At 40.7% G+C, this 115,343-nt stretch carries 94 protein-coding genes, 29 tRNA genes, 11 pseudogenes and 1 riboswitch (1 of these 135 running past the window's edge); of the genes and pseudogenes, 50 read left to right on the top strand and 84 right to left on the bottom strand.

Annotation, left to right across the window (positions count from 1 at the left end; all coding sequences use genetic code 11):
* Positions 1–72 precede the first annotated feature (72 nt).
* The gene (locus ACX27_RS16225; RefSeq protein ID WP_062298376.1) at positions 73–927 is read right to left on the bottom strand and encodes a hypothetical protein; all 855 of its coding nucleotides are present in this window, start codon (positions 925–927) and stop codon (positions 73–75) included.
* Between the two features lie 700 nt (positions 928–1,627).
* Here ACX27_RS16225 and ACX27_RS33925 point away from each other — a divergent pair.
* Positions 1,628–3,892, top strand: coding sequence for a caspase, EACC1-associated type (locus ACX27_RS33925; RefSeq protein WP_235526234.1), 2,265 nt, complete (start codon positions 1,628–1,630; stop codon positions 3,890–3,892).
* A 21-nt stretch (positions 3,893–3,913) separates the two neighbouring features.
* On the opposite strand, the gene ACX27_RS16215 is transcribed toward ACX27_RS33925, so the two are convergent.
* Positions 3,914–4,411 carry a hypothetical protein gene (locus tag ACX27_RS16215; RefSeq protein ID WP_062294352.1) on the bottom strand — a complete coding sequence of 166 codons (498 nt, stop codon included), beginning with the start codon at positions 4,409–4,411 and terminating at the stop codon, positions 3,914–3,916.
* A gap of 420 nt (positions 4,412–4,831) precedes the next feature.
* Here ACX27_RS16215 and ACX27_RS16210 point away from each other — a divergent pair, with 420 nt between their 5' ends.
* Entirely contained in the window at positions 4,832–6,088 is a 1,257-nt protein-coding gene (locus ACX27_RS16210; protein ID WP_062294349.1) for a glycoside hydrolase family 10-like protein, read from the top strand.
* A 44-nt stretch (positions 6,089–6,132) separates the two neighbouring features.
* Here the strand turns inward: ACX27_RS16210 and ACX27_RS16205 are convergent, their stop codons facing one another.
* Positions 6,133–6,642: a GNAT family N-acetyltransferase gene (locus ACX27_RS16205; protein ID WP_062294348.1), complete on the bottom strand. Its 510-nt coding sequence runs from the start codon at positions 6,640–6,642 to the stop codon at positions 6,133–6,135.
* Positions 6,643–6,917: 275 nt separating this feature from the next.
* Between ACX27_RS16205 and ACX27_RS16200 the strand changes: the two genes are divergently transcribed.
* From ACX27_RS16200 to ACX27_RS16190, 3 genes are all read left to right on the top strand, one after another.
* Positions 6,918–7,889, top strand: coding sequence for an Npun_F2552 family protein (locus tag ACX27_RS16200; protein ID WP_062294347.1), 972 nt, complete (start codon positions 6,918–6,920; stop codon positions 7,887–7,889).
* Between the two features lie 863 nt (positions 7,890–8,752).
* Positions 8,753–8,944 (top strand): TLTLP motif-containing protein, encoded by a 192-nt coding sequence (locus tag ACX27_RS16195; RefSeq protein ID WP_062294345.1) that lies wholly within the window; start codon positions 8,753–8,755, stop codon positions 8,942–8,944.
* 368 nt (positions 8,945–9,312) lie between these two features.
* Positions 9,313–9,675, top strand: coding sequence for a KGG domain-containing protein (locus tag ACX27_RS16190; protein ID WP_062294343.1), 363 nt, complete (start codon positions 9,313–9,315; stop codon positions 9,673–9,675).
* A gap of 132 nt (positions 9,676–9,807) precedes the next feature.
* Here the strand turns inward: ACX27_RS16190 and ACX27_RS30965 are convergent, their stop codons facing one another.
* The 5 genes from ACX27_RS30965 to ACX27_RS16175 form a co-directional block, all read right to left on the bottom strand.
* Positions 9,808–10,101 carry a hypothetical protein gene (locus ACX27_RS30965; protein WP_083468756.1) on the bottom strand — a complete coding sequence of 98 codons (294 nt, stop codon included), beginning with the start codon at positions 10,099–10,101 and terminating at the stop codon, positions 9,808–9,810.
* Between the two features lie 302 nt (positions 10,102–10,403).
* Positions 10,404–10,655 (bottom strand): hypothetical protein, encoded by a 252-nt coding sequence (locus ACX27_RS16185; RefSeq protein WP_062294341.1) that lies wholly within the window; start codon positions 10,653–10,655, stop codon positions 10,404–10,406.
* 439 nt (positions 10,656–11,094) lie between these two features.
* Positions 11,095–11,256: a hypothetical protein gene (locus ACX27_RS33920; RefSeq protein WP_235526233.1), complete on the bottom strand. Its 162-nt coding sequence runs from the start codon at positions 11,254–11,256 to the stop codon at positions 11,095–11,097.
* Between the two features lie 9 nt (positions 11,257–11,265).
* Positions 11,266–11,595, bottom strand: coding sequence for a hypothetical protein (locus ACX27_RS16180; protein ID WP_235526232.1), 330 nt, complete (start codon positions 11,593–11,595; stop codon positions 11,266–11,268).
* A gap of 117 nt (positions 11,596–11,712) precedes the next feature.
* A complete protein-coding gene (locus ACX27_RS16175; protein ID WP_062294339.1) occupies positions 11,713–12,468 on the bottom strand; it encodes an intradiol ring-cleavage dioxygenase in 756 nt (251 codons plus the stop codon).
* Positions 12,469–13,100: 632 nt separating this feature from the next.
* Here ACX27_RS16175 and ACX27_RS16170 point away from each other — a divergent pair.
* Both ACX27_RS16170 and ACX27_RS16165 read left to right on the top strand, forming a co-directional pair.
* Entirely contained in the window at positions 13,101–13,784 is a 684-nt protein-coding gene (locus tag ACX27_RS16170) for a response regulator transcription factor (RefSeq protein WP_062294337.1), read from the top strand.
* Positions 13,781–15,241, top strand: coding sequence for an ATP-binding protein (locus tag ACX27_RS16165; protein WP_062294335.1), 1,461 nt, complete (start codon positions 13,781–13,783; stop codon positions 15,239–15,241). Before ACX27_RS16170 ends, ACX27_RS16165 begins: the two co-directional genes overlap by 4 nt.
* Before the next feature lie 156 nt (positions 15,242–15,397).
* Here ACX27_RS16165 and ACX27_RS16160 read toward each other — a convergent pair.
* A pseudogene (locus tag ACX27_RS16160) lies at positions 15,398–15,617 on the bottom strand (hypothetical protein).
* Positions 15,618–15,844: 227 nt separating this feature from the next.
* Between ACX27_RS16160 and ACX27_RS16155 the strand changes: the two are divergent.
* Entirely contained in the window at positions 15,845–16,153 is a 309-nt protein-coding gene (locus ACX27_RS16155; protein ID WP_062294333.1) for a hypothetical protein, read from the top strand.
* A gap of 130 nt (positions 16,154–16,283) precedes the next feature.
* Here ACX27_RS16155 and ACX27_RS32455 read toward each other — a convergent pair whose 3' ends face one another.
* The 5 genes and pseudogenes from ACX27_RS32455 to ACX27_RS16135 all read right to left on the bottom strand — a co-directional run bounded on the left by ACX27_RS32455 (position 16,284) and on the right by ACX27_RS16135 (position 19,992).
* Positions 16,284–16,529 carry a hypothetical protein gene (locus ACX27_RS32455; protein ID WP_158507391.1) on the bottom strand — a complete coding sequence of 82 codons (246 nt, stop codon included), beginning with the start codon at positions 16,527–16,529 and terminating at the stop codon, positions 16,284–16,286.
* A gap of 269 nt (positions 16,530–16,798) precedes the next feature.
* Positions 16,799–17,272 (bottom strand): hemerythrin domain-containing protein, encoded by a 474-nt coding sequence (locus ACX27_RS16150; RefSeq protein WP_062294331.1) that lies wholly within the window; start codon positions 17,270–17,272, stop codon positions 16,799–16,801.
* A 275-nt stretch (positions 17,273–17,547) separates the two neighbouring features.
* Positions 17,548–17,898 (bottom strand): DUF1257 domain-containing protein, encoded by a 351-nt coding sequence (locus ACX27_RS16145; RefSeq protein ID WP_015113818.1) that lies wholly within the window; start codon positions 17,896–17,898, stop codon positions 17,548–17,550.
* Positions 17,899–18,036: 138 nt separating this feature from the next.
* Positions 18,037–19,552, bottom strand: a pseudogene (gene ycf46 / locus ACX27_RS16140) (stress-responsive protein Ycf46).
* Positions 19,553–19,638: 86 nt separating this feature from the next.
* Positions 19,639–19,992 carry a slr0373 family blue light stress response protein gene (locus ACX27_RS16135; RefSeq protein ID WP_062294330.1) on the bottom strand — a complete coding sequence of 118 codons (354 nt, stop codon included), beginning with the start codon at positions 19,990–19,992 and terminating at the stop codon, positions 19,639–19,641.
* Between the two features lie 250 nt (positions 19,993–20,242).
* On the opposite strand from ACX27_RS16135, the gene ACX27_RS16130 reads away from it, so the two are divergent.
* On the top strand, positions 20,243–20,776 hold the full coding sequence (locus tag ACX27_RS16130; protein ID WP_062294328.1) for a hypothetical protein: 534 nt from the start codon (positions 20,243–20,245) through the stop codon (positions 20,774–20,776).
* Between the two features lie 148 nt (positions 20,777–20,924).
* Entirely contained in the window at positions 20,925–22,079 is a 1,155-nt protein-coding gene (locus tag ACX27_RS16125; RefSeq protein ID WP_062294327.1) for an NAD-dependent epimerase/dehydratase family protein, read from the top strand.
* A 135-nt stretch (positions 22,080–22,214) separates the two neighbouring features.
* Here the strand turns inward: ACX27_RS16125 and ACX27_RS16120 are convergent.
* Positions 22,215–22,840, bottom strand: a pseudogene (locus tag ACX27_RS16120) (Uma2 family endonuclease).
* A 159-nt stretch (positions 22,841–22,999) separates the two neighbouring features.
* Here ACX27_RS16120 and ACX27_RS16115 point away from each other — a divergent pair.
* The 3 genes and pseudogenes from ACX27_RS16115 to ACX27_RS16105 all read left to right on the top strand — a co-directional run bounded on the left by ACX27_RS16115 (position 23,000) and on the right by ACX27_RS16105 (position 27,340).
* On the top strand, positions 23,000–23,230 hold the full coding sequence (locus ACX27_RS16115) for an AbrB/MazE/SpoVT family DNA-binding domain-containing protein (protein ID WP_062294325.1): 231 nt from the start codon (positions 23,000–23,002) through the stop codon (positions 23,228–23,230).
* A 158-nt stretch (positions 23,231–23,388) separates the two neighbouring features.
* On the top strand, positions 23,389–24,525 hold the full coding sequence (locus tag ACX27_RS16110; protein ID WP_062294323.1) for a glycosyltransferase family 4 protein: 1,137 nt from the start codon (positions 23,389–23,391) through the stop codon (positions 24,523–24,525).
* 207 nt (positions 24,526–24,732) lie between these two features.
* Positions 24,733–27,340: pseudogene (locus ACX27_RS16105) on the top strand (GAF domain-containing protein).
* Positions 27,341–27,466: 126 nt separating this feature from the next.
* Here ACX27_RS16105 and ACX27_RS16100 read toward each other — a convergent pair.
* The gene (locus ACX27_RS16100; protein WP_083468755.1) at positions 27,467–27,742 is read right to left on the bottom strand and encodes a DUF7219 family protein; all 276 of its coding nucleotides are present in this window, start codon (positions 27,740–27,742) and stop codon (positions 27,467–27,469) included.
* 927 nt (positions 27,743–28,669) lie between these two features.
* Here ACX27_RS16100 and purC point away from each other — a divergent pair.
* From purC to ACX27_RS16065, 7 genes are all read left to right on the top strand, one after another.
* On the top strand, positions 28,670–29,407 hold the full coding sequence (gene purC, locus ACX27_RS16095) for a phosphoribosylaminoimidazolesuccinocarboxamide synthase (protein WP_062294319.1): 738 nt from the start codon (positions 28,670–28,672) through the stop codon (positions 29,405–29,407).
* A gap of 109 nt (positions 29,408–29,516) precedes the next feature.
* Positions 29,517–31,931: a BamA/TamA family outer membrane protein gene (locus ACX27_RS16090; RefSeq protein WP_062294318.1), complete on the top strand. Its 2,415-nt coding sequence runs from the start codon at positions 29,517–29,519 to the stop codon at positions 31,929–31,931.
* Positions 31,932–32,070: 139 nt separating this feature from the next.
* Positions 32,071–32,940 (top strand): UDP-3-O-acyl-N-acetylglucosamine deacetylase, encoded by an 870-nt coding sequence (gene lpxC / locus ACX27_RS16085; protein ID WP_062294316.1) that lies wholly within the window; start codon positions 32,071–32,073, stop codon positions 32,938–32,940.
* 57 nt (positions 32,941–32,997) lie between these two features.
* A complete protein-coding gene (gene fabZ, locus ACX27_RS16080) occupies positions 32,998–33,522 on the top strand; it encodes a 3-hydroxyacyl-ACP dehydratase FabZ (protein WP_062294314.1) in 525 nt (174 codons plus the stop codon).
* A 291-nt stretch (positions 33,523–33,813) separates the two neighbouring features.
* Positions 33,814–34,632 carry an acyl-ACP--UDP-N-acetylglucosamine O-acyltransferase gene (gene lpxA / locus ACX27_RS16075; RefSeq protein WP_062294312.1) on the top strand — a complete coding sequence of 273 codons (819 nt, stop codon included), beginning with the start codon at positions 33,814–33,816 and terminating at the stop codon, positions 34,630–34,632.
* A 185-nt stretch (positions 34,633–34,817) separates the two neighbouring features.
* Positions 34,818–35,981 (top strand): lipid-A-disaccharide synthase, encoded by a 1,164-nt coding sequence (gene lpxB, locus ACX27_RS16070; RefSeq protein ID WP_062294311.1) that lies wholly within the window; start codon positions 34,818–34,820, stop codon positions 35,979–35,981.
* 195 nt (positions 35,982–36,176) lie between these two features.
* Positions 36,177–37,424 (top strand): DNA cytosine methyltransferase, encoded by a 1,248-nt coding sequence (locus ACX27_RS16065; protein ID WP_062294309.1) that lies wholly within the window; start codon positions 36,177–36,179, stop codon positions 37,422–37,424.
* A 40-nt stretch (positions 37,425–37,464) separates the two neighbouring features.
* Here the strand turns inward: ACX27_RS16065 and ACX27_RS16060 are convergent, their stop codons facing one another.
* Complete coding sequence (locus ACX27_RS16060) at positions 37,465–38,625, bottom strand: hypothetical protein (RefSeq protein ID WP_062294307.1); 1,161 nt, start codon at positions 38,623–38,625, stop codon at positions 37,465–37,467.
* A 643-nt stretch (positions 38,626–39,268) separates the two neighbouring features.
* Between ACX27_RS16060 and ACX27_RS16055 the strand changes: the two genes are divergently transcribed.
* The gene (locus tag ACX27_RS16055) at positions 39,269–40,291 is read left to right on the top strand and encodes a tetratricopeptide repeat protein (RefSeq protein WP_062294305.1); all 1,023 of its coding nucleotides are present in this window, start codon (positions 39,269–39,271) and stop codon (positions 40,289–40,291) included.
* Positions 40,292–40,305: 14 nt separating this feature from the next.
* Here ACX27_RS16055 and ACX27_RS16050 read toward each other — a convergent pair.
* The 29 genes from ACX27_RS16050 to ACX27_RS15920 all read right to left on the bottom strand — a co-directional run bounded on the left by ACX27_RS16050 (position 40,306) and on the right by ACX27_RS15920 (position 43,842).
* Positions 40,306–40,377 (bottom strand) — tRNA-Lys (locus ACX27_RS16050).
* A 194-nt stretch (positions 40,378–40,571) separates the two neighbouring features.
* A tRNA-Ser gene (locus tag ACX27_RS16045) sits at positions 40,572–40,654 on the bottom strand.
* A gap of 7 nt (positions 40,655–40,661) precedes the next feature.
* Positions 40,662–40,735 (bottom strand) — tRNA-His (locus tag ACX27_RS16040).
* 6 nt (positions 40,736–40,741) lie between these two features.
* A tRNA-Ala gene (locus ACX27_RS16035) sits at positions 40,742–40,815 on the bottom strand.
* Between the two features lie 75 nt (positions 40,816–40,890).
* Positions 40,891–40,964 (bottom strand) — tRNA-Arg (locus tag ACX27_RS16030).
* A 6-nt stretch (positions 40,965–40,970) separates the two neighbouring features.
* Positions 40,971–41,045: transfer RNA gene (locus tag ACX27_RS16025), tRNA-Val, on the bottom strand.
* Positions 41,046–41,130: 85 nt separating this feature from the next.
* Positions 41,131–41,201, bottom strand: a tRNA-Gly gene (locus ACX27_RS16020).
* 12 nt (positions 41,202–41,213) lie between these two features.
* Positions 41,214–41,286 (bottom strand) — tRNA-Thr (locus ACX27_RS16015).
* Positions 41,287–41,484: 198 nt separating this feature from the next.
* A tRNA-Met gene (locus tag ACX27_RS16010) sits at positions 41,485–41,560 on the bottom strand.
* Between the two features lie 10 nt (positions 41,561–41,570).
* Positions 41,571–41,644, bottom strand: a tRNA-Leu gene (locus ACX27_RS16005).
* Positions 41,645–41,656: 12 nt separating this feature from the next.
* Positions 41,657–41,760: transfer RNA gene (locus ACX27_RS32130), tRNA-Leu, on the bottom strand.
* A gap of 4 nt (positions 41,761–41,764) precedes the next feature.
* A tRNA-Leu gene (locus ACX27_RS16000) sits at positions 41,765–41,838 on the bottom strand.
* Between the two features lie 3 nt (positions 41,839–41,841).
* Positions 41,842–41,915: transfer RNA gene (locus ACX27_RS15995), tRNA-Pro, on the bottom strand.
* Between the two features lies 1 nt (position 41,916).
* Positions 41,917–41,995 (bottom strand) — tRNA-Leu (locus ACX27_RS15990).
* A gap of 6 nt (positions 41,996–42,001) precedes the next feature.
* Positions 42,002–42,078: transfer RNA gene (locus ACX27_RS15985), tRNA-Leu, on the bottom strand.
* Positions 42,079–42,089: 11 nt separating this feature from the next.
* Positions 42,090–42,163, bottom strand: a tRNA-Gln gene (locus ACX27_RS15980).
* A gap of 5 nt (positions 42,164–42,168) precedes the next feature.
* Positions 42,169–42,244: transfer RNA gene (locus tag ACX27_RS15975), tRNA-Gln, on the bottom strand.
* Positions 42,245–42,249: 5 nt separating this feature from the next.
* A tRNA-Asn gene (locus ACX27_RS15970) sits at positions 42,250–42,325 on the bottom strand.
* 6 nt (positions 42,326–42,331) lie between these two features.
* A tRNA-Phe gene (locus ACX27_RS15965) sits at positions 42,332–42,405 on the bottom strand.
* Between the two features lie 82 nt (positions 42,406–42,487).
* Positions 42,488–42,562 (bottom strand) — tRNA-Arg (locus ACX27_RS15960).
* A gap of 190 nt (positions 42,563–42,752) precedes the next feature.
* Positions 42,753–42,842, bottom strand: a tRNA-Ser gene (locus ACX27_RS15955).
* Between the two features lie 4 nt (positions 42,843–42,846).
* Positions 42,847–42,929 (bottom strand) — tRNA-Tyr (locus ACX27_RS15950).
* A 4-nt stretch (positions 42,930–42,933) separates the two neighbouring features.
* Positions 42,934–43,004 (bottom strand) — tRNA-Glu (locus tag ACX27_RS15945).
* A 76-nt stretch (positions 43,005–43,080) separates the two neighbouring features.
* Positions 43,081–43,152: transfer RNA gene (locus ACX27_RS15940), tRNA-Trp, on the bottom strand.
* A 2-nt stretch (positions 43,153–43,154) separates the two neighbouring features.
* Positions 43,155–43,229: transfer RNA gene (locus tag ACX27_RS15935), tRNA-Ile, on the bottom strand.
* A gap of 9 nt (positions 43,230–43,238) precedes the next feature.
* Positions 43,239–43,311 (bottom strand) — tRNA-Cys (locus ACX27_RS15930).
* 3 nt (positions 43,312–43,314) lie between these two features.
* A tRNA-Glu gene (locus ACX27_RS32125) sits at positions 43,315–43,391 on the bottom strand.
* Between the two features lie 3 nt (positions 43,392–43,394).
* Positions 43,395–43,468 (bottom strand) — tRNA-Asp (locus tag ACX27_RS15925).
* Between the two features lie 179 nt (positions 43,469–43,647).
* Positions 43,648–43,842 (bottom strand): hypothetical protein, encoded by a 195-nt coding sequence (locus ACX27_RS15920; RefSeq protein WP_062294303.1) that lies wholly within the window; start codon positions 43,840–43,842, stop codon positions 43,648–43,650.
* Between the two features lie 199 nt (positions 43,843–44,041).
* Here ACX27_RS15920 and ACX27_RS15915 point away from each other — a divergent pair, with 199 nt between their 5' ends.
* Positions 44,042–44,884 carry a polysaccharide deacetylase family protein gene (locus tag ACX27_RS15915; protein WP_062294301.1) on the top strand — a complete coding sequence of 281 codons (843 nt, stop codon included), beginning with the start codon at positions 44,042–44,044 and terminating at the stop codon, positions 44,882–44,884.
* A gap of 45 nt (positions 44,885–44,929) precedes the next feature.
* Here the strand turns inward: ACX27_RS15915 and ACX27_RS15910 are convergent, their stop codons facing one another.
* The 3 genes from ACX27_RS15910 to ACX27_RS15900 form a co-directional block, all read right to left on the bottom strand.
* Positions 44,930–45,319: an alr0857 family protein gene (locus tag ACX27_RS15910; protein ID WP_062294299.1), complete on the bottom strand. Its 390-nt coding sequence runs from the start codon at positions 45,317–45,319 to the stop codon at positions 44,930–44,932.
* Between the two features lie 16 nt (positions 45,320–45,335).
* A complete protein-coding gene (locus tag ACX27_RS15905; protein ID WP_062294297.1) occupies positions 45,336–45,854 on the bottom strand; it encodes an HNH endonuclease in 519 nt (172 codons plus the stop codon).
* Positions 45,855–45,935: 81 nt separating this feature from the next.
* Complete coding sequence (locus ACX27_RS15900) at positions 45,936–46,184, bottom strand: hypothetical protein (protein WP_062294295.1); 249 nt, start codon at positions 46,182–46,184, stop codon at positions 45,936–45,938.
* A 71-nt stretch (positions 46,185–46,255) separates the two neighbouring features.
* On the opposite strand from ACX27_RS15900, the gene ACX27_RS15895 reads away from it, so the two are divergent.
* From ACX27_RS15895 to ACX27_RS15885, 3 genes are all read left to right on the top strand, one after another.
* Positions 46,256–46,591 carry a ribbon-helix-helix domain-containing protein gene (locus ACX27_RS15895; protein WP_015113795.1) on the top strand — a complete coding sequence of 112 codons (336 nt, stop codon included), beginning with the start codon at positions 46,256–46,258 and terminating at the stop codon, positions 46,589–46,591.
* Between the two features lie 765 nt (positions 46,592–47,356).
* The gene (locus ACX27_RS15890; RefSeq protein ID WP_062294293.1) at positions 47,357–49,381 is read left to right on the top strand and encodes a GAF domain-containing sensor histidine kinase; all 2,025 of its coding nucleotides are present in this window, start codon (positions 47,357–47,359) and stop codon (positions 49,379–49,381) included.
* A gap of 9 nt (positions 49,382–49,390) precedes the next feature.
* Positions 49,391–49,978: an SRPBCC family protein gene (locus ACX27_RS15885; RefSeq protein WP_062294291.1), complete on the top strand. Its 588-nt coding sequence runs from the start codon at positions 49,391–49,393 to the stop codon at positions 49,976–49,978.
* Positions 49,979–50,059: 81 nt separating this feature from the next.
* On the opposite strand, the gene ACX27_RS15880 is transcribed toward ACX27_RS15885, so the two are convergent.
* Positions 50,060–50,132: transfer RNA gene (locus ACX27_RS15880), tRNA-Glu, on the bottom strand.
* Positions 50,133–50,480: 348 nt separating this feature from the next.
* Between ACX27_RS15880 and ACX27_RS15870 the strand changes: the two genes are divergently transcribed.
* Positions 50,481–52,403: a cation:proton antiporter gene (locus ACX27_RS15870; RefSeq protein ID WP_062294286.1), complete on the top strand. Its 1,923-nt coding sequence runs from the start codon at positions 50,481–50,483 to the stop codon at positions 52,401–52,403.
* Here ACX27_RS15870 and ACX27_RS15865 read toward each other — a convergent pair.
* Positions 52,370–53,005: a cytochrome b N-terminal domain-containing protein gene (locus ACX27_RS15865; protein WP_062294284.1), complete on the bottom strand. Its 636-nt coding sequence runs from the start codon at positions 53,003–53,005 to the stop codon at positions 52,370–52,372. The two genes, ACX27_RS15870 and ACX27_RS15865, sit on opposite strands and share 34 nt — an antisense overlap.
* A 98-nt stretch (positions 53,006–53,103) precedes the next feature.
* A complete protein-coding gene (locus tag ACX27_RS15860) occupies positions 53,104–53,799 on the bottom strand; it encodes an esterase/lipase family protein (protein WP_062294282.1) in 696 nt (231 codons plus the stop codon).
* Positions 53,800–54,346: 547 nt separating this feature from the next.
* Here ACX27_RS15860 and ACX27_RS15855 point away from each other — a divergent pair.
* On the top strand, positions 54,347–55,783 hold the full coding sequence (locus tag ACX27_RS15855) for a hypothetical protein (RefSeq protein ID WP_062294280.1): 1,437 nt from the start codon (positions 54,347–54,349) through the stop codon (positions 55,781–55,783).
* A gap of 141 nt (positions 55,784–55,924) precedes the next feature.
* Here ACX27_RS15855 and ACX27_RS15850 read toward each other — a convergent pair whose 3' ends face one another.
* Positions 55,925–56,569 (bottom strand): Uma2 family endonuclease, encoded by a 645-nt coding sequence (locus ACX27_RS15850; protein ID WP_062294278.1) that lies wholly within the window; start codon positions 56,567–56,569, stop codon positions 55,925–55,927.
* Between the two features lie 357 nt (positions 56,570–56,926).
* On the opposite strand from ACX27_RS15850, the gene ACX27_RS15845 reads away from it, so the two are divergent.
* Positions 56,927–57,370 carry a DUF29 domain-containing protein gene (locus ACX27_RS15845; protein ID WP_062294276.1) on the top strand — a complete coding sequence of 148 codons (444 nt, stop codon included), beginning with the start codon at positions 56,927–56,929 and terminating at the stop codon, positions 57,368–57,370.
* 112 nt (positions 57,371–57,482) lie between these two features.
* Here ACX27_RS15845 and ACX27_RS15840 read toward each other — a convergent pair whose 3' ends face one another.
* The 7 genes and pseudogenes from ACX27_RS15840 to ACX27_RS15810 form a co-directional block, all read right to left on the bottom strand.
* Positions 57,483–58,211 (bottom strand): hypothetical protein, encoded by a 729-nt coding sequence (locus tag ACX27_RS15840; protein ID WP_062294275.1) that lies wholly within the window; start codon positions 58,209–58,211, stop codon positions 57,483–57,485.
* A 7-nt stretch (positions 58,212–58,218) separates the two neighbouring features.
* Positions 58,219–58,842 carry a hypothetical protein gene (locus tag ACX27_RS15835; protein WP_062294273.1) on the bottom strand — a complete coding sequence of 208 codons (624 nt, stop codon included), beginning with the start codon at positions 58,840–58,842 and terminating at the stop codon, positions 58,219–58,221.
* Between the two features lie 163 nt (positions 58,843–59,005).
* Entirely contained in the window at positions 59,006–60,796 is a 1,791-nt protein-coding gene (gene typA / locus ACX27_RS15830; RefSeq protein ID WP_062294271.1) for a translational GTPase TypA, read from the bottom strand.
* A 325-nt stretch (positions 60,797–61,121) separates the two neighbouring features.
* Positions 61,122–61,607, bottom strand: coding sequence for a hypothetical protein (locus ACX27_RS15825; RefSeq protein WP_062294269.1), 486 nt, complete (start codon positions 61,605–61,607; stop codon positions 61,122–61,124).
* Between the two features lie 51 nt (positions 61,608–61,658).
* Positions 61,659–62,229, bottom strand: a pseudogene (locus tag ACX27_RS15820) (Uma2 family endonuclease).
* A gap of 34 nt (positions 62,230–62,263) precedes the next feature.
* Positions 62,264–62,839 (bottom strand): Uma2 family endonuclease, encoded by a 576-nt coding sequence (locus tag ACX27_RS15815; protein WP_062294267.1) that lies wholly within the window; start codon positions 62,837–62,839, stop codon positions 62,264–62,266.
* A gap of 193 nt (positions 62,840–63,032) precedes the next feature.
* Positions 63,033–64,049, bottom strand: a complete 1,017-nt coding sequence (locus ACX27_RS15810; RefSeq protein WP_062294265.1) for a ribose-phosphate pyrophosphokinase — start codon at positions 64,047–64,049, stop codon at positions 63,033–63,035.
* Positions 64,050–64,901: 852 nt separating this feature from the next.
* Between ACX27_RS15810 and ACX27_RS15800 the strand changes: the two genes are divergently transcribed.
* The 7 genes and pseudogenes from ACX27_RS15800 to ACX27_RS15775 all read left to right on the top strand — a co-directional run bounded on the left by ACX27_RS15800 (position 64,902) and on the right by ACX27_RS15775 (position 70,251).
* Positions 64,902–66,590 carry a serine/threonine-protein kinase gene (locus ACX27_RS15800; protein ID WP_062294262.1) on the top strand — a complete coding sequence of 563 codons (1,689 nt, stop codon included), beginning with the start codon at positions 64,902–64,904 and terminating at the stop codon, positions 66,588–66,590.
* A 204-nt stretch (positions 66,591–66,794) separates the two neighbouring features.
* Entirely contained in the window at positions 66,795–67,472 is a 678-nt protein-coding gene (bioD, locus tag ACX27_RS15795) for a dethiobiotin synthase (RefSeq protein WP_062294260.1), read from the top strand.
* Between the two features lie 61 nt (positions 67,473–67,533).
* Positions 67,534–68,751 carry a M20 family metallopeptidase gene (locus tag ACX27_RS15790; protein ID WP_062294257.1) on the top strand — a complete coding sequence of 406 codons (1,218 nt, stop codon included), beginning with the start codon at positions 67,534–67,536 and terminating at the stop codon, positions 68,749–68,751.
* A gap of 205 nt (positions 68,752–68,956) precedes the next feature.
* Positions 68,957–69,262 (top strand): hypothetical protein, encoded by a 306-nt coding sequence (locus tag ACX27_RS15785; RefSeq protein WP_062294254.1) that lies wholly within the window; start codon positions 68,957–68,959, stop codon positions 69,260–69,262.
* Between the two features lie 73 nt (positions 69,263–69,335).
* Complete coding sequence (locus ACX27_RS15780; RefSeq protein ID WP_062294251.1) at positions 69,336–69,587, top strand: hypothetical protein; 252 nt, start codon at positions 69,336–69,338, stop codon at positions 69,585–69,587.
* Positions 69,502–69,681: pseudogene (locus ACX27_RS35765) on the top strand (pentapeptide repeat-containing protein); the annotation flags it as partial. The gene ACX27_RS15780 and the pseudogene ACX27_RS35765, both read left to right, overlap by 86 nt.
* Before the next feature lie 45 nt (positions 69,682–69,726).
* A complete protein-coding gene (locus ACX27_RS15775) occupies positions 69,727–70,251 on the top strand; it encodes a pentapeptide repeat-containing protein (RefSeq protein ID WP_062294249.1) in 525 nt (174 codons plus the stop codon).
* Between the two features lie 5 nt (positions 70,252–70,256).
* Here the strand turns inward: ACX27_RS15775 and ACX27_RS15770 are convergent, their stop codons facing one another.
* Complete coding sequence (locus tag ACX27_RS15770) at positions 70,257–71,438, bottom strand: patatin-like phospholipase family protein (protein WP_062294247.1); 1,182 nt, start codon at positions 71,436–71,438, stop codon at positions 70,257–70,259.
* Between the two features lie 204 nt (positions 71,439–71,642).
* Here ACX27_RS15770 and ACX27_RS15765 point away from each other — a divergent pair, with 204 nt between their 5' ends.
* On the top strand, positions 71,643–72,185 hold the full coding sequence (locus ACX27_RS15765) for a sugar O-acetyltransferase (protein ID WP_062294244.1): 543 nt from the start codon (positions 71,643–71,645) through the stop codon (positions 72,183–72,185).
* Between the two features lie 19 nt (positions 72,186–72,204).
* Here ACX27_RS15765 and ACX27_RS15760 read toward each other — a convergent pair whose 3' ends face one another.
* The 3 genes from ACX27_RS15760 to ACX27_RS33915 form a co-directional block, all read right to left on the bottom strand.
* On the bottom strand, positions 72,205–72,585 hold the full coding sequence (locus ACX27_RS15760; protein ID WP_062294242.1) for a calcium-binding protein: 381 nt from the start codon (positions 72,583–72,585) through the stop codon (positions 72,205–72,207).
* 202 nt (positions 72,586–72,787) lie between these two features.
* Positions 72,788–74,104 carry a flavin monoamine oxidase family protein gene (locus ACX27_RS15755; RefSeq protein WP_235526231.1) on the bottom strand — a complete coding sequence of 439 codons (1,317 nt, stop codon included), beginning with the start codon at positions 74,102–74,104 and terminating at the stop codon, positions 72,788–72,790.
* Positions 74,064–74,402 (bottom strand): NAD(P)-binding protein, encoded by a 339-nt coding sequence (locus ACX27_RS33915; RefSeq protein WP_235526230.1) that lies wholly within the window; start codon positions 74,400–74,402, stop codon positions 74,064–74,066. Before ACX27_RS33915 ends, ACX27_RS15755 begins: the two co-directional genes overlap by 41 nt.
* A 237-nt stretch (positions 74,403–74,639) precedes the next feature.
* Between ACX27_RS33915 and rbsK the strand changes: the two genes are divergently transcribed.
* Positions 74,640–75,587, top strand: coding sequence for a ribokinase (gene rbsK, locus ACX27_RS15750; protein WP_062294240.1), 948 nt, complete (start codon positions 74,640–74,642; stop codon positions 75,585–75,587).
* On the opposite strand, the gene ACX27_RS15745 is transcribed toward rbsK, so the two are convergent.
* On the bottom strand, positions 75,588–76,019 hold the full coding sequence (locus tag ACX27_RS15745; protein ID WP_062294239.1) for a nucleoside deaminase: 432 nt from the start codon (positions 76,017–76,019) through the stop codon (positions 75,588–75,590). It lies immediately after the preceding gene.
* A 17-nt stretch (positions 76,020–76,036) separates the two neighbouring features.
* Here ACX27_RS15745 and ACX27_RS15740 point away from each other — a divergent pair, with 17 nt between their 5' ends.
* Together ACX27_RS15740 and ACX27_RS15735 are read left to right on the top strand one after the other, a co-directional pair.
* The gene (locus ACX27_RS15740; protein ID WP_062294238.1) at positions 76,037–76,960 is read left to right on the top strand and encodes a nucleoside hydrolase; all 924 of its coding nucleotides are present in this window, start codon (positions 76,037–76,039) and stop codon (positions 76,958–76,960) included.
* Positions 76,961–77,134: 174 nt separating this feature from the next.
* Positions 77,135–78,440, top strand: a pseudogene (locus tag ACX27_RS15735) (glutamate-5-semialdehyde dehydrogenase).
* A gap of 203 nt (positions 78,441–78,643) precedes the next feature.
* Here the strand turns inward: ACX27_RS15735 and ACX27_RS15730 are convergent.
* Positions 78,644–80,398: an ATP-binding protein gene (locus ACX27_RS15730; protein WP_062294237.1), complete on the bottom strand. Its 1,755-nt coding sequence runs from the start codon at positions 80,396–80,398 to the stop codon at positions 78,644–78,646.
* A gap of 145 nt (positions 80,399–80,543) precedes the next feature.
* Positions 80,544–80,780: a hypothetical protein gene (locus ACX27_RS15725; RefSeq protein WP_015113554.1), complete on the bottom strand. Its 237-nt coding sequence runs from the start codon at positions 80,778–80,780 to the stop codon at positions 80,544–80,546.
* A gap of 570 nt (positions 80,781–81,350) precedes the next feature.
* On the opposite strand from ACX27_RS15725, the gene lepA reads away from it, so the two are divergent.
* The 3 genes from lepA (at position 81,351) to ACX27_RS15710 (ending at position 85,987) form a co-directional block, all read left to right on the top strand.
* The gene (gene lepA / locus ACX27_RS15720) at positions 81,351–83,162 is read left to right on the top strand and encodes a translation elongation factor 4 (protein WP_062294236.1); all 1,812 of its coding nucleotides are present in this window, start codon (positions 81,351–81,353) and stop codon (positions 83,160–83,162) included.
* A 436-nt stretch (positions 83,163–83,598) separates the two neighbouring features.
* The gene (locus ACX27_RS15715) at positions 83,599–84,786 is read left to right on the top strand and encodes a glycosyltransferase family 4 protein (protein WP_062294234.1); all 1,188 of its coding nucleotides are present in this window, start codon (positions 83,599–83,601) and stop codon (positions 84,784–84,786) included.
* A 163-nt stretch (positions 84,787–84,949) separates the two neighbouring features.
* Positions 84,950–85,987, top strand: coding sequence for a cyanophycinase (locus ACX27_RS15710; RefSeq protein ID WP_062294232.1), 1,038 nt, complete (start codon positions 84,950–84,952; stop codon positions 85,985–85,987).
* A 148-nt stretch (positions 85,988–86,135) separates the two neighbouring features.
* Here ACX27_RS15710 and ilvB read toward each other — a convergent pair whose 3' ends face one another.
* The 3 genes from ilvB to ACX27_RS15695 all read right to left on the bottom strand — a co-directional run bounded on the left by ilvB (position 86,136) and on the right by ACX27_RS15695 (position 90,238).
* A complete protein-coding gene (gene ilvB, locus ACX27_RS15705) occupies positions 86,136–88,031 on the bottom strand; it encodes a biosynthetic-type acetolactate synthase large subunit (RefSeq protein WP_062294230.1) in 1,896 nt (631 codons plus the stop codon).
* 218 nt (positions 88,032–88,249) lie between these two features.
* Positions 88,250–89,512 (bottom strand): MFS transporter, encoded by a 1,263-nt coding sequence (locus ACX27_RS15700; protein WP_062294227.1) that lies wholly within the window; start codon positions 89,510–89,512, stop codon positions 88,250–88,252.
* A 183-nt stretch (positions 89,513–89,695) separates the two neighbouring features.
* The gene (locus ACX27_RS15695; RefSeq protein WP_062294225.1) at positions 89,696–90,238 is read right to left on the bottom strand and encodes a hypothetical protein; all 543 of its coding nucleotides are present in this window, start codon (positions 90,236–90,238) and stop codon (positions 89,696–89,698) included.
* 338 nt (positions 90,239–90,576) lie between these two features.
* On the opposite strand from ACX27_RS15695, the gene ACX27_RS15690 reads away from it, so the two are divergent.
* On the top strand, positions 90,577–91,686 hold the full coding sequence (locus tag ACX27_RS15690) for a ferrochelatase (protein WP_062294223.1): 1,110 nt from the start codon (positions 90,577–90,579) through the stop codon (positions 91,684–91,686).
* Positions 91,687–91,928: 242 nt separating this feature from the next.
* Here the strand turns inward: ACX27_RS15690 and ACX27_RS15685 are convergent, their stop codons facing one another.
* On the bottom strand, positions 91,929–92,189 hold the full coding sequence (locus ACX27_RS15685; RefSeq protein WP_062294221.1) for a hypothetical protein: 261 nt from the start codon (positions 92,187–92,189) through the stop codon (positions 91,929–91,931).
* A gap of 151 nt (positions 92,190–92,340) precedes the next feature.
* Here ACX27_RS15685 and ACX27_RS15680 point away from each other — a divergent pair, with 151 nt between their 5' ends.
* Positions 92,341–92,697: a Rieske (2Fe-2S) protein gene (locus ACX27_RS15680; protein ID WP_062294219.1), complete on the top strand. Its 357-nt coding sequence runs from the start codon at positions 92,341–92,343 to the stop codon at positions 92,695–92,697.
* Positions 92,698–93,075: 378 nt separating this feature from the next.
* Entirely contained in the window at positions 93,076–93,627 is a 552-nt protein-coding gene (locus ACX27_RS15675) for a hypothetical protein (protein WP_235526229.1), read from the top strand.
* Between the two features lie 4 nt (positions 93,628–93,631).
* On the opposite strand, the gene ACX27_RS32885 is transcribed toward ACX27_RS15675, so the two are convergent.
* From ACX27_RS32885 to pbpC, 4 genes and pseudogenes are all read right to left on the bottom strand, one after another.
* Entirely contained in the window at positions 93,632–93,787 is a 156-nt protein-coding gene (locus ACX27_RS32885; RefSeq protein ID WP_200929810.1) for a hypothetical protein, read from the bottom strand.
* 209 nt (positions 93,788–93,996) lie between these two features.
* Positions 93,997–95,259 (bottom strand): sensor histidine kinase, encoded by a 1,263-nt coding sequence (locus ACX27_RS15670; RefSeq protein WP_062294214.1) that lies wholly within the window; start codon positions 95,257–95,259, stop codon positions 93,997–93,999.
* A 9-nt stretch (positions 95,260–95,268) separates the two neighbouring features.
* Positions 95,269–97,155, bottom strand: a complete 1,887-nt coding sequence (locus ACX27_RS15665; RefSeq protein WP_083468753.1) for an ATP-binding protein — start codon at positions 97,153–97,155, stop codon at positions 95,269–95,271.
* A gap of 197 nt (positions 97,156–97,352) precedes the next feature.
* Positions 97,353–99,628 (bottom strand): annotated as a pseudogene (gene pbpC / locus ACX27_RS15660) (penicillin-binding protein 1C).
* Between the two features lie 237 nt (positions 99,629–99,865).
* On the opposite strand from pbpC, the pseudogene ACX27_RS15655 reads away from it, so the two are divergent.
* Positions 99,866–105,602, top strand: a pseudogene (locus tag ACX27_RS15655) (alpha-2-macroglobulin family protein).
* A 77-nt stretch (positions 105,603–105,679) separates the two neighbouring features.
* On the opposite strand, the gene ACX27_RS15650 reads toward ACX27_RS15655, so the two are convergent.
* The 5 genes from ACX27_RS15650 to ACX27_RS15630 all read right to left on the bottom strand — a co-directional run bounded on the left by ACX27_RS15650 (position 105,680) and on the right by ACX27_RS15630 (position 109,108).
* The gene (locus ACX27_RS15650; RefSeq protein ID WP_062294212.1) at positions 105,680–106,348 is read right to left on the bottom strand and encodes a Uma2 family endonuclease; all 669 of its coding nucleotides are present in this window, start codon (positions 106,346–106,348) and stop codon (positions 105,680–105,682) included.
* 71 nt (positions 106,349–106,419) lie between these two features.
* Positions 106,420–107,256, bottom strand: coding sequence for an energy-coupling factor ABC transporter ATP-binding protein (locus tag ACX27_RS15645; RefSeq protein ID WP_062294209.1), 837 nt, complete (start codon positions 107,254–107,256; stop codon positions 106,420–106,422).
* The gene (gene cbiQ / locus ACX27_RS15640) at positions 107,231–108,043 is read right to left on the bottom strand and encodes a cobalt ECF transporter T component CbiQ (RefSeq protein WP_062298371.1); all 813 of its coding nucleotides are present in this window, start codon (positions 108,041–108,043) and stop codon (positions 107,231–107,233) included. Before cbiQ ends, ACX27_RS15645 begins: the two co-directional genes overlap by 26 nt.
* Positions 108,040–108,342, bottom strand: coding sequence for an energy-coupling factor ABC transporter substrate-binding protein (locus ACX27_RS15635; protein WP_062294207.1), 303 nt, complete (start codon positions 108,340–108,342; stop codon positions 108,040–108,042). The genes cbiQ and ACX27_RS15635 overlap by 4 nt, the downstream gene beginning before the upstream one ends.
* Positions 108,329–109,108 (bottom strand): energy-coupling factor ABC transporter permease, encoded by a 780-nt coding sequence (locus tag ACX27_RS15630; RefSeq protein ID WP_062294205.1) that lies wholly within the window; start codon positions 109,106–109,108, stop codon positions 108,329–108,331. Before ACX27_RS15630 ends, ACX27_RS15635 begins: the two co-directional genes overlap by 14 nt.
* 26 nt (positions 109,109–109,134) lie before the next feature.
* Positions 109,135–109,275, bottom strand: a riboswitch (cobalamin riboswitch).
* 88 nt (positions 109,276–109,363) lie between these two features.
* On the opposite strand from ACX27_RS15630, the gene ACX27_RS15625 reads away from it, so the two are divergent.
* Entirely contained in the window at positions 109,364–109,954 is a 591-nt protein-coding gene (locus ACX27_RS15625) for a thermonuclease family protein (RefSeq protein ID WP_062294203.1), read from the top strand.
* Positions 109,955–110,051: 97 nt separating this feature from the next.
* Here ACX27_RS15625 and ACX27_RS15620 read toward each other — a convergent pair whose 3' ends face one another.
* Positions 110,052–110,606, bottom strand: a complete 555-nt coding sequence (locus ACX27_RS15620; protein WP_083468752.1) for a methylmalonic aciduria and homocystinuria type D protein — start codon at positions 110,604–110,606, stop codon at positions 110,052–110,054.
* 592 nt (positions 110,607–111,198) lie between these two features.
* Between ACX27_RS15620 and ACX27_RS15615 the strand changes: the two genes are divergently transcribed.
* Positions 111,199–111,795 (top strand): hypothetical protein, encoded by a 597-nt coding sequence (locus ACX27_RS15615; protein ID WP_062294199.1) that lies wholly within the window; start codon positions 111,199–111,201, stop codon positions 111,793–111,795.
* A gap of 122 nt (positions 111,796–111,917) precedes the next feature.
* Here ACX27_RS15615 and ACX27_RS15610 read toward each other — a convergent pair whose 3' ends face one another.
* Positions 111,918–112,172, bottom strand: coding sequence for a DUF6464 family protein (locus ACX27_RS15610; protein ID WP_062294197.1), 255 nt, complete (start codon positions 112,170–112,172; stop codon positions 111,918–111,920).
* 277 nt (positions 112,173–112,449) lie between these two features.
* Between ACX27_RS15610 and ACX27_RS15605 the strand changes: the two genes are divergently transcribed.
* Complete coding sequence (locus ACX27_RS15605; RefSeq protein WP_062298369.1) at positions 112,450–112,818, top strand: Crp/Fnr family transcriptional regulator; 369 nt, start codon at positions 112,450–112,452, stop codon at positions 112,816–112,818.
* A 117-nt stretch (positions 112,819–112,935) separates the two neighbouring features.
* Here ACX27_RS15605 and ACX27_RS15600 read toward each other — a convergent pair.
* A pseudogene (locus ACX27_RS15600) lies at positions 112,936–113,764 on the bottom strand (ABC transporter permease).
* 265 nt (positions 113,765–114,029) lie between these two features.
* Between ACX27_RS15600 and ACX27_RS15595 the strand changes: the two are divergent.
* A pseudogene (locus ACX27_RS15595) lies at positions 114,030–114,568 on the top strand (DUF3172 domain-containing protein).
* 113 nt (positions 114,569–114,681) lie between these two features.
* On the opposite strand, the gene ACX27_RS15590 reads toward ACX27_RS15595, so the two are convergent.
* Positions 114,682–115,343 carry the 3' portion of an AMIN domain-containing protein gene (locus ACX27_RS15590; protein ID WP_062294195.1) on the bottom strand. 181 nt of this gene lie beyond the right edge of the window, so the window shows 662 of its 843 coding nt (coding positions 182–843); the start codon falls outside the window, past its right edge — the gene reads right to left on this strand; the stop codon is at positions 114,682–114,684.

The raw sequence follows: 115,343 nt of genomic DNA, 5'->3' as shown, positions 1-115,343 counted from the left end.
AAGAAAACAAATTATCCAATTTTCGAGAGAAGGTATTTTTTTCCCCCTGCACCCTGCCTACACAGTCCAGGACTATTGACTATTAGCCAAAAGTTGATTCCAAGCTGTAATTACTTGCTGTAAATCTTGAGGCAAGTTGCTTTGAGAAATATCGTTATACTGCACAGTACCCTGTCTGCTGGTAAGAGTGTAGGTAATAAAATCGGCTGCACCCCTGGGCGCGGGATAACTGCGGTTGTCAAATTCCTTGCGGGTACGTTTGAGTAAATTTTGAAATTGTCGCAGTTGTCGGCGCGAAGTTTGTTTGACGCTGCGTTCAGAATCATTCGCATCACCAATACGCACCCGAATCAAGCGACCATCATTGAGTAATACTGTTTGGTAGGTTCTCCCAGCAAAACCACCACTAGAAATTTGGCGGAAGACTACACCTTGATCTAAAGGTGGAGGTAATTCATTGGCGGGAATGGGAATTGATTTGGCTGTGTTAGTTTGGTTCTCCCCTGAAGCTAAACGCAAAGAACGCCCATTATTATTAGTGTGATAAGTCCATTTCTGCTCACCATTTGATACCACAACCAACCAACCAGGAACTAATGCTTGAGTGCAGAATTCATTCGGTTGTGGTAAATCCAAACAACCATTACGCCAAGTCTTACGACTATAGTTAATAACTTGCAGTTCTCTAGTAGATATACCATTTCTACTCACTACATCTTTAAACACTGCGTTAGTCACTAAAGTAGGTAAGCCATTAGATTGATTTTTATTTGCGTAAACTTCATTTGTAGTTGTTGCCGAAAAACTAGCTGGATTCGCTGTGGCACTTTTAATCAGCGTTAGCCCACTCCCAACAGACAAAATACTAGTCAAAACTAAGGCTGTCAAAATTCTCGCTTGATTGGCAATATGTTGATTTTTTCGCATATTTTCCCTAAATAAAATGCCTTTTTTGTGAATATTTAAAGCATTAAAAACCAATATTTTAGTAATTAATGACAATAAAATACTCAGTTCCAAATTATATAAATTTGGAATTGTTAAAAAGCTTGTCATCAAAAGCAGACATAAGCAGAGACGCAGGTATAGTGATACTTTGTTCCTTAATCTTTACTCAAATTTCACAAAATCAGAAACACTTCGATTACTTATGTCAATTAAGGCGTTACTGATTAGCAGGATGTTTTTTTGTTTCACGAAAAAAACGCAAAAAAAACTTTACTGTGCTGAAATAGCAAGATTTTATACGTAACCTAAGATTATTGGTATTTGACTGAAATCTAGTATAGAGAAGCCTAAAACGTATTTTTTAATCTCAGTATTTTTGGAAAATTAATAAAATTTTCTTTTTTTAACGTTTATATCGGTCAATATAAACATTTATTACGGAATCCTTTGATACCAATTTTTAGTAAGTAATATTGTCGTTTTACCCCCCGTTATCCAAGGGTAATTACTTAGATTAACCTGACATAGAAGCATCTAATTTTATTATTTTATGGGAGATAAATATCAATAGCTATTCAAGCTAATTCAGAACTTGTAACAGACAAAGAAAATGACTGCGGACAACAATTGAGTAAGCATTTTCATTCTTCTTGCTAACACTCGTCATAGTGGCATTAATATGGCAAAAATAGGATTACTAATCGGTGTTGATGAATACGAACCTGGATTAAATCCTCTTCCAGCAGCAGGGAAAGATATTGAAGCATTACGTCGAGTTTTACAAGATCCTGAGATGGGAGATTTTCAAGAGCTAAAAAGCTTAAAAAATCCTGATCCTCAGATAATGCAATATGAAATTGAAGCACTTTTCTCAGAGCGAACAAAAGAAGATTTAATCCTTTTGTATTTTTCCGGTCATGGTATTAAAGATGATGCGGGTAACTTATATTTTGCAACCCGCGCAACCAAGAAAAACTCAAAAGGAGAATTAGTTAGGTCTACAGCAGTTCCAGCTCATTTTATCCATGAAGTCATGAAACGCAGTCGTGCCAAACGTCAGGTAATTATCTTAGATTGCTGTTTTAGTGGAGCATTCGACCCAATTTTATATGCAAAGAATGATAATTCTATTGATTTACAAGGACAACTAGGTTCAGAAGGGCGTGTGGTTCTTGCATCTTCTAGTTCTACTGAATATTCTTTTGAACAAGAAGGGTCAGAACTATCTGTTTATACTCGTTATTTAATAGAAGGTATCGAAACAGGAGCTGGGGATCTAAATAGAGATGGACAAATATCAATCTTAGAACTCCATGAATATGCTAGTTGTAAGATACAAGAATTCTTACCGAATCTCAACCCTAAAATTATTGTTATGCGAGATAAGGGTTTTGAAATTATTTTAGCAAAAGCCAAATGTCATCCTCCCCATGTTTTGGAAACAACTCATAGTAAAATTAAAATTGGAGAGATTAAATTAGAATATTCTAGTAAAATTAATAATGATAGGTACTATAATCCTATTCCCAGTCTATTACAGCCGTTTGAGTCATTTATTAGTAGGTTAATTACTAAATTAGATGAATTTTCGGAGAGACTTTTATCTAAGTACAAAGAAGAAACCCCTGTAATTCAAAATTTTATTCTAGAAATTATCAGATTAACTTCTGATGCCGACCTAGTGTTTGTCATGAGTCGTGCTAACCATCAAAATGTTTGGGATATTAAAGCCCAAAGCAATTTTAGTGAAGTTATTGATGATGATGATTATGCTGAGATTATTAAAAATAAAATTCTGGCTAATCTTCCTATCAACTCTATATTTACTCCAGACCATCAGGGAATTTATAGAATCCATTATGATGAACAAGCATCAGTATCTAAAGCCTTTATATTGATACCTTTAGATACATTAGATAATGAATTTATTTTAATCTGTGGTTTACTGCGAGATTCTTACTTACTCAGTGATGCTTACTGTACGATTATCTCTAGTTTCTATTTATCTAGTCAGAAATTCTATCTCCAATCCGCCAGAGTAGAAGCGTCAATTCTGGATAACTTAAAAAAAGTATATGGTTTTGTCCCAATTTCTTTTTATGAGAAAAGATTTAGTCTTTTCTGTGAGCGTCTTGCTAAAATTATTATCTATTTTGAGCCAATTTTTGATTTAGATACATTTTCAATTAGTGGCTGGGAAGCTTTAGCTCGTGACCCAGATAGTTTAACTGCGCCTGTAGATTTATTCTATGCTGCTGAGTTATGGGGACGTAAATTTACTATAGAGTTAGATAAATTTCTCCTCAATTTAGCGGCTGATAGTTACAGAAAAGCATTGATAAAAGCAAAACAAAATCGAGCCTATGAAATACTTCCTTTATCTGTGAATGTATATCCAGAATCTTTGATGCGAACGGCTTATTTTGACGCTGTGCGTGAAATTGTTAAAGAAGGAAAAAGCAATCAAATTCCAGCGAGAAAACTAATTTTGGAAATTTCCGAAAAAGCTGATTTACCTATGTATCAGGATGGAGTCAAACTGCTATCGCCATTAGATACATTTAAATTGAGATTATCTAAATATGTCCAAGAGTTAAAAATTAAATTTGGAATTGATGATTTTGGTGTAGGTTATGCTTCAGTTTCTCGATTAGCTGGACTGAACCCGCCTTATGTCAAAATTGATCGAGAAATTCTGCATCGTGAACCAGTGAATGTAATTATCAATTTTGTCCAACAAATAGTTTCATCCACAAATCCGCTAAATCCAGCCAGTATCATTGTTGAGGGATTAGATAAAACTTCACCAGTAAAATTATGTCAATTGAGAAAGTTAGATATTAGCTATGTACAAGGTCATTTAATTGGCAAAGCAGAACCGGGAATTTATCGTTTATCTCAAGAAAAAAGTGAGTTTTTGCGAGAACAAATTTTTGCGGAATAACTCATGTAATACTCAACTTTGTTACGCCCGTAGAACTTGATTTTCAACTGATTCAGGGTTATTAACATCAAACCTAATAGTAGTAGCCGCCCAGTTTTTTAAATCTGGTGCTAACCAAACTAGCTGACTGAGAACTTCATCATTAACCCACAGTACTACGGGGAAATGCAGATTTTTGCGAAACTCATCGCGCATGAGATTAGTGCTAATTAGCAGTTGTGGAATGGCTACGACTGATTCTAAACCATGCACGATCAAAGCTTGAGGATGAGAAAGACCAATATTATTAGTAATTGTCGTATAAAGTGTTTCATCTGTAGGTGACAAGATGAGTTCTTGGATGGCTACCGATGACAATTCTTTTAAAAATTTCAATATCTGCTGTCGTTTAGAGATAGAGTCACAACAAACGAGGATCAAAGAAAATTCTCCAGCAGCAACCTTAATCGCCCTTGCTAACCTCTCTGCGGCGGCTGCATTATTTTCTAAGCTTTCTGGTGAATTACTAGTAGTATTCATTACATACACTGCACTTGATATTCAAAATAGCTAGTTTTTATAGTAATTTTACTTAATCTAAGGTTGTTTATATTACAATTTTTAGGTTGAAAGTAGGCGGATATTTTTGCTGATAATAAATAGCATAATCCTAAAAGTCCAAGATTAGGGAAAAAAATTAAGATTTGTATACAGATGATAGATGTGGTTTTATGTAACTATAGTTACAATGTCATGAAAGCGAGACAGAACTAATATTGTGTTTGGTGAAAGACTTATTATTAAATGGGGCAATGGAGACAGGGAAGATAGAGAAACTTACCTTGTTTCCTCTTCCCATACACATTAAGTATTTTGTACTTTGCTTTAGCAGGTGAGCAAGCAACTTCTATTGAGGTATACCAGTCAATTGTCCATGTTTTCTGTTGTTTGTAACCAAGTATGAAAAGATTTCTCAAGCGGTGTGTTGAGGTAGTTGTTTGGAATTGGGGTCAAAGTCGCAAACAGGCTTTCTTTGGCGTTATGGTTGTTCTCAGTACGATCGCTACATTCCTACTTTCGTTTCCCATTGCGGCGCAGAATTTGCCAGCAACTTCAGAATTAAGGGGAGTATGGTTAACTAATATTGATAGTAATGTGTTGTTTGAACGCAATCGTCTGAACAATGCTTTGCAAAGGCTGGATGAATTAAACTTTAATACTGTTTATCCGGCGGTGTGGAATTGGGGGTATACATTATATCCCAGCAAAGTAGCCGCTAAAGTTATTGGGCGATCGCTTGATCCCACCCCAGGATTGCAAGGCCGCGATATGCTCAAAGAAATTGTTGATACAGGACATAAACAAGGGTTGACGGTGATTCCTTGGTTTGAATTTGGTTTTATGGCTCCTGCTGATTCTTTATTAGCCAAAAACCGTCCCCAGTGGCTGACAAATCGCAGCAACGGTACAAAAATTGTCAAAGAAGGTATACACGATAGAGTTTGGCTAAATCCCTTCCACCCCGATGTTCAGAAATTTATTCAAGATTTAATCGTAGAAATTGTTCGCAACTATGACATTGATGGGATTCAATTTGATGACCATTTTGGCTTGCCTTCGGAGTTAGGCTACGATGCTTATACAGTTGCACTTTATAAAAAAGAACATGGTGGCAAAGCACCCTCGAAAAATTCCAAAGATCCAGAATGGGTGCGTTGGCGAGCAAATAAAATCACCGACTTTATGAAGCGGGTATTTACAGCGATTAAAACCACGAAAAAGAATTGTTTAGTGTCTGTTGCACCTAATCCTCAACGTTTTTCTTACGAATATTTTTTAGCCGACTGGCAAAAATGGGAACGTTTGGGATTGGTGGAAGAATTGGTTTTGCAGATATATCGAGATGACTTGAATGTATTTATCAAAGAATTAGAGTATCCAGAAGTGAAAGCCGCACGCAGTCATATTCCTGTAAGTATAGGAATTATAACTGGATTAAAGAACAAAAACATACCCATTACCCAAATTCAAACTCAGGTACAGAAAGTGCGCGATCGCAACTTTGCTGGTGTCTCCTTCTTTTTCTATGAAACTTTGTGGAACTTAAGCAAAGAATCAGCCGCAGTGCGTCAAGCCGGCTTACAAAAAATGTTCCCCACACCCGCAAATTATCCAAATTTATTGGCAGGTTGGAATAAGGCTGTCAAAGGTCAATAATCATTATTTTCACACCCTTACACCCTTAATCATAAGCCTTGATATTAAACTTCAGCAAAAGTAGCTGGATAAACAACCTTTCCCGTATACTTTTGCTGATAGTTTTGTAGTGGTTTCACCATAAAAACATCATCTGGTACGGGAAAAGGAGACTCGATTTGATAAATAACAGAAGGCTGAAAACCAAAGCGATTATAGAAGTGGGGATGACCTAATACAATTACTAAAACTTCTCCTCTGTCATTGACAATTTTTAATCCTGCTTCTACTAAGGCGCTGCCAATACCTTGTCTTTGAAACTGGGGATGAACTGCCAAAGGTGCTAAACCAATTACCTGGAGTTTTTCTGTATTTACTAGGTCAATATAGCTAAATAAAATATGACCAACTATGACATTATCTATCTCAGCGACTAATGAAAGTTCGGGAATATAGTGGTCTGAAAGACGAATTTTATCTATTAGGTTAGCCTCATTGTCTTGTCCAAAGGCTAATCTATTTACATCAGCTATTGCTGGGTAGTCTAAAACAGTTTCATAGCGAATGTTGAGCATTGTAAAACCAATTTACAAAAATTGGGTGATGAGGAAGCTAGATTATTTTAATCACAATTTTTACACATCTTAATCACCTTTCAAGGGTCTGACAGGTGTAGTATTTTTACATTCTGCCCCACAAGAATTGATTTGGGGTGTCACTTGCTTCCACATTTTCATCATATTGGGAGCGATAAATACTGATTTTAAGCTTCCCGCGGAGAAAATTTAATATCATGTAATGTGTTATTCAAGATTCATACCTATTCCATCCTTAACGCAATTATTTACCTATGCAGACATACAAACCATCGGTTAGCTTAATCAGGGCTACATCTTACGAAAGCGGGGCTTTACGGGAATCGTTAACCACTTTGCTAAAACCCCAGGGAGGAATCACAGCTTTTGTCAAACCAGGACAAAAGGTATTACTCAAACCGAATCTTCTCACAGGCGCACGCCCGACGAAAGAATGTACTACTCGCCCAGAACTGGTTTACGAAGTTGCCAAAATGGTTATCGAAGCTGGCGGTAAACCCTTTTTGGGGGATAGTCCCGCTTTTGGGAGTGCTAAAGGAGTCGCCATTGCCAATGGTTATCAATCTTTTATCCAAGAACTCAATCTTCCCATCGTTGAATTTCATGGTCAGCGTTACCAGACAGTCAGCGAAAATTTCAACCACCTGCTACTGTGTAAAGAGGCGATGGAAGCGGATGTCATTATTAATTTGCCCAAAGTTAAATCACACATGCAATTAACTTTAACCTTGGGTGTGAAAAATTTATTTGGTTGCGTTCCCGGTAAAATGAAAGCTTGGTGGCACATGGAAGCCGGGAAAGATGCTAACCGTTTTGGAGAAATGTTAGTAGAAACGGCTAAAGCAATTAAACCCGATTTAACTATTTTAGACGGCATTATTGGTCATGAAGGTAATGGCCCTAGTGGTGGGGAATCTCGGAATTTAGGAATTTTAGCCGCCGCATCCGATGTGTTTGCTTTAGATAGGGCTATGGTAGAAATTCTCAATGTTTCACCCCAGCAAGTTCCGACTGTTGTTGCTTCCCAAAGGTTAGGGGTTTGTCCCGAACTAGATAAAATTGAATTTCCGCTGTTACATCCTGATGTATTACAAATCTCTGATTGGCGCTTACCTGATAAGTTAATGCCAATTGATTTTGCTATGCCCCGTGTGATCAAATCTACCTTTAAACATCTTTACATTCGGTTTATCCAAGAACCGATGAATACATATAGCAGAGGTTAGTTTAAATAAGCAATTTTAGAGAATAAGTAACTGCAAAGTCAGCTACAGCAACCACTAAGCTCAAAGATTAAGCTTTAATTACCCTCCGATTGCTTAACCAGACAACCGCCATTATCTATTGGCGGTTTTTTATGTCAGCAATTTGTCAGCAAAATTTAATTATTTGTTAATCAAGAGATCCCCGACTTCTGCCAGAAGTCAGGGATCTAAAACTTTATTCTCAAGGTATTTTTACTCTACCTATGTATAGATTGACAAACCCAAAGTAATGTTACATAACACTAGTATAGTGAATTAACAAGTCGGTTTTTCGTGCGATCGCTGAATTTACTCTTGCTAAATAAGTGAATCTATCTATGCTGATTGGGAGCGTTTTTTATCTAGTTATTTACTAATGATGCAGTTGCTTGTGACGCTGGGTTTGATAATAAAAAGTATCAAAATATTCAGTGAGATTTCGGTAGACATTACTAATGAGTAAAATCATCTAAACCTGTGAAACCAGCTTATCTAGAGTATTTTCAGATGTTATAATCTCAACAATTGTTTTAAGATAATTTATCAATTTATATCGGTACAAAATAAAAAATGTATTTTTTGATGCAATTTATTAACCTTTACTTAACCAAAAGTTGGCAAATTTTTGCAAGGAATCGTAACATATTAGTCACTTAGATAATTCCGAAATGTTTTTCTGTAACTTTGTATCAATCTTGTCGGAGATAAAATTATTGTTATGACACCAGCCAAACTGGTTGACTTTTTTGACTGCTACACAGTAGTCAGTAAAAAATCGTTAAAATGGCATCAAGACTCTCTTTGAGAGAAAAATTATTCAGTGAGTTGAAGAATTTCAAATTTGTATGGATTCAAATAGTCAGTCTGCAAACACTACCGATACATATTCCCATCGTTTGGCAGACTTTGTGGGAACCGCGATCGCACTGTTAACCTTAACCCTACCTCTATTTGTCATCGCCCATTATTCCTCTAATGATGTAGCCCCAAATAATCAACAATCCCTGACATATCAACTACACAAACGCTCAGAATAGTTTCTCTATCTAGCTTTGAGAACTCAATTGTGTAGTAATCTGCCATAAAATTCAGAAAAAGCGTCGCTAGTTTTTCTAGTGGCGCTTTTTCTAGTCACAACTGACGGATGAATACGAAAAATAAAGAGTTTGGGAAAATATTTAAGTATTCAAAACCTCTACACCCAGTCTTAATACTGTGTCTCCGCGAAAATGGATCAAGTCGTGCTGAGGTTATATATCGGAAGTTGGGGTTTAGTCTGGCATGATTCTCTCCTACGGCCAATGAAAGCTGCTTTTTAGATAGCTAAATTGAGAACGTGAATCAGCTAAAAGTTTTTACGGACTGTAAAAGTCAAAAACTATAGTTCATGACCAGGAGCAATATTATGTCAGATACCAGTAAACGTGGCTTTGCTTCTATGGATGAAGATAAGCAACGCGAAATCGCCAGCAAGGGTGGACACGCTGCTCATGAAAAAGGTACCGCTCACGAATTTACTTCTGAAGAAGCGCGTGAAGCTGGACGTAAAGGAGGCGAAACCGTCAGTAAAGATAGAGAACACATGGCCGAAATTGGTCGTGAAGGTGGAAAACAGTCTCACGGTGGCGGTCGCAAAAAACAAAAAGATAACGCTGACGATATTGAAGATTCCGACGATACTGAATCAAAAGGCACTCAAGGCGGGAGTAGAGAGCAGCACGCTGAAGCTGGTCGCCAAAGTCACAAGAACACCAATAAGGATAAATAATCGGAATTGATGTCTGTTGACATGGGTCTAGGGATCAGGACTAACTCACAAAGCTTGTCTGTTAGGACTGGGTGAAGGGGTATAAAGGTTTTGAATGCTTGTACCCTTATCCCCCTTCACTCTTTGAAAATTTTATTGATAAACATAAGTCAGGTAATAAGAAATACTAAAAGCAAATATTACTAAGATCACAGGAATTAAATGGTTGAACTCTAACTTACGTTTCTTGAATATTTGCCAACAAGATATAGGAATTACCAAAGGCCAAAATATAGTTGTAATTAAAGATACAAGCAAAGACAAAAATTTCTCTTCTGGAGAAGATGCTGGATGACGTAGAGAGAATCTCAGCCAGTTGCCGAAAAAATAGCAGGTCATCAAAAGATAAGTAATGAATAACGTTACAGTTACTGGCATTTGATTCATAATTCATTCCTGACTTCCGCTATGCAAGTTTTTGTTAATGAATTATTAGTTTTGCAGATTCTATGATCATATTTTGTAGCGGGGAGAAAATAGATAAAACAGTAATTACACTTAATGCGAAAAAATTTGAGGAAGTAGGTTGTTACAAATAAAGCTAACTAGTTAAGGCTGTCATTTAACAAACACATTTTTCTTATTTGGCTAAAAACCTTGCTATATAAGGCTCATAAAATGTGTTTGTGAGCAGATACAAGGTGAGGCTGAATTTAAGGGTGTAGTAAAAAGACGCGCAAAATATCGCGTTAACTTAGTGCATCTTTAACGCCTATCCACCCAGTGATTTTTTTGTATGTACTGACGTAACTTGTAACAGGAAGATTTTCTGTCCGTTCAGGGTTACTAGGTATTTCTTCTCTGATAACTTCTTCTAACACACTAGGACGCTGACAACTTAATACAGGCATATCTTGCCAACAGTGGCGACAAAACCAGGTGATTTCCGAACCACGCACATGTTGTAAAAGTACTTCCGAACAGCAAGGACAGTAATTCATATTTTTCTACAACTAATTGATATAAAGGGTTTTAAAATGAAGACAGTCACTTGCTTTAACTTTTGTCATTCAAATAACTGTCTACATCTACGAGGATAGTTATGAAATATAAGAATGTTGTGAGGAAAATAATATTAATCAATTATTCGTAATATTTATACAACCTAGTTTCAGTAATAACCTCAGTTTTTTATGAATAAAGTTTACAATTCTTAGATACAGTGATCTGTTCGGATTTTTGAAATCATCTGTAAGCAAAGCCGCCCAACAAACTGCTCACCGCAACGCACTGACTCGACTTGAGACGACTGGCGTAGTAGCAAGTAGGAAAGAGGTTTTTTGCGTAAGTCCTATTTTTCTTAAAAAAACGGCGATAGAATCTGTTCTATTGTTGAAGAACAAACTCTATCGCTGTATGGTTGCAATTAATTTTCTAGCTCTATCTTCTTGCATCAGAACGATTTTCTTCAGGAGGATTAGCAGGAACACCCAAAGCATCTTTTAATTTTTGTTCACTGACACCTAACTTCTGGGCGGCGGCGGCAAAGTCGGGGCGGGGCGGACGCTGACCTTGAGCGGGAGGATTAGCAGGAACACCCAAAGCCTTCTTTTAATTTTTGTTCGCTGACACCCAACTTCTGAGCGGCGGCGGCAAAATCGGGGCGGGTGGGCGTTGACCTTGGCCTTGCCCAGGAGGATTAGCTGGAACGCCTAAAGCCTCTTTTAATTTTTGTTCACTCACACCCAGCTTCTGGGCAGCGGCGGCAAAGTCAGGGCGGGGTGGGCGATGTCCTTCTGGTGGTTGGTCGGAAGGTTGTGAAGAAGCTTGAGCAATTTTATACGCTGGATTAGCTGCATTTACTTGATTTAAGGAAAATACACTGAATGTACCAGCGAGAATTGAAATTGTAGCTACGACTGCTGCTTGGTTGAGTTTCATAATTAGCCTCTAGAAAGTTAAGTTGTTGATGTTTTTTATTTAACCGAGTAAAAATTACAGTTCGCCCTGATTGTGGATTACATTTTTGTAATTTTCGTGTATGGTCTTTTGCTGAAATTACGCCATTTGCAGTCCAACATCAAAGCAGGCGGTGTAACCTTGTCCACTGGTTTTCAGCTTGAGTAGCATTTGTTCGCCACCATCTTGAAAAATTCCGTCATCAGCGTTCTTGATGATGCGCTGTCCTTTGCTGGCGTAAGGTGCTTGGGTGTAAATGCGATCGCTCATCGCATCATCAAAATATAATTGCGATGTAAACTCATATTTCTCTTGTGTACGCACCTTCAAGTGGATATGCACAGTTCTACCTTCATACCAACCAGGGTAAATAGTTGTGAACTGGACATTCCCTCGCGCGTCGGTGACTTGATAACCGCGCAAGAACTTTTTGCCCACAGTATTAAAACTTTGGTCTGCCACGTCAGAATAAACACCCAACGCATCACAGTGCCAAATATCGACCATTGCACCTGCAAGGGGCGTGCAGCCAGTACTTCCAACCAGAGAAATGTGCAGCGTTAATTGCAGAGGTACACCTTCTTTGATTGCACCATCGGTAGGATCAATGCGAATATCAGAGCGATTGAGTTTCTCATCCACAAAATACGGCCCTTCTGTTTGCTGTGGACTGAGAACACAACTAGGTGATGTTGCAGACGTGACTGTAGATGATACGGGAACAACTGCACTGATTTGTTCTTGTGTAGAAACAGACTTTCTTGGTATACATCCCACAACAAATATTGCAGTTCCGGCTGCTCTAAATAAAGCAAGTGCCTCTCTGCGATTTAATAGACGATTTTTGTTATTCATAAACAATTTATTGGCGCACATCGGCGGTTAAATATTCCAAAACTTACGCAAAAGTATGAAAAAACGTAGACGCGCAAGCGGCTTCCCGCAAGGAAGGACACGAAGTTAGGGGTTTGAGAGAGTGATTGTTTATCCCTCTGCACCCTGCTCTCTATCCACGTAATCTCAATTTTTGGTTGTTATTTTTACTATTTAAGTTTTGTTCAGAATTTGGGTTTTGAAGATTACGTCGAGGGAAACTATTTTTCGCTTGTTGAAGAATCTGACGACGTTTAATTTGTGTTTTTTTTATTCGTTCTTGGCTGTTCTATAATATCTGCATCACGACGAATATGAGCCTCAGCATTTGCCTAATTAGTTCCCACAAAACCCAATTTTACAATCATCAAAGGAATTACTACTATGGCTAATACTCTACGAATATTCATTAAAACTGACCTCAAAAATTGCTGTAACTGATATTTATAATTAAGTCACCTCAAAATGACAGAAAGATTATTTTCTTCATTACATTTTTGTAATTTGCGAAATTCTGAAGATTTGCAACAAGAGCAGTATAAATTACAGATTTGTAATTCTAATAACAAGAGGACAAATCTATAATGAAATCATCCTTGAATTAGAGAAGACTTGTGAACGTTCTGTTTGTCGAAGATGAAGCAAAAATTGCGAACTTCGTCCGGGCTGGACTGAAGGAGCAAGGATTTGTCGTAGACTATTGCGACAACGGTGATGAAGGATATCTGCGAGCAATTGATAATGAATACGATGCCATTATTCTTGACATTATGGTGCCAGGAAAAGATGGACTGTCGATTCTTAAACAACTGCGGCGAGAAGGACGGAATGCTCCGGTAATTTTGTTAACAGCGCGTAATGAATTAGACGATCGCCTGGCAGGATTAAACTTGGGAGCCGATGATTACATTGCTAAACCTTTTTTTGTGGAAGAATTAGCGGCGCGGATTCATGCAGTGGTGCGACGGAGTGGAGGCGATCGCCAAAATTTACTCACGGTTGGCTCAATCAAACTTGATCGCATCACGCGAGAAGTCACTTGCAATCAACGCGCCATCGAACTTACTAGCCGCGAGTTTAATCTGCTGGAATATCTGATGCGCTCTCCTGGACGAGTTTTTACCCGTACCCAAATCTTAGAACATATTTGGGGTTACGATTTTAACCCTAATACCAATGTTGTGGATGTGTGTATTCAGCGCATTCGCAAAAAAATTGAACCGATTGATGAAACAAATTGGATTGAAAGTATTCGCGGCGTTGGCTATCGGTTTCGCAAACCAGAGAATCCATCGTGAAACATCTGCGATCGTTTCGACTCCGAATTGCACTGTTATCTGCGGCTTTAGCTGGCACTACTTTAGTAGGTTTTGGTGCAATATCCTGGTTTCAGATTTACAATGCCAAAATCAGCCGCTTAGATTCAGAACTATTAAATCAGTTACTCCGCGCCAATCGTCCCCCAGAACTAGGAAAAGAACCTCCCCGTCCAGAATTTTTACCTGCTGGCTTGGGTACAAATACCAAGATGCCCTTCGCTTTACTGGTGCTGAATGCTGAGGGTAAAACAGTCTACGAATTTAACTCTTTATCTGCGGATACTGAGGTGAAAAATCTACTGGTGAAGCGTTTAGAGTTAGCACCTGCACCGCCAGATATTCCCCGACAAAGAAGACCTGTAATTTTTGGTACAAATCAGCCAGGACAACCACCACCGCGCCCAACTCCACCACAATTTTTTACGGAACACACCGCAAAAGAAACTTGGCGGATTGGTGCGCTGAAATTTCCGAATTCTCAGGTGGCGGTTGCTGTCAGCTTACAACCTGTGAATCAAGAAATGGCGAGTATCCGCTATATTTTCTTGGTGTTAATTCCGGGCGCTTTATTGCTAGTTGCGGCTGGGGCTTGGTTTGTTTCTGGTGGGGCGTTGCGTCCGATTCACGAGTTAACGGACGTAATTCAACGGGTAACAGTGCAAGGCTTAGATCAGCGTATTCCCACTGAGACAACAGATTTAGAATTTGTGGAACTCATTCAGGTGTTTAACCAAATGTTAGAACGTCTGGAACGCAGTTTTACCCAAGCTTCCCGCTTTAGTGCAGATGCAGCCCATGAACTGAAAACCCCATTAACTATTTTGCAAGGTGAATTAGAGCGATCGCTCCAACAAGTTGAGCCAGGAAGTGATGTACAGCAACGTTTAAGCAATTTGTTGGATGAAGTGCATCGCTTAAGTACAATTATGCGAAAACTCTTGCTGCTGTCTTTGGCAGATGCAGGCAAAATGGGCTTGTATCTGGTGGATGTCAATATGTCTGAGTTGTTATGGGAGATGATTGAAGATGTAGAATTGCTGGCTCCTCAATTGAATTTGCAAACAGATATTCCTGATAATTTGCGGGTAAAAGGCGATCGCGATTTACTTATGCAAGTTCTACAAAATCTGCTTAGTAACGCAATTAAATATAATTTTGCTGATGGCTGGATTAAGATTCACGCACATCAAACCCAAAAAACTCTCAAAATCACAGTTACCAATTCATCAAAAGATATTTTACCCAGCGATCGCGATCGGTTGTTTGAACGCTTTTATCGTGGTGATCCAGCCCGCACCCGGAAAGTAGAAGGTATTGGACTAGGACTCAGCCTCGCCCGTGAAATTGTCCGAGCGCACCGTGGTGAACTAGCCCTAGATTCTGTAACTTCTGGTCAAACAGGGTTTACTCTCACTTTACCAAGTGCATCATCTTGAATAGGACTCACGCAGAGAATGAAGAATGATTTCACAGAAATCATCTGATGTTGATACTCAGCACTTTGCTATAAAGAAAACGTTCTACCTCGGAAGTATTTATTAGCTTGATAAAATCAGCGACCAACTAAACCAAATAATTACAAATTAACCGTCTTAAACCTTGGATGTGGGTTTTAAAAATAGCCATGCTACAAAAAAATGTCGCTGCTGTGAATAGTTGCGTTAAATCCAAAGCAGACAGATAACCATCTGCAAAAGAAGCGATACTGCGATCGGTAATGCCAAAGACCCAAGAAGAGAGTCCAAATAGCCAAATCCCATTCTTGAGATTGCCTACGAACTCTTTAGAGTCGGATGTTTTTTGGTCTTTCATGTCTTCTACTCCGATGGTGGAAAATCCAGTATCTGCCAATGAGAACGTTTTGATTTTTGACACTGATTTATAACTATATTAATAAATATTTCTCAGTCTTGACTAAACTGCCAAAAGACACATCTAGTAAATTAATCATCAAACTTTGATAGTTATACCTCTGGGAGAATACCTAACTAGGACGAAATTAAGTCACAATAGCAGTAGGCAATCATAGAGGTGCTGCTATGGATCGTCTAATTCAAATTCTTCGGAATGTCTTTATTCGCCTTGAAGGTTATTTTTCCGTATTTTTCAAGGCTATTTTCGGGTTTTTCGGGAGTATTTTTGGCTTTTTTGGGAAAGTTTTCGGATTTAATAGCTCTGGCTATTATTTGGAATCTGATGCGGCTCAAACTATCAAGCGAGTTTCAGAAGAACCAGCAAAAACAGAACAGAAAACCACCTCGGAAACTCCTTCATTTAGCCGCCGTCGTTCTCAGAAAAAAGTAGAGGACTATTACCTCAAGATGGCGCGTGATGTTGGCAAGAAGTAAAAATTAACTTCCAATATCCGTTTTGTCGCTCTGTTTCAATCATTGTCAGGTGGGAAATGTCTACAACATAACAGTCGGGTTTCAACAGACTGTTGACTATCACTTTGACTATTTTCGTCCTTTAAACCCTCTACAACAGGAAATTATTAGTTTGCTTGGTCTTCCACCTGATATTTCGAGCCATCTTGTGGATAACATATTCTTGCACCAAGCGACTGAAGTCACGGCTACACAGACAAAACCCGCCTGCGCGGGTTCTAAATCCTTGATTTTGCATCAGTCCGCGTAGGTGGAACCTCCGCAACGCGTTGGCTCGATTAGAGGCGACTGTCGTCGGCTTTGCTGACTTGTAGACGCGCTCTGCGAGAAGCCGCACAGAGTAGCATCTGGCGTGCGAATTCCATTTGTTCGGGCTAGAACACCGATTCATTAATAAACCACAAGACTAATAAATTCTGTTTTTAGGTCTTTTACAACCAAATATTCTTGAACCGAACTTCGCTTTATCCCTGTGGGGTAGTTCTAAATTTTTTCAAAAAAAGATTGATGAGTTCCCAAACAAAATAAAATAAAAACCCGACACAAAACTTTGTGTCGGGTTTTTAGTTACATTGACTAGCGCACATAACACCTTATTATTGGGCTTTACTGCGCCATCGCTTCTTTCACATCCGCTTCTAATTTCACTTTAGCTTCTTGAAATTCTTTCCCTAATTCAATTAATTCCTCTTCACTGATACACCCACGTACAGCCTCAAAAATTTCACTTTCTTCTTCTTCTACATGATGCTGCACTGCTTCTTTTAAATCACTCAATTTGGATTTAAACTCAGCGTTGCCTGGTTGTAGTGCTTTAATTTCTTCTAGAAGAATCTCAGCTTCTTCGTGTTCTTCTTCAGCTTCTTCTATATATTGTGCAGTTTCCTCATACTCGCGTAATGCTGGATAGAAAACTAATTCTTCAGTTCTAGCGTGTAAATTTAATGCTAGATAAATCTGAGCAAATATTTCGTGGAGCTTGTTTTTATTAGCTTTTTCTGCTTCTGTAAACAGTTTTTCAACTTGACGATGTTCTGCTTCAATTAATGAGAGAATATCTTTTGCTTTAGTTTTAGCCATGCTGTGTCACCTTGTCAATATTGTTGATTGAAACACGCGCAGAAAATGAGTTAATTCCTCATAGAAATACTGTTTTAATTGTTGCTAATTAACACTAGTGAAACCTCTTTCTTGAGGTGTAAAGGTATTTAGTTGGATGATTTATTCTGTATGAAATTATCACCCATAAAAAGACGGCGTGAGTTGATTCTCAGCCCCATAATAAGCAAAAAAGAGCGGGCTAACCGCTATATTGTGGTTAACCCGTGCAGCTTTGGGAACGCGCAGAGAAATTACTATTGCAATACCAACTTAACGTTAGCGTTTTGCAGACCGCGCTGTTTTACTTCAGCCAAAGTCTTGTTGACTGCATATTTTTGATTAATAGAGTTGATTAACTCGGTTTGGTTGTGCTTTTTAGCAACGCCCCACAGGTCAGCGATGAGGTCGAAGGAACCATCGCTATTGCGAGACCAGCCGAGATCATATTCGCCTTCCAAAACAGCAACGATGTCGGAACGTACACGCTGACCGTTATAACCGCGTACATCTGCTTCTGTCTTTACGGTAATACCCAAGTCGCGTAAAGAAGCTTTGAGGATTTCTGCATCGGTGATTTTGGTGCGAAGAGTGCTAAAGTGAGACATTTGGGTTTCCTCCAATGAGAAGATTGAGAAAAGAACAACGGTTTATCATCGGCAAGCCGCACTGAACAAGACGCGGCTTTTTCTCTTAACTGCTAGTTTGTTCAACTAGCCTTTCCCCTGGGTTAGCAGGGAAAGCTTTTAGAACTCCATTCGCTGATATTCAGCAACGGAGGATGCGGCTGGTCTTGCTCGCTGTCTAGCCCAGTCTCTAAGGGCTGTTACCTGTTCTTGCATCGTGCGAGACAGTGGCAAGGTTGCTTTCAGTGCCGCAATAATATCTAGTTGGGTGAACTCACGGTCTTGGGCAAAGGCTTCATACATTGCCGCAATAATCGCTTGTTCAATTTCTGCCCCAGAAAAGCCATCCGACATCTTGGCTAGTTGCTCTAAATCAAAGCGGGAGATGTCTTCACGACGGCGCTTGCTTAGGTGAATATTGAAGATATCACGCCGTTCTTCTGGTGTAGGCAGATCCACAAAGAAAATTTCATCAAATCGACCTTTCCTCAAGAATTCCCCAGGTAAGCGTTCAACTCGGTTGGCTGTAGCCATGACAAACACTGGAGATTTTTTCTCTTGCATCCATGTGAGGAAAGACCCAAATATCCTGCTTGATGTGCCGCCGTCGGAGTCACCAGAACCAGCACTACCAGCAAAGGATTTATCTAACTCGTCAATAAACAGAATCGCTGGAGAGATTGATTCTGCTGTTTTGAGGGCGTTACGCAGATTTGCCTCACTTCGTCCCACCATTGAGCCGTCGTATACGCGCCCCATATCCAAGCGCAACAACGGTAAACCCCAAAGTCGGGATGTTGTTTTGGCTATCAATGACTTACCACAACCAGGTACTCCTAAAATTAGCATCCCTTTGGGTTGGGGTAAACCATACTCTCTTGCTCTTTCGGTAAAAGCATTAGAGCGTTGCTTCAGCCATTTCTTTAATTCTTCTAAGCCACCTACAGCATCAATGGTTTCATCTTCTTCGATATATTCTAAGATGCCATTGCGGCGGATCAGTTGCTTTTTCTCTGATAAAACTATATCAACTTCTTCTTCTGTCAGCCGTCCGGTGGTGACTTGGGCTTTGCGATACACTTTCTCAGATTCATCTTTGGTTAAACCTAAAGCTGCTCTGAGTAGTTTTTCGCGTGCTTCTGTTGTCAACCGTCGCCCACGATAGTGATCTAAATGGGAAGTTAAAACTTTATTCAACTCCGCCATATCTGGAAGTTGGAAGTCTAATACTACTACTTCCTTTTCCAATTCTATGGGGACTTGGTGCATCGGCGACATTAAAATAATATTTTTTTTGTTGCCCTTTAAAACTAGCGATCGCATCTCGCAACGATCTTGTTGTCGCAGGTGCATCAATAAATGGGTGTAAATCTTTAAGAATAAATATACCAGGCTCTTTTTGCCGAATTATCCAATCAATTGCCGCCTCTGGGGAAACTGTGTTGTGTTGGCTTCCATTCCGGGGTTGACCGTATTCCACGATGCCATGAGTTACTGTCCATACATAAACTCGGCGTTGGGGTTTTAACACTTGAGCGATTGTGGAAATTGATTGCTCTGCTCGCTCTTCCTCGGAGGTCACAAGGTAGATTAGAGGGTATTGAGCTTGAATTAAGATGTTGAGCTCTTCTTTCATACAATCGACCTACTTGAGACCTAATACTGTAAAGAACAGACTTGTAACAATTACTGAATTATGAATCACTTATTCATAATTCTTATCTAGCAAGGGACTAACTCCTCTTCACTCTTGGGATGGGTTGGCACTTCTTCAATTTCATCAATGGAAATAGTCTCTTGACCAATCAATCCAGGCTGATGACCTAAAGCAACTAATTCCCCATCACGTAACGCAAGTGAACTTTCGCAAGTCGGACAGGAATAAACTCTGTGAGTTCTCCCATAAGCAGAAGCTTCTATTTCTTCTACTAATTCTGGATTCGCCAAGTAAAAGTAGAGGGCGCGTTCGGCAAGCTCTGACATTGGCTCAGAATCAATTGCTGAACGGATCTTCAACCTTTTGTGCAGTTCTGGCGATATATAAAAAGTAACCTTTTGCTTAGTTTGCGTTTGCATATAACTCTTTGGCGGTCTTACCCGGGTATGTATATCACGTTATCGGCTCTTTGATTGCTTGTCAAGCTGGTAAAACGTTTTGACGGCAATTTTGTTACATTTATTTACACTATTTTGTGACTATTAAAGTAGGCTAAGTTATATTTAAAACAAAGAAAAAATTAGCTTAAATAGCAGTTAAATATTAGATAAAAGCTGGAATAAACTCGATAAAAATAAAGGTTTACAGTAATTGTATAAACTCATTATTATGTTTATTTTTTCAGTAAAAACTAGTAGTAAATGGAAAAGTATTTATACAAAACATCAAAAAGTGGCGAGTGCGATCGCTTTATCGTTTTTGTTATCAGGATGCAGCCAACCTTTTAGGGTTTCTGACACTCAATGGCAGACTTATAAAAATTCCCGTTATGGCTTTGAATTTCCCTATCCCAGCAATTGGACTGTGTTATCAACTCCCGATAACGATGATGGTGTTGTTTTAGTTTCACCACGCAGTCAAAATGTGGAAATTAGAGGCTGGGCTAGCAATCTTTCACCAGATCCCAAAAATGCCATCCAGTCTAACTTTCAGACTACACAAGGAGTATCTGGGGTTTTATTAGTAGAAGTTGGTCAGCAAGAAGGTTCGATGAAATTGACCTTAACTCAAGGTAAAGTTACCTATTACTGGCGGGGAAAAAGCCCCAGCCAAGAGTTTTCCAACTATTACCCCTTGTTTTATTACATAGCCCAGCAATATCAGGTAAAGAGTGCTGAGTTGAAAGTGCTGAGTGCTGAGTGAAATGAAGTATGAAATCCTAAAAGGTTGTGCCTTTTGACAGATGACCAATGACTAATGACAAATGAGTAATGACAATCACTACTTTTGATGGTTGATGGGGTACAGAAACCTGATAGATTTAGCTATCAGCGAGTAAAAACTGGTGAAAATGAAAGTCCTGGTTATTGGTGGCGATGGGTATTGCGGTTGGGCAACCGCACTTTACCTCTCCAATCGAGGTTACGAAGTTGGAATTTTAGATAGTTTGGTGCGTCGGCACTGGGATAACGAACTTGGTATCGCAACTCTAACGCCGATCGCACCGATTCAGCAACGTATCCAGCGCTGGCAAGATTTGACCGGCAAATCTATCGACCTATTCGTAGGCGATATTACTAATTACGAATTTCTGCAAAAAACTTTACATCAATTTGAACCAAATGCGATCGTGCATTTTGGCGAACAGCGTTCCGCGCCATTCTCCATGATTGACCGCGAACATGCAGTTCTCACCCAAGTCAATAACGTAGTTGGCACACTCAACTTGCTGTATGCCATGCGCGAAGACTTCCCCGACTGCCACTTAGTCAAGTTGGGAACAATGGGTGAATATGGTACACCCAACATCGATATTGAAGAAGGGTATATCACCATTGAACACAATGGGCGCAAGGATACCTTACCTTATCCCAAGCAACCTGGCTCAATGTACCACTTAAGTAAAGTGCATGATAGCCACAATATCCACTTTGCTTGTCGGATTTGGGGATTGCGTGCAACAGACTTAAATCAAGGCGTTGTGTATGGAGTCTTAACCGAAGAAACGGGAATGGACGAACTGTTGATTAATCGCCTAGATTACGATGGTGTATTTGGGACAGCGTTGAACCGCTTTTGTATTCAAGCTGCCATTGGTCATCCTTTAACGGTATATGGTAAAGGTGGACAAACTCGCGGATTCTTAGATATTCGTGATACAGTCCGCTGTATGGAATTAGCGATCGCTAATCCTGCTGAACCTGGAGAATTCCGCGTCTTCAACCAATTTACCGAACTATTTAGTGTGGGTGACTTGGCGTTGATGGTGAAAAAAGCAGGTAACGCTTTGGGATTAAATGTTGACATCAACAACATAGATAACCCCAGAGTTGAAAAAGAAGAACATTACTTCAACGCCAAAAATACCAAACTGCTTGACCTCGGCTTACAACCTCACTACCTCTCAGACTCGTTACTTGATTCGCTGTTAAATTTTGCAGTTAAGTATCAGCAACGAGTTGATAAAAAACAAATTTTGCCGAAAGTTTCTTGGCATAGAAATTAGGTCAAAACTGTATGAGGTTGGTGACGGAATCTTATCTCAATTAAATCTCTCCCTGGCCTCAAACTGGTCGTCATATACTAGCGCAGTATGGCGACCAGACAGTTGTAGTTTATTAAGCCTATCGTCCAGAAATGCTTAAAAATTAATACGACGATAGATTTCAGTTAGGGGAATTTCTACATTTAAACTGTAGAGAAAGATAGTCTGTTCAACGTGGGAGTAAACTTGCCATTGCCAGCGATCGCTACTTTGATGCTCAAGGTTGTGATAGTGTTCAATGCAGGGTTCAGTTTGACTCACCAGCAGATATTCACGAAAGCTGGACAGAGAGCGATATTTGCGGAACTTTTCACCGCGATCGTAAGCCTCAGTAGAGGGCGATAAAACTTTGACAATCAGTAAAGGATTGAGAATTTCATCATTGCGATTTTCATTGAACTCTGGTTGACCATTCACAACCATCAAATCAGTATAAGTACCACACTGATATTCAGGAATCCAACGCGCAAATCGCTGTTATACAAACGAAAATCGCTATCTCTCAGCAAAAATCCCAAGTAAATTAATAAGTTGCTGGCGATGTCTGACGACAAGCCGCTTCGCGTCTACGCACTGTGGGCTTCCGAACCTCCTGACATTGTAATAATCTCTCCATTGCGGTATTCATGGCGTTCTGGATGGGTTTCTTCCATTGCCCGATACTCGTCTAATGTGAAGCGATTTTTAATTATATCTGGGGTGGTGGAATGAGCAAAGACCACAATCAGACCTCGTGAATAGTTACCTCTGAAACTATTATCACTAAGAACGCAATATGACTTGGGCAATCGCCTGATCTTGTAGGGTGCATTCCATCGCCAAAAATCCAACCCAGTCAGCAGTATACTCAATGTATAAACACCAAATCATCATTCTCAATAATGGTCACCCAAAAAATCAGCATCTGGGGTAACTCTCTGGGAATCAGACTCCCGCAAACAATTATTCAACAGATGGGATTAAAACAAGGAGACTTAGTTGCCATTTCCACCGAGGGAAATAAAATCATTCTCTCTCCAGCAAAACCCAAGTACACTCTTGATCAACTGCTGCAAGATATCACTCCAGACAGGCAGCACGATGAAGTAGATTGGGGACATTTTAGATGTTGAATTGAGGACGAAACCCAAAAGTCGCTACGCCCTTACTCAGCACTCAATATTTCTCGCCATACACAATTGATTCCGCTACGAGAAACAGTTTACTCTGTTGTAGCACTCGAAATTCAACAGCAGTTGAGATTACCTGCGTGGACTGAATAATTTTTTGTATGAGAATAGCCCTATTCACCGAAACCTTTTTGCCGAAAGTAGATGGCATAGTCACACGTCTACGCCATACAGTTGACCATCTACAGCGTCATGGAAATCAAGTTTTAGTGATTGCCCCAGAGGGTGGAATCACGGAACATAAAGGAGCGAAAGTTTACGGCGTTAGTGGCTTTCCCTTGCCTCTGTATCCAGAGTTAAAAATGGCACTACCCCGCCCAGCCATTGGTTATGCTTTAGAAGAATTCCAGCCAGATGTGATTCACGTTGTAAACCCTGCGGTTCTAGGATTATCAGGCATTTTTTATAGCAAAGTTTTGAAAATTCCCTTAGTAGCTTCTTACCATACCCACTTACCGCAATATCTCCAGCATTACGGTTTAGGAATGTTAGAGGGATTATTATGGGAGTTGCTTAAAGGCGCACATAATCAAGCATTGTTAAATCTTTGTACTTCTACAGCCATGATGAAGGAATTATCATCACACGGCATTGAAAGAGTAGACTTGTGGCAAAGGGGCGTAGATACAGAATTATTTCATCCTGATTTAGCCAGTTTAGAGATGCGATCGCATCTTTCTCAAAACAATCCTGAAAGTCCCTTATTACTTTATGTTGGGCGCTTATCTGCCGAAAAAGAAATTGAACGCATTAAACCAATTTTAGAAGCAATTCCCCAAGCACGATTAGCCTTAGTTGGTGATGGCCCCCATCGCCAAGCCCTAGAAAAACACTTTACTGGAACAAACACACATTTTGTTGGCTATCTCATGGGACGGGAGTTAGGTTCTGCCTTTGCGAGTGCTGATGCTTTTATCTTTCCTTCCCGTACAGAAACTTTGGGGTTAGTCTTATTAGAAGCAATGGCCGCTGGTTGTCCGGTGGTTGCTGCTCGTTCTGGCGGCATCCCTGATATAGTTACAGATGGTGTGAATGGATATCTTTTTGACCCCAAAGCAGATATTCAAGATGCGATTTCTGCTACAATCCGCCTCTTGGAAAATCAACAAGAACGAGATATCATTCGTCAAAATGCTCGTAAAGAAGCAGAAAAATGGGGATGGGCAGCGGCCACACGCCAGCTGCAAGATTACTATCAAAAAATAGTCTCAGTAAAACAGCCAACAGCAGCAGTTTAAATACAGGCAGGAGTGAAAAGGCAGGAGGCAGGAAGGAGGCTAGATGAGAGAGGTATTTCGACCAGCCTCTGATAAAAGACTGGAAAAATATTGGATTTGGTGGGAGACTTAAACCCAATTGGACGATATAAAAAGGTTTTTTTGTAGTCTAAAAATTTTACCTCCTGCTTCCTGCTTCTTGCTATAAAATCTAAAATCTAAAATTCCATGACTCTTCCCAACCCTGGTAGCGTCTTGGCTACATTAACTGAACTCACACAAGTTAATCGCACCCACGCCTTACTGCGTCGTGTCAAAGACCTTTCTGTTAACGAATTTGTTTGTCTGCTCGACTTTATCACTGCTGAGTTCCAACAATTTCTCAGAGCGATTGAATTAATCAATAATGAAGCTCTAGAAACAATGTTGGAGAAGGTACTAGAAGCCATCACTTTGAAAATTGGTCAAATTTTGCAAGCGGAACACACAGCAATTTTTTTTAGTTGACTATGATAAAGGTCAACTCTGGTCAAAAGTTCCCCAAGATAATAGTCAAAGGTTCTTAGAAATTAGAACACCAATTAATGTTGGTATTCCTGGGCATGTGGCGAGTACAGGCCAATATTTGAATATTGCGGAAACTGCGACGCATCCTTTATTTAGTCCAGATTTAGAAAAACAAATGGGCTACAAAATTCGGAATATTTTATGTATGCCTGTTGTCAGTAGCAAAGGTCAAACTGTTGCTGTTGTGCAACTGGTAAATAAAGAAGGCAACATTCCCTTTAATCATGAAGATGAAGAGTGTTTTCGAGATTTCGCAGCTTCTATTGGGATTATTTTAGAAACTTGTCAATCTTTCTATGTAGCAGCCCGCAATCAACGAGGCGCAACAGCATTATTAAGGGCAACTCAAACATTGGGGCAGAGTTTAGATTTAGAAGCAACTTTGCAAATAGTCATGGAACAAGCCCGAATTTTGATGCAAGCAGACCGCAGTACGCTGTTTTTATATCGCAAAGAAATGGGTGAACTTTGGACTAAGGTTGCAGCCGCAGCGTCGACAACAGACTTTATCGAAATTCGGATGCCAGCAAATCGGGGAATTGCGGGTTATGTAGCATCTACAGGGGACGCATTAAATATTCCTGATGCTTATAAAGACCCGCGTTTTGACCCCAGTACAGATAGAAAAACTGGCTATGTAACGCGGAATATTTTATGTTTGCCAGTGTTTAATTCTGCTAATGAATTAATAGGAGTAACGCAGCTAATTAATAAGCAAAAAGGCAGTTTTACTGCTTCTGATGAAGAGTTTATGCGGGCTTTTAATATTCAGGCAGGCATAGCATTAGAAAATGCGCGGTTGTTTGAAAATGTCCTGCTAGAAAAACAGTATCAAAAAGACATTTTGCAAAGTCTATCTGATGCTGTAATTTCGACTGATATGATTGGTCGAATTGTGACAATTAATGATGCAGCTTTAGAGTTATTAGGTTGTCCTTTAGGTGATGCTAATAACAAAAGCAATAAATTATTGTGGGAACAAAATTTAATCGGTCGCTTTGTTTGGGAAGTAGTACCCATTGAAAATTTACAAATGCGCTTAGAAGACAGTTTGACATCGGGCGCTAGACATTATGTTCCAGAACAAAGTTTGATGGTGGGGCTATATCAAGCACTGACTTTAGACGGGCGAGTAAATAGTGACAATCAAGATTCAACTTTGCAATCAGGCGCAACTCATCAGTTAATTTTAACAGTCCGCGATCGCAACAACTCTGATTTTTTCATTCCCTGGAATTTACTGTTAACTCCTCCATCCCAATTAATCCCAGCTAATCAAGTAGAACAATTAGAACGTAGTATAAATTTGACGGTTAATCCCCTTACCAACCCCGAAGGAGGAGTGAGAGGCGGTTTGGTGGTTTTAGAAGACATTAGCCAAGAAAAACGCCTGAAAACCACAATGTATCGTTACCTAACTCCCCATGTCGCCGAACAAGTCATGGCTTTGGGTGAAGATGCTTTGATGGTGGGTGAACGCAAGGATGTGACTGTCTTATTTTCTGATATTCGTGGCTACACTACTTTGACGGAAAATTTGGGCGCAGCCGAAGTTGTATCGTTGTTGAACCAGTATTTTGAAACAATGGTGGAAGCGGTTTTTAATTACGAAGGCACTTTAGATAAATTTATTGGCGATGCTTTAATGGCTGTGTTTGGTGCGCCCCTACCAATTACAGAAAACCATGCTTGGCAAGCGGTACAATCAGCGTTAGATATGCGCCAACGTCTAGAAGAATTTAACCAACGCCGAATTATTCAGGAACAACCCCAAATTCGCATCGGGATTGGGATTAGTTCTGGGGAAGTTGTTTCTGGTAATATTGGCTCTCACAAACGTATGGATTACACCGTAATTGGCGATAGTGTGAACTTAAGCGCCCGGTTAGAAGCCGTCACGAAAGAATATGGCTGTGATATTATTTTGAGCGAATTTACTTATCAACTTTGCAGCGATCGCATTTGGGTGCGGGAGTTAGATAAAATTCGCGTTAAGGGTAAAAACCAAGCTGTGAATATCTATGAGTTAATTGGCGATCGCCACAAGCCTTTAGATGCTGATACCCAAGAATTTTTGTTTCACTATCATAACGGACGGGCTGCTTATTTAGCAAAGGATTTTGCTGGTGCGATCGCCAACTTTACCGCAGCAAAACACCTCCGCCCCAAAGACCAAGCCGTAGAAATTCATTTAGAACGCGCCCAAAATTATCACCGAACACCACCGCCAGATTCCTGGGATGGTGTTTGGACAATTGTGAGCAAATAAATTTTTTACCTATAATTACAAAAGCTTTTTGATGTTTCTGAATAAGTGAAATTCTGGTAAGCAGTCACGGCAATATCAAGTAAATAAGTTTTGCTTTTTACTATATTGTTTAACTGTGTTTTTATCTCATTCTTCAGCTTCTCCACCTTCATCTCTAAAAGGATTTTCGCCAATCTTGAGTTGTTTTTTACTTTGTTTTAGCTGTTTCCACAAAGCTTTAATTTGTTCGTAAGCATCTTCTGGCGGGATTTTTCCACCTGTTTCTAAGCTACAAACATAACTAACTTTATTCGCAAATTCCTGAAGATTAGCATTAAATACTAAGTTTTCGGGTTTAACTTGCCCATAATAGCGGCCTTTAGGGTAAATAAAATCATCTTTGTCCACTCTCTTCTGCTCCACTTGTTAAACTCCATTATTGTTTTAATATCTGAACTCAAGCCATGAGTTATGCACGTATAGCAATTTTTCTATGAATTACCTACTTACTTCTTCCTTTCTACCTCAATAGGGAATTTAGAAGTCAAGTAAAATTGTTATATCTTGCTGCTAAAAGCAAAAAGGCTTGATTGGCATTTATCTTTGTGCAGTAATTGCTAATAGTGTACCCTTGTGCCATTTATTAATTGACATTTTTTGGTATTAAATACCAATCAAAATTTTCAACAGTTATTTACTTAGTCATAGTTTATACTTTATATGTCTTAGGAGAAAAAACGGTTTTTGAGTAAAAAAATCTACAATCAGATTTTAGTAATTTCTTGGCAAATTTACCTCTACTAGAGGTTATATATTATATATATGAGGTTCAGCATTAGGTAATTCATATTTACTGTAACCTACTGCTGCTGACCAGTAAAATTTAATTCTCTAATGGCTGCTTTTATCCCGCTCAATCACAGGTATAAACCGATTTTATGCCGTTGTTTTACAGTCACAAGATTTACGGGTAAAGGAGGAATCAATTTTATATCAGGATACTGTTGAAAACCCTGAAATTTCATTTCATAATTGATGAATTTACAGCAGATTGTCAGTCAATGAAACACAGAATTTAATTCTCAAAGTTAGTAGAGAGCCTATTTTCATGCTGAATTCTGGCTTGTGGTTCCGGAATTTTGCGGTATCTGTGCAGATGGAGAGTAGAGAGTAAGAAAGAGCATTTTTCGGGTGTGCTGTTGTTTTCCGCAATTCAAGAAGAGTCTGATATGTGTTTCATTTTTTCATTATGCACTGACGATTAATTAGCGAATTTTTGTGAACTAAAGATAAAATGGTTAAGCCCGAAAGGACACAAGTCTCCCATTGCTGAAAAGTTTACCTCCTACCATGTCTGTTCATTCCAAGCTCTACGAAGGCAAAGCAAAAATACTCTATACAACAGATAATCCAGAAATCTTGCTGGCTGATTTTAAAGATGATGCGACTGCGTTTAATGCCCAAAAGCGTGGCAGTATCATCGGTAAGGGAAAAATTAACTGTAGTATTGCTAGCCAGTTATTTAAACAGTTGGAAGCCCAAGGAATTAAAACCCATTTTATTGACAGCCCGTCCCCCAATCAAATGCGGGTTAAGGCGGTGAAAATTTTACCCTTAGAAGTAGTGGTGAGAAATATTGCAGCTGGTAGCTTGAGTCAACAAACAGGTTTACCAGTGGGTACAGTGTTAAAACAGCCCTTGGTAGAGTTTTATTACAAAAATGATCAATTAGGAGACCCGTTATTGACACGCGATCGCCTACTCTTAATGGAATTAGCTACAGAGGAACAAGTAGACCTAATTAAGAATCTAGCATTGCAAATCAACGAGTTTCTGCGGAGCTTTTGGCAGCAATGTGGCATTACCTTAGTAGACTTCAAACTAGAATTTGGCTTGGATTCACAACAGCAGATACTCCTGGCAGATGAGATTAGTCCTGATACCTGTCGTTTGTGGGACACTACAGAAACTGACCCCAACCGCCGCGTACTGGATAAAGACCGCTTCCGCCGAGATTTAGGCAATGTAGAAGATGCGTACCAAGAAGTTTTACAGCGAGTGCTGCAAACAGTAGACAGTAAAAATTAAACTGATGTACCTTGTCATTGGTTATTGGTCTTGACAAAGGACAAATGACCAATGACTAATGACTAATAACTAGTGTGTGATTGTGTGCGGAAGTGAAGAGGAATATAAAATGCGTTTATCTCCTATATTAGTAGCAGCTGTAGCAATTGCAGCGCCATTAAGTGGTTCTTTCAGAGCGAATGCCCAAACTGCGGAAGATTTACAACCCACAGCGAAAATTTTAAAACCCGCTACAAAGCAGCCACAAGAGAAGGACGCAGGGCTAGGTTCAGAGAGGGAAAGTTTACAAACTGCGATCGCCTCCCCAGAGGCTAAGGCACTCAAAGATACTCAACCAAAATCTGTGACCATTTTGCCAACACAATCAGATGCAAAAGCACAGGTAATAGTCCCAACAATTGCCCAAACGCCAGAAACAATCCCCAATTCTGATACTCAACAGCCCAACACCATTCCTGATAGTTCGACTCCAGCAACACAACCTGCATCTCCAGAAAATACCACCCCACCAATCATCGAACCGGCATCTCCCCAAAATCCCCAGCCGGAAAATACCACCCCCCCAACCATCGAACCGGCATCTCCCCAAAATCCCCAGCCCGGACGAATACTCACCCCCCCAACCATCGAACCAGCATTTCCCACATCTCCAGGGAATACCCAACCAAATGGCGCTACCGAATCAACAGAACCAAGGGTATTGGTGTCAGAAGTAGTTGTCAGACCCCAAACAGGACAATTACCACCAGAACTAGAAGATCGAGTTTATCAAGTCATTCGGACTCAACCAGGACGGACAACTACCCGTACCCAATTACAAGAAGATATTAATTCGATTTTTGGGACAGGCTTCTTTTCTAACGTCCAAGCTTTACCAGAAGATACCCCCTTGGGCGTGCGAGTCAGCTTTATTGTCCAGCCCAACCCTGTACTCACAAAAGTGCAAGTCGAAGCTAATCCTGGGACTGGTGTTGCTTCAGTTCTGCCAGCAAGTACGGCGGATGAAGTTTTTAAAGATCAGTATGGTAAAATCCTCAACTTACGAGACTTGCAAGAAGGGATTAAAACCTTAACCAAACGCTATCAAGACCAAGGTTATGTGTTAGCCAATGTGATTGGTGCGCCCCAAGTTTCGGAAAATGGAGTTGTCACGCTACAAGTTGCCGAAGGTGTAGTCGAAAATATTAAAGTCCGGTTCCGTAACAAAGAAGGTCAAGAAACAGACGACCAAGGTAGACCAATTCGTGGACGGACACAAGAGTATATTATTACACGAGAAGTAGAATTAAAACCTGGACAAGTATTTAACCGCAATACAGTACAAAAAGACCTACAGCGGGTATATGGACTAGGATTATTTGAAGATGTAAATGTTTCCCTAGACCCTGGTACTGACCCCAGCAAAGTTGATGTGGTAATTAATGTGGCAGAACGTAGTAGCGGTTCGATCGCAGCTGGTGCTGGTATTAGTTCTGCCAGTGGATTGTTTGGTACAGTCAGCTATCAACAGCAAAACCTCAACGGCAGAAACCAAAAATTAGGTGCAGAAGTCCAAGTGGGAACTAGGGAATTACTATTTGATTTACGCTACACCGACCCCTGGATTGCCGGTGATCCTTACCGCACCTCCTACACAGCCAACATTTTTCGCCGCAGTTCCATTTCCTTGGTGTTTGAAGGAGATGAGAACAACGTAGAAACTTTTAGAGCCGGAGATACAGATGGCGATCGCCCCCGTGTGCTGCGGTTAGGTGGTGGTGTCACCTTTACCCGTCCTTTATCTAATAATCCCTACGAACGAGCAGAATGGACAGCTTCGGCTGGGTTGCAATATCAGCGAGTTTCCACCCGTGACGCTGATGGGAATCTCAGAAGATTTGGTACAGTGTACGACGACAATGGCCAACCTGGAGAATTAATTCCCTTAAGCTTCTCTGGTACAGGTCAAGACGACTTAGTATTATTACAACTAGGTACACAGCGCGATCGTCGTAATAATGCCTTACAACCTACTAGTGGTTCGTTCCTGCGTTTCGGGCTTGATCAATCATTACCCATAGGCGAAGGCAATATTTTACTCACTAGACTACGGGGTAGTTATAGCCAATACATCCCCGTAAAACTCCTGAACTTTTCCAAAGGCGCACAAACTCTCGCTTTTAACATTCAAGGCGGTACTATCCTCGGTGATTTACCTCCCTACGAAGCCTTTACTTTAGGCGGTAGTAACTCTGTGCGTGGCTATGAAGAAGGTACACTAGCCAGCAGCCGCAGTTACGTGCAAGCAACTTTAGAGTATCGTTTCCCGGTATTTTCCATCGTGAGCGGTGCAGCCTTTGTTGATTTTGGCACTGACTTAGGCACCAATACTAGGGCAGCGGATGTTCTCAACAAAAATGGTACTGGCTATGGTTATGGTCTGGGTGTGCGCGTGCAATCACCATTGGGGCCAATTCGCATCGACTACGGTATCAACGATGATGGTGATAGCCGCATTAACTTCGGCATTGGGGAAAGATTTTAAATTTGTCAAGAGTCATTTGTCCTTAGTCCTTTGTTCATCAGTACAGATTCACAAATGACTAAGAACTATTGACAAAGAACTATTGACTCTTTGACCCTCGACCCTTGACTATTTATTAAGGTGTATTAAATTTTCGCCGATGCAACAGCACACCATCGCCGGGGAAATCTGCCAAACAGGAGTCGGACTGCATAGTGGTATTACTACTAATGTGCGGATATTACCAGCCCCAGCTAATAGCGGGCGCTATTTTGTGCGAGTAGATTTGCCAGATTTGCCAATTATTCCTGCTCAAATTGCCGCAGTCAATGAAACTGTACTGTCAACTCAATTGGGTAAAGGTGAAGCATCTGTTCGGACAGTCGAACATTTGTTAGCAACATTGGCCAGTATGGGTGTAAATAATGCCCGCATTGAAATTGATGGGCCAGAAGTGCCGCTATTGGATGGTTCAGCCCAAATTTGGGCAGCTAGTGTTGCTCAAGTTGGCTTACAACCGCAAACAGCAGATGACAACTCAGATAAATGGGTTCTTGCAGAACCAATCTGGATTTATCAAAACGATGCCTTTGTCTGTGCTATCCCAGCCGCCGAAACCCGCTTTAGCTATGGGATTGATTTTGATTTACCTGCAATTGGCAATCAATGGCACAGTTGGTTATTAGCGGCTGATGTGGGTGATGCTGCTGCTAGCTTTGCGGCGGAAATTGCGCCTGCTCGTACTTTTGGTTTATTACATCAAATAGAATACTTACAACAGGCTGGATTAATTAAAGGTGGCAGCTTAGACAATGCACTGGTTTGCGGCTCTGAAGGATGGTTAAATCCGCCATTAAGATTTGCAAATGAGCCAGTCCGTCATAAGATGTTGGACTTAGTAGGAGATTTGAGTTTATTAGGAATTTTTCCCCAAGCTCATTTCTTAGCGTATAAAGCCAGCCACAATTTACATATTCAACTCGCTCAAAGGATTTTAGCGGCACAGCAAAATCCCACTGACAAAATCTGAGGGGTTTCAACGCCATTCCACTTTTAATTTTCACAGTCAAAGTCACACAAACTGCCAATGTCGTCAATTCTTGCAGAAGTAAATAGTAGCGATGCGATCGCATCCTCATCTGATACTACCCAAACTCCAACTGCACCGGAAGTGAAAAAAACCTTTACATCCGAAGAAATTCAGCAGTTGCTTCCCCATCGCTACCCATTTCTACTGGTAGACAAAATTATTGACTATGTACCAGGAAAAGTGGCTGTAGGCGTTAAAAATGTTACTATTAACGAACCTCAATTTCAAGGTCACTTCCCAGGTAGACCACTCATGCCAGGTGTGCTAATTGTCGAAGCAATGGCACAAGTCGGTGGAATTGTGCTAACACAACTACCAGAATACAACGCAGGTGGACTGTTTGTATTTGCTGGCATTGATAAAGCCCGTTTTCGCCGTCAAGTTGTCCCTGGAGATCAACTGATTATGACAGTGGAACTGTTATGTATCAAACAACGTCGGTTTGGGAAGATGCAAGCTCGGGCCGAAGTTGACGGACAACTCGCTGCTGAAGGCGAATTGATGTTTTCTTTAGTTGGTTAACAACTTGTTTGAGTGTCTTGGTACAACCGTGATATGGCAACATGCTGAGTATAAAACCAGTTATTACAATGTCATAACTGGCTTGGCTATTGTTATATACTGAGGCTCAAATCTAAACAAGCATCACAGATTAACAACTGTCCACACAGTATTTGAAAATTTCTTGATTTTCGCTGCCCTCACACTTAACTTGCTTTGCCCGACACTTTCGATTGCTGAAGTTATCACAACTCAGCAACGCCAGCTGCGATTAACGCACTGGTTTCTCACGACAGTTCTGGAGATTCACCCTTGAAGACTCTTATTCATCCAACGGCGGTAGTTCATCCTAAAGCGGAACTCCACCCTACAGTGCAAGTTGGTGCCTATGCTGTGATTGGAGCGCATGTCAAAGTTGGCCCAGAAACAATTATTGGCGCTCATGTAGTGCTAGAAGGGCCTTGCGAAATTGGGGCGCGAAATCAGATTTTTCCAGGTGCAGCTATCGGTATGGAACCCCAGGATCTCAAATTTGTAGGAGAACCAACCTGGGTCAGAATCGGTGACGACAACGTAATTCGAGAGTATGTCACTGTCAACCGTGCCACAGGTGAGGGAGAAGCCACAATCATTGGCAGTAATAATTTGCTGATGGCTTATGTGCATGTGGCGCATAACTGCGTCATTGAAGATCATGTAATTATTCCCAACTCGGTAGCTTTAGCAGGTCATGTGCATATCGAGTCTCGCGCCAGATTAGGCGGCGTTTTGGGAGTTCATCAATTTGTTCATATTGGTAGACACTCAATGGTGGGTGGGATGTCTCGCATTGACCGGGATGTGCCGCCATATATGCTAGTGGAAGGTAATCCGGTACGGGTCAGAACCCTGAATTTGGTGGGGCTAAAGCGTTCTGGAATGTCAGCCAGTGACCTGCAAACTCTCAAAAAAGCCTTTCGCATTCTCTATCGTTCTAACTTGGCTTTTAAAGAAGCATTAGAACAGTTAGAACTGCTAGGAGATACAGAAGAACTGCAACATTTGCGCCGCTTTATACTCCTGTCTCAAATGCCAGGAAGACGTGGCTTGATTCCAGGTAAAGGAAAAGCAGGCAAGAGTGATGAGTCTTAAGTTATATCAGAGAAATTAGGGGTGAATGTATGGCAGAAGGCAGGAGGCAGGAGGCAGAAGGCAGGAGTTATGATGACAAATGTTACTGTTCCTAAAATTCACCCTGCCAAAATACCCTCATCCGTCTGAAATACAGTCATAACTTCTAATTTCTCAAGGCAAATTTTTAGTAATTGTTAATTAAAATGCGGATATTTATCAGCACTGGCGAAGTGTCTGGCGATTTGCAAGGTTCGCTGTTAATTGCAGCAATGCAACGCCAAGCTGCTGCTGCTGGGTTGGCGTTAGAAATTGTCGCCCTCGGTGGCGAAAAAATGGCAAAGGCAGGGGCAACTATTTTGGGCAATACCAGTGGGATTGGCTCAATGGGTCTTTTAGAATCTTTGCCTTATGTTGTACCCACTTTATTAGTACAACGAAAAGCGATCGCCTATCTCAAGCAAAACCCGCCAGACTTAGTGGTGCTGATTGATTATATGGGGCCAAACCTCGGCATCGGCACTTATATGCGGCAAAATCTGCCAGATGTGCCTGTGGTTTATTACATTGCCCCACAAGAGTGGGTTTGGTCAATGAGTTTGCGAAATACCTCTCGCATTGTTGGTTTTACAGACAAACTCTTAGCAATATTTCCCGAAGAAGCCAGATATTATCAAGAAAATGGCGGAAATGTCAGTTGGGTAGGACATCCGTTAATTGATCGGATGCAGGATGTACCTAATCGTCAGGCGGCGCGTGCTGAATTAGGAATTGCACCAGAACAAATTGCGATCGCACTTCTCCCGGCTTCTCGTCAGCAAGAACTAAAGTATCTTTTACCAGTCATTTTTCAAGCAGCCCAGACAATTCAAGCCAAGTTACCAGAAGCTCACTTTTGGATTCCCTTATCTTTAGAAAGCTTTAAACGACCAATAGAGTCAGCAATTCAAAGTTACGGTTTGCGAGCCACAATTGTATCTGGTCAACAAAAAGAAGTATTTGCTGCGGCTGATTTCGCCATTACTAAATCTGGCACAGTCAATTTAGAACTGGCGCTGTTTAACGTGCCGCAAGTTGTAGTTTATCGCCTCAATGCCGTTACAGTTTGGATTGCGCGGAAAATCCTCAAAGGTTCGATTCCCTTTGCTTCCCCAGTCAACTTAGTGGTAATGCGGGAAATTGTGCCAGAGTTATTACAAGAACAAGCCACACCAGAAAATATTACCCAAGCAGCGATGGAAATACTGCTGAATCCCGAACGTAGACGGCAGACATTGACAGATTATGCCGAAATGCGACAATGTTTAGGAGATACTGGCGTATGCGATCGCGCTGCTCAAGAAATTTTGCAAATGTTAACTGAAGTGTGAAGTATGAAGTATAAATTATGAAGTGTGAAGTCTGTAGACGCGCTTTGCGCGGCTTCCCGCAGGGTAGTGTGAATTAAAAAGGACTAAAAACAAACTATTTTTTACTCAGCGAGAAGTTGCGTGCGGGGGTTCCCCCCGTTGAGCAAACTTCGGTGACTCAGCACTCAGCACTCAGCACTTTTAACTCAGCACTCAATGAGAAAACGACGACCAATCGCAGTTGATTTGTTCGCAGGCGCAGGTGGTATGACCCTTGGCTTTGAGCAAGCTGGCTTTGATGTATTGGCCGCCGTTGAGATTGACCCTATCCATTGCGCTACCCATGAATTTAACTTTCCTAGTTGTACAGTTTTGTGTAAAAGTGTAGAAGATACGACAGGAAAGGAAATTCGCAAACGTTCCAAAATTGGCGCTCGTGAAATTGATGCAGTTATTTGTGGTAGTCCCTGTCAAGGCTTTTCCCTCATGGGTAAACGGGTTTTTGATGACCCACGCAACTCTTTAGTATTTCACTTTCATCGGTTGGTGTTGGAACTACAACCGAAATACTTTGTCATGGAAAATGTTCGCGGTATAACGGTTGGCGAACACAAACAAATTCTCAAAAGTTTAATTAGCGAGTTTCAAACTCACGGTTACCAAGTAGAAGAAGATTATCAAATTCTAAATGCTGCTCACTATGGTGTACCACAGTCGCGTGAGCGATTATTTTTGTTAGGCGCTAGAGGAGATGTCACATTACCCAAGTATCCCCAACCAATTACCCAAATAGCCAAGCCAAATCACTCAACATCACAAAATGCTTTACCACTAAGTCCGACAGTGTGGGATGCAATTGGTGATCTCCCAGAAGTAGAAAATTATGCAGAGTTGTTAGAAAAAGATTGGGTATTTGCTGATTATGGCAAACCTAGTGATTATGCCTTGATATTGCGCGGTATGAGTAATTTAGCAGATGATTATAGCTGTGATCGCCAATTTGATGCTCGGATTCTTTCTTCTAGTTTCCGCACTCAACACACACCCACAACCATTCAACGTTTTCAAAACACTCCCCAAGGCGAAAGAGAGCCAATTAGTCGCTTTCATAAACTGCATCCGGCTGGTGTCTGCAATACCTTACGCGCCGGAACAGATAGATACAGGGGTTCTTTCACTTCTCCAAGACCAATTCATCCCTTGACACCCCGTTGCATCACAGTCAGAGAAGCAGCACGACTCCATTCTTACCCAGATTGGTTTCGATTTCACGTCACTAAATGGCATGGTTTTCGCCAAGTCGGAAATTCTGTACCACCACTCTTAGCCAAAGCTGTCGCAAAAGAAATTATTCACAGTTTAAACGTCATTTCCATCAAACCCAAGTTTCCACAGCAGTTAGGAGATGAAAAGCTATTGCAATTGAAGATATTGCAAGCTGCACAACGTTATTTAAAGACTTAAATATTCAAATAAAAATCAAGTTATATTTTCAGCGATAGCTTCACTTAGCACTATTCGCATTTTTTTGAGCATAGCTAAGATTACGCTGATATTCAACAATCTTTTGCTTTGCTACTACATAATTCGGACTAGATGAAGGTACTGATTGCATCAATGATATAGCAGTTTCCCATTGTTTAACAATGTTTTGCCATTCTGTTGAAGATTTAGCTGATTGTGTCAGATTAGCAGCACTAATCGCTTGATTCACAGCCTCACGAAAATTATCCGGTTGAGGTGTAATTTCCTTTGCTGAAGGTGTTTGATAGGTTACTGCCACTGGTGTCTTATCCTGAATATATATAAATTTTACCAATGAATATATCCCTAATACACCTAAGCCAATTAGTACAGATACGAAAATTATTTTATGTATATTTTGATAATTATGATGATTTAATCTAGATGGGAAATATATAAATTTATGTCTCTGTTTTCCTTTTTTCATTTGGGTTAGACCTAAATCTGCCCTTAATATATCCAGTTCTTTATCTGTATCATCAACACTATATTTTATATGCTTATCTTTATAAATATGGGATTTATTTTTAAGCTTATTAACTAAATACTTTTTTGCTAAATATTCTATTTGATAGAGATATGATGCTGTGATAATCCAAATTATAAACCAATATCTATCTATAAAGTTATTACTTTGAATACTATTCAACATAGTCCTTGTGGTATATCCAGTTAAACGTCCAGCACAGCGACTTAATTCACTGGATATTTCATAGTATGTATGGCAAGCTGAAAATGATACTTGTGTAAAAATTGTCAGGATTATCAAAAAAGATAACGCCATAACAATACTGCCGTAGAAACCCTCCCATAAGCTATTTAAACTAGGTGTCCATTTGGAAAATTTTCTATTTAATTCTTGTTTTTGCCAAATAAACCAAAAAATATGATAGAGAAATGCTAAACAAATAGTTGGTAACAATAAACCCGAAAAAAGAAAGAAAATTAAAAGTCCGGGGCTATTTCCTAAAATTGATATAATGATTCCTACTAATCCAAAAATTATCAAATTTGTTCCAGGAAATGCCAGAAGGACTAAAATAAATGCTCTAATCCAAGAACTGGGATAAGGAAACCATATAGGCCAAGGAGAATTATTCTGTTGCTCTTTGCTAAAATCCAGAGACTTTGGCTTTTTCATAAGTAATAAAAGGGAACATCAAGGTCATAAATTACTATTTTTAAAATTCCCAATTTATCAGCCAAATAAACATTGATATTTTGTATAGCGTATATATAAACGTTTGAGCGGCAATATCAACTAAGTATTATCTACAGCAAATTTATCTCATAGTTCTAGGTAAATATAGCAATCCTATATGATTTATCTTTCTCTCTCCTCGTCTCTATTCTCCTTCCGTTCATCTATCAAATAGGAATGCTATATCTCTTTAAGGCAGAGTAACAATCCTTTAACTTATCCTGGAATTTTTACAGTTCTTAACAAAAGTATAAAATCTACTTTACACAAAACTTTCAGGCAGAGCATCTTAAATTAACTAAAAATTACCTAATTTTTTAGATTTTAGCCAAAACAAGTTATCCAGTTACTAAGGATATGACTTTACAAGAATAAGCTATAAAACTTCATCAATTATCTTATGAATTTATAGCAATTAGTTAGTTTGGCTGAAAAACATAACATAATTTCCTATTTACATCCTATATCTCAAGGTAGAAAATAAGGTTTAACATTATTTTGAGCCACCCAAGCAAATTTATGTCTTAGGGATGTTTGCTCAAAACAAGCCTGCCTAATTTTTCTCCGGTGCAACTGAGGTCAAATGACGCAATCATTCAATCCAGTCCAAGAGTGGCAACAACGTCGAGATCAAGCAACTCGTTACTACCAGGAAGGGAAACTTCAAGAATCACTCGCTCTGGCAAGCAAGAATCTAGAATTAGCTAGAGCAATTTCTGATCGAGCCAAAGAAGGTTACACATTAAACGACCTCGGTTTAGCGCACCTTGGTTGCTGGCAACCTCAAAAAGCATTAGAGTATTTTGAGGAGGCGCTTTTGGTTGCTCAAGAGATAGGTAACGCTAGTGCCGAAGCCACTGCCTTGAGTAATCTTGGTTCTACTTACAGCCGTCTAGGAAAGTTTTCGCAAGCATTGAAATATTTAGATCAAGCCTTAGATATCTTTAGAAGATTGCAAGATACTCAAGGTGAAATCTCCACCCTCAATGATGTGGCATTAATTTACACCAAATTGGGAGAACCAAAACGCGCACTGTTGCTACAACACCAAATTCTCTCAATGCGGCGATTTTTAGGTGATTTTTCTGGTGAAGCAGCAACATTAAATGGTCTTGGTTTTGCTTACAGTGTTTTAGGTAAACATGGGCAAGCTCTCGAATATTTGCAGGAAGCACTTTCTATTCAACGAGCAGTGAAAAATTTGGTGGGTGAAGCAACCACGATGAATAATATTGCTTCTGTTTACAGTGATTTAGGGCAACCTAAACAAGCACTGCTAATTTACTATCAAGTACTTTTATCTCGTCGCGCCCTGAAAGATATTTCTGGTGAAGCCACAACCTTGAATAATATTGGTTATACCTACAGCATTTTAGGTAATAACTGGCAGGCGATGAAATTTTATAGACAAGCGATCGCAATTTATCAAGAATTAGGCGATCGCTTGGGCGAAATTTCGACTTTACTGAATATGGGCTGCTTGTACGCATCAACAAAACGCAAAAGAAAAGCCCTATCTTGCTACCAAAATGCCCATGAATTATCTCAGCAAATCGAGTCTCAGCCACTCTTACAGAAAGTACAGCAGCACATAGACTCTCTGTAGAGGTTGATTGAAAATGGGTGGTAGAGGAGTCGAACCTCTCTATAGCGGATTAAAAGCCCGCTGCACAGCCGCTATGCCAACCACCCATAAAGAAAAGACAAGGGAGACAAGGTGTAGGGGGAAAAGGAGAAATTCTCGCTCAACTTCCTGTCCAACATCCTCTTCGTACTCCATACTCGCTACTCCCTATTCCCCAAATCAAAATCCACCAGGGAGGTACTGCCCCCCCTGTATCTGTGTTATCAGCACAGCGCCTCACTTTTCGGCTTCAGGTGGAAGGTGGAAGATGGAGGAATCGAACCCCTAGGTGTTACCCCACCCCGGTTTTCAAGACCGGTTGCCAACCATTTAGCGGCATCTTCCATTCAGGGGTGTCCGACGGGGCTTGAACCCGCTATGACTGGTTCCACAAACCAGCGCCTCGACCACTTTGGCTTCAGACACCATCAATGGAATCAATGGGAATTGAACCCATAACCTCCTGCTTGCAAGGCAGGCGCTCTAGCCATTTGAGCTATGACCCCATCAAAAAAGTAAAAAGTAAAAAGTAAAAATTAAATTATTTTGCCTTTTAACCTTTAACTTTTGACTTATTCAGGCGAGAGTGGTAGGACTCAAACCTACAACCTTCGAGTTAGAAGCTCGATGCTCTCTTCGATTGAGCTACACTCCCAATGATTGGTAGTCCTGGCAGGATTTGAACCTGCAACTTATTGCTTGTAAGGCAATTGCTCTACCGTTGAACTACAGGACTACGCAAGCGAGTGGCGAGATTTGAACTCGCACGCTGAATGTGGCGCACTCAGATGCTACCGTTACATCACACCCGCAAGTTTCAGAGCGATCGACGAGACTCGAACTCGTACCGTGAGTTTGGAAGACTCTGATGCTGCCGTTACACCACGATCGCATCGCATTCTGAAGCTGGTGACAGGAATTGAACCTGCAACCTACTGATTACAAGTCAGTTGCTCTGCCAATTGAGCTACACCAGCACTTGTGAAAAAGCAAAAATAGAAAAGATTTTCTTTTTACCTTTTAACTCTTGCGAGTGACGCTCCTGCGTCGCTAACGCTGCGCTAACGCCAGTTGACGACAGTTGCCTCAAGTCGGGAGACCCGCCCACGGCACTGTCTCCTTTATGCCGGGGAACCCGTCCATCGCACTGGCTCACTTTTTACTTTTGCCTTATTTGGTGACGGGGGCAGGAGTTGCACCTGCTGATATGAGGCTTATGAGACCTCTGAGCCACTCTTGCTCCATCCCCGCATCTCACCAATGCCCCTGACTGGATTTGAACCAGCAACCTCTTCGTTCTAAGCGAAGCGCCTCTTCCGGTTGGGCTACAAGGGCATATTTTGATTTTGGTACTCCCGACAGGATTTGTAGACGCGGTAGCGGCTTCCCGAAGGGTAGCTGCAAAAAACTAGATCCTCGGTCTAGTGCGTCTTCCGTTCCGCCACGGGAGCTTAGTACCCCTGACAGGATTTGAACCTGCAAAATCTGGACTCTCATTCCAGCACGTATGCCAGTTCCGTCACAGGGGCATATCGGGATGGCAGGATTTGAACCTGCAACCTTCAGCTCCCAAAGCTGCCGCGCTACCAAGTTGCGCCACATCCCGTTGGTACTCCTGGTGGGAGTTGAACCCACACAATTAACAGATTTTAAGTCTGCCGCCTCTTCCAGTTGGGCTACAGGAGCTAGTTTTGGTACTCTTGGTGGGAGTCGAACCCACAACACACCGTTTTTGAGACGGTAGCCTCTTCCAATTGGGCTACAAGAGCATAAAAAAAATTGGCTGCCTCGCTAGGACTCGAACCTAGAACTTCTGATCCAAATTCAGAAATGTTGCCATTACACCACAAGGCAATAAATGGTTGCCAGGGCAGGGTTTGAACCTGCAACCTCATCGTTCAGAGCGATGCGACTTACCAATTCGTCCACCCGGCAATAAATGGCTGCCTCGGCAGGGTTTGAACCTGCGACCTTTCGCTTAACAGGCGATCGCTACTACCACTGAGCTACGAGGCAACGCAGCCCCCCAGGTCGGAATCGAACCGACGACCTCCTGTTCTTCAGACAGGCGCTACTACCAACTGAGCTACTAGGAGATAAGAAGGAGAGATGGGTAATTACCCCGTGGACTGGTTTAATTCAACTTGAATCAGCCACTCCACCACCTCTCCTATATAACGAGAGCGGAGGGATTTGAACCCCCAAGTCTTCAGTTTCGTAGACTGAGATGTTATCCAGTTACACCACGCTCTCAATAGGGATTAGGGACTAGAGGCTAGAGATTAGAGACTAGTACAACAAGGCAAAAGTAAAAAGTTAAAAGGAAAAAGAAAGAATATTGATAACACAAGCTCTTTAGCAGTTTCTTATGGTCTGTTTATTTACGCCAATCTGTACTAGGGGTTAGGGCTAGTGTTTTTCTCAGCACTCAGCACTTGTCAGGCGGAGAGAGAGGGATTTGAACCCTCGACGGATATTAACTACCCGTTTCCTCTTAGCAGGAGGACGCTTTGAGCCACTCAGCCACCTCTCCACAGTGGGTCGAGCAGGATTTGAACCTGCGAACAAAATAGAACAGTTTTACAGACTGTCGCCTTTAACCAGACTCGGCCATCGACCCATGATTCCCCCGACGAGAATTGAACTCGCATCTCCGCTTTGAAAGAGCAGTGACTTAACCGTTCGTCCACGGGGGCAAAAGAATTTTAAATTTTGGATTTTGGATTAAAAACTCAATCTAAAATCGGCAACCCAAAACCCAAAATTGGTGACGCAGGGACTAGGATTTGAACCCAGAACATCGGATTTGGAGTCACGAGGTGTTGCCGTTACACCATCCCTGCATTGGTAGCAGTGGCGGGAGTTGAACCCGCATATACTCGGTTATGAGCCGAGGACTTTGCCGTTAAGTTACACTGCAACGTACCAAAGGCTGAGGTGAGAATCGAACTCACGATGTCGGTTTTGCAGACCAATGCCTTCAACCACTTGGCTACTCAGCCGTTTGGGAGCCTTGACGGGAGTTGCACCCGCTTCTCTGTGCTTGAGAGGCGCAGCGACTTATCTAGTCGTCCACAAGGCTACACGGGAGTAACGAGACTCGAACTCGCAACCTATCGCTCGACAGGCGATCGCTCTCACCATTTGAGCTATACCCCCATGTTTGGTATCTGTGCCTAATGTTTAGAAGGAAAAAGTAAAAAGTAAAAAGGCAAAAGAAAGATTTTTTGACTTTTATATTTTTAATTTTTCAAGGCACAGATAATTTTTGGTGAACTTGCCCATTCCTTATTTAGTTTTCAAGGTTCGGAAAAATTAGTTTGATTGAGAAAAATTTTTTAACCAAATAACCGACGTTCTAAGTAATAAACCCGTTGTGTATTACTAATGGATTCGGCGGTTTTTGCTTGAGCCAATTGATAATTTTTGGCTTGGATGTCTTCTACTTCTAGTTGTTTAGAAGTGGAAAAGATTTGGTTGACTGGAAGTTTTCGTTGATTCCAGTGCCTGTTCTGTATGTTTGTGTAGAACATGACTTTTAGTGTTAGGAGGCTTTGTCTTTCGCCTCACTACATATATACTACATAAACACTACAAAAGATGTCAAGGGGTTGAGGGAAAATTTTTGAAAATTGCTGAAAACCATTATATTGCCTAGCTTTTGACTTATTAACCTCTCTAAAAAGTAAAACTACAAGCTTATGATGGGCTGAATATTTTTAGGAACCTGATGTGAAAGAAAAAGACCTGAAGTTATACAGAATATTTGGTTGTGTAGCGATCGCTTTTTGTGTAACAAGCTGTAGCACGTCTGCAAAATTGGAAAATGCCCAACCAATGAACAAAGTCCATGCAGCACAAGTGCCAGATCAACCAGTAACCAACCCAATAGATGCGAAATCACAGCCATCAACTCAGCCAGAAAACCTTAATTTCGAGGTTCCGGCGAAATTTCAAGGAAAAACCTTATATAAAGTAGAACCTAGTAATCAAGAGAAAGTTATCGCCTTGACGGTCGATGATGGCCCCTGGCCAAAAACAACCTTACAAATGCTGGATATCTTCAAAGTAAACAACGTTAAGGTGACATTCTTTTGGGTAGGAAGTGCTTTACAAGCAAATCCTGAAATTGCCAAGCGAGTTGTAGCTGAAGGACACGCTATCGGGAACCATACTTGGCATCACTGGTACAAAAATATGGATGCAGCCACAGCCAAAAAGGAAATTGACCGTACCTCTGAGCTGATTTACAAAACAACAGGAGTCAAAACAACCTTGTTTCGTCCTCCTGGGGGCTTTTTAAATAATGGATTAGCTGCTTACGCCAAAAGCCAGAAATATTCTGTAGTTATGTGGTCTTTGACTTCCGCCGATACTGACCCCCGTGCTAAACCCCAAGCATTTGTGAATAATGTATTGAAAGGCGCAAAACCAGGAGCTATTGTTTTAATGCACGATGGTGGAGGCGATCGCCACAGAACAGTAGAAGCATTGCCACAAATCATCACAGGGCTGAAACAGCAAGGCTACCGATTCGTGACAATCCCCGAACTCCTCCAAGAAAGCGGAAAGTAGAAGTATGAATTTTCATACTTCATACTTCACACTTCACACTTTTTTTTACTCGCTCATCACAGAAGCACAAGCTTGCGCTTCTTGCCACAGTTTTTGCAGAAAGAACTCAGTGCGATCGCTCATTGTGGTGATGAACACACCCACAGAATCTTCAGCACTGTTTGATAACCAAGAACCGCGCAGGGTGACTTCCACATATTCGCTATCGCAGACACACAAGGCTATGACTTCCCGATCATCTCGTTTCACTTCCGCCTTGAGTGCTTCTACCCCTGGCAGATCAACAGGTAGCAAAAAGGAAGCAGTACTGGGTTCAACACACAGATTTTGTCCAACTCGCATAGCGAAAATTACGCGCTGTGCTACCCACTCCTCTAGTGACTGAGGAATACACTCTAAACAAAAGCTCCTTTCGGTGTAAGTTAATTTCAGCATTCCTTATGCTCTCCTGCTATTCCAGGTTTGCTTGCACATTTGTCCAAAATTTTTCTGCAAAAGCGATCGCGGGGTGAATGGGTGCTTTTGGTATTTTCCGTAGTCGCATTCCAGTCTCAGACAAAGTGCGATCGCCTTTTCGGGAGTTACATCTTTCACAAGCTGTGACTACGTTATCCCAGGTATGTAAGCCACCTTTGGATCGGGGGATGACATGATCTAAGGTCAGACGTTTGCTGCTACCGCAATATTGACAAGTGTGATGGTCTCGCCGCAAAACCTCTCGCCGATTTACTGGTGGTACTTTCCATGTCCGTTCATTAGAGCCAATTTTCAAACGAATGTGTTTTGGTACGTCAATTACTAAACTGGGTGAATGGACTTGCCATCCGCCTTCAGTAGCAAAATCAAGTGGTTCTGCTTTGTTTGTTACTAACAGCACAATCGCTCGTTTGATATTTACGCGACACAGAGGCAAGTAATTTTGCGAAAATACCACTACGGATTGCTCTAACACTTGCATTGCGATCGTCACAGCTTCACTCCTTATTAAAAAACCCCCGCTTCTGGTTTAAGTGAAGCGGGGGTTAGAAATTTACCAAAAACTTCTCTGGTGTTATATCGGTACAGCATTCTCTTGTCTGTACCTCCCGCTTATTTTCTTCAGTTGTGGTTTTGCATTCAGCACGCCTATGCCGAGATATCTAAAATCATAATTCCCCTCTGTGACTAGCCAATGAATATGGCTACCATCGCCCATAAATAAATACTCCACTTCCATAGCGGCTGATTCCCAACTAAATCGGCAGTTGGTCGCACGCAAGAAAGTAGAGATGGGGTAAATGGATTTCACAGAAAATTTCACCTATTGAACATTCCTTTAAACATACTACACTTGTATTACTATCCTGTCCATACCTTCAAGGAGAAAAAGTCATGCACACGATTACTCGCACCCCAACAACCGACATGGAAGTTACTAGCATTCGCCTAGAACGAGAACTCAAAGACAAACTTAAAGAAATAGCTGGCAATCAAGGCTATCAAGCCTTAATCCGCGATATTCTTTGGAATTATGTCCAGCAAAAATCCGGTGAGTGGAAACCGCGATTTTCACGAGCCGACATTCGAGCTAGTATAGCCGCCACCGCCCAGCAGGAAGAACGTTGTGTACTCACGGGTCAATTAATTCAACCTCAACAGCCCATGTTATTAGGACTCACTCGGAATGGGGATATGGTTCCTCTAAGTGTCGAAAGTTTAGCTGGATAGTTGTTTATTCCTGGGAAAGCAGCTTGGTCATTTATCCAGGTAACTAAGCTGCTTTCCGTCTATAGGATCTGTACTCAATCAATATTTTTTTATTTAAAATATTTATATATATTTGTTAAGCCACCAACACAGTAGTCAAACTCAAAAGCAAACTGGAGTTTTAGTCACAGGTATGTGATGACACTTGATACAGGAAATGACAAGCTTGATACCACATCATCAATCATAGACAAGAATTTAATATTACGATCTACAAACCTTTTAAAGAGGGACAAACGCACTCACAAAGTTTTTCCGAGGTTCTGTCATAATAGAATTTAATTTTTTGCAAAGCCACAGAAATGTACTTAGCACAAGAAAAATATTTGGCAATAAATATTACTAAAATTAATATACTAGGCAGTATTAATGCGGGAATGCTTTTGAGAGTTTTTATCTTAATTCCAGAGAAATTACGGTTTATGTATAGTTACGGACAAGCTATCCTAGGCCAAAGTCTAGTAGTGTAGGTCTGCGTCCAAGCCCCAAATCCTCTGTAAGCGTCACCTTAATACATTTTAGAGATTTTTATATACCAATGTATAAATTAGTTTAATATACCAGTTACTTATTCATCTGCCAAAGAAAGGGGCTATAACAGGTGAGAGAAACTCTTGATAAAAGACTTGCCACTAACTAGGGTGCCGCGACATAACTAAATGAAAATAATATGCCAAGACATTGGGTGCATACGATATGAGGTCATTATCCAGAAGCGTGTCAGGAATGAAAAAAAGCTTATCATTGCCGCCACATTGTCCAGATGACCTAGACAGACTACAATCATACCCACTCAAGCTGATGCAGCATCAGAACGAACCAACTCTTCAGTTGGTACAAAAAATTAATCACATTATCGCCAATAATTCAGCAACGACATTGATGCTGCAAGAAATTGCCAGATTACTAGGCAATGCCTTCAAAGTCGATTGCTGTTGTTTAGTCACAGTATCTGCCAGTACAGCAGCCAGTGAATCAATTGCTGCCAATTGGTGTTCTGATGAGTATTTGGCAATGTCACATTCCAGTCAATTATTTTCCACAGAACATTTGTTAATGGACTCGCCTGTAGTTCAATGTGCGGCGGAACCCTTCACTATTGAGGATATTTCGACTATCCAAGATAGTCTGGTAGTAGGAGGACAACACCTCCAATTACCAATTAGATCAGTTTTGGCGATTCCGACTAGATTTGCCGGACAAATCAATGGTGTTATTAGCCTGATTAAATTCCAGCAATATGATTGGAGTGAGTCAGAAAAACAACTGTTAAATTTTGTTGAGTCGGCTTGTGCGATCGCTTTTTCTCAAGTCGGTCAAATCAACTTAATCGCTTCACAGCAACAGCATTTGCAAAAAAGCGAACAACATCAGAGCTTAATCAAACAATTAACTATCTTAAGTCGCAGCAATTTGGAGCTAAATCAAATGCTCCAGTTAGCAATTTCCTCAACCGCTGAATCTTTACAGGCAGACCGAGGGTTGCTGATCTTGCTGAAATATAAAGATCCTTTATTTAGAACTCAAACCAAAAAACAAATTCCCAAAGCCAAGGCCACTGTAGCTGCGGAGTGGAACCGGAATGCACCCAGTTGCACCACTAGTAAATCAGATGTTGAGCCGCAGTCATTTTTGATTTCTGAGTGTAGTTTGTGCCAACGTGTGTTTACAGACTCAGGCAAAGTAGTAGTCATTGAGGACTACACAGACCTGCAAGATATGGTGACGGTTGCTTCATTGTTTACAGTGGATCTCTTACCGTCTTTACTTTTAGTGCCATTAGAAAATCAAGGCAAAGTTCTAGGATTTATTGTCTTGCAACAAAAAACAGCCCGTAGTTGGCAAGCTTCAGAATTAAATCTGGTGGAAATGGTCTGCGCTCAAATGAGCAACGCCATTATTCAATCACAAACATTGCGGCAGGTACAGACTTTGGTAGATGAACGCACAGCCAAACTCCAAAGCAGCCTAGAACTGCAAGCAAAATTGCATGAAAAAACACGGCAATATGTTGAGCAGCTACGGGAACTCAATCATCTCAAAGATGAATTTTTGAGTAATATGAGCGATCGCTTAAGGTATCCACTGACAAATATGCAAATGTCCATTAAGAATTTGCGCTTGCCGGGAATTCAGCCAGAACGTCAAGCCAGATACATGGATATTTTGGAGCAAGAATGTACGAAAGAAATTAATTTAATTAACGATTTGTTGACACTCCAGAAATTAGAGTCTCAGCAAGAACGTCCGCAATTTGAAACCATAGATTTAAATACCAGAGTTCAAGCATTGACAACTAATCTGAACTCAAAACTATCAGCTAAAGCTTTAACTATAAATCTAGATTTACCCCCAGATTCCTTAAAAATACAGACTGAATTAGAAGGTTTTAACCGGATCTTGCAAGAATTATTCACGAATGCCTGTACATACTCGGAACCGGAAACGGTGATTAATGTGCGAGTATATCACCAAGTTGAACAATTAAGCGATCAAGTTATTATTAAAGTGACTAATACAGGACGGGGAATTTCTGAAGAAGAAGCCACCTACATCTTTGATCGGTTCCGTCGTGGTAAAGGTGGAAGATGGACTCCGGGAACGGGTTTAGGGCTTGCTTTAGTTAAATCTTTGGTACAGCATTTAAATGGAGCGATCGCCGTTGAAAGTACTCCCATCCCCGATTCTGAACAAAGCCAAGTTTGTTTTACTCTCACACTGCCACAATTTTCGGACGAAAGCGAATTATAAATTCTGACCGTGACTGAACAACACAACCTGACAGCTAAACTTGATTTCACCGCCGCTATTGATGACACTAGTCTAGAAGACAATTTGGCTGTTGATACAGCTAATTTGCCCCCTGTAGTTGTCCAAATCGAGAAAATAGCGGAGCGACAACGACAAATTTCTGCCAAAATCCAGATTCCTCATCCTGTGGAACGTATATGGCAAGTATTGACAGATTACGAAGCTTTAGTGAACTTCATCCCTAATCTTGCTAAAAGTCGTTTACTAGAACATCCTAACGGTGGTATTCGACTGGAGCAAGTAGGCTCTCAGCGGTTACTGAATTTCAACTTTTGCGCCCGTGTGGTTTTAGACTTGGAAGAACATTTTCCCAAAGAAATTAGTTTTTCGATGGTTGAGGGAGATTTTAAAGGCTTTTCTGGTAATTGGAGCCTAGAACCTACTTCCCTAGATGGAATTACTGGAACTAACCTTCGCTACACCATCCAAGTCTGGCCCAAATTAACTATGCCAGTGACTATTATTGAACGTCGGCTGAGTAAGGATCTACAGCTAAATCTTTTAGCAATCTATCAGCGTGTCGAACAATTAGCATAAAAAGATGTCAAGTTTTCCTGATTTAACTAGGTTGAAACAGGCAAACTTGACCTTGAATATGGATATTAAATCTGCTTTGAATACCCCCAGGGGAATTCGAATCCCCGTCGCCTCCGTGAAAGGGAGGTGTCCTAGGCCTCTAGACGATGGGGGCATCGCAATCAAACCTTTTATAAATTAACTAATTTTTTCAATGATGTCAACAGCTTTTGCAAAAAAACAATTTTTGTTGCAAATCAACTAAGATGCGGAGAGAGGATGCAGAAGGTATCAGGGTGCAGAAGAGTAGAAGAAAATTAATCAAGGACAAATTACTATTGACTCTTGACCATGAACTACCACTTTTTTGGCAACTAGAGGACAATAGAGTATCGTACAAAACCAAGTATGAAACAAAATCAAAAGTTAATCAGGTACAAAGGATCTAATGCGATACTCTGGAGAAGTAGTTTTTACACTTCTTTACAAGAGATTTTGAAATCAATTGCTCAAAATCCACAACATGGAAGCATCTCTTGAAATCACCTTACAAATGGCGATCGCTGTTGTAGCAGGTATTAGTGCCCAAGTGATAGCTGCATACTTGCGTGTACCTAGCATTGTGCTATTGCTCTTCTTGGGTATTATCCTTGGTTCTGATGGGTTGGGACTGCTGCACCCGCATCTGCTGGGTACAGGACTAGAAGTAATTGTGTCCTTAGCAACGGCAATCATCCTATTTGAAGGTGGACTGAATTTAGATTTACGAGAGTTAGGCAGAGTTTCAGTCAGCCTGCAATTACTCGTCACCCTAGGAACACTAATTACCCTCCTGGGCGGTAGTATGGCAGCCCATTGGCTGGGGGAATTTCCTTGGAATATTGCTTTTCTTTATGCTTCTATAGTTGTGGTTACGGGGCCAACTGTAGTTGGGCCACTGCTCAAACAAATTAATGTAGATCGGCAAGTCGCAACGCTACTAGAAGGAGAAGGGGTTTTAATTGACCCTGTAGGTGCGATTTTGGCATTCGTGGTCTTAGATACGATTGTCAATGGTGATGCTGACCCAGTGAATGCCATTGTGGGTTTATTGATGCGTTTGGGAGTAGGTGCAGCAATTGGGGCAGTTGGCGGCTACCTGATGAGTTTGGTTTTCAAACGTGCTAGTTTGCTGTCGTTTGAGTTGAAAAATCTGGTAGTTTTGGCAATCCTGTGGGGTCTATTTTCCCTAGCCCAGACAATTCGCAGTGAATCGGGTGTGATGACAACGGTAGTTGCAGGTGCGGTGTTTGCCAATTCTTCTGTACCAGAAGAACGTCTGTTACGTAGCTTTAAAGGTCAATTAACAATTCTCAGTGTTTCCGTACTGTTTATTTTGTTAGCGGCGGATTTATCGATCGCCAGTGTGTTTGCGCTAGGTTGGGGTAGTGTATTAACTGTTTTAGTACTGATGTTTGTGGTAAGGCCAATTAATATCCTGGCTTGTACTTGGAACAGTAACCTCAACTGGCGACAGAAATTATTTTTAAGCTGGGTGGCTCCGAGAGGCATTGTTTCGGCTTCTGTGGCTTCGTTATTTGCAATTTTACTAACACAGCATGGCATCAACGGTGGTGATGCGATTAAGGCTTTAGTATTTTTGACCATCATCTTGACTGTGGTTTGCCAGGGGTTAACGGCTGGCGGAATTGCCCAGTTATTACAAATCACCTCGAAAGATGCGACTGGAGTGGTAATTGTTGGCTGTAATCCTTTGAGTTTGTTAATTGCTCGCTTCTTTCAAGAACGAGAAGAGTCTGTGGTGATGATTGACACTGACCCGGAACGTTGTGAAAAAGCCGCCGAGCAGAATATTCGTGTGATTGCAAGTAGCGCACTAGATACGGGAGTTTTGGAAGAAGCTGGACTCGCTTCGATGGGGACTTTTTTGGCAATGACGAGTAACGGGGAGGTAAATTTCGTACTGGCGCAACGGGCTGCGGAAGAATTTAACCCTCCACGGGTGTTAGCTGTATTTCCACGTGATCCCCAGGCGAGTAATGGCGGAAATCAAAAAACGGTGAATCAAGCTTTTGTAACTGAACTAACAATTAAGGCTTGGAATGAGTACTTGAATGATGGACGTGTGAAGTTAGGGACAATCACTTTGGATGCAGCAGATTTTGACAGTCAACAAGAACGCATCCAAGAAAAAATTCGGACTGGGGTGTTGCTACCGCTGCTGTTAGAACGAGAAGAACGTCTCCAAGTTATGCCAGCTAATCACGACTGGGAAATAGGCGATCGCATTATCTATTTACTGCACGACCCCAGACCAAATTTGTTAAAACGCTTGTCTGGTGCAAGCCAATCTACACCATTGGCTGTAGAAAAGTTACCAGAATTAGAAGAAGTTGCTTTACCAACTTTGGCTCAACTTTCTACTAGTGAAGTTTCGGGCAGTTGATTGAAAGTTTCTGCTGTATAAGTTTGCTGTTCTTGCCACACAAGTGCCAGTAAATGCACCACAGCCAAAATTAAGGTAGCCGCCGCCACTAGATAACTGTGGATGGCGTAAAGATGTTGAACGGTGAGAGTGTTAATCGCTCCACCACCAGTCAAAATATTTCGCAATTGCTCTCCAATCAAGGGAATGGCTTCGATGGTTCCCAATTCAATGCTGAACCGCCAGTAACCTTCTTGTGTCCAATCGAGGAGCATGGCTGTCCAATCCAGCCCGATCGCACTCAATGTAAGTAAAATACCACTGACCCAAGCAACTAGCCAACTCTGGCTAAATTGTCTGCCTAAAAACATGACAACAATCTGCATTAAGGCGATCGCTATTAAACCGTTACCTGCGATTTCGTGGGTTCGGTAAAACAGCCAGCCATAAGGCACTTGAGTATTAATCATTTTCAAAGAATTATAAGCACCACCAGCTGTTGGTTCGTAATAAAAAGACAGCAAAATGCCAGTTGTGGTATAAATCAAGCACAGGGTCAGAATTACGACTGATAATATCGTTGCAAGTCGTCGCAAAATTCTCTCGAACTGGGTGCTTTGCATGGTTCACCCCTCCTGTTTTTTGGAAAAATTTATATTTTTATTACATTTTACATAATTAATCTAACTATTTTTTGCATTTCTCAAAGATATGTGTATTTCTAAAGCAAATATTTTACCCAAATTTTTAGTGCTTCGGGGGAGCCATACCAAATTCCCGGACTTCTGGGTGAGTGTCTTACGCCTTCTATAATCGGGTTCTCGGCTCCTTCCAGATGTGCAGATGCGATCGGGGTGATACCATCTCCCCAGGTATTACCTTGGCCGCAAGTTAATTTGTAACTGCTATAAGCTAACCAACTACCAGGTCGCCTTGCGCCGAAAATAGTTTTGCCAGCCACACAGACATAACGGACATTTTGATAAAATGCGCCGGGATAGTTGTTAGTTACAAAGTCTAAATTCCAACGTGTCCAGTGTTCTTGGCTGATATGAGGTGTACCTAAAGTGATGAGGGAGGCGACGAAAGGATGAGCATTCCAAACGGATGGATGAGTTTGATTGCGAGGAGTGTAAGGTTTTTCTCCTAAATAAATCCGGGAAATCCAACCGCCAGCTGAATGTCCAATTAGGTTGACTTGCTGGGATTGATATTGCTGCAATATTTGTTTAACAGTCAGGTCAAGCTTTTGCAAAATTGGTGTCACAGGCCTACCGCCAACAGTCGGGAGCCAATCGCGCCGTCTTAGTGGTACTGTAACTGTGGGAAACCCCAACTGTGTCAGGGATGTTTCTAGTCTGAGGTAGGCGATCGCACTTTCTAAATATCCAGGCACAATAACTGTAGGTAAGGGCATTTTGTCATGAAAATCCAAATTTTATAATTAAATATGATGTCATTAAAATAACAGTAATTAGGAATCCCTATCTATTAGCAAAACAGCAAACCTAACTACAATTAAAAACTAACTGATGTGATACCATGTCATCTGGATGAGCCTTTTAGCATACAATTAACTAACTGTCTACTGCCAAATCTCAACTAACTAAATAACATTTATCTTGCTAGTTGAGTCGGGTAGATTTTAGATTGATATACCTCTAGACTGATGCGTAGATTTTCACTGCCAATTACTGTAATTGTCAGTTTGGACTGCGTAAATCTATACGCAAGATAGAAATTAGTGAAGTGATAACTATTTAATTAACATTCTGTTCTGCATCTGTAACCAAAAAAAATAAAATTGCGTCATTAAAAAATGGAACCTTGACAAAAAATCTCGATTTTGTCGTTTTAAATTGTATCTAAGAAGTGATTCTTTTTTAGAAGGGCGCATTTTGTATCACCCAGATAATATTGCTTTGCGAATAAACTGTAACTGAGCCGAGTGAACGATAACAGCTATGTCTTACGTCTCCCTGCTAAAAAATATACCAGAAATTTTAAGCCAGCCAACGGGAATCGCCGCTTTAGCTTCCGTTGGCATTCATGGTGCTATTGCACTGATTGTGCCATTAATGCCAGTAGATCCTAGTAAACCCAAAGATACAGCATCATCAAAATCAGTGGGTATTTTGGAGTTAAGCCAAGCTGATCAAAATCGTTTACCCCAAACTCCCGGTACATCTCAATTTGCTGTGCAACCAAAATTACCAATATTGTCACAGCAACAGCAACTAGCACTGCAACCACAAGCACTTCCGCCTAACTTTGGTGGGCAAACGACTGTAATTCCTCCCCTACCACCATCTGGTTATACACAGTCAGTCATACCATCCTTACCAACCACTTCTAATAACTACCGTATCTCTTCATTACCTAATAGGCAGTCTATACAATTTCCCAGACAAAATTATCGCTTTGACTCCGGTTTTAAAGCTGGAAACCAAAAATTTACTGCTGCAATTCCTAATTTTGATGACAAGCCAGTCATTCCAGAAAAATCGCAACCGCTTCCAGTAGACAAATTACCAGATTTACCTCCAGCACAAATACCGCCGGAAATACTAAATAGCCCAATTCCAAATCCGGCCTATAGCTCAAGTGTGACAACTGCAAATAACAAAGTTACTCCCCAACCTGTACAGCCTGAGCCTGAGAATAATGTAGCGACTAATCCCAACCCAACTTCGAGAACTGTCATCAATCAAACTCCCAAGACTGGTGAGAATACAACGTCAACAGCAAGTCTCCCCAATTTAAAACCAATCAACACACCCAGCTTACAGACAAAAGCTCCCAATCAAACACTAATAGCCCAAGTTCAGTCTTACGAAGAACTGCGAAAAGCACTGCAACAGCAATACCCTAATTCAGAAGAAAAACCAGTGATTCGGGATACAGTTGCTGTGAGTAAAGCAGGTGTCGAAGGTACAGTCTTAGGGGTTTTAGTAGTAGATCCTGATGGCAAAGTATTGGATATCAAATTCCAAGATAAATTGCTTTCTCCAGCACTGCAATTAAAAGCCAGACAATATTTTAATGCCAAGTCTTTAAAGGGTGAGAAAACAATTAGCCGTTATCCATTTAACCTACGTTTCCAAGATGGTAGCAAAACTGCTGGAGATAGTTCACAACAGACACCATCAGTTACCACTCAACCAGCAACAGGTAGTCAGCCAATAATTATTCCCGCAGGTAATAGCAGCCAACTCAAGCCTAATCCAGAAGTAACGGCTAAACCATTGATTACACCAGCAGCTGATAACCTTAAGCCAACACCATCAACATCTATAACTAATAGAAATCAATTATCTTCTTCTCAAGAACCTGATCCTGAACTAATTCAAAAGTTACGTAATGTCAGGGAAAAAAGAGAAAATTCTAATTCAGAAAAATAAAATTGCTAAGTGCGTGGGATAGCGATCGCTCTAAATTGTATGTTTAAGGAACAGAGCCTAACGCCAAGAAACGAAAAACTCAGGCTTTAGAGTAGCCTACAATTTTTTTGCGTAAGTCCTGTTATCTCAAAAAAGCGATCGCTACTTAGATAAATATTCTCTTATCCAACTCCGAAACGCCTTCAGTGTTGCATTTCTACCTAAGATTTTACTTTGTTCCAGATATTGAGGAATCAGTTCAATCAATGGTAAATCGGGAAAACTTAAACTTGATTTAGACTCTACATAATTCCCATCTTGTAAAACGTTAATTTTCAACGTGCCTTTTTCAAAACGCCACAACTCTGGCACTTTTAAAGCCTGATAAATATCAGGATGGGTACGGGAAGTAATATCAATTTCCAAAGCCAAGTCAGGAGGTGGATCAACTGTTAAATCTATCCGCTTTTTACCACGAATTGCAGCTTCATTTTTAATATAAAAACATTGGTCGGGTTCTATACCTTGAGCCATAAATTCATTTTTGAAGGTAGTAGAACCCAGACATCTAAATTCAATATCTAGCTCTTCTAAAAGTGCTTTGACTAAATCACTGATAATTTCTTTATTGTCTTCATGTTCTGGCAATGGAGCCATAATTTCTAATATTCCCTGATCATAAGCAATTCGCGCTGCACGATGTTCGCCTAACTCTTCAATAATTGTTTCTAATTCTTGCCAAGTGACATCTTGCAATAACACCCTTTGTCCTGGCGGTACATAGATACGTTTTAACTCCAGCAACATATTTTTTGCTCCTTGTAGCTAAGTTACACAGCATTATGCTGCTATGCTTACCATTATGGACGATGCGTTGTTCAGTGGTTTGGCATACAGCTTGCCTGCATTGTGGTTTGTGACCTGCTAATTAGCGATCGCCTATTCCAACAGTATGAAAATGTCAGCTACTGTTTACTTTTGAGTATATGCTGACGCTCGGAGCAGTTATGAGCGATCGCTTTCTGTAATAATTTCTTCTAAAGAGATATCATTCTTAGCTTGTGTGTAAATAACTTAACAATTTATTTCTATTTTAATGGGGTACATCCATAACTTTTTGATTCTGTAAGATTAAATTATGAATAGTTAGTAGAAGGTGAAAGTATGACAATTACTACCAACTTAAAACAACTTTATGAAACAGATGATAGTGTATGGCTAGAAGAAACTATTAAATTATTAAAACAAAAACAGTTTGACCAACTAGATGTAGAAAATTTAATTGAGGAATTAATTAGCTTGGGCAAAAGAGATTTAGCCAAAGTCAAAAGTCTGTTACGGCAAATTATTATTCATATATTATTACTGCAATATTGGCAAACTGAATATGAGAGAAATTATCGTCATTGGCTTGGAGAAATTAAAACTTTTAGATATGACTTAAATAATCATCTAACAACTAATTTAAGTAATAAATTACAGGATGATTTAGAAAATATTTATCAAAGTGCAGTTGATTTTGTCCAAGTTAAAACTAGTTTAACGATTTTTCCCGAAAAATGCCCTTACACCCTTGCACAATTATTGGATGACAATTATTTGCCTTGATTTTAATCAGTTTATGGCAAGAGTGATTGCTTTCTATCTCCACACCTGCCAAAAACTTTTGTTCTTTTTGCTGTCAAGTAGTGTTTCTATCTATAGAAACATACTATTTCTCCTATCGTCTCAACTCTGCTAATTGAATTAATTCATCTACTACCAATCTAACTCCTAATTGAATTCTTTCTAAGTCAGCACGGACAGCATTGTATCGCCTGTTATGTGCTGCTCGATCACCTATTGCTTTCAAATCATGTAAAACATTCTTTGTTTCACGACCTAAAGACAGTCCATTTTTATCGACAGCATCCGCAATGATCTTTGACAGCATAAAATAATTCCCATCGGAATCACTAATACGTACTTGAACATTTTCATGTTCATAACACTCGATTAAAAGTGTTTCAACTAATCTACGAAGAAGGACGGATGCACCGTCATAAAAACCATATTGAAAGCATCCGTTCACCTGGAGCGCAATTTTCTCTACATAGCCTCTCGTATTTTTCCATATTGCTTCAGGTAAGTACCCGTGTTCTAAATCAACATCAGCTAAAGAACCTTCAAATATTGGTTTAAGCCAATCTTTGATCATATTTCTCGCTGTTGGCTTAAGATGAAAACCTGACTTGCCTTTTAAAGCAAGTTTAGTTTGTGCAATCAGATCCCCAAGCTTGCTTGGATTAGGATTTCCCAGCCCAGTTTTATAAATAGTTCGAGCCAATTGGTTAGCTGTCATCTGCACATTTGGTGTTTCACAATCATACAGCCATAAAATTGCTAATGCTCGTTCAGCATTTGACAGATTAATCTGATTTAATCGAATACAAAATTCCTCTAATTCCATTTATAGCTTACTTCTTGGTTGATCCTTGAGATAGGGGTAAGTCATGTTCTACGAAGTTTTCACCATGATTCGTAATTTTGACATGACCTCGCTCTGAAGTATCAAGCCATCCTTTTCGCTTGGCAATATCCCGCATAGCTTGAGGTATATTCTTGGGTGTGCGAATATTTGCATCTTTAAAGCAAGTAAAAACATGCTGTGGAGTTAGTTTATCGATTTCTAGAATGCGTTTTAAGTAGTACACAGCTACAGTAATTATATGTTCTTGAGTAGTCGGCTGTTTCTGTGCATAGAAGTCTCGCCACGATAGTTTGCCTTGTGGCCGTAAATTTAGCTCCTTAACAATTGTCATTGTTGGTGGTTTATAGGAACTCTGCTTTTGTTTCGAGTTTCCAGAAACAGGGACACTTACATCTTCTTCTTCATCTTCTGAATCAACCTCTTCAAGAAGCTCATCTTCATCAATAGGAAGTGTAGAGGACGATAAAATTTTTATGGTTTTTGCAGGAGACTGAAAAATTTTGTTAGCTGCTACATTTATTGCTTGTAAACCTTCCTGAATAGTTGCGTCGTCACCCTCAACCTCTGCAAAAAATACACGGATGCGTCCGCGTCCCGCTTTATTGGCCATTTTTCTTAGTGAAAAAACTATAGCTAATCAGTATAGCTTCAAGTTTAGTCAAGCCATGATTAAGATTATCTTGATTTTTTTGAATAGTGTCTTGCTACTCAAGAAAGCAATAAATAGAAAAGCCCGCTCATGCGGGCTTTTTGAATCCATTAGATCAATTTTCTTACCGTTTCGCTAATTTCTTCGCCATCTTCCGTAGGCGAATAGATTGGGGTGTAACTTCCACCAACTCATCGGGGCCGATGTACTCCAATGCACGCTCTAAACTCATGTCGATTGGTGCTTGCAATTGAACTAGTTCATCACCACCCGCAGCACGGTGGTTGGTTAGCTGCTTGGTTTTGCAGACATTCAGGTCTAAGTCTTGGGGACGGTTGTGTTCACCGACAATCATGCCCTTATAGACTTTAGTACCAGGAGTGATAAAGAATGAGCCTCTATCTTCGGCGTTCTTCATAGCGTAGAAGGTGGAAACGCCTTCTTCAAAAGCAATCAACACGCCTTTGTTACGGGCTTCAATTTCACCACAGATAGGACGATAATCTAAGAAACTGTGGTTCATGATGCCTTCACCACGGGTCATCCGCATGAATTCACCACGGAAACCAATCAAACCACGGGCGGGAATGACGAACTCCAGTTGGGTACGGTTGCTAACACCGGGTTGCATATCTTGCATTTCGCCTTTGCGTTGTCCCAGACGTTCAATACAGCTACCAACTGCATCAGAAGGAACGTCTAACACCAACAATTCATAAGGTTCGCAAGGTTGACCGTTAACTTCGCGGTAAATTACTTGTGGCTGAGATACTTGGAACTCATAACCTTCACGGCGCATGGTTTCGATTAAGATACCCAAGTGCAATTCACCACGACCGGAAACCAGGAATTTATCGGGAGAGTCGGTTTCTTCCACACGTAATGCAACGTTGGTTTCTAGTTCGCGGAACAGGCGATCGCGTACTTGTCTTGATGTTACCAACTTACCTTCTTGACCAGCAAAAGGTGAATCGTTCACCCAGAAGGTCATCTGTAAGGTGGGTTCATCGACTTTAATTAGTGGTAATGCTTGGGGTTCGTTGGGGTCGGTAATTGTTTCCCCGATGTTTGCATCAGCAAAACCAGCAACCGCCACAATATGTCCTGCGGAAGCTTCTTCTAATTCCACCCGCTTCAAGCCTTCAAAACCTAGCAACTTGCTAATTTTTGCTTTAACAATTGCGCCTGTTTCTGTAACTAACGCTGCTTGCTGACCACCACGAATTGTACCGTTGTGGATTCTGCCAATCACAATCCGTCCCAGATATTCAGAATAATCTAGGGTTGTGACTTGCAATTGCAGAGGCTTGGTTGCATCGCCTACTGGTGGTGGAACGTGACGCAAGATAGCATCAAATAATGGCTGCATATCCTTGGGTTCTTCTTCCAAGGTTTCTTTTGCATAACCAGATAAACCAGAAGCGAATAGATAAGGGAAGTCGCACTGGTCATCATCTGCGCCTAATTCCAAGAACAGATCCAATACTTTATCAATTGCACCGTGGGGTTCTGCTTGGGGGCGATCGATTTTGTTAACTACAACAATTGGGCGTAGTCCTTTTTCCAATGCCTTTTTCAACACAAAACGTGTTTGTGGCATAGGGCCTTCGTTAGCATCAACAATCAGGATGCAACCATCAACCATACCCAGTACCCGTTCAACTTCGCCACCGAAGTCAGCGTGTCCGGGAGTATCAATAATATTGATGAGTGTATCTTTGTAGCGAACGGCTGTATTCTTAGCCAGAATCGTAATTCCACGTTCCCGTTCTAGGTCATTGGAGTCCATAACGCAATCCGGAACGTCTTCACCTTCTCGGAAAATGCCGGACTGTCTCAGGAGTGCATCAACCAAGGTGGTTTTGCCGTGGTCTACGTGGGCGATAATGGCGACGTTACGAATTGGGAGCGTCATAGAAGCTTACTTTGAACTCTAGAGAGGTTTTTAGACTTAAATTTAAGTGTGCTAGGCTGTTTTAACAGAATTGGGGGTGTTCTGCAAACTCTGTAAAGAACCTTTAACAATTCTAGCGTAATTGACACAATTACAAGGCATTTTATAGATAGTGCTGAAGAAAAATTTAGCAAGTTTAAAATATAAGCTAAAAATTTATAAATAATTCACGCTTGTTTAAGTGTAATCTCTGAGATGAGGTTACTGTGAGTCTTGAGATTGTGTTGTCTAAAAATATGGTTTTTGTATTTATTTATGTCAGTATTTTATGTTATGAGAAACCAACTCATTGTTGATAATCACAACTAGTTGCGAGTAATTCTCCATAGTCCTGCTGAATCACTGACCAGTCTCCATAACCTTGCTCCACATAGTCAAGATCCAGATCAATCTGATAAATAGCACCTCTTAGTTTGTCACAAGAGCTATGATCAAAAATTAAGTGATAGAGCGATCGCAATAATTTACTGTGTTCAGGTTTGGCAAAACGACCATTATCAGGCAAAAGTATGGGATAAATTTGACCCAATTTAGCAATTAACAATTTCAAGGATATGTCTAAATCTGGTTCGCCTGGAATCAAATACAGCAGGCTAATCACATCTAATGGATGTTTACCTGCACTTGTTGATAGCTCAATCATCCAATTTCCAGGATGTTCATTGTCTGTAATTAGTTTATCTGCCCAGTCAATGATTTCTGCGAGAGAACAAAGATTTAACTCAAAAGCCATCCGCAAGTAATCAGCGTAGTGTTTTAAACTCGGTTTCATTTGGAACTATTATGGGAATTGAGTAAATCAGCATATATGCGATCGCCTAAATTATTTCACTTTTAAAAAACTAAAAATATCTGCTGCTTGTACCTGCCAATCACCTAACACATCCAGGACAGGTAAAATATCCGCATCATATTTCACTTCTGGCAATTTGTTCGGTTGAAATACCATCACTGATTTATCATTAGGGTCAATAAACCAACCTAATTTAGTCTCGTGGTTAATACAGAAAATAATTTTATTAATTACTCTGTTAGGGGATTGATCAAGTGATAGGATTTCAATAGTCCAATCTGGGTAGCTTTCAAATTTATTGGCAATTTCTCCGGCTTCATCGGTTGGGACGCGTGACCATTCAAAAACAGCAATGTCTGGAACTAAGGAACGTTCCCCAAATGTGCAACGTAATTCGGTTAAGGCTAAAGCTTTTTGTTGAGTCTCACCAACCTGATTAATATTTAGTTGATAACCGAGTTTGCAGAATACTATGTTTTCCTTGGGGCATAGGTTTTTGGTAGATGCGTCCGTCAATATATTCACTAGCTGGTTTAGTTTCTGGTAAGTTGAGAAATTCTTCTAGGGAAATGTTGGAAAATATTTGAGTTGATAGCGACATCAGATTACTCTCTGTCCAATTCCAAACCATGTAATCACAATAATTTTGCCAAAGCTAGGGTAAATCCTGGGACAACATCTTCACCATTTAAAATTGCTGTCGCTGGGTACTGGGTAATGGAACCATCACGACGATAAACAAAAGCTTGCTGATTTTGCCGGTCAATTAACCAGCCTAACTGCACACCATTGGCTATATATTCTGCCATCTTCGCTTTGAGTTTTGGCAGGCTGTCATTTTTAGAACGAATTTCGATGACAAAGTCTGGTGCTAGGTTAATAAACGCATCTTCTTGCTGATCCCAATTCTCCGGTAAGCGTCCTTTCGCAACGAAAGCAGCATCAGGTGATTTCACAGCTGTATTTGCTAATTTAAAACCTGTGCTTGGCCCAAACACTTCCCCTAAATCTTGACTTTCTACCCAAGCCAGTAAATAAGCAACCGCTTTCGCCTCTCTATTTCCCGAAATTCCCCCAGTTGGTGGCATAGTTTCTAAAGTTCCATCAGCGTTACGTTCAAACCGCAGTTCTGGATTTTGCGAACTCATCAGCATTAGTTCTTCATCAGTGACAGTGTACCAAGGCTGCACTGTTACTTTTTCGCTGTTCATAAAGATGCTATGCCAAGCTGGGTGAACACTTCAATTTTAGGCTTTTCCTCTGTGAAATATTTGCCTAGAGCGGTTTGTAAAATGCCATAAAAATAAAATTGAAGCACGAAGGAGAAAAATTTCTTGGCTTCATACTTCAAAATTTAATGTTTATTTACGCCAGACTGTAACTTGAATAACAGTCTTTTTTTGGCTAACGGAACATACTACTTACAGAGGTATCTTCGTGAATCCGCCAGATGGTTTCTCCTAAAAGATTTGCCACGGAAAGCACTACTAATTGCGGAAAGCGTTTGTCTTCGGGGAGGGGTATCGTGTTTGTGACGATGACTTCTTCAAACAAGCCGCTTGATAACCGTTCAATTGCTGGGGGGGAGAAAACTGCATGAGTAGCACAGGCATATACCTGACGCGCTCCTTCTTCACGCAGCAATCTCGCGCCTTCGGCAATGGTGCCGCCTGTGTCAATCATATCGTCTACCAACACGGCTGTTTTGCCTTTGACATCGCCGATGACGTTCAAGACTTCCGCTACATTATGAGCTTGACGGCGTTTGTCAATAATGGCAAGAGGAGCATCATTGAGTTTTTTGGCAAATGCTCTCGCCCGTGCTACACCACCGACATCAGGAGAAACAACTACCAGATCATGCAGTTGTTTGCTGGTCAGATAATCGAGTATGACTGGCGAACCGTAAACATGATCAAAGGGTATATCGAAGTAACCTTGAATTTGGGCGGCGTGCAGATCCATTGCCAGGACACGATCTGCACCTGCTTGGGTAATCAGGTTAGCAACCAGTTTGGCTGTGATTGACTCTCGTCCTGCGGTTTTGCGATCGGCGCGAGCGTAACCATAATATGGAAGAACTGCTGTTACCTGTCTGGCTGAAGCCCGACGACAGGCATCAATCATAATCAGTAATTCCATTAAGTGATCATTAACTGGTTGACAAGATGGCTGGATTAAATAGACATCACAACCCCGGATTGATTCTTGGATTTGAACATAAAGTTCTCCATCCGCAAACCGTTTGCGAATCATTGGCCCCAAGTCCATCCCCAGGTAACGAGCGACTTCTTGAGACAATTGTATATTGGCAGAGCCAGAAAATAGCCGCAGGCGATGGTTGTCGGTTAGTCCTGTTGCAGCTGGCTGCACCTTAAAAGCGGCAGAACTGAGCACAGCAGATCCTCGAAGTGCATTCATGGCGAGATTATCATTTAGATATTTACCAGATTTAACCGGAATAGGCTAAATAAACATCTGTGAGCTTTATTTAAGCTTTCATACAAACTTTAAACATTTCTCAATAGAGCTACCATCAATCCATTTTTCAGTTTTTAGTGGTAAACAAACCATCGAATTCGTAACTGACATATAGTGTGTTAGTTAGCCCCTTTGTTGAGTTGTTCTCAACAACTCAAATTTCCTCTAGATTAGTCTGGCAGAGTAATGATTCTACCAACTGTATTGATTACTGAGACCAACTCTTTTCAGCTTAAATGAAGTAGAACTGGAACTCAGACAGTAGAAATACCCAAAATTAAATTCTTCTGGGGTAGAAGAATATTTTATGATACCAGCTACAAAATTATAAACTGACAAACTCAATTTTTGGATTATAAATTGGACAAAAATTTTCAAATCTGGAAAATTAGCCGGAAAACTAAAAAACCCGGATTTTGCTTTTGGGATGTTAGTCCGAAGCAGCATCAAGGGGAGTTGATGATTTCTCTGTTGCAATTTGGGCAATTTTTTCTGTGGTTTTGGTAATCAATTGGAAATCTGAATGGGATTATTGCTTTTCTTAGGGTAGAATATCGCCGCAGGTATTTGTCGTGTAACTGACGTATGAAAATGAAAAATCCAAGGTAGGAGTGATGGGTTAACAATTTGATGTGTATGAGGGTAAAAAATTTAGGGGTGGAAGGTGCAGAATCCTCAAACCCTGACACTATCCCACAAAGCAGAATTTTGAGTCAATTTTATGTATTGTGTCCTCCAGACTCAGCTTTGTAAGGGCGGTCTTATTAGTTATGATTAAATTTGAATTTATTTATGCAACCCCCAATTTCAATTGGTACTGTCTTACAAAACCGTTATCGGATCATTCAAATCCTGGGACAAGGAGGATTTGGTAGAACTTATTTAGCCGAAGATCAGCGTCGCTTTAATGAATTGTGTGCGATTAAAGAATTAATTCCGATCGCAGCTGGGGCTGGTGCTTGGGAAAAAGCCCAAGAACTTTTTCAACGGGAAGCTACGATTTTATATCAGATTGAACACCCACAAGTACCAAAATTCCGGGAAAGATTTGAGCAAGACCACCGTTTATTTTTGGTGGAAGATTATGTTGCAGGTAAAACTTATCGAGCTTTACTAACTGAGAAACAATCTGTAGGTCAAACTTTCAGTGAAGCAGATGTATTACAGTTGATGCGATCGCTCTTACCTGTATTAGACCACATTCATGGTCGCGGCATTATCCACCGTGATATTTCTCCGGAAAATATTATTTTCCGCGATAGCGATCGCTTGCCAGTATTAATTGATTTTGGTGTCGTCAAAGAAATTGCAACACGCTTGCAAACGGCTGATACTAATATCAATGTTACTAGTGTGGGTAAATTAGGTTACTCGCCTAGCGAACAAATGCAAACTGGACGCGCCTACCCCAGCAGTGATTTATATGCGTTAGCGGTGACAGCGATAGTTTTACTAACAGGTAAAGAACCATCTGAGTTGTTTGATGAAACTCAACTTACCTGGACTTGGCAAAGATTGGTGAGAGTCAGTCCGCAATTTGCTCAGGTAATTAATCGGATGTTACACCCTAGTCCTAGCGATCGCTATCAAAGTGCGACCGAGGTAGTTCAAGCATTACAATTTGTTGAACAACCCGGTGTAGCCACATCGCCAGAAGTAACAAATGTGCAAACAATTGCTGTCGGTCGTCGTCCCGATGCAATTCCACCGCAGCCATCTAATCGACCAGACCCAGCAATTCCCCCTAGCCGTGCTAACTCGGTGTTAGATAACCCGTTAGCTTTGGGTGCAATTGGGAGTGCGGTAGTTATTTTAGCGGGTGTGGGTTCTTGGGCGTTGGTGAGTTCAATCCGCAGTCAGTCTAATACACAGCCAGAAACAACACCGCCTGCACCCCAGACTTTTCCTTCACCTGTGATTTCTGGCGGTACACCATTCGGAACAGCGACACCCACTAATACAGAACCAACTGTTACTAGTAAGCGCCTGAGATTGGACGCATCAAACACCGCGACAGTCGAAAATTCGCTGAAAGCTGGTCAAGTGATGGAATATACATTTTTTGGGCAAGCTGGAGCAAAATTAACTACGGTATTAGAACAAGGTACAGGAATTACTTTGACTGTTTTAGCTCCGAATCGCCAAGTGCTTGACAGTAGCGCCCAACAAGTGAATTCTTATACGGGAATATTGCCAAGAAATGGTAGATATACTGTCCAGTTAACACTAGATTCTGGAGTTAGTGAAAGTGATTATAATCTCAGGGTGGCGTTAGAAAATCCACTCCAGCCAACGCCAACAGCAACACAGACACCAACACCAACCCTAACGCCCACACCAACACCAACACCAACGCCAACGCTCACACCAACATTTCCGCCAGCGTTTACACCCACACCCACCATTCCTACAGACAGTAACAATAACCCGGCTGTAGATGGTACACCTCAACCAACGCCTGAATTACCAAATACTCCTTGATGGAGGCAGAAGGCAGGAGGACGAAGGTAGTCCCGATGAAACTTGTTTCATCGCCAAGCATGGAAGTGGGACTAACATTTTTACTCAGCACTCAGCACTCAGCACTTTCAAGCTAGGAGGGAAGTTTCTCTGGTTGAGATTCCCTTGCAAAATTTCCTCATCTATAATGCTCTTGACTAGATTAGATATTTTGAAAGCAGATTGTTGAACACACTATTAATTACTGGAACTGACACTGAAGCTGGTAAAACTGTTTTAACGACAGCATTAGCCGCTTATTGGCAAAAATATTATCCGCAGCGTCACTGGGGAATTATGAAGCCAATACAATCGGGAATTGGCGATCGCGAGTGGTATCAAAATCTGTTTAAACTAGAACAATCCCCGGAAGAAATTACGCCTTTGTATTTTCAAGCGCCTTTAGCACCACCCATCGCCGCCGCTAGAGAAAATCGCCCAGTTGATTTAGCTGCGGTGTGGAAAACATTGTGTGAGTTGCGATCGCGCTATGAATTTCTCTTGGTAGAATCTGCTGGTGGGTTGGGTTCACCAGTCACTAACGAGTTGACGGTGGCTGATATTGCTGGCGAATGGCGTTTACCTACAGTCTTAGTCGTCCCTGTTAGGTTAGGCGCAATATCTCAAGCTGTGGCGAATGTGGCTTTAGCTAGACAGTCACGGGTGAATCTCATAGGTATTGTACTGAACTGCATTCAACCGCGTACTGATGCAGAGATTACCGACTGGACACCAAAAGAAGTCATTGAATCATTTACACACATCCCGGTTTTGGGTTGCTTACCTTATTTTGATAACCCAACAAATTTAGATCAACTTGCCCAAGCAGCATCTAATTTAGATTTAGAAGCACTAAATCTTTAAGGAAATATTAAACTGAGAACATAACCAAACCTCAGCCGTCTTCTAGCAGTTTGTTGTCACAATGGTTTCCACATTCCCCAGTTCCTATTCTGTTGATTTATCCCGTGTGCGACTTTCTATTCGCACATTGCAACCACAATTAGTAGAGTGGCGGCGGCGACTACATCAACAACCAGAATTAGGCTTTCAAGAAAAACTAACGGCTGAGTTTGTTGCTAGTAAGTTGGAAGCGTGGGGAATTGAACATCAAACTGGTATTGCGAAGACTGGTATTGTCGCCACCATTAAAGGTACTAAACTCAGCACTGAGAAAGTACTAGCAATTCGGGCAGATATGGACGCTTTGCCCATTCAAGAATTGAACGAAGTACCCTATCGATCGCAGCATGATGGCATTATGCACGCTTGTGGACATGATGGACATACAGCGATCGCACTAGGTACAGCATACTATCTCCAGCAGCATCGAGAAGACTTTGCGGGGACTGTGAAAATCATCTTCCAGCCAGCCGAAGAAGGGCCGGGAGGTGCAGAACCCATGATTGCGGCTGGAGTACTAAAAAACCCTGATGTCGATGCCATTATTGGTTTACACCTGTGGAATAATCTCCCCTTGGGAACTGTCGGTGTTCGTGCTGGTGCGTTGATGGCGGCGGTGGAGTTATTCAACTGCACAATTTTAGGCAAAGGTGGACATGGTGCAATTCCCCATCAAACAGTTGATTCGATTGTCGTTGCAGCGCAGATTGTCAACGCCCTACAAACCATTGTCGCCAGAAATGTTAACCCCATCGATTCCGCAGTGGTGACTGTCGGCGCACTGCACGCAGGTACAGCACATAATGTCATTGCTGATACTGCAAATATGAAAGGCACAGTGCGGTATTTTAACCCCGAATTTGCAGGCTTTTTTAAACAGCGCATCGAGCAAATCATTGCCGGAATTTGTCAGAGTCATGGCGCAAACTATGACTTAGAATATTGGAGTTTGTATCCCCCAGTCATTAACGATGCGGGGATTGCAGAATTAGTGCGAGCGATTGCTGAAGAAGTGGTAGAAACGCCTGTCGGAATTGTGCCAGAATGCCAAACAATGGGCGGCGAAGATATGTCTTTCTTCTTACAAGAAGTTCCCGGCTGTTACTTCTTCCTTGGTTCTGCTAATCCAGAAAAAGATTTAGCTTATCCTCATCATCATCCGCGATTTGACTTTGATGAAACAGTCTTACCAATGGGTGTGGAAATATTCATCCGTTGCGTGGAAAAGTTTTTTAGTTGAAAATTTTTCTGTTGAAACCATATCCCGCCTAGAACTAAAGTTCCAGGCTAATAGCCAAAGTCCACTCAAGTGGACTGTATTTTTCATCGAGTCCTTTTTAGAGGACTTGCGCTATGAGACTCGGAATTTATTCCGAGGCTGTATTTTGCGGCTTTGCGTGAGCTTTTGCTAATATCATCAGCAGCGCCAAAATATTGAATTATCTATGTCTGAAAACAATACAGACACCCTTAAGTACTGGCTAATAATTCTAGCATTTATATTCATCCTGACTGTAATGGGTGTTGTTTGGTTATTTTTATTTTCTGACTTTGCATTTTTTAATGCTAAGGGTTTGGAAGCCTCCAATAGAATAGATTATGGAGCTAAAGTTCTAACAACTATTGGAACGATATTTGGTGGATTGGCAGTATTAATAAATGCTTACTATGCAGCTAAACGTTGGGAAGCTATGGACAAAAGTGCTATGGCTGCTAATGAAAGTGCCAAAGCTGCCTTAAAAAAATGCTGAAGCTGCACAAGATAAACAAATTACAGAACGTTTTGCGAAAGCCATTGAACAGCTTGGAAGCGAAAAAATTGAAGTGCGGTTAGGTGCAATTTATACGTTAGAAAGAATTGCTAAAGATTCTGCAAAAGACCACTGGACAATAATGGAAGTTCTGACGGCTTTTGTAAGAGAGAATGCGCCTAGAAAACTGGAAGAGGAGAATATAGATAATACACAGCAGTTAGTAACTTATTGGATGAATAATCAAAACACTGAAAATACACGACAAATACAAAAAAATTCGTACGGATATTCAAGCAGCACTGACTATTATTGGAAGGCGTAATTGTGATAATGATTCAAAAAAACAAAAGCTTGATTTAAATAATATAGATATCCGAGGAGCTAATCTCACTAAATCTAATTGGCAAGAAGTTGATTTTTCCGGAGCTAAACTTCAAATTTCATGCTTTAATCATGCCAAATTGCAAGGCGCAATCTTTATTAATGCTGACTTGCAATATACATACTTCTGTGAAGCGAATTTACAAGATGCTGTCCTCTTTGAAGCAAACTTGAAATATACATATTTTTCTAGAAGTAACCTACAAGGAGCAGACCTCCACGGAGCAGAACTGGAAAAAGCAGAACTACAAGAGGCGAACCTTTCTAGAGCCAATATGCAAAGAATAATTCTCAATAAAGCGAATCTATTATTGGCCAATCTTTCTGATATTAACTTACAAGAAGCTCAACTCAGGAATACTAATCTACAAGGAGCAAATCTCCAAAGGGCCGATATGCAAAATGCAGACCTTTATGAAGCAAACTTGAAAAATGCAGACCTCCGCACAGCTAACCTGCAAAGGACATCTCTCGTATACGCGAAACTTCAAGGAGCGGATTTAACAGGAGTTCAAAATCTAGAAATATATCAGATTGAAATGGCATTTGGCGATCGCACCACTATTCTGCCAGACTACCTTGAATATCCCAAACATTGGCAATAACATTCTTAGTTAATGCTTAAAAATGCCTGCAATTTAGTTTGTATTGATGGCTGCTGAAGATACGCATTGGCGGCGTTGACTAAATTATCCAGATTTTCAGCACTCACATCATCAATATCATCACTCAATGGCTTACCAGTTAGTTCTCGGTCTAGCTTAAACTGCAAGCGTAAAATTTGGTTATCTAGAACTACTTGTTCTGTAATGTACTCATGCACACTAGATGAAGCATCAAATAATATACCAATGATTGGCTGCGCCCATTGTAACAAACCCCAACCCTCAGCTTTTTTAAATGGGATGATGCGTGTGCGATCGCCTGTACCTATCGAAAGAATGGTAATATCTTCTAGTCTATTGCCTAATCTTAAAGCTTCCGCTACAGCACAAGCTGATGGGTTATTGGCTGCTACACCACCATCAATGGCTGAATAGATACATTTAATAGAATAGCTAGCCGTATTATCTGGTACGGTTTCCCAAGGAGAATCTAACAAGGCTTCTCTTGTATAACCTTTATATTTTGTGATAGTGCGAGTTTGACCTTTGCCTACACCATCCGTAATGGTGATTTGGGTATTGTTATAAATATTTTCTGAATGGGCAGCAGCACCATCTATAAAAACACTATTTGCTGTAGCTTGTACCACTGGGCCTCTGATTATTCTATCTAATTTATGGGCAGGAAAATAAGTAGGAGCAGAGGCAGAACAAACGCAGAGTTCCCATAAAGGCACATTATCATAATCCTTATCTTTTCGCCAACTTTTAAATATTATTGGCTCTCTAGAAATGGTGTCATAAGAAGTAATTAATAACTTTGGCTCTTTAACATCAAATAATTTTGTTTCACCTAAGCTTTCTTTGAGAACTTGAATTAAACCACTATCAGAAAACTTAGGTGCAGATAAACCATATTTCAGGATGAGTGGAATCCTCTGGGCAGAAAAAAGACTTGTGTAAGGAAAGATTCTTGAGCTTTTTTGTTGATACAAATCAATGATAGTTTGACTTTTTTTACCTGTGGCGATCGCTGCTGCTAAAATTGACCCTGTAGAAGTGCCTGCGATTAAGTTAAAATACTCGTGTAAAGGTTTATTAATTTGCTGCTCAATTGCCTTCAACATTGTTGCAGCCATAATTCCCCTAATGCCGCCACCATCCAAGCTTAAAATCCGAAAAGGCATATTCCTCCGAATTCTTTTTAGTATTTTTGCTCAGTTCATTAAGTCTAGACAAATTTGATATTAAAAATATAAATTATAAATGTTTGAAAACTTATTTGCTTCACATTTAACATCAAAAATTATTTTAATTTAATTGGGGGAATCTCAATTCTTAATTTATTTTATCAAATAAAAATCTATGAAAAAAAACCGAAAAACAAAAAAATGTTAGCTGGCGAGCTATATCTAGCAGAAGATCCAGAATTAGTTGCGGAGAATAGACGAGCAAGTCTGCTTTTACAAAGGTATAACAGTACTATTTCTGAACAGCAAGAGCAAAGACAACAAATACTACAAGAATTATTTGCCAAGGTAGGAGAAAAAACTACCATTGTGCCACCATTTCATTGCGATTATGGCAGTAATATTTATGCTGGACATAAATTATATATGAATTACGGCTGTGTAATTTTAGACTGCAATATAGTTGAAATTGGTAATAATGTTTTGTGTGCGCCCTATGTGCAGATTTACGCTGCATATCATCCCGTAGAACCAGAAATTCGGCTGACGGGTCAAGAATTAGCTGCACCAGTAAAAATCGGTAACAATGTTTGGATAGGTGGAAATGCGATTATTTGTCCAGGGGTAACAATTGGCGACAACACAACAATTGGTGCTGGTAGTGTAGTGGTGAAAGATATACCTGCAAATGTCGTCGCGGCTGGAAACCCCTGTCGAATTATTCGCTATTTATCAGATAATTAAGGAGCTACATAGCGATATTCTAAAATTTGTAGCCTCTAGCCAGCCAATAGTGCCAATCTGCGATCGCTTGCTCAGTGTTATCATCGGCATCAATAGGCTTGATGTCTGATAATTTTGCCGAATAGACATCATCTTCCTTACCATTAAGGTCAGCTACTTCCACATACATATCTTTTAAACATTCATCATCAGGGGCCATTCCCAGCACCTCAACAGTTTTTTCCTCTATTGCCGAGGTTTTGCGGGATTTTTTCGCCCATTTAGCCATAAACGGACAATTCAAGGCTTCTTCTAGGTAATAATACCAACCCATTGCCCGGTCTTCTTTATCTTCCGCATCTGCAATGATTTCTGTGGCGATGCGATTTTCTCTGGTTTCGTCGCGTTCAACACTAGACATAAGAATAAAAAAACTTGCGTATATTGCACCTTGATATGGTATACCGCTTTAGCTATTGACTGTCAATTTTTTTGTCACTGTTTCACAGAGTCAAGTGCTATCTACTAAGTGCTTAGTATAAAGCTAGTATTTTTTAGAACCAAAGTAATGTTGCTTAGACATCTTGCTGTAAGTTGGTAAGGAATCAAATTGGAGCGATCGCTTATTTAAAAGTCTGATAAATTTGTTTAGCTGCAACAACTCCAGAAATTGCAGCACCTTCCATAAAACCTTGCCACTCATAAAATGAGTTAGTATGTTCACCAGCAAAATAAATGTTATCTACTGAGGTACCTTCATTACCAGCAATGTTAGTAAAATACCCAGGTTGATTACAAGTATAACTGCCTTGAGTGAGTGAGTTTAACGACCAATTTTCCAGATAAGCTAAATACTGGTTGCTTTTAACTTTGGCGGCTGTAATATCTGCACCTGGAAAGATAAATTTTAAGTTACTCAAAAAATTTGCCGTATCTTGCTGAAGAGATTTAGGATTGAGGCTTGCACCTAAATTACCACCAGTGTAATCTGTCAAAACTCCGCGAAAATTAGTTGCTTGGCTATAATTTGTCTCCCAAGTTCCTTGAATAAAAGGGAGATTAGCATAAGCTGTACCATTACTACCAAAATTCACCCAAGGACGGCTATTAAAGCCGACCATTAGTTTTGAGTTTGTGCCGTAAACAAAATTATTAATAGCACTGATTTTCCATTGAGGAAGGTGCAATCCTGTTAAATCGACTGCGCGTAAAGTTGAGAATGGGATTGCAAAAACAACTGCGTCAAATTTTTCACTTGCACTGTTTTCAAAGAATAATTCAATTTTCCCTAAACTATCTTTTCTCGCGGCTAGAAGTTTTTTACCAGGTTTAATTTGTCCTTGCAATTTTGTTTCTAAAGCTTTAACAATTTTTTGATTACCCCCAATGACATGATATCGCTCATCACTAAACACACCAAATGGCTGAAATTTTGAGCGTTTATCTGCATGGGCAAATAACAAAAAACTCAGACAACTTTGTTCGGAAATTTCTCGTCCATATTCACCAGTGTAGGCAGATTTAATCACTTGTTTAATTAACTTTCCCGCCCGACGACTATCAAGATAATCTTGCAAATTGGTAAAATCAAGGCGGCGTTCTACTTCTGTAAAATTATTCGCAGTCGGTTCTTGAATATTGCGTAAATCAGCTTGCATCGCCGCTACAAAATCTCGAAATTCTTCAACTACAAGCGACTCAGAATAACGTTGACTATTGAAGTAATAAAAAACTTCTCCAGATTCTTTAGATAAATCTTCTACTTCTAGCTTAAATTCTTTCACATATCCCAGCATAGTTTTATGCAGATTATCGATGAACTCGCCACCTCTTTCTGCAACTTGTCCAGGAAAAAAACCTTCTAGAGAATAACAACGTCCACCAATGCGTTGACTAGCTTCATAAACAGTAGCAAAAATGCCTTTTTTTTTGCAGTTCATAAGCACAAGCTAAACCTGCTAACCCACCACCAATAATGGCTATTTTGGCATCAGTTGAAGATGGTGCTGCTAAGGTACGATGAGCATAACCAGTACTTATACCCATTGCACCACCGATCAGGGTGAATTTTCCCATATCTGCGAGAAATTCTCGGCGTTTAGTTTTGCGTACTGACATCATTTTCTGAATAGTCGAAATTTCTTCTAAACCTTGGCTAGTCGAGATATTACGCTGTTGACAATAGCGGATAATCCGAAATGTATTGGCTAGTTTGTGAAACAGTTGTGAATGACTCATAAATCTGTATTGGGTTTTGTAAATTTTTTACTGTGTTTTGTGATTAACCGTTACCCAGTATAGTTTTTGTATATGTATTTACCTTAAAGCTGTTGCTGTTGTGAGTAAAGTTTTTACTAAGTTGGCAAGATATGTTGTTAAATTTTTGATATCTATAAAAATCAAGCTCAAAAAATTCAATAAATTTACTGGTTTGTAATATTCATCTCATTCAATTAACTCAGCAAAATTATCGTTATGAGTGTTATTGTTTTCGGCAGTATCAATCTAGATTTAGTCGCCACCGCATCCCATTTACCAACTAGTGGCGAAACTTTATTGGGAAAAAACTTTTTTCAAGTCCCAGGGGGTAAAGGTGCAAATCAAGCCGTAGCCTTAGCGCGGTTGGGAATTCCAACTCAGATGGTGGGACGTGTGGGAGGCAAAGGTTTTGGTGCAGAACTGTTGGATAATTTGCAAACGGCTGGTGTGCAAACTGAGAATATTTTCCGAGATGAAAGTGTCAGTTCTGGTGTTGCCATAATTATTGTTGATGATGTTGGACAAAATCAAATTGTGGTGGTTCCTGGTGCAAATGGAGAAGTAAATCAAGCAGATGTGGAGAGATTATTGCCTTTATTACCAACAGCCAAAGCATTACTTTTACAATTAGAAATTCCTTTGGGTGCGGTTGTGGCAGCTGCTAAAGCTGGACGCAATGCAAATATTACTGTAATTCTTGATCCTGCGCCGGCACAATCTGATTTACCCGCCGAACTTTACCCTTTAGTGGATATTATTACCCCCAATGAAGTAGAAGCCGGACAATTAGTTGGTTTTAAGGTAGATAGCCAAGAGTCAGCAACCAAAGCCGCGATAGTATTCTTGCAAAGAGGTGTAAAATCTGCGATCGTCAAATTAGGCGCAAAAGGCGTAGTTTGTGCCACAGCCGAAGAAACATTTTTTGTACCAGCTTTTCCTGTGAATGTTGTAGATACTGTGGCGGCGGGTGATGCTTTTAATGGTGGTTTAGCAGCTGCACTTTACACTGGAATGTCTTTACATCAAGCTGTTGTTTGGGGTGCAGCCGCAGGTGCTTTAGCAGCCACAAAACCCGGCGCACAAACTTCGTTACCTGATAAGTTGACTTTTGAGGCTTTCCTTAAAGATAGGAGAGACAAGGGAGGCGAGGGAGATAACTATTGACTATTTCCCAATATCTTCATTCCATAGTTCGGGGTTGGTTTGAATAAATTCACTCATCATTTGTTCGCATTCATCTAAATTTAAATCAATTACTTCTACGCCGTGAGATACCATAAATTCTTTTGCGCCAGGAAATGTGCGAGATTCACCGGCGATGACTTTTTTGATGCCAAACTGCACAACTGCCCCGGCGCACAAATAACACGGCATTAAGGTTGAATATAGGGTGATACCTCTGTAACTGCCAATTCTGCCAGCATTACGGAGACAATCAATTTCGGCATGGGTAACAGGATCGCCATCTTGGACGCGCTTATTGTGTCCTCTACCAAGAATCTGGCCATCCTTGACGAGAACGGAACCGATGGGAATTCCACCTTCTTGTCTACCTTGTCTAGCTTGGGCGATCGCAGCTTGCATAAATTCATCCATTCTCTTATTCTCCTTATATGTCAAAACAACTGGTATTAATGGATCACGATGGTGGTGTAGATGATTATCTAGCAACTATGCTGCTGTTGACGATGGATCACATAGAATTGCTTGGTGTTGTCGTCACTCCTGCTGATTGTTATGTTCAACCTGCTGTTAGTGCGACACGTAAAATCATTGATTTGATGGGATTTTCTCACATCCCAGTTGCCGAAAGTACAGTACGCGGTATCAATCCTTTTCCTCGGCTTTATCGGCGTGATTCGTTTATTGTTGACCATCTCCCCATTCTCAACCAGCAAGATACTATTAATACACCTCTAGTTGCCGAACCTGGACAAGATTTTATGGTGCGGGTGTTACAAGAAGCAGCAACACCAGTAACACTGATGGTAACAGGGCCATTAACGACAGTTGCAGTGGCGTTAGATAAAGCACCAGATATTGAAGCCAAAATTCAAAGAATTGTCTGGATGGGTGGCGCGTTGAACGTTGGTGGAAATGTCGAAAAAAGTTTAGAAGCCGGACAAGATGGTTCGGCGGAGTGGAATGTTTATTGGGATGCAGTTTCCGCCGCGCGAGTTTGGCAAACCCAAATTGAAATTATTATGTGTCCTTTAGATTTAACTAACAATGTGCCAGTCACCTCAGATATTGTCTACAAAATGGGCAAGCAACGTCACTATCCCATCTCTGATTTAGCCGGACAATGTTACGCACTGGTAATTCCCCAAGATTATTATTTTTGGGATGTGCTGGCGACAGCTTATTTAGGACACCCAGAATTTTATCAACTACGAGAGTGGGAAACGGAAATTATTACCACTGGCTTAAGTCAAGGACGGACGAAAGTTGTTCCTGGTGGGCGGAAGATTTATGCAATGGATACAGTTGATAAAGATGCTTTTTATGCTTATATCTTGCAGCAATGGGCAAGATGAAAGGTAACAGGAAACAGTGGAAATCAGATTGCTATAGGATGGAAAATACAGCAGATTTTTAGTGAATGAAGTACACAATTTAGTTTTCAAACTTAGGCAGCAAAACTATTCTGACTTCTGACTTCTGGATTCTGCTGTATATGTTTCTACCATAATTAAGAGTTATTTTTTCTCATGACCATTGTTGAAGTTGCATCATCCCTAGTTAACATTGCCGAAAAAAACTCGCGCGGCTGCAAGTAAATTAGCAATTCTGTCCACAGAAGCGAAAAATGAAGCGATCGCTGCGATTGCCCAAGGGTTAGAATCAGCCAGAGAGGAAATATTGCAAGCAAATCTAGCTGACTGTCAAGCTGCGGCGGCGGAAGGAATTGCTAAACCTCTGTATAAGCGGTTGCAGTTAGATGAACATAAATTAAGAGATGCGATCGCTGGAGTCCGAGATGTTGGTAAACTGGCTGATCCAATAGGTAAAGTCCAGATTCACCGCGAACTCGATACTGGCTTAGTCCTCAAACGCATCTCTTGTCCTTTGGGTGTGTTAGGCATTATTTTTGAAGCGCGTCCCGAAGCCGCCATTCAAATTGTTTCTTTGGCGATTAAATCAGGTAATGGTGTAATTCTCAAATGTGGTAAAGAAGCTGTACGTTCTTGTGAAGCAATAGTCAAAGCCATTAAACAAGGATTATCTCAAACTGCTGTAAGTCCTGATGCGGTGCAGTTACTCACCACCAGAGAAGAAACTGTAGGACTTTTAAAATTAGATAAATATGTCGATTTAATTATTCCTAGAGGTTCTAATTCTTTTGTGCGGTTTGTGCAAGAAAATACCCGCATTCCTGTTCTTGGTCATGCTGATGGCATTTGTCATGCTTATATTGATCAAGCTGCTGATATTAACAAAGCCGTAGAAATTACTGTTGATGCCAAAATTCAATATGCAGCCGCTTGCAATGCCATTGAAACTTTATTAGTACATCAAGCCATTGCCGGAGAATTTCTCCCCAAAGTTGCCGCAGCTTTAGCAGAAAATAATGTGGAATTAAAAGGTGAGCAACGTACCTTAGAAATATTACCAAATATTGCCCCAGCCACCGAAATTGATTGGGAAACCGAATATAGCGATTTAATTTTGTCAGTTAAAATTGTAGACTCTTTAGAAGATGCGATCGCTCATATTAACCAATATGGTTCTCGCCACACCGACGCAATTATTACTGAAGATATCGCCACCGCAGAAACTTTCTTTGGCTTGGTAAATTCTGCTGGCGTGTTTCATAATTGTTCCACACGCTTTGCTGATGGTTTCCGCTATGGTTTTGGCGCAGAAGTTGGCATTAGTACCCAACAAATGCCTCCCCGCGGCCCTGTTGGTTTAGAAGGCTTGGTAACTTATAAATATCACATGACTGGTAATGGTCACATTGTCGCTAGTTACACAGGCTCAAATGCCAAGGCGTTTATCCATCGAGATTTGTAAGAAGAGGTAGGGGCTAGTACAATAAGGCAAAAGTAAAAAGGCAAAAGTAAAAAGGCAAAAGTAAAAAGAAAGAATGTTGATACCACAAGCCTTTTAGCAATTCCTTATGGTCACTGAGCATAGTCGCAGTGTGGTCTGTTTATTTACGCCGACCTGTACTAGTATTTTTACTGTAACCTGTAACCTGTAACCTGTAACCTATATCAACAAGCACAATCTATGTTACCGTCACTGGAAGAAACAATCACTGGTTGATGATACAAAGGTACGGTAAAGGTGACAGTTGAACCTAGCCCTTCACCCAGACTGTAAAAATGTACTTCACCACCCATTGCTTCAATTAGCTTTTGGGATATTGCTAACCCCAAACCTGTACCGCCATATTGGCGAGTGCGGGAACCATCTACTTGAGAAAATAATTGAAATAATTTATCTTGCTTGTCTAAAGAAACACCAATACCTGTATCGGCTACCCTGACTCTAACCATACCGGGAAATTGCTGTTCTTGGAATTTGACTTTTTTCTGGACAATTTCGGATGTGATGGTTATACCGCCTTCATGGGTAAATTTAATGGCATTGTTGACCAAGTTCAGCATGACTTGGAGTAGCCGTTGATAATTCCCTTGAACAACAATTTCATCGCAGGTTGTGGGAATTTGCATCCGAAAGCTGAGGTTTTTCATTTCTGCTTGGGGACGCATAAAACTTTCTACACCACAAAATAGCTCATCTAATTTAACAGGGGCACAATCTAATTCCATTTTGCCTGCTTCAATTTTGGCAATATCCAAAATATCATTGATGATATTCAGCAGGTGGATGGATGATTGATGAGCTTCTAAGAGAAACTGGTGCTGTTCTTCTGGGTCGTCTGCCATCCCCTCTAGAATCAGCTTTAAAAAGCCAATCATCCCGTTGAGGGGAGTACGAATTTCGTGGGAAACATTGGCTAAAAATTCACTTTTGAGGCGTGATGCTTCTTCGGCTTTTTGTCGGGCTGCTTCTAATTCTTTATATAAAGTAGCATGAGCGATCGCAGTTCCTAATTGATCGGCTACTTCTTTCGCTAATTCTAGTTCGGCTTTTGTTAGAGGATAACATTCATCTCGCACAGCCACAGCAATCAAACCATTGGCTTGGTCTTGATAGCAGGTTGCAACTACTAAAACTTTCTGATTTGGACAAAGTGCATATTGCGATACCTCCATCACCACAGGTTCTAAAGTGGCTAATGCTTGGGCAAATGCTGGCTCAGAAGCTACATCTATTTCTAAGCCAAGCATCGAACTGCGTTCTGGCTGATGGTACTCTGCTATGACACGCACTTTGGAGCTAGAGGGCTGATAGGGACAGATAATGCAACGTTCTAACTTGAGGGCTTTACCCAAACTGTCTACTGTTTGTTGCCAAATAATGTCTAAGTCCAAAGTTCGCCGAATATTTCTAGTAATTTTAGTTACTAGTTTTTGATGTTGTTGCGAACGTAAAGCCAACTCGATTGGTGTAGGCGCTTTGGCTGTGGTACTGTGTTCTTGTTGATTCACTGTCGCCTGCAATAACCGCCCCATCACTACAACTGTAGTAGCGGCAGTTCCCAGTGGCGGCATGATTGGACAAATTACTAATTCCAACTCATACAACTCTTGCTGGTAGCGAAACCAACATTGAAACTTTTCTGGCACCAAATTTGCTAAAATTCGGTGCAATCGTTCCAAATAAGCTACCTTATCCACAGGAGCAAAAATTTCCTCTTCATGGCTGCTGACTACTTGCTCAGGGTTTAATCCCAGAACTTCACTACGCTGCCAATAAAACGTCAGGTAGCGGCCTGATCCATCCTGCACATACACCAACTCAGCACCGAGAGCTGGTGACGAGCCATTTGTTTGATTAGCTATGTTTTCCAGATTTTGAGAAAATAAGTTTGGCAATTGGGAGTTGGCAGTAATAGTCATTTAATCGAGTTGGGTAGACAAGGGGCAACTCAATACAGGTTTGCTTCGGCTAACGCTTTTGCAGACTTACATTGGGTGTTTTAGCTGTTGTGAACACGATGATTGACCTTTGTGTTCTTGTCTATGAAAAGCTTGTTTGTGGCTGTCAATCATTCCACTCACCTCTAGGCGGTACAGGTGTGCGATAAGGAGTCCGTGTCAGTTCATCATCTCTAGGAATCTCACCCCGTAACCATTGGCGAATTGCCACCTCAATGACTTTGCTAGGATCATTGGTAAGATGCTGAATTTGCTCTAATAACTCAGAATCTAGGCGGACAGCAATTTCTACCTTATCGCCTTGTCTTTGCTCCCCTTCGGTAGCTCTCTCTTTCATATTCATAGGTTTATATACTCTGAATTTGTTTTCTCCAAAGCTTTGTAAAGTAGTTCTACTCAAGTTTCGGGTTAGTTTACTGACAAATCTTAAAGGTATAGATACATAGTTCCCCGAACTCTCACCAAAAATAACAGCTTGAGATTTTTAAGTGGCCATTTTCATAGAACTCACTGTTTCAATGCTCTAGAACTTTTGTCAGTAAATCAGTAGATCCGAGCATTTACGAGGTGTAACTGCCCACGATCCCTACACTATGTACTTATATATCTTTATTGTACGCTGCTGATTGTTCAATACCTGCAAGGAAAAATAGACTTAATTATAGAGACTTTATATAGATTTGCAAAATACTTAAGAGTCATTGGTCATTGGTCAATAGTCATTTGTTATTAGTCATTCGTTATGTTACAGACTTATCTACCTTGTCCCCCTCGCCCCCTCTACCCCCTACCTCCCCACTCCCCACTCCCCACTCCCTCTCCTAAATAGCAGCGTCTTGGCAAAGAAAGCATTAAAATACATTAAGTAAATCGCTCTTTATAACCTTGGTTGCTGCTTCAGCAAAGATAGTATATGACTGACGTTCCCGCAGTTCGCATTCGCAATTTCTGTATTATTGCTCACATTGATCACGGGAAATCAACCCTGGCCGATCGCCTGTTGCAAGCTACCGGCACTGTTGATGAACGACAGATGAAGGAGCAGTTTCTCGACAATATGGATTTAGAACGGGAGCGCGGCATTACCATTAAGCTGCAAGCTGCCCGGATGAATTACACTGCTAAAGATGGTCAGCAGTATGTATTAAATTTAATTGACACTCCCGGACACGTAGATTTTTCTTATGAGGTGTCACGCAGTTTAGCGGCTTGTGAAGGGGCGCTGTTAGTTGTGGATGCGTCTCAAGGCGTAGAAGCTCAAACTCTGGCGAATGTCTACTTGGCGTTAGAGCATAACTTGGAAATTATTCCGGTTCTCAACAAAATTGACCTCCCTGGGGCAGAACCAGACCGGGTAATTAGCGAAATTGAAGAAATTATCGGTCTTGATTGCAGTGGGGCGATTCTCGCCTCAGCCAAAGAAGGCATTGGCATTGATGAGATTTTAGAGACGATTGTGGAACGCATTCCACCCGCACCCGATAGAGTTAATGAACGTTTACGGGCGTTAATTTTTGATAGCTATTACGACCCCTACCGGGGCGTAATTGTGTATTTCCGGGTGATGGATGGGCGCGTGAAAAAAGGCGATCGCATTTACCTAATGGCATCCGGCAAGGAATACGAAATCGACGAGTTGGGTGTTCTATCTCCCACTCAAAAGCAAGTTGATGACCTCCACGCCGGGGAAGTGGGTTATTTAGCAGCCGCCATTAAAGCCGTAGCTGATGCGCGGGTGGGCGATACCATTACCTTATCTAATGCCAAAGCCGCAGACCCCTTACCAGGGTACACCGAAGCTAACCCAATGGTCTTTTGTGGGATGTTCCCCATTGATGCTGACCAATTTGAAGACTTGCGGGAAGCTTTAGAAAAGCTCAGACTCAATGATGCGGCGCTGCATTACGAACCAGAAACTTCGAGCGCGATGGGTTTTGGCTTCCGTTGCGGGTTTTTGGGCTTGCTGCACATGGAAATCGTGCAGGAACGGTTAGAGCGTGAGTATGACTTGGATTTAATTATTACTGCGCCTTCAGTAGTTTATAAAGTAACTACTGTTAAGGGTGAAGAATTATATATTGATAATCCTAGCCATTTGCCTGCTCCCAACGATCGCGAGAAAATCGAAGAACCCTACGTACAGGTAGAGATGATTACACCGGAGGGTTTTGTCGGCACATTGATGGAGTTGTCACAAAATCGCCGTGGTATTTTCAAAGATATGAAATATCTCACCCAAGGGCGCACCACCTTAACTTATGAAATACCCTTGGCAGAAGTTGTCACCGACTTTTTTGACCAGATGAAATCGCGATCGCGCGGTTATGCCAGTATGGAATACCATATCATTGGCTACCGCGAGAATCCCCTGGTGAAGCTAGATATCATGATTAACGGCGACCCTGTGGATTCTTTAGCAATGATTGTCCACCGTGATAAAGCTTATAACGTCGGGCGGTCAATGGCTGAGAAACTCAAAGAATTAATTCCCCGCCATCAATTTAAAGTGCCAATTCAAGCCGCCATTGGTAGTAAAGTCATCGCCAGTGAACATATCCCCGCCTTACGCAAAGATGTCCTCGCCAAGTGTTACGGCGGTGACATCAGCCGCAAGAAGAAACTGTTGCAGAAGCAAGCCAAAGGTAAAAAGCGGATGAAGGCTGTAGGTACGGTAGATGTACCCCAAGAAGCGTTTATGGCAGTGTTACGCTTGGATCAAAATTAATTAAAGAATTTAGAAGTCAGAATCCATTGTGACTTTTATTGGATAAAGACTGTTATTAACTGCATACAGCAACTACCAGGAATGTCTAAGGGAAGATTCTCTTGACATTCTTTTATTTATGTCCTGAAAATTTGGACATATAGCAGGAGATAGGTTACAGGTTACAGACCGAACTTACACCCTTGTACGCTTACATAAAACTCAACAAAGGGGTAAGAGACTTCATCCCCTTAGGAACATTTATCAATTAACCTAGTAAGTTTCATAAGGTATTTGCGAATCTGCTCAACCTTGATAACCTGTGATCTATCCCTAAAATTATTAAAAAATTAGAAAACTTTGGTAAACATACCGACTCAATAGATTTCTTCTCCTTGTATTTTTGAGATACAGCTAGTTTTTTGAGAAATTTATAAAAATTTGGAGATTTTAGTACATGAAAATACTTGTATTAAGTTGGGAATTTCCACCAAGAATAGTCGGCGGTATTGCGAGACACGTAGCTGAGTTGTATCCAGAAATAGCTAAGTTAGGGCATGAAATTCACTTAATTACAGTGGAATTTGGTCAAGCACCGATGTATGAGGTTGTGGAAGGCATAAATGTGCATCGGGTACCGGTGGGACATAGTAATGACTTTTTTCACTGGATTGTCAATCTTAACCAAAGCATGGGTCATCACGGTGGTAAGTTAATTTTGGAGGAAGGGCCGTTTGATATTATCCATGCCCATGATTGGTTAGTGGGTGATGCAGCGATCGCCCTCAAGCATACTTTTAAAATCCCTTTAATTGCAACAATTCACGCCACAGAATACGGACGCTATAACGGCATTCATAACGATATTCAACGCTATATTCACGGCAAAGAAAACTTACTCGCTTTCGATGCTTGGCGAGTTATTGTTTGTACGGACTATATGCGCCGCGAAGTAGAACGCGCCCTCAGCAGCCCTTGGGACAAAATCGATGTGATTTATAACGGTATCCGTCCAGAGAAAAAACAGCATCACCAAGATTTTCACGCGCAAGATTTTCGCCGCCAATTTGCCGCCGATGGTGAAAAAATTGTTTACTATGTCGGGCGGATGACTCATGAAAAAGGTGTACCAGTATTATTAAATGCTGCACCCAAAGTTCTTGCAGAGATGGGTGGTTACGTTAAATTTGTGATTATTGGTGGCGGTAATACCGATCATCTTAAACGCCAAGCCGCAGATTTAGGCATTTGGGATAAATGCTATTTTACTGGTTTCTTATCTGATGAATACTTAGATAAGTTCCAAACCATCGCCGACTGTGCTGTATTTCCTAGTTTTTATGAACCCTTTGGTATCGTGGCTTTAGAAAGCTTTGCATCGCGTGTACCCGTGGTAGTTTCCGACACTGGTGGTTTCCCGGAAGTTGTTCAGCATACCAAAACAGGTATCGTCACTGGGGTAAATGATCCTGATTCTTTGGCGTGGGGAATTTTGGAGGTTTTGAAAAACCCCGAATATCGGCAATGGCTGGTTGATAATGCTTACGAAGATTTAGAACGCCGCTTTAGCTGGTCAAAATTAGCCCAGCAAACAGAGTCAGTTTATCAGCGAGTGGCGCAGGAGCGATCGCAAGTTATCTGGTAATTCAACACAGAGTAAAACTGAGGATACTGCCCCCAAACCAGAGAATAAATGATTACTCTGGACTATTTGACGTTAAAAAACATTACAAGACCTGTACGCTGGGAATTTCAAGCCTTCTGATGCGAGAGTAAACAGTAAATGCAGTTTGCTCTATAAAGTTAGTATGACGAAGGCATTCCCAGATATAGCAAAGTTCTGGAAGAATTTGGGAACTGTGTTGTTAAGGATGGGTGCCAGTTTAATAACCCGTCTTACAGCATACCTGAAACGCCACTTCATTGACAACACTGTTGATGTTGTTCCGCCCCTTTCCCACCTTCCTCGTCTAGCTGGCCCCGTACTTAACTTAGGCGGTGGTGGCCCTGATGTTGAGAAGGCTATTCAATGGATGATTGACCAAGTTCGTGGAGATACTAGTAGCAGCGCCAATAAAGTTGATGTGGTGGTTCTCCGCACTTATGGCAGTGATGATTACAATCACCTCATTTATGGAATGAGAGGTGTAAACTCAGTCAAAACACTCATCATTAGTAACCGTAATGATGCCAACCGGGAAGATATCGTCACCAAAGTCAGAAAAGCTGGCGTAGTTTTCTTTGCTGGTGGCGACCAATGTCAATATATCCGCAGTTGGAAAAACACCAGACTAGAAAACGCTGTGCGAGAAGTCTACACTAGAGGCGGTGCAATTGGCGGGACGAGTGCAGGTGCAATGATTCACAGTGAGTATATCTACGATTCTTGTGCTTGCGAAGACAGCATAGAAACAAGAGAAATACTCGAAGACCCTTATCGAAATATCACCTTTACATACGATTTTTTTCAATGGGGTCATTTGCGCGGAACTATCATCGATACCCACTTTGATAGCCGTAAACGTATGGGTCGCATTATGGCTTTTATTGCCCGACAAATTCAAGATGGTAAAGCTAACCGCGTTTTAGGAATAGCTATTAGTGAGGAGACATCCCTTGTCATAGATAAATATGGTCTAGCCAAGGTGATGGGGAGAAACGCCGCCTACTTTGTCTTGGGTGACCACCCGCCGGAGATATGTAAACCCCGAACACCTCTGACTTACCATGACTATAAAATTTGGCGGGTTCCCAGTGGCGATACATTCGACCTGAGAAACCCGCCAAACCGGGGTTATTACTTTAGAAGTGTGAAGCGGGGGAGGTTTAATTCAGATCCCTATTAAGAGAGGGTATGAGGGTGTAAGGGGGTGAGGGGAAGAAGTAACTTCGGTCTTCAACTAGAAGGTCTGAAAACCTTTCTAATTGTCCTCCTGCCTCCTGCCTATCATACACCCCTATACCCCTACACCCTTACACCCAACCTGACTTTACTTACAACTTCGTCCCACAATCAGAACAGAAGTTATGGTTTGGCGCATTCATGCTACCGCAGTGACTACAACAAACAGGTTCTACAGAACTTGTGGGTGGTTGCTTGGGTAAACCGACCATTTGGGCGTTGCTCTTACCAGGGGCTACCATTGGATAGCAGTTTTCATCTCTGGTGACGTGAACATTTAAGATGACGGGGCCGTTATACGCCAACATTTCGGCGATCGCATCTTTTAATTGCTCCCGTTCTTTAACTACAATGCCTTTGATACCATAAGCTTTCGCCAATAACTCAATATCTGGCATCCCAACTTCCATGTTGGAAGAAGAGTAACGTTCGCCGTGGAAAGCTTGTTGCCACTGACGCACCATTCCCTGCCAACCATTGTTAACGATTACAGTCTTGACATTAATCCCATATTGTGCTGCTGTTCCCAATTCTTGTAAACACATTTGGAAACTTGCATCACCGCTAATACAAATCACTTCTTCGTCAGGGAAGGCGACTTTTGCACCAATAGCCGCAGGTAAGCCAAAACCCATTGTTCCTAAACCCGCGCTGGAAATCCAACGGCGTGGCCCATTCTTGAGGAATTGCGCCGCCCACATTTGATGCTGACCTACATCTGTGGTGTAGAAGGCGTGGGGTGCTTGGCGACTAACTTCGACAATGGCTTCTTGGGGAGAAATGCTGTCGGGGTGCTGGGGAACAACTAAGGGATATTCTTCCCGCCAACGGTTAATTAAATTCAACCATTCTTGGTTTTGGTTGGGTGTAGGTTTAATCCCAGATTGCTTGCAGCGTCGCAACAAATCAAGCAGTACATTGCGGACATCACCAACAATGGGTACTTCAGGAATGCGGTTTTTCCCTACTTCTGCTGGGTCGATGTCGATGTGAATTACTTTGGCGCGGGAGGCAAATTCATCTAATTTACCAGTCACGCGGTCATCAAATCTTGCCCCAATGCAAATCAACAAATCACAATCACTGACAGCAAAGTTAGCGTAGGCTGTGCCGTGCATTCCCAACATCCCCACAGACAAAGGATGATGTTCATCAAATGCACCAATTCCCATCAATGTGGTGGTGACAGGAATATTGAATAACTCAGCTAACTGTTTAACTTCTTCATGGGCGTTAGCTGCGATCGCACCACCACCAACATACAACAATGGACGGCGGCTTTCTTTCAGCAACTTAATTGCCGCATTGATTTGGCGGGGATTTCCCTTAACTGTGGGGCGATATCCAGGTAATTTGACTGTACCTGGTTCTACAGGCTCATAATCAAATTCTTCAAAGGCTACATCTTTGGGGACATCAATTAAAACTGGCCCTGGTCTGCCTGTGCTGGCAATGTGAAATGCTTCAGCCACAATTCTGGCCATGTCTTTGGGGTCGCGCACAACATAAGAGTGCTTGACTATGGGTAAAGTAATGCCGTAAATATCGGTTTCTTGGAACGCATCTGTACCGATCATTTTCCGGGGTACTTGTCCCGTGACGATCACCATTGGAATCGAATCCATGTAGGCTGTAGCGATACCTGTTACCAAATTGGTCGCCCCAGGGCCAGAAGTCCCAAAGCAAACTCCTACCTTACCAGTGGCGCGGGCATAGCCGTCTGCGGCGTGGGCTGCGCCTTGTTCATGCCTTACCAGGATGTGCTTCAGCGCACCAGTGGATTCTACTTTGTATAAATCATCATAAATCGGCAGGATTGCCCCACCAGGATAACCAAAAATATACTCAACGCCGTGGCGGAGGAGGCTATCTAGTAAAGCGAAACCACCAGTTGCCCGTTTGGGTGTCACAACTGACGATTGAGCAGCAGACTGGTTTTGATTCTCGGTTTTTGCGGGACTAATCGGGGAAGGCAAGCTCAAGGTCACGGTCGAACCTCAGATAATAGCTAAGTTAACGCTTAAATTCTGTAGTTAAGATTTCATTTTAATGGAAAAGTTCGATTTAGTGCCTACCGATTTTTTAAATATCAATCACAAGGTAGAAGTGACAAACAGATAAATCTGTTTGTGCTGAATCTTGCAAAAATATCAATTCAAAAATTATTTTGCAGCTAACTATCTTTCATCATAGACAATCAAGCTCTTTAAATCACATCTTGTAATACTCGGCGGGTATTTTGCCATGCCCAAACACCAACAGCAGCAACGACAACGCTCATTGTCACTAGTACCACACGCAACCCAAGGACATCTGTTAATGGCCCAGTAATGGCTAAAGGTACAGATAAAGCAATATTTACGGCATGGTTTTGAAAACCAAATACTTTACCGTGCATGGTTGGTGGTGTTTGTTGCTGAATTAAAGTTTGCATAGGTACGCCAATTAAGGCCGCACCTATACCTAACAATGTACACAGGCCTAATGCCAGCAATAAGTTATGGGTAAATGTGAAGACTCCCAAAACTAGTGCCATTGCTAAAAATCCCATCAAAGGTAAAGGCTTGTGGTGTAATTTATCCCCCCAGTGACCTAAAATCCCAGCCCCGATGAGCATTCCAACTCCAGCAGCTGCTAAGAAAAAGCCAAACTGCTTTTCTTTTAAACCAAACTCTTCTGCTAATCGAATTGTCAAGACTGTTAAAGCTGCAAACACACAATATAAGGTGGTTAGTTGCAGCATTGCATTTAAAACTAAGCGGTTTTTCTTGAGGTAGCGCACACTTTCTCTAAATTCCGCCCAAGGGTTCACAGATACTCGATGTTCTCGATGGGGTTTATGTTCTTTAAATTGAATCGGTTGCATCATCACACCCGATAAAATGTATAGTCCGCCAACGATAATTTCTTGCCCGTATTCTTCTCCCATTAAGGTTTTAGCCCAACTTAATATGGGTTCTCCAATGGCAAAACCTACTATCAACGCGCCCATCATGGTGCTGCTAAACAGGGCGTTGGCTGCCAATAAATTTTCTCGCCGTACTAATAAGGGGATGGCTGCTTGTTCTGCGGGGGCAAAAAACTGCGTTACTGTAGAGATGCAAAAGGTGAGAATTAATAAAATAAAAAATTCTCTTGGTAAAAAGGGCAGACACAGTGTTAATAGCCCACGCACAATATCGGAGCCTACCATGATCAGCTTTTTTGGCAACCGATCCACAAACACACCACCCGCAGAACCGAATAAAATGGCGGGGATGGTAAATGCCACCATCAAAGTTGAGTACATCGAGTTCTCGGCTAATCCTGATGGGGCTGGATAAAATTCCAGTAAGGCAATCATCAGCACGAAAAAGACTTTATCTGCCAACTGGGAAATGAGTTGTCCAATCCACAGAAGCATGAAGCCACGGTTTTTTAGCAGTGCGCTAAACCCATTATTGACAGCAGCAGGTTCAGTTGGAAACATCGGTTCTTAGTGATAACGACTAGGGTAGATAGAACAGCTGAGGGAAAGAATAAAGTATAAAGTGTGAAATTTTAGCTTTCTGGTAGTTCAATTTTGGATAACACAATTGAAAATCCAAAATCTAAAATTCTTCTGTCTTCTATTTCTCACTCCTGTTTGCTGATGCTGTTTTCCGGACTATTTTTATTCATAGCGTTTTAGCAACAAATGCAAAAACTCAGCAGCAGTCAAGCGCATTTTTTGGGGAGAATCTTCATTTGAAGAGTCTACCCACCAACCTTGGACATTTTGGGGCGATCGCCACATAGATAAATGGTCAACGGTTGGTTCTGCGTAAAAATTATTATGCCCACTACTGAGTAACAAAGAACTCCAATGTGTAAAATAATCGTGGCTGAGGCGATGAATGGGAAAATCCCCCCATAAAGGTACACCCCATCCATCTATAGCAATAAATGCTTTGACTTGTCCTCCCCAGATTTGCCAGTTCCAGGCGGCGGCGATCGCTCCCACAACTCCGGCACTGAAGCTAATAAATACAATAGGTGAATTTTGACGGTTTTTGCAGCGATCGCCTAAAAATTGCAAAATATGTGGGGCTGATAATGCTAAAATACCTTGCCCCGGAAACACCATAATTTTATCTCTTTTTTCGCTTAACCAGCCTGAAATAAAGTTTTCTGTGAGTTCTGGTTCATGAATTCCTGGGCAAAGGATGATCATCATTTATCTTTTATGCTCACAAGTGACAGTTGCTCTTTCTGGCGTTTTTGTTCATTAATTCAGAATTCAATTAAGTATTTTTATTTAAACAAAAAGACATAAAACATACTTAAAAATCTCACATAAAGAGAACCTATTAGTTAAATTTTTCTTGAGGATACTCGGTAATTATTTTGTCATACTCAGTATCTAGGATTAATTCTAAGTATGTCTTTTGAAGTATTGTTGTTAATTTTCTGGTTATCCTATCCCCCCGGAAGGGATAATGATTTATCATTCAGAAAAATACACGAGAGCTATTACCTAGCTCTTGACTCTGAATTTCTATTGAGGAATGTATTGTGGTTGCTACCCCAGAAAAATTGCAACACACCCATGAGCATCTACCTGGTCAAGACCGTGTAGCTGTATTATTAATGGGCTATGGTGAAGTCGAAAGCTACGAAGATTTTGCCAACTATAACGAACAGGCTTTAAATTTACTCACAGCGAAGTTTGCACCCGTTCCCACTTGGATTTATCCTCCTCTAGCAAGGCTTTTGGCGCTATTTGACCGCCATGAATGGGGCCATACACATCATGATTTTATTTCGCCACATAACGCCATATTTGAGCAGCAACGAGCGGGTATTGAACAAAATTTACAAGCGAAGTGGGGTGATCGCGTTAAAGTATTCAAAGCATTTAACTTCTGTGCGCCATTTCTGCCCAAGCAAGTTTTAGCAGAAATCCAGAGCCAAGGGTTTGATAAGCTGTTAATCTACCCCCTGTTGGTTGTTGATTCAATCTTTACTAGTGGAATTGCGATCGAGCAAGTGAATAACGCTTTAGCCGAAATCACAGCCGGAGAAGAACACTGGGTTAAAGGACAGCGTTACATTCCCTCTTTTTACAACGAACCAGCTTACATCGATTTGATGGCGCATCTGGTAGAAGAAAAAATCGATGCTGATTTAGCCGCAAATTACTTACCTTCCCAAATCGGGATTGTATTAATGAATCACGGTTGTCCGCATAAAGCCAAAGGTTTCACCTCTGGAATAACTGAAAGCCAAGCACTTTACGATTTAGTCAGAGAAAAATTGATTAACCGCTATCCGTTAATATCGGTGGGCTGGTTAAATCACGATACACCTTTAATTGAATGGACACAGCCTAACGCTGAACAAGCTGCTAAAAACCTGATTCAATTAGGTGCAAAAGTCATAGTATTTATGCCCATTGGTTTCGCTACCGAAAACCATGAAACTTTATTAGATGTCCATCACATTATTCATGCTTTAGAAAAGCAACATTCTGGTGTGGATTATGTGCAGATGGCTTGTGTTAACGACAATCCAGAATTTTTGGCAATGGCAGCAGAATGGGCAAATTCTCATATTGCCGATTTATTGTCAGAACAAGCGGTGACAGTGAATCCTCATTTAACTGAACATCATCACCATCATTGATGAAGAAGTCAGAAGCCAGAAGTCAGAATTAATAATTTCGATAGTAAGAAGGGTGGGCAAAGTTTTGTCCACCCTTCTTACGGATAATTCAAAATCCAAAGTCTAAAATCCAAAATTGCATAGCAGTCAAAGCATCTGTTAGGAACTGAGTTACTACTCAGCGAGAAGTTGCGTGCGGAGAGAACTTGCGTGCGCGGGTTCCCCGCGTTGAGCAAACTTCGGTGACTCAGCACTTTCAAGACTTAGGCATGAAGGTTAGCTTGTTCTTGCAGCCAAGCATCTACAGGCTGTCCATCTTTGCGGCGCAGTTCAATTTCTACTACCATGACTTCTTTAGAGCCAGGAGGAGCAGGTTTTTGGTGGAAAACAATATCGTAGTCTAAAGGATTTTGATTACGTTCTTTTAACCATTCCTGGACTTTGGTTGTAGCGAAAAATGATTGTCCTTGGTCAAACATCCGGGTAATTTGCATTTGCAGGGTGTAGGGATTTATGCGACCCATGTTTTACTACCTTTGTAAAGTAATTTAAAGTTAGTATCTTGTCTACTTTATGTTATACCGCCTGTTATGGAAGCAGTCAGGAGGCAACAATAGGCACTGATGTCACAATTGCGGGAAACTGAAAACAGATCCATTAATGAAGGAGAACTCAATGGGCTGGACTAAAGTTCTGGCGGCTGATGCACTTGCCCCTGGTGCGAGAGAAGTTGTGAATGTTGGTAAACGGAAAATTCTCTTGCTCAATCATGAGAATCAATTATATGCAGTAGAAAATACTTGTCCGCATTTAAAATTACCTTTGAAGAATGGCAAAATTGAAGACGGGGCGATTGTTTGTCCGTTTCACCGCAGTGCTTTTGATTTGAGTACTGGACAGGTGAATAATTGGTGTCCTTGGCCACCAGGAGTTGGTAAGGTATTGTCATTAGTTTCACAACAAAAAACACTGCCAGTTTTTCCGATACGTGTGGAAGAAGGCAGTATTTTGATTGATGTGCCTGAAAGTTAAATTAAAATTGCGATCGCATTAATTGGGCGGGCAAACTGCCCACCCTGCTTACACAAGAGAAATGTTACCTAAAATTACATGATGGTTCTGGTCAGGAAATTTTGAGAGAAAATATAAATGTAGGAAAGACAGTTAATCCCCATCAGGTTTATTGCTGAAATTAACTTTGCAAACATGGTTAATGGAGGTGTCTCATGTTTAGCGATTTTTCACTTTATGATCCTACAACTTACCTAATTGTCAAACTCTTGGTTTTGATGTTGGCATTGCTAATGTTTATGGTGGTTGCTGCGGCTCCAGTTGTTTAGAAATTAGTTAATTTAAATCTTTTTCTCCAAGCAAGTTTCCCAGAAATATATCGGTGAGATGATGCTGACCATGAGCAATTTCTTACCAATGGGTATTGTTTGTTTAACTTTATTCACAGGTTCACTGATTTCTGATAAAGTCCCTTTGGCTCAAGACTTGCAGTTGACCAATCAACCAGTGAATATTGCCAGTTTAGTAAATGGTCAATATCAATTTTGCAGTCAACCTGACCCCCAAGATTGGCGGGATGGAGCTGGAGTTTGTTTTAATTTTTCTAAAACTGGAAATCAAGTGAATGGTTATTATGGGTATCCGCACTCTGATCAATTTGTTTGTGTGCGTGGGATAGCAGATAAAAATCGTATCACAGGCGAAGGTCTAAGTATTTTGTGGGATATTCCGCAGAAAAATACAGTCGATTCTGCTGAGTTTAAGTGGGATGCAGAAGAACATTTAACACTTAGTCAGGCAAATATCCTCAATACCGTCAATGTTGACGAGGATAGTGCTACGTGGATTTTGTACCGCAAAGCTTTACTAAATCTTGAGGGATTTTACCAATACAATCGCCCCCGGATGACACCAGTATCTCAATTGTGTCAGTGGAGTTTCAACTCGTAATAGATTAACTAGCGTGTTCCCAGTCACTGAGTAACTCGTGTTCTTGCTTAGTCTTTTTGGTTTTGCAGAATGGTACTTTGGGAGAACCAATATCTACGCGTCCTAAAGACTGCTTTTTCTGCTTGGTTGATTTTTGATTTTCTGTCGTTAAAGTAGTCATTGATGATTGTTTCCGAAAAACTCAGCACTACTTTAAATCATCAATTTCAAAACAGCAAATTTCTGAAGAGGTATTATTAAGTTTATTTAGGCGATTGCAAGGTATAAAAATATTCTCTAATTCCAAATATTTGGGTATACCTATGGTTTATGCCATCTAGGTAAACTTCTAGGTATGACTATATCTTTTAGGCTACCAACTAGATGAATTTAAATCGGAATTGCGATGGTAAACTCAGTTCCGATACCTGGTTGAGAATGAACATCCATGATGCCGTTGTGTTTTTCGACAACAATTTGATGGGCAATGGATAAACCAAGTCCTGTACCTTTACCGACGGGTTTTGTCGTAAATAAAGGTTCAAACAGTCTTTGTTTGAGTCTTTCAGGAATACCGATACCATTGTCAGCAATTTTAATTATTGCCATGTGTTGGGAATTGACATCGGTGATAATTTGAATTTGTGGAATGCGATCGCTCATTTTGCCTTGGATAATTGCTTCATCAAGGGCATCAATAGCGTTAGCCAGTAGATTCATAAATACTTGATTCATCTCACCGATGTAGCAGTGAACATGAGGTAACTTACCGTAAGACCGCATCACTTCAATTGCGGGGTGATCGCCATTAGGCTTGAGGCGATGTTGTAAAATCATCAGCGTACTATCGATACCCGTATGCAAATCAGCGAGTAATTTGGTGTTGCTATCTGAACGTGAAAAACTGCGGAGTGAAGTTGAAAGATGCTGAATGCGTTCTGAACCTACCTGGATAGAACTGACAATTTTTACTAAATCTTCGACGACAAATTTCAGATCCAAGTTTTGAATAAAAGTAGAAATTTTGGTTGTTGGCTGGGGATATTCTTGTTCATAAAGTTTTAGTAGCTTGGTGATGTCAGCAATGTATTCTTGTAAAGGTGGGATGTTGTTGACTATAAAACCAATAGGATTGTTCATTTCGTGAGCAATTCCCGCGATTAACTCTCCGAGAGTTGAGAGTTTTTCTTGCTGTACCAGTTGCACTTGGGCTTTTTGTAATGCAGTGGTGCGATCGCGTACTTGTTCTTCCAAAGATTGAGTTAATTGCTGGAGTTGTAAATGCACCCGCACTCGTGCAATTACTTCTTCTTGGGCAAAGGGTTTAGGGATATAATCAACCGCACCCAGAGAAAATCCCTGAATTTTGCTTTCTGTATCAGCTAAGGCTGTGGTGAAAATAATCGGAATATTTTGCGTTACCGGGTTCGCCTTGAGACGACGACAGGTTTCAAAGCCGTCAATACCAGGCATTTGGACATCAAGTAAAATTAATTCTGGTTGGTTGCGTTCGGCTTGAGCGATCGCACTTTCGCCATCCACTGCTACACGAAAACGCCAACCCTCACCCGCTAGTGCTTCCGAAAGCACAGATAAATTGGTGGGATTATCATCCACAATCAAAATAAATCTCTTAGTTAAAACCTGATTCATGATGCTGAATTAACTAATTTGTTGTTGAATAAAAGTTTCTAAACGTTTGAGTTGGAAGTTTTTTGCTAACTGGATAATGTGATGAGTAAATTTTTGGAACTGCTGCTGAGAAGCAATTTGTTCAGCTAGTTCTAAAATGTTTTGAATATCGCCATCTTGAGTGAGTCCTAAGAATTGCTGTAAAACTTCTTTGTCAGGCAGAATAAAATTATCTAACGCATCTGAAGTCGGCGTTTTGGTTTGTTTTATATTATTTCTTTGATTGTCGTATAACCATTCTAGTTGGAGAAATTGCCGCAGTAGTTCCAGGAGTGTTTCTGCTTCTACTGGCTTAGGGAGAAAGGCATTCGCACCCATATCAATACTTTTATATTCGTCAATTGCAAAGACACTGGCAGAAGAAGCGATCGCAGGTATTTTGGCAAATTGACTAGACTGACGCAAACTTTTAATCAACTCAAACCCATCCATGACAGGCATGACTAAATCAGTAATTATCAAGTCTGGTTGATGAGTATTGATTTTTTCCCATGCTTCTTTTCCGTGAGTAGCTTCTATGACAATAAATCCTACTGGTTCTAATAAATTGACAATCACCGAGCGATTTTCCCATTTATCATCCACAATCAAAATTGTGCGTGTTTGTCCTTGATAACCGATAATAATTCCCTGTTCGACTACTCTAGAAACTTTCGCCCAATCTTTAGATTCTGGTGATTCTACCTCAAACCAAAAACTACTGCCTTTGCCAAATTCACTTTCTACTTGAATTTGACTACCCATTAACGAAATAATTTTTTGGCTGATGGCTAATCCTAATCCTGTACCTTCTATTTGGCGTTTTTGACTTCCTGCTTGTTCAAACGGTACAAATATTTTTTCGATTTGCTCAGGTGTAATACCTGTGCCAGTATCTATCACTTCAAAACGAAGTTTATAAATGATTTTTTCTTGATTATTAATAGTTTGGTTAACAACTTTGACTTTAAAGGTAACACTGCCTTGTTGAGTAAACTTAATAGCATTACCCAGTAAGTTAATTAACACTTGTCGCAAGCGTTTTTCATCAGCCCGAATACCGATGGGTAAATCTGGGTCAAGTAATAGATGAAAATCGATGACTTTTTGTTCAGCCCGGATACGACAAATTTCACTGACGCTATCGATAAATGCAGGTAAATAAAAATCAATGGGATTTAAGTCTAGTTTTCTGGCTTCGATTTTAGATAAATCTAAAATATCATTAATCAGGGTTAATAAATGAGAGCCACACTGATAAATAATCCCGACACCTTTACTTCCTTTTTCACTTAATTTTTCTGTGCGTTGGAGAATTTGTGTATAGCCAAGAATACCGTTGAGTGGTGTGCGTAATTCATGGCTCATATTAGCGAGAAATTCACTCTTGGCTTGGTTAGAGTTTTTAGCAGCTTCTTCAGCAAGGCGTAATTCTTGTTCGATACGTTTACGCTCAATAATTTCAGTTTTCAGCACTTTATTGATAGCTTCTAACTGTGCTGGACTAGGTAGTGTCAGAGCTTGTGGTATGAGATGAATTAAGGCAAAGGCTGTATATATTGAGATAATTGCTGTAAAAGCTTTTACAATTGATGAAACCCAATAATCAGGATGCCAAAGCGTCCAAATATCCATTAAATGTCCACTACCACAAGCCAAGATAAAAGCCCCAAATAATAGAAATACGCTATTAAAGGGGACATCTTGACGTTTGAAAATAAAGTAAATCAGTAACAGAGGTATGGAATAATAGGCTAAGGCGATCGTGCCATCAGAAATAATATTCAGCCATACAAGTTCGGGTTTCCAGAGATAACAATGTCCATGTGGAATAAACCCAGCCACGTACATAGAATAGGGAACAAATGCCAATATCATGCTAGAGATTGCTAGTACTGTATTAAATTACGTAAACTTAGTATTCCCAAATCTTTACTCAAGATGAACGATGGCAAACATATTTAATTTGTAAAGATTAGGATTTAGCTACCTGGCTTCTCTTGCATAATTGAGAATTGCTATGGCAAGTATTAGCTATTATTTGGCGGTTTTTATGCTATAATCAGCTACTACATTTACTTCTGAGAATTAACAACTGAAAAACCCCGCTTTGTTGGTCGAATTTTGGCTAATTCTACTTGAAAATTCACTTTATCGCTGGTGTCTCCACTCCGCGCTTCTAAATTCCAGTTTCCTGGACGCAGATACCAAAATAAATTAGTTGATTTTGTATCTATTTGTTCACCATTCAACCACCACTCAACTGATGAGGGATTTCCGGCTAGTTTAAATTCTAGTTTTTGCTGTCCTTCTGTACCTGGATAGAGTAAGTACAAATCACCATTTTGGGGCGAAACAATTCGCAAATTACTAGAGACAAAATTTGATTGCTGCTTGGCTAACCAATCATTATATTCGGGCGGTAAATTAAACTTGTCTTGAGTGTCGTAAGCAATTTTATCTTCTGGGTAAAAATACTCTTGCACAATAGAATTACAATCTGCTGTGGGGCGTAAACCGGAATCTGCACATATAGGAAGTTGAATGAACCCTTGGGGAACTGTAAACGCTGCGGGTTCTTGGTTTTCGTGCAGGTGCAACATAATGCGGTTCCACAAAGGCGCTGCACCCATCACACCGGATACTTGACGCATCGGTTCGCCGTTGAAATTTCCTACCCAAGTTGCAACAGTGTAGTCGGTGGTAAAGCCAACTGTCCAAGTATCACGGAAGTTAGAAGAAGTACCAGTTTTGACGGCGGCGGGGAAAGGCAAGTTTAAAACTGAGTCTACACCAAAAGCGGTGGCGCGGGCGTGGCGATCGCTCAACATATCAGTAATTAGTTGCCATGTTGTCGAATTTTCGATTTTAGATTTGAGATTTTGGATGGAAGAATCGTTAACAGTAGTTACAAGTGAGATACTTTGTCCTTGTCTCGCCATTGTGACGTAAGCTTGAGCGAGTTCCCATAACGTGACTTCGCCACTACCGAGAGTTAAACCCAAACCGTAATATTCTGGGGTTTGATTGAGGTGAGTAAAGCCTAGTTCACGCAGACGTGCTAAAAAACTCGGTACACCAATTTTTTTCTAATACTCGCACCGCCGGCACATTTAAAGAATTGGCTAACGCTATCCGCACCCTTACCGGGCCGAGAAAGCGTTGAGTATAATCTGTAGGGCTATAAAGTTTCGCACCAGGAATAGCATAGTGGGCGGGGACATCTGCCAAGATGGTGTTTGGGCGAATCAGTTTTTTTTTCTAACGCCAACTCATAGACAAAGGGTTTCAGGGTAGAACCTGGTTGACGCAGTGCTTGTACGCCATCGTTACGTCCGAGTTTGGTTTCGTTGAAATAGTCAGGTGAACCGACGTAAGCTAAAACTTCGCCAGTGTGGTTGTCAATTACCAAAGCTGCTGCATCGTGGACATTGTTAGCGGCGAGGGTAGAGATGACTTGTTGTGCTTGTGCTTCGACGAATTGTTGTAATGGTCGGTCGATGGTGGTAAAAATGGGAGATGTTTCTTGTTGGGTATTTGATAACTGATTTGCTAACCAAAACAAGAAATGAGGCGCGGCGATAATTCCCCGTTGACGAGACTGAAAAACCACCTTTTCTGTTTGGGTTTTGTCGGCTATTTGTTGGGTGATATAGCCATCCTGTACCATCCGGTTGAGGACGTATTTTTGACGCTGTTTGAGTCTATCCCAATGTTGTAGCGGGTCAAAGTAGGTGGGATTATTAGGGATAGCAGCCAAAAGACTCGCTTGGGCAAGATTTAACTCACTCGCTGGTGTGGAAAAATAAGTCCGGGTTGCGGCTTCTACTCCATATAGATTGCCGCCCAATGGGAGACGGTTGATATATGCAGCGAGAATTTCATCTTTATTCATTCCTGCCGCTAACCGCCAAGCTAACCAAATTTCTTGCAGTTTCCCTGAGAAGTTGCGAGATGATGGTTCTAACATCCGCGCCAACTGCATGGTAATTGTGGAAGCACCGGAGACTATTTGTTTAGCGTGAATGGCTTGGTTGATGGCGCGGATAATAGCTTTCATATCCAACGCGCCATGATGGTAGAAACTGCTATCTTCGGCGGCGATAATTGCCTTGATAAATTGGGGAGAAACTTGATTTAAGGGTACGACGGCGGTATGTTCTTGGTCACGGGTAAGGATTGTTCCTAATGGTAGCCCATTGCGATCGCTAAATTCCAAAGCCAACTTATTTTGGGCGATATCTGCGGTGTGTATAGGCGCAAAATAAGGCAGTAGCCGCACCACTAGGCATACAAATACAATAGCTAAGAAAAATTTTGACTTTTGGATGAGCCGCCTACTTAGTCTCATCGGGGACTCCCCTGTATATTAAAACTTACTTTAATTGTGGCGCGGTGACTCTTTCTTTATCAGTGATTATTTCCAAGACTTAACAATCTCTATCAATATAAATTAAGAATTGTAGTGATTTTTGGAAATAACTACACTAAATTGGTTATCCATTGTATACCGAGTTTCTCTTTAATTTTCTTCTCTGTGTAACTTTGCGTTTACCTCAGCGTACCTCTGCGTTTATTTTTATAAAACATGATTATAAAAATCATCCTCCAATTATTTATTACTCTCACATTTATATTAAGCATTACCGGCTGTAGTTTACTAGGTGTATCCTCCAACAAAGAACCATTACCCGCCGTTTCTCCTCTCACGCCACCAAAGTTACCAGACTGGATTGAACAAATTAGTCCTATTGGTGATGCTACACCTTTAAATCAGATTCGTATCCGCTTTAAGGAAGCATTAATTCCTGTCGAAAACCTTGACAGCCCAGAACAACAAAATTTATTACAAAAATTTGCTTTATGGCCGCCTTTACCCGGTCAATTTCGCTTTTTAACACCGCGTATGGTAGGCTTTCAAGCAGATAAATCCCTACCTCAAGCAACAAGATTTCAAGTTACTTTAAAAGCAGGGTTGTCAGATTTAAAAAATCACAAGTTAAATCAAGATTTGGCTTGGACTTTTAACACTGAACCTATTAAGTTGACTGATTTACCTGGGGTGAATCCTGTGGAAAAGGCAGAGATTCAACCTATAGATTTAAAACAAAAGCTGCAATTTACATCTAATGTCGAATTAAATTTAGCTTCGTTACAAGAGCATCTTAAACTTGTCCCCGAAGGTAAAAATAAAGATATCAGCTTTAATATAGATTTAGCGAAAGAAGAAAAACCAACCGAAGGTGAAGACCCGTTACAAAAGTTTGACCCTTCAATGCGTAATTGGGTTTATAATCTGATCCCGCAGCAAGGTTTAGAAAAAGCGACTAACTACCGTCTGGTATTTTCTCCCGGCATATTACCAAATTACGGTAACTTACCTACAGATAAAGAGTCGGTGAGTAAGTTGGCGACTTATTCACCTTTAGAGTTTAAAACCATCAACTTTTACGGACAGCCTGATGTTAATGGAACTTACGGAAGGTTTATTAAAGGTAGCCCGCAGTTAGAATTTAATAATATATTACTGGCAGATTCGGTTAAAGATAATATCAAAATTGACCCAGCACCAAAAGATATTTCTCGACTGTTACAAGTGCCAGATGAATCTAATTTTGTGACTCTTAATCCCTACGCTTTAGAACCTGCAACTAATTATAAAATTACTATTGGAAAAAATATTAAAGATAAATTTGGTCAGACTTTAAATAAACCTGTCACCCTAAAATATAACACTGGCGATTTGGCGGGTGATATTTGGGTTCCATCAGATTTACATATTTTTCCATCTAATCAAAATTTACAGTTAAATATTAGTACAGTTAATTTACCAGAGTCTCAATATAAAGCTGCTTATCGTGTAGTTCAACCTAGCGATTTAGTTTATTTTAATAGTGCTTCACCTAAAGGTAATGATAACGAGTTATTACCACAGCTAAATTCTTGGCAAAGCTTTAAAGTCAACTCTAAAAAAAAATCAACTTGTTGATGTCAATGTCCCATTACGAGAAAAGCTTGGTAGTCCGACAGGAATGTTAGCTTATGGAGTCCAAGCCCGCACGAATAAATATCAAGATAATGGCAAGGAATTATGGCGGGAACCTGTAACTTATGGTTTAGTACAGTTGACAAATTTGGGTGTATTTAGTCAATGGTTTCCCGACTCTGGTTTAATTCGGGTGCATCATTTGAGTGATGGTTCACCTGCGAAGGGTGCATCTGTGGAAGTTTATCAATCAAAGTTAGAGGAAAAATATCCTAGTAATGCTGTAGCTTGTGCAACAGGGAAAACTGATGATAATGGAACTTTAAGACTGCAATTTGATAATTTACAGCAGTGTTTTATAGATAATCAAAGATTTACTAAATCACCACAATTATTAGTAATTGCGCGAGAAAACCAAGATTGGGCTTTTGCGAGAACTGAAGAATATAGCGGTTCTTTTGGTTATGGTATTGATGCAGGTTGGCAAGAAGCTAAAGCAGAATCACGGGGTGTAATTTTTTCTGATAGAGACTTATATCAACCAGGGGAAAAAGCTTGGTTTACTGGTTTTACTGACTATTTACAAAATGGGACTCTTCAACAAGATAAAAACGCGATTTATCAATTAACTTTGGTTAATCCCGATGGACAGAAGACACAATTAGGTGGCAAAACCACCAATGAGTTTGGGACATTTTCTCTAGAGTTACCCATTCAGAAGACTCAAGCTTTGGGCTACTATACAATTCAGGGTAAAGGTAAGGAAGGACAAGAAATTTCAGGCGAGTTTCGCGTGGCTGAATTTAAACCACCTAATTTTAAAGTTGAACTCAATTTAGATAAAGAGTTTGCCCTAACTAACGATAAAGTGGAAGCGAAAGCCGCTAGTAATTATTTATTTGGTGCGCCTGTGGAAGCTGGGGAAGCAAAATATTTTGTCACCCGTCAACAAACTAGTTTTATTCCTAAAGGTTGGGAAGAATTTAGTTTTGGTAGACAATGGTTTTGGCCGGAAGAAAGTCCATCTTTAACCAGTGATGTTTTGCAAACCAGTGACAAGTTAGATGCAAGTGGTAAAACTAGTCAAACTGTGATGGTGGCGAAAGATTTACCTTACCCAATGACTTATCAAGTAGATGTGCAAGTTGCGGATGTTTCTAATTTATCTGTGGCTGCTTCTCAAAAGTTTACGGCTTTACCCAGTAACAAACTGATTGGAATCAAAAGCAATTTTATTGCTGATGCTGGTAAGGCTTTACCTGTGGAAATGATAGTGACTGAACCTACAGGGAAAGTAATCACAGGTCAACGGGTGCATTTAGAATTACAACAGATGAAATATAGTAGTGTGACGCAGTTAGTTGAAGGAAGTCGCACTGCGAAAAATCAAGTTGAATATAAAACAGTAGAACAAACAGATATTACTTCTGCTGAGAGTCCCCAGATATTAACTTTAACACCGCGCGAATCAGGCTCATATAGAATTAGGGCTAATTTTAGCGATACAAAAGAGGAATTAACGGCGACAGATTTGCAAATTTGGGCAACAGGAGAAACCCCAGTTTATTGGAGTTCGGAAGACCGCGATCGCCTAGAAGTTAAACTAGATAAAAAAGAGTATAAACCTGGGGAAACTGCCACAGCTTTAATTCAATCTCCCTACCCCGAAGCGGAATTATATTTTGCTGTCATTAAAGACAAACCAATTTATCAACAAGTCACAAAAGTTAAGGGAGGCGCACCCCAAATTCAGTTTCAAGTCACGCCAGAAATGTTACCCAATGCAGCAGTTGAAGCTGTATTAGTTAGACAAGGCGCACCTCTTAACCAAGTCGAACCAGGAAGTTTAGATAAATTAGTAAAAATTGGTTTTTCACCTTTTAAAGTCAACTTGCAAGATAAATATTTAAAAGTGCAAGTGACACCTTTGCAAGCATCTTTAGAACCTGGTGCAGAACAAACAATACAATTAGAACTGAAAGACAACCAAAATAACCCCACCCCAGGACAATTTACTGTCATGGTGGTGAATGAAGCGGTGTTGCAACTATCTGGTTATCGTCCGCCAAATTTGGTAGATACAGTCTACGCAGAACAGCAAATCTCTACCCGGTTCAGCGATAATCGTCCTGATGTGGTGATACAACCCCAAGATATTGCTAAACCCAAAGGTTGGGGTTATGGCGGTGGTTTTTCTGTGGGTGCAGCAAATACCCGCGTCCGCACAGATTTTCAGGCGTTGGCTTACTACAACGGTTCGGTTGTAGCTGATGCGAGTGGTAAGGCGCAGATAACCTTTAAATTACCTGATGATTTTACGACATGGCGGGTGATGGCTGTTGCTACTGATGGAAACTTGCGCTTTGGTAATGCTGACGCGACATTTATCACTACCAAACCACTGCTAACTAATGCCATCTTGCCACAGTTTGTCCGTCCAGGCGATCGCATCTTCGCGGGTTTATCCGTCACCAACACCACCGGGAATAACGGAAACCTTTCAATTAATGGTGAACTTAGCGGTACAGTCAAGTTTGCAGAAAATAACCCCACCGCGACTTCCTTACAAACCAACGCTGAACCAGCCACCAAAGCTTATCGCTTCCCGATGATTGCAGGTGGCGTTGGCGAAAGTAAAGTTAGGTTCACCACTCAACTAAATAATACAGCCGATGCTTTTGAACTGCCTTTAGAAGTCAAGCCACTAGAAATTACCGAACAAGTTGTGGAAACTGGCGTAACAGAAAAACAAGTTAAAATTCCCCTGAATGTTGATAAAAATATCTACCCGGAAGCAGGCGGTTTAGATATTCAATTGGCGAGTACGTTAATACCTGAAATTAAAGCACCCGCTAAACAAGTGTTAGAAGATGATGATTTACCCTTTGCAGAACCAGCCGCCAGTCAATTAATTATTGCTGCTAACCTGCAAACTTTAGGTAAACAATACAGTCAAACATTTACTGAATTTAATCCTAGCCAAAAAGCAAACCAAGCCATTACGCAACTGCAAAAATTACAAATAGCCGATGGTGGTTTTGCTGCTTATCCAGGACAAGAAAAATCAGATCCTTGGGTTTCTGCATACTCGGCGGAATCTTTAGTAAAAGCTAATCAAGCATTTCCTGGTTTTATTGATTCTGCAACACTCACGCGCTTGAAAAATTATCTGCAAAAGGTAGTAGCTAACCCAGGACAATATGATTTTTGTAAACAACAAATCTGTAAACATCAACTGCAATTAAATGCCTTAATTGCATTAGCAGAATTAGGAGATAAAAGCAATAGTTTCTTAGGTGATATTTACCAACAACGCAATAACTTTGATATCGTCACCCAAATCAAACTAGCGCGGTATTTATCGCAATTCCCAGAATGGCAAGATGAATCACAACAAATGTTGAACCAGTTACAACAAAATATCTATGAAACTGGACGCAACGCTGTAATTAGTTTACCCAAGAGTTGGGGATGGATGAATTCATCTACTACAGCCCAAGCCCAAGCTTTAAGATTATTTATTGCCAAACAAAGTAAACCAGAAGTAATCGATAAATTATTCCAAAGTTTATTAGGATTACGCCGCGATGGCACATGGCAAACTAACTATGATAATGCTCAAGCCTTAACAGCATTAGTAGAATATAGCCAACTCCAACCCACACCACCAAACTTTGCCACCACAGTTCAATTAGCTCGTCAAAAGTTAGATGAAAATAGGTTTAATGGTTATCAAAATCCTAACTTGCAGCTAAATGTTGTAATGAATAAATTACCCCGTGGTCGCCATGATTTAATATTGCAAAAATCAGGTAGGGGTAAATTACATTATTTAGTTGCCTATAATTATCGCTTGCAAGGCAATCAACCAGGCAGATTTAATGGTTTACGAGTCACCAGAGAAATTAGTAAAGTTGGGGAAGAAAAAGTTCTGCAAAAAACAGGGATGTATGCCGTTGATAAACCCTTAACTGTAGATAGTGGACAAGTATTTGATATTGGTTTAGAAATAATTGCAGATCATCCTGTAGACCATATAGTAATTAAAGACCCATTACCAGCAGGATTTGAAGCCGTAGACCAAAGTTTTCAAACTGCGACAGCCGCATTGCAAGCCAAAGCCGATAGTTGGCAACTTGGTTATCGCAATATTTACCGCGATCGCATTATCGCTTACGCCGACCACCTCGAACCAGGAGTTTATAGCCTACATTACCTAGTCCGTTCTGTAACTGCCGGTACATATACATGGCCTGGCGCAGAAGCTCATTTACAATATGCACCAGAAGAATTTGGTCGTTCTGCTGAGTCTACAATTGTGCTTGAGGATAAGCGTTGATTTTTAGATGCAGAGTTCTTCTCTCTGCGTTCTCTGTGTCTCTGTGGTACCCTTCGGGAAGCCGCTTCGCGTCTACGTTAAACAAATCGCTGCACAAACGCAGCATATTCCGGCGACTTCAACCCCTCTTGTACCACCTCCAAAACTCGCGCCATTTGATTATTTAACAGCGCCTCCACTGCCAACCACAACCCCGGAAACACCTGAGAACGAATAATGCCATCTGCACCAGGAGCTAGCAATTGATACTCACCATCAACTAAGCGAAACCATTCCAATTTATTCTCGTAGGATTGCCAGATTACATACTCCAACACCCCATTCCGGCGATAAACTTGCTTTTTAATGCCAGTATCAATTGAGACGCTACTAGCAGCAATTTCCACAATCAATTCGGGAGAACCTTCAATATAACCGTCACGGCTTAATCGAGTTTGTCCACCCGCCGCAGGTTCAATAAACAGCACTGCATCTGGTTGGGGTTCATTATCTAAATCTAATCTGACTGTTGGTTCTACACTCAAATCAACGCCAGGAGTCAATGCTTGATAAACTCCTAACCAAGTTATAACTCGACTGTGGGGTTTACCATGCTGTTCATGTCTTAAGGGAGAGGCCACGTAAACAATTCCTTCAATCAGTTCTGCTTTTCTGATATGGGTTGCAGCTTCATAACGGCGTTCAAATTCAGGACGAGTTAAGCGATCGCCACTTTCCAAGGGAGGTATTGCTTGTGTTTTCACCATTTGGCAATCTGGGAATTTGCTAGATACTTCTCACTTTAGCAAACCGTAGTTATTGACAACTCTAAACTAGATCAAGATGCAAAATCATGAAATAATTTTAATATTCTTTGCCGCACTCGTTCTTTAACTCCTTCATCCTCACCCGCTAACCCATCAAATAACATTTCATATATTAACGGTACACCCAACTCTAACTCTTCTAATAAAGAACGCTGATTAAAGACATCTTGCGGTTCACCTTCTAAAATTAGGTTTCCTTTATCCATCACAAAAACCCAATCTGCCCAACGATATACCAAATCTAAATCGTGGGTTGCCATCATTAAAGTTGTGCCATTTCGATGAATTCTTTGCAGAGTTTTAATCAAATTCCGCGTATGTTTCACATCCAAATAAGCTGTCGGTTCATCTAACAATAATAGTTCAGGATTCAATACCATCACATCTGCTATGGAAACTCGCTTCTTCTGCCCTAAACTTAAATGATGTACTGGTCTTTCTGCTAAAGCTGTCAACCCAAATTCTAGTAATACCTGTTCTACTCGTGCTTGAATTTCTGCAACTGGCAAGTCTAAATTACACAAGCCATAAGATATATCTTCCTCTACAGTAGAAGCCACTAGTTGCTGTTCGGGGTCTTGAAAGATTAGCCCGACTTGTTGGCGCAATTTACCCAGATAATTGCGATGATAATTTAACGCTTCTCCGCGCCACCGCACAACGCCAGAATCAGGTTTATATAAACCATTAGCTAATAAAAATAGTGTGGTTTTACCACAACCATTCTGCCCAATTAACGCACATCTTTTACCTAATGGAACTTTTAAGTTAAGACCATTTAAAGCTGATTGTTGTGCGCCAGAATAAGTGTAATAGACTTGCTCAAATTCTAATAAATATTCCTGCATTCCGCCAAAATTCCAATCCTATTAAACCAATACAGCCGCAAACTGCTTCGATGATATATCTGTTTTGGGGATGATAGCGGCGAGGATGCCAAACTTTAAATTCACCGACAAAACCCCGCGCTTCTAAACCCAGAGAAAACTGACTATATGCTTGTAAAGTACGCTGTAAAAGTTGTCCAATTAATATGGCTAAACTTTTCATCCAACTGTGCCAAGTGCGATAGCCACCACGGGAATTCTGCGCTGTCCATATTTCATTAGTTGTATTCAGCAAAATGAAAATAAACCGATACATCAGTAATAACAAATCAGTTAACAGCACCGGAAATCGCAAGTAACGCAAAGTTTGTAATATTTCCGTAAATGGCACAGTTAACATGAGAAAATATAAGCAAGAAACTGAGGCTAAAGCTCTGGTGAAGATTGACCATGCTTGCAGGCTGCCATGATGACTAACATAAATATAGAATTGCCCAAAAGTTAGCCCATATAAAGCATCTAACTGCACTTTTGGCAAATCATGAATTGACACCCCATTCATCATCAAAGCTGGTAAACTTGTCAAACAAAAAACGATGGTAAATAATAACAAGCGAAAATAAATACCAGCCGGAATTTTGGCATAAACAATTGTCCAAACAGCCATCCAAATTGCTATTAAAATCTGCACTAGTGGATGAGTAGCTAAGGCAATTGCCAGAGTAGTCAAGGCAAAAATTAGTTTATGCTCTGGTGGTAATTTTCGCAGCCGATTAGTATAAGCTAACGTATCTAATTGCAAACTCATTCTTCATGCTTTTGTTGTTGGGAACGGCCTTTATATAAGCCAATTGCGTAACCAATTACTCCCGCACCCAAAGCCGCTTGCGACGCAAATAATAAGCTTGCTATTTCACCACTAGCTGGTTCAAAAATTGATTTAAACCAAGGTTTATATTCTGGTTGTATCTCACTTATAGCTTCTTGTGCTTTGCTATCAGCACCTCCAAATTCTGCACCACGGACAAAAATTAATGGTGCAACAGCTAAAGCTAATACAGCTAATACTAATAACCAGTTACTCAACCCTTTTTTAGACTGATTCATTTCCTTGGGGTTCCCGTTTGATTAATTTCAGTAATTCTAATTCTTGAGGATTATAAGATTGCAACCAGTTCCACACTAATACAGTTAGCAATCCTTCACTAATTGCAAGAGGAACTTGCGTTAAGGCAAAAATGCCGGCAAATTTGGTGAATGAAGCAATGAAACCACCAACAGGTGCAGGAAAAGCTAAGGCGAGTTGAATAGAAGTAATGATGTAGGTGAGTAAATCTGAGATGGCGGCGGCGAGAAATATGGCGATTTTTGCTTTACCACCTAGCTTAATTGTGAAATTATATATCCAGTAAGCGGCAAATGGCCCAGCGATCGCCATCGAAAACGCATTTGCACCCAGTGTCGTCAAACCGCCATGTGCTAATAACAAAGCTTGAAATAACAATACTAAGCTACCCAAAACCGACATAGTTAAGGGGCCAAACAACACCGCACCTAACCCTGTGCCGGTAGGATGAGAACAACTACCTGTAACCGAAGGGATTTTCAACGCTGAAAGTACAAAAGTAAACGCACCCGCCAAGCCCAGTAATAGTTTAAGCTGGGGGTTAGCTTGGGTAATGCGCGTCAAACTCCGTAACCCTAAAAGAAAAAATGGTAATGCGACAACCCACCAAAAAATTGCCCACTGCACAGGTAAAAAACCTTCCATAATGTGCATTGCGTAGGCGGGTTTGGGTAAACCAACTACTAAATAAAAACTAATTACTGCCATCAGGCATAGACTAGCTAAAGCCTGCTGTTTTCTGTTCATAATCTGTACCTCGCAGATTTATGTAAATATATTCAGTTATATCGGCGGGCATCCTGACTCACCCAATTATTGGTTCACAGTTGCGGGACAGTGCCGGATTCTCACCGAACTTTCCCCCTTACGTCTAATGGCTGCTCCCCATCAGAACCGATCTCAGTAAATATATCACTATTTTTAATGTTGGCACTTCCATCAAAGCCGCATCTATTTCAAAAATCAAATATAGTATCATCCATCAGAGTTAGGTGAGGTTGAATGCAGAAATTAACAAAACAGGTGGTACTTTGGCTAAGTGCAACTATGATGGTTTTGGGTTTGGTAAGTTGCGATAAATTCTTTGGTGCTTCTGGGGACTTGGTAGAACGAGTGAGTGATGGGGATACTTTAGCTGTCAAAGATGCAAAAGGAAATAAATTCAATGTGCGCTTTGCTTGTGTGGATGCGCCAGAAGTACCTCATTCCCAAAAAGAAAGGAACAGTAACCGCGTCACTGATCGCAATCAATTTGACTGGGGTGCCAAAGCACAAGCACGCTTACAACAATTAGTAAAACAATCAGGCGATCGCGTGATGTTGACGATTACAGATAGCGATCGCTATGGCAGAAAGGTGGCAGAAGTCCGCTTAAAAGACGGTACTTTTGTCCAAGAAATTTTATTAAAAGAAGGTTTAGCTAAAGTTTATCGCCCTTATTTAAACAAATGTCCGAGTAAAGATTTAGTTCAAAAAGCGGAAGCACAAGCACAACAGCAAAAACTAGGTGTTTGGAGTGATAGCAAATTCACCAACCCTTGGGAATATCGCAGTCTTGTAAAAGGAGGCAGGAGGCAGGAGGTAAAATTTTAATGTTGCTGTTTAAAAGATACTCATCCATCTGCGTCTTAGAATGAAAAAACTTTCACACTTCATACTTCCTCTTCCAGAATGAAAAAACTTTCACACTTCATACTTCCTCTTCCCATCCATGTTGACAAGCTATTTCTTTGGTGACAAATTCAATCAGGGTTGGGGGTGCGGCCGAGATTAAAACACTCGGATAAACTGCTGTACCCCAAATAGGATGAACCAGCACACAACATTTATTTTTTATGACTGGATAGCCGAGTAACGCTTTGACTACAGCAGTATCATTATGTGGCATTGCGCCAGGACGTGAAAGTAAAGGATAGCCAGTACGCGGATCAATTAAATCTGAGAAATAGCCGCGATCGCGCAGTTCAAAAGCTACATCACAACCAAATCCCATAAACCTTTGGCGTAACTTTTGTTTCTCCGTTTCGATTTCTTTGGTACTTTCCACTAAAGGAAATTGCGATCGCTGCAAAACAATCACAACCCAAAAAAAGGGTTCTTGTTTCCAATCTGGTAATATCCGTTCGCAATTAGTACATATATATTGGCTAGGTGCATGAATAGAAATTTGCACAGCTTGTCCCATATCGCCAGTTAAATTTATGGGACTGGTTTGTTCCGAAATGTAAACGCTTGGGTAGTTCACTAAATTGATATGGTTTTTTACAAGTTGTTAATTTATTCCTTGGGATCGATAATAACTCTTAAAACTTTATAAAAACCATCATTTTTCGCCCAGCAGTCAGATTTTATTGCAATTTATATATATAGATTATGAATTTTTAATTTAATTTTTATCTTTTATTAACCTTATTTGAAACTCAGCACTAACACCTTGGAGATTAATATTTTTAGACTGCTGATGCTCTTCAGTTTATATGTACTACTTTTCCCGCTTGTAATATTTTTGGAGAAGTTGCCCTAACCATCAAGTCAGGACAACTTCTGGTACACCCCTTGCACAATAAAAACAATATCAGTATTCACAACAATTTGTTTGCCAAATTGGCAAAAATTAAAAATTCAACGTTAGTCAAGTGTAATATCTGCTTAAGTCTGAGGTGGATAATCAAGCTGAACGATTCAGGTAAATTTACTCAATCTGTCTCTGCTTCCCGAATCAGGCGTTGTGAATTGTCATAATATAAGCAGTTACTTGATTGAGTCTCAACAGTGAAATCTCCTTCATTGCGTCAATCCTAGCTTTCAGGAATCAACTAAACTCAGTGAGGCGACTCATGAATATTGATCAGCAACTCAATGTTAATTTACGTGCAGAACTGGAAGTAGCTAAAAGACAATTGAAATCTGACCAAAAAGGTGGAATTGCAGCCTTAGATAAGATTTATCGCCAAGGTAAAGTCCCAGAAGTAACTTTGAATGGTCGCTATTGGGGTGAGTTTTTGACTGCTAATTTCAATCCGGTTTTAGATAGTTGGTTAGATATCATCACAAAAATGTGGCTACCTTGGGAGGGTAAAACATTTGATGCCAGGAATAATACTGGCGATAATATTTTTACCAATGATGGGTTATTACTAGGGCGCTTAATCTGGCCTTTATATAATGGTTATGTGGCAGATACGAGAGGAAGAACCCTGGCATTTAAATTTCAGACATCCCGTGGTCAGTGTTTATTAGAACCGGATATTGAAGTTTTACGCTTGAGCTTTGATTTACCAGAGAACCCCAAATTTCTGATTCGGGAATTGGTAGACCAATTAGTTCAAATTGATGATGATTTTTACCTAGGAAAAGCCGTACTCAAACATCCAGATGGTGGTAGATTTTGTGCTGCTTATTTTACCTTAAAATCTGGGTTAGTTTCACATTAATGATATAGAAGTAGGTAGGGCATTTTCCGATAATATATCTATCAAAATGCAAGATAGTAAATGCCCACCTGACAGATACAACAATTGTATCTGCGGTTGATTTTTTCCAATCTTCAACTCTGCTAAATATCCCATTCTTCATATTCCACAAAATAAATACATTGATCACACAATTCAGCCGGATTTACTGCACATTGAATATAAGGCGATCGCGCATTATATAAACAATCATTTTTATCAAGCAGATTTTGGGGTTTGCGACTTTGATTTTCTTCTCTAACTTGCATTGGTGGTGTAGCGATCGCTGATATAACTCCTAGTAAATACCAAACTCCACCACAAACAATCATCAACATAAAATCAGCAATACGTCGCATATTCAACCCCTAGCTAAAATCCAAACTTGTCAATGATTTTAGCGATATTAAAATATTTCTTCATCCGTCATTAGCTATTCGTCTTTAGTAAATAAAAATAAACAATAATTGTCTAAAAAGGATAAATATACAGAAAATACTAGTATCTAAAGATATATTAGTGAGTTTAAGGCGCATGAATATCTGTTGAGTATGTCACTGATATATCAAACCCTAGTAGTATAATCTACTCTGGTTTATTGTATCGCCCAAGTATAAGTTTGGTACTGCTCTCATGTTGTTAAATCCAGTTGTGACCATCGAGATATTTCAAAAACAAGCCGAGCCTCAAATATATGCAGCAGATCAGATCATCTTTACAGAAGGACAGCCTGGTGATTTTATGTTTGGGATTATCACAGGAGAAATTAACATCTTAGTTAACGGCAAAGTTGTAGAAACAATTACATCAGGTGATGTGTTTGGAACGGGAGTACTTGTAGGCATTAAAAATCGGACTTATACTGCGATCTCTAAAACTGAATGCAAACTTGTCTCTTTAGATGAAAAAAGATTTCTCTTCGCAGTTCAAGAAACACCTATGTTTGCACTGCACGTCATCAAAAACTATTCAGAGCGTTTGTCTCGATTGCAACACATGGTTTAGAGGTTATTGATAAAGTAAGAGTTTAATTTTCTACCAAACTTGGCGCAAATCTAAAACTACCCCAGATAATCAGGGTTGTTGTGATTTATTAAATGACTACCCTGAATATATCTCCTATCAATCTTTTTGCTGAGAAAATTTGTAACTACCCCATAAAGATAAAGCGATCGCCACTACTAATAAAATCGGTATACTGTACCAAGGAAACTCCGATAAAGGTGAGTAAACAGCAGCCCGTAAACCAGTGCTGGCGTAAGTTAAAGGTAATAAGTAAACTACACATTTCAACGCAATTGGTAAGGTGCTGGGGTCAAAAAAAAGTTGCGCCAAGGAAAGACATCGGCACAATGACGAAGTTGTTATATAGTCCCACAGATTCGAGCGATCGCACACTTAACCCAACAATTACCCCCAACCCAGCAAATACAGCACAATTCAAAACTAGCAACAACAAAAATAACGGATTTAGAAAATTCCAATTTCCGGTAAACAGTAGTGCTACCAAAATTACCGAACCAGATGTCATCAAACCCCGCACAATTCCCGCCAGCATTTTACCAATATGCAAAGCTAAAGGATTTATGGGAACTAGTAACATCTCTTCAAAAGTTTTGCTAAACAGCCTTTCGCCACAAAGAGAAAATGTTGTACCGCCGAAACTAATTGTCATCGATGATAAAGCTACCATCCCCGGCAGAATAAATTCTAAATAGTTATCATAATTTCCTGTAACACTTGAGCCTGGCCTAATTGAACTACCCAATCCCAAACCAAAAGCCAAAATATATATTAGCGGCGAGACTAAACCAGTTGCGGCAACTTGAGTGATTCTGGCTCGCAATTTTAACCACTCTCCCCAGAAAATTGTCAGGCTATCTGCCACTAAAAGTTGAAATTGTGTAGTTTTAACTTGTTTTCCCCAGAGAAATACTTTTTGAGATGTCACTTGTTTGCAGTCACTGATCAAAGTTTTTGTAATAATACTTTACACTCTTCAGTGATTCAATTAATACTCATCATCAAAAATGCTTATTTTACAATTTATGTATTATTCATCACTAGATAGAGTGAGGCAAATTTATTTAAACTCTAAAAAGTCATCGTACTACTAAAATTTTGCAGACAATCATCGTCAAGAATCGGCATACTGAAATAAGGAGAGCAGTGCAAACAGCTCCCTGCTTTCCAAAATGTGAAGGTGTAAAGTAAAAATGAGACGTAAATCTACTGGTAGATCAGCCACAACATCTAAACCACCGGCTTTTCAGCCTTCTCTGTTCAACCTCACCACGATCGCTGTTTTAGGAGGTGTGCTAGTTTTAGGTATTGGGATTGGCATTGCTTTTAGCTCCACAACTACATTAACGCCCTCCAACGTAGCTTCGCGGGAGTTATTGATACAAAAGCCCCCAACCCAGAGATTTGCGTACAATACGGCGCTAGTGCAATGGTGATGGATGCTAGATTATTTGTCACACTCAACCCATTTAACGTTTATGTTGCTCAACCAAGTATGCGTCCTGGGTGTGTGTTACGGCAAAATAACTGGGCAATTTTAGAACAACGCAAACTTGTTACTTCTGATCAAGTCAGAGAATGTAAAAATCGTCTGAATACCTTTGGTTTTACAGGTAGTTTAGATAGCGAAAAACCCGATATTAGATGTATCTATCAAAACGAGGCAGCACAAAACTTCTTCACATCTCAACCAGGTGCAGTTGCCGTGCCTCAAGAAACAGATAGATTTTAAGAGAGGCTAGGGGCTAGAGGTTAGGGGTTAGGGGTTAGGGACTAGGGACTAGTATTTTTACTCAGCACTCACACTTCGACTGCGCTCAGTGTAAAACACTCAGCACTTTTAACTTACGGTTTGGGAAGAGGTTGTCCAAACTCAATCACTGGGATTTGGACTTCATCAGATCGATAATTCGGTGTGCTGGGTGTTGTAGGGATAGGGAAATTAGGGTTGGCTAGGGGCGGAATATTATTCACATTACTCACATTACTAGGTTGATTAGGAAAGCTTGCTGGAGGTAGAACCGAGCCTTGGATTTGATAAGGGTTACTGGGAGTGAGGGGAGGTACTGTAATATAAGGTTGCTGTTGGTTATTAGAAATAGGCGGTAATGTACTAGGTAACTGTAAATAGTTAGAGTTGGAATTTGAGTTAGTAGGTGTTGGCGGATAGTAGTTATGAGAAGCTGGCGGTAAGCTATTAATACTAGGCTGTCTGTCAGTAGGTTGAATCGAGAGATTTGTACTAGAAGTAAAAGGACGCAGTATCCAGTGTGTAGGGTTGTATCTAGACACAGGTTGTAGTTTTACCTGGTTAATATCAATATAAGTTCCAGCTGCTAAATCTAGAACAATCCGAGTTATGTTAGCGTTCAATTGCGAAACTCGAACTCGTTGAATTGCACCAGAATAACTTTGCTTGGTTGCAACATAACCCAATTTAGTATCTGGCAAGTCAATAACCAGACGTGGAGGTTGGGAAAGATAGAAGTATTGAGGCTTTGTAGCTG

It is taken from the genome of Nostoc piscinale CENA21 (genome assembly GCF_001298445.1).
Lineage (GTDB): Bacteria > Cyanobacteriota > Cyanobacteriia > Cyanobacteriales > Nostocaceae > Nostoc_B > Nostoc_B piscinale_A.
Note: the sequence above shows the minus strand (reverse complement) of the source record. Positions and strands in the feature narration are given on the sequence as shown.

Bases quoted from the DNA above. Each gene is read 5' to 3' on its own strand.
- purC (WP_062294319.1), top strand. From the start codon at position 28,670: ATGTCTGTTCATTCCAAGCTCTACGAAGGCAAAGCAAAAATACTCTAT.
- ACX27_RS15645 (WP_062294209.1), bottom strand. From the start codon at position 107,256: ATGCAGGAATATTTATTAGAATTTGAGCAAGTCTATTACACTTATTCT.
- ACX27_RS16205 (WP_062294348.1), bottom strand. From the start codon at position 6,642: ATGCTCAACATTCGCTATGAAACTGTTTTAGACTACCCAGCAATAGCT.
- ACX27_RS16065 (WP_062294309.1), top strand. From the start codon at position 36,177: ATGAGAAAACGACGACCAATCGCAGTTGATTTGTTCGCAGGCGCAGGT.
- ACX27_RS15715 (WP_062294234.1), top strand. From the start codon at position 83,599: ATGAAAATACTTGTATTAAGTTGGGAATTTCCACCAAGAATAGTCGGC.
- ACX27_RS16175 (WP_062294339.1), bottom strand. From the start codon at position 12,468: ATGAATAACAAAAATCGTCTATTAAATCGCAGAGAGGCACTTGCTTTA.
- ACX27_RS15910 (WP_062294299.1), bottom strand. From the start codon at position 45,319: ATGCTGAAATTAACTTACACCGAAAGGAGCTTTTGTTTAGAGTGTATT.
- ACX27_RS15630 (WP_062294205.1), bottom strand. From the start codon at position 109,108: ATGAACAGAAAACAGCAGGCTTTAGCTAGTCTATGCCTGATGGCAGTA.
- ACX27_RS15870 (WP_062294286.1), top strand. From the start codon at position 50,481: ATGGAAGCATCTCTTGAAATCACCTTACAAATGGCGATCGCTGTTGTA.
- ACX27_RS16215 (WP_062294352.1), bottom strand. From the start codon at position 4,411: ATGAATACTACTAGTAATTCACCAGAAAGCTTAGAAAATAATGCAGCC.
- ACX27_RS15615 (WP_062294199.1), top strand. From the start codon at position 111,199: ATGAATATTGATCAGCAACTCAATGTTAATTTACGTGCAGAACTGGAA.
- ACX27_RS15800 (WP_062294262.1), top strand. From the start codon at position 64,902: ATGCAACCCCCAATTTCAATTGGTACTGTCTTACAAAACCGTTATCGG.
- ACX27_RS15675 (WP_235526229.1), top strand. From the start codon at position 93,076: ATGAGCAATTTCTTACCAATGGGTATTGTTTGTTTAACTTTATTCACA.
- ACX27_RS15760 (WP_062294242.1), bottom strand. From the start codon at position 72,585: ATGTCTAGTGTTGAACGCGACGAAACCAGAGAAAATCGCATCGCCACA.
- rbsK (WP_062294240.1), top strand. From the start codon at position 74,640: ATGAGTGTTATTGTTTTCGGCAGTATCAATCTAGATTTAGTCGCCACC.
- ACX27_RS16115 (WP_062294325.1), top strand. From the start codon at position 23,000: ATGGTCACCCAAAAAATCAGCATCTGGGGTAACTCTCTGGGAATCAGA.
- ACX27_RS16145 (WP_015113818.1), bottom strand. From the start codon at position 17,898: ATGTCTCACTTTAGCACTCTTCGCACCAAAATCACCGATGCAGAAATC.
- ACX27_RS15695 (WP_062294225.1), bottom strand. From the start codon at position 90,238: ATGATGATCATCCTTTGCCCAGGAATTCATGAACCAGAACTCACAGAA.
- ACX27_RS15745 (WP_062294239.1), bottom strand. From the start codon at position 76,019: ATGGATGAATTTATGCAAGCTGCGATCGCCCAAGCTAGACAAGGTAGA.
- ACX27_RS16060 (WP_062294307.1), bottom strand. From the start codon at position 38,625: ATGAAAAAGCCAAAGTCTCTGGATTTTAGCAAAGAGCAACAGAATAAT.
- ACX27_RS15725 (WP_015113554.1), bottom strand. From the start codon at position 80,780: ATGAATATGAAAGAGAGAGCTACCGAAGGGGAGCAAAGACAAGGCGAT.
- ACX27_RS16210 (WP_062294349.1), top strand. From the start codon at position 4,832: ATGAAAAGATTTCTCAAGCGGTGTGTTGAGGTAGTTGTTTGGAATTGG.
- ACX27_RS15755 (WP_235526231.1), bottom strand. From the start codon at position 74,104: ATGAACTGCAAAAAAAAAGGCATTTTTGCTACTGTTTATGAAGCTAGT.
- ACX27_RS15825 (WP_062294269.1), bottom strand. From the start codon at position 61,607: ATGAAACCGAGTTTAAAACACTACGCTGATTACTTGCGGATGGCTTTT.
- ACX27_RS16190 (WP_062294343.1), top strand. From the start codon at position 9,313: ATGTCAGATACCAGTAAACGTGGCTTTGCTTCTATGGATGAAGATAAG.
- ACX27_RS15710 (WP_062294232.1), top strand. From the start codon at position 84,950: ATGACGAAGGCATTCCCAGATATAGCAAAGTTCTGGAAGAATTTGGGA.
- ACX27_RS15785 (WP_062294254.1), top strand. From the start codon at position 68,957: ATGTCTGAAAACAATACAGACACCCTTAAGTACTGGCTAATAATTCTA.
- ACX27_RS15765 (WP_062294244.1), top strand. From the start codon at position 71,643: ATGTTAGCTGGCGAGCTATATCTAGCAGAAGATCCAGAATTAGTTGCG.
- ACX27_RS16130 (WP_062294328.1), top strand. From the start codon at position 20,243: ATGTTTATTTTTTCAGTAAAAACTAGTAGTAAATGGAAAAGTATTTAT.
- ACX27_RS15845 (WP_062294276.1), top strand. From the start codon at position 56,927: ATGACAATTACTACCAACTTAAAACAACTTTATGAAACAGATGATAGT.
- ACX27_RS16200 (WP_062294347.1), top strand. From the start codon at position 6,918: ATGCAGACATACAAACCATCGGTTAGCTTAATCAGGGCTACATCTTAC.
- ACX27_RS15895 (WP_015113795.1), top strand. From the start codon at position 46,256: ATGCACACGATTACTCGCACCCCAACAACCGACATGGAAGTTACTAGC.
- ACX27_RS15790 (WP_062294257.1), top strand. From the start codon at position 67,534: ATGGTTTCCACATTCCCCAGTTCCTATTCTGTTGATTTATCCCGTGTG.
- typA (WP_062294271.1), bottom strand. From the start codon at position 60,796: ATGACGCTCCCAATTCGTAACGTCGCCATTATCGCCCACGTAGACCAC.
- fabZ (WP_062294314.1), top strand. From the start codon at position 32,998: ATGTCGTCAATTCTTGCAGAAGTAAATAGTAGCGATGCGATCGCATCC.
- ACX27_RS15855 (WP_062294280.1), top strand. From the start codon at position 54,347: ATGTCTTACGTCTCCCTGCTAAAAAATATACCAGAAATTTTAAGCCAG.
- ACX27_RS15625 (WP_062294203.1), top strand. From the start codon at position 109,364: ATGCAGAAATTAACAAAACAGGTGGTACTTTGGCTAAGTGCAACTATG.
- ACX27_RS30965 (WP_083468756.1), bottom strand. From the start codon at position 10,101: ATGAATCAAATGCCAGTAACTGTAACGTTATTCATTACTTATCTTTTG.
- ACX27_RS15810 (WP_062294265.1), bottom strand. From the start codon at position 64,049: ATGAATGCACTTCGAGGATCTGCTGTGCTCAGTTCTGCCGCTTTTAAG.
- cbiQ (WP_062298371.1), bottom strand. From the start codon at position 108,043: ATGAGTTTGCAATTAGATACGTTAGCTTATACTAATCGGCTGCGAAAA.
- ACX27_RS16225 (WP_062298376.1), bottom strand. From the start codon at position 927: ATGCGAAAAAATCAACATATTGCCAATCAAGCGAGAATTTTGACAGCC.
- ACX27_RS16195 (WP_062294345.1), top strand. From the start codon at position 8,753: ATGGATTCAAATAGTCAGTCTGCAAACACTACCGATACATATTCCCAT.
- ACX27_RS16090 (WP_062294318.1), top strand. From the start codon at position 29,517: ATGCGTTTATCTCCTATATTAGTAGCAGCTGTAGCAATTGCAGCGCCA.
- ACX27_RS32885 (WP_200929810.1), bottom strand. From the start codon at position 93,787: ATGACTACTTTAACGACAGAAAATCAAAAATCAACCAAGCAGAAAAAG.
- ACX27_RS15860 (WP_062294282.1), bottom strand. From the start codon at position 53,799: ATGCCCTTACCTACAGTTATTGTGCCTGGATATTTAGAAAGTGCGATC.
- ACX27_RS15920 (WP_062294303.1), bottom strand. From the start codon at position 43,842: ATGTTCTACACAAACATACAGAACAGGCACTGGAATCAACGAAAACTT.
- ACX27_RS15730 (WP_062294237.1), bottom strand. From the start codon at position 80,398: ATGACTATTACTGCCAACTCCCAATTGCCAAACTTATTTTCTCAAAAT.
- ACX27_RS15635 (WP_062294207.1), bottom strand. From the start codon at position 108,342: ATGAATCAGTCTAAAAAAGGGTTGAGTAACTGGTTATTAGTATTAGCT.
- ACX27_RS16110 (WP_062294323.1), top strand. From the start codon at position 23,389: ATGAGAATAGCCCTATTCACCGAAACCTTTTTGCCGAAAGTAGATGGC.
- ACX27_RS16185 (WP_062294341.1), bottom strand. From the start codon at position 10,655: ATGAATTACTGTCCTTGCTGTTCGGAAGTACTTTTACAACATGTGCGT.
- ACX27_RS15680 (WP_062294219.1), top strand. From the start codon at position 92,341: ATGGGCTGGACTAAAGTTCTGGCGGCTGATGCACTTGCCCCTGGTGCG.
- ACX27_RS15670 (WP_062294214.1), bottom strand. From the start codon at position 95,259: ATGAATCAGGTTTTAACTAAGAGATTTATTTTGATTGTGGATGATAAT.
- ACX27_RS33915 (WP_235526230.1), bottom strand. From the start codon at position 74,402: ATGAGTCATTCACAACTGTTTCACAAACTAGCCAATACATTTCGGATT.
- ACX27_RS15740 (WP_062294238.1), top strand. From the start codon at position 76,037: ATGTCAAAACAACTGGTATTAATGGATCACGATGGTGGTGTAGATGAT.
- ACX27_RS15815 (WP_062294267.1), bottom strand. From the start codon at position 62,839: ATGAACAGCGAAAAAGTAACAGTGCAGCCTTGGTACACTGTCACTGAT.
- lpxB (WP_062294311.1), top strand. From the start codon at position 34,818: ATGCGGATATTTATCAGCACTGGCGAAGTGTCTGGCGATTTGCAAGGT.
- ACX27_RS16135 (WP_062294330.1), bottom strand. From the start codon at position 19,992: ATGCAAACGCAAACTAAGCAAAAGGTTACTTTTTATATATCGCCAGAA.
- ACX27_RS15840 (WP_062294275.1), bottom strand. From the start codon at position 58,211: ATGGAATTAGAGGAATTTTGTATTCGATTAAATCAGATTAATCTGTCA.
- ACX27_RS15610 (WP_062294197.1), bottom strand. From the start codon at position 112,172: ATGCGACGTATTGCTGATTTTATGTTGATGATTGTTTGTGGTGGAGTT.
- ACX27_RS16125 (WP_062294327.1), top strand. From the start codon at position 20,925: ATGAAAGTCCTGGTTATTGGTGGCGATGGGTATTGCGGTTGGGCAACC.
- ACX27_RS15650 (WP_062294212.1), bottom strand. From the start codon at position 106,348: ATGGTGAAAACACAAGCAATACCTCCCTTGGAAAGTGGCGATCGCTTA.
- lepA (WP_062294236.1), top strand. From the start codon at position 81,351: ATGACTGACGTTCCCGCAGTTCGCATTCGCAATTTCTGTATTATTGCT.
- ACX27_RS15890 (WP_062294293.1), top strand. From the start codon at position 47,357: ATGAAAAAAAGCTTATCATTGCCGCCACATTGTCCAGATGACCTAGAC.
- ACX27_RS33925 (WP_235526234.1), top strand. From the start codon at position 1,628: ATGGCAAAAATAGGATTACTAATCGGTGTTGATGAATACGAACCTGGA.
- ACX27_RS15685 (WP_062294221.1), bottom strand. From the start codon at position 92,189: ATGGGTCGCATAAATCCCTACACCCTGCAAATGCAAATTACCCGGATG.
- ACX27_RS16150 (WP_062294331.1), bottom strand. From the start codon at position 17,272: ATGGCTAAAACTAAAGCAAAAGATATTCTCTCATTAATTGAAGCAGAA.
- ACX27_RS15865 (WP_062294284.1), bottom strand. From the start codon at position 53,005: ATGCAAAGCACCCAGTTCGAGAGAATTTTGCGACGACTTGCAACGATA.
- ACX27_RS15850 (WP_062294278.1), bottom strand. From the start codon at position 56,569: ATGTTGCTGGAGTTAAAACGTATCTATGTACCGCCAGGACAAAGGGTG.
- ACX27_RS15835 (WP_062294273.1), bottom strand. From the start codon at position 58,842: ATGGCCAATAAAGCGGGACGCGGACGCATCCGTGTATTTTTTGCAGAG.
- lpxC (WP_062294316.1), top strand. From the start codon at position 32,071: ATGCAACAGCACACCATCGCCGGGGAAATCTGCCAAACAGGAGTCGGA.
- ACX27_RS16155 (WP_062294333.1), top strand. From the start codon at position 15,845: ATGGATCGTCTAATTCAAATTCTTCGGAATGTCTTTATTCGCCTTGAA.
- ACX27_RS15665 (WP_083468753.1), bottom strand. From the start codon at position 97,155: ATGATATTGGCATTTGTTCCCTATTCTATGTACGTGGCTGGGTTTATT.
- ACX27_RS15770 (WP_062294247.1), bottom strand. From the start codon at position 71,438: ATGCCTTTTCGGATTTTAAGCTTGGATGGTGGCGGCATTAGGGGAATT.
- ACX27_RS16055 (WP_062294305.1), top strand. From the start codon at position 39,269: ATGACGCAATCATTCAATCCAGTCCAAGAGTGGCAACAACGTCGAGAT.
- ACX27_RS15700 (WP_062294227.1), bottom strand. From the start codon at position 89,512: ATGTTTCCAACTGAACCTGCTGCTGTCAATAATGGGTTTAGCGCACTG.
- ACX27_RS16180 (WP_235526232.1), bottom strand. From the start codon at position 11,595: ATGAAACTCAACCAAGCAGCAGTCGTAGCTACAATTTCAATTCTCGCT.